The organism is Aeromonas sp. 2MA4 (assembly GCF_029237305.1).
Lineage (GTDB): Bacteria > Pseudomonadota > Gammaproteobacteria > Enterobacterales > Aeromonadaceae > Aeromonas > Aeromonas salmonicida.
On record NZ_JAACFY010000012.1, the window covers coordinates 1 to 113,590 of the forward strand.

Genomic DNA, 113,590 nt, shown 5'->3' on the forward strand with positions numbered 1-113,590 from the left:
GTTCGACTTCTTATTGCTAAGAAATCGTCTTGGTCACTTCACCAGACATTGAAAATCAACAAAATTGTTTGATGTTCGATGCTGTGAGTGCCCACACAGATTGCTTGATTCAAATTGTTAAAGAGCGACGCAACAGTGTGTTGCTGCGGGAGTGGAATTCTACTCAACCGCCTTCTCGAGTCAAGCCTTATTTTCAAAGGCTTTTCGAGGCACCGACCGGCTTGATTGCGTTGCCGCTTGCCCTGTCGATGTGGCGCATTATAGGGATCTGGATCACGCTTGCAAGGGGCGTTTCGAATTAAATTCGAATTATTATCTCAACAGCTCATCAATTCACCAAAAAGACTGTTTATCCCGCAACAACACACTCATATGACGACATATGCCTATCTTCAATGATGTCTTGGCAGCGATAGATCAAACTTGTAGCGAATTGGCACCGCCCACTTCTATATGCATGGTGATCGAGGTCACGCCTTCGGGTAACATAGCGCCCCTTTGCGATTCACACACTCTTGGGCTTTGGAGAGTTTAATGCCTTTTGCACTTGGCCAGCGTTGGATTAGTGATACAGAGACGGATCTGGGGTTGGGGACTGTCGTTGCTGTTGAAGGACGCATGGTTACCCTGTTGTTTCCGGCTACCGGTGAAAACCGCATGTATGCCAAAGAAGAGGCGCCGGTCACCCGGGTCAGCTTCAATGTGGGCGATCAGATCACCAGTCACGAAGACTGGACCATGACGGTCGAAGAAGTGCAGGAGAAAGACGGCCTGCTTATATATGTAGGTGTGCGCACCGACAATAATGAGCCCGTTGCCCTCAAAGAAGTGTTTCTCAACAACTTTATCAAGTTCAACAAGCCGCAGGATCGCCTGTTCGCCGGTCAGATCGATCGGATGTCCCGCTTCACCCTGCGCTACGAGGCGCTGGTCAACCAGCACCAGCGTCGTCGCAACCCGACTCGCGGTCTGGCAGGCGGCCGGGTCAGCCTGATCCCGCACCAGCTCTATATCGCCCACGAGGTGGGTCACCGCTACGCTCCACGCGTACTGCTGGCCGATGAGGTGGGTCTGGGCAAGACCATCGAAGCGGGCATGATCATTCATCAGCAGCTGCTCTCCGGCCGCGCCCATCGGGTGCTGATCCTGCTGCCCGAAACCTTGCAGCACCAGTGGCTAGTCGAGATGTTGCGCCGCTTCAACCTGCACTTCTCCCTGTTTGACGAGGAGCGCTGCATCGAGGCGTTTGCCGATGCGGAGAACCCCTTCGAGACCGAACAGCTGGTGATCTGCAGCCTCGACTTCCTGCGCAAGAAGCGCCGTCGCTTCGAGCAAGTGCTGGAAGCCGAGTGGGATCTGCTGGTTGTCGACGAAGCGCACCATCTGGAGTGGAGTGAAGAGGCGCCGAGCCGTGCCTACGAAATGGTGGAAGCGCTGGCCGAACAGGTGCCGGGCGTGCTGCTGCTGACCGCAACCCCGGATCAGCTGGGTCACCAGAGCCACTTTGCTCGTCTGCGCCTGCTCGATCCCGAGCGTTTTTACGACTACGAAGCCTTCCTCGCCGAGGAGCAGGCCTATGGTCAGGTCGCGAGCGCCGCGCAAGAGCTGCTGGATGGCGAGACCCTGAGCGATGAAGCCAGACAGATCCTCGCCAGCCAGCTGGAAGGGCTGGACTTGAGCGATGCCGCCGCCCGCCAGCAGGCGGTCGCCAAGCTGCTGGACCAGCATGGCACCGGCCGGGTACTGTTCCGCAACAGCCGCGCCAATATTCAGGGCTTCCCCGAGCGTCACCTCAACGTCTACCCCATGCCGCTGCCGGAGCAGTACAAGACCGCCATCAAGGTGATGGGCATGATGGGTGGCAACGGTGGCGATCTGCAGACCCGCGCCCTGCGCTACCTCTACCCCGAGAAGATCTTCCAGCAGTTCGAAGGCGACAACGCAACCTGGACCCAGTTCGACCCGCGCGTAGAATGGTTGCTGGAGCTGCTGCTCTCAGCCCGCCAGCAGAAGGTGCTGGTGATCTGCTCCGAAGCGGCGACTGCTATCGCGCTGGAAGAGGCGCTGCGCACCCGTGAAGGGATCCGTGGTGCAGTGTTCCACGAAGGGATGTCGATCCTCGAGCGGGACAAGGCCTCCGCCTATTTTGCCCAGCAAGAGGGTGGCGCCCAGGTGCTGCTCTGCTCCGAGATCGGCTCAGAAGGGCGCAACTTCCAGTTTGCCAGCCATCTGGTGCTGTTCGATCTGCCCCTCAACCCGGATCTGCTGGAACAGCGGATCGGCCGACTGGATCGTATCGGTCAGCAGAATACCGTCGAGATCCACGTTCCCTATCTGGAAGGGACTGCCCAGCGCGCCCTGCTGCTCTGGTATCACGATGGTCTGGACGCGTTCGAGCAGACCTGCCCGACTGCCCGCCCGGTATTCGAAGCGGTACGTGAAGAGCTGTTCGAGCTGCTAGCCGCCAACACCGGCGATCAGGCGACCCTCGACGCCCTGCTGATCAAGACCCGCGAACTGCACGAGCCGCTCAAGGCCCGACTGGAGCAGGGTCGCGATCGCCTGCTGGAGATCCACTCCAGCGGTGGCGCCGCCGCCCAGCAGCTGGTCGACAAGCTGGCCGCCGAAGATGACGACACTGGTATGATCTCCTTCGCTCTCAAGATGTTCGACGAGATCGGCGTCAATCAGGATGACCGTGGCGAGAACGCGCTGGTGCTGACCCCCGGGGATCACATGCTGGTCTCCAGCTTCCCGGGCCTGCCGCAAGACGGCATGACCATCACCTTCGATCGCAACACTGCCCTGTCGCGGGATGACATGGCGCTGCTCTCCTGGGATCACCCCATGATGCGCGGCGGTATCGACCTGATCCTGGGCTCCGAGATCGGTGCCACCTCGGTCGCACTGCTCAAGAACAAGGCGCTGCCCATCGGCTCCATCCTGCTTGAGCTGATCTTCGTTGCCGAGTCTGCGGCCCATCCCCAGCTCTACCGCTTCATGCCGCCGACGCCGATCCGTCTGCTGATGGACAAGAACGGCCAGAATCTGGGTGAGAAAGTGGCGTTCGATGCCTTCAACCGCCAGCTGACTCCGGTCAATCGCCACCTCGGCAGCAAGCTGGTCACCGCGTCCCAACCGGTGATCCACGGTCTGATTGGCAAGGGCCAGGCCATTGCCGAAGAGCTGAAAGCCGGGATTGTCGACAAGGCCCGTGCCCAGATGGCGCAGACCCTGCAGCAGGATCTGGATCGTCTGGAAGCGCTCAAGGCGGTCAACCCGAACGTGCGAGACAGCGAACTGGATTATCTGCGCAATCTGCAGGCAGAATTGCACCACCTGATCGATCAGACCCAACTCAAGCTGGATGCAATCCGCTTTATCGTGGTCACCCATAACTGACGCGGCAAACCTGATCCGGCTCAGGCTGGATGCCATGCACTTTATTGTCGTGGTCATCCATAACTGACAAGGCAGTGAAGAGGCATGACCTGCTCCGGCTCACGCGGGATCCCATGCCCTTTATGATTGTGGTTACCCATAACTGATGGGGGCTTGCCCCCACCTTTTGATGCGAGACATTTATGTTTGAATACTCACCGCCTCTGGAACCCTGGCTCGATATCCTGTTCAAGGACAAGGACATCATGGTGGTCAACAAGCCCACCGGCCTGCTGAGCGTCCCCGGGCGCGGTCCCGAGAATGAAGACAGCGTCCTGCATCGGGTGAAGCAGCAGCACCCCAAGGCGGCGGCAGCCCATCGCCTCGACATGTCCACCACTGGCGTCATTGTCATACCCCTCACCCCCAATTCTCATCGGGAGCTGAGTCGGCAATTTCGCGAGCGGGAGACCGAGAAGCACTACCTCGCCTGGGTGTGGGGCGAGCCGGAGGCAGAGTCGGGTCAGGTTGACCTGCCGCTCTGCGTCGACTGGCCCAACCGCCCGAAGCAGAAGGTGGATTTCGAAGAGGGGCGCCACGCCCTGACCCTGTGGGAAAAGCTGAAGGTGGAGAACGGCAACAGCCTGATCAAGCTGACCCCCATCACGGGTCGCTCCCACCAGCTGCGCGTCCATATGCTGGAGCTGGGGCACCCGATTCTGGGTGACAACCTCTATGCCCATCCGGGTGCGCTGGCGGCGGCGCCCCATCTTTACCTGCATGCGGCCATGCTGACCATCAGCCACCCCCGCAGCGGCGAGCGGATGACCTTCGAGGCGCCAGCGCCCTTCCCGCTCTGACCTGAAGGGATGCGAAGCAAATCGCAGATATAAAAAAGCCCCCATCGCGAGATGGGGGCTTTTTCATTAGGGTCAGACGCGAATATCGATCTTGCTTCCCAGCGAGCCGCTGGCCGATGTCGGTGCAACCGGCGCGGATTGGGCTGCATTTTGCAACAGCTTCAGCGCAGCTTCGCCCTCTTGAGTCTGCTGTTTTTTGGCCAGACTGGCCGTCATCAACGCAGAACCAAACGACGCATTAGCAGAACTAGATATATCCATGGTGTACCTCCTGCCCTAAGACTATCGGCCATCTTGCGCCAAACATGAACTGTTTTGGCTAAATTAAATACGCCTTACCCGGCTAGCTCCGCTTCAACCACGCCTCCTCCATCTCCAGAAGAGTCTGATATATCTTCTCGGCCTGCTCGGGGCGGCTGAACAGATAACCTTGTCCATACAGATGCATATCAGTGAGTGTGCGCAAAACATCGAGCTGCGCCTGAGTTTCAATCCCTTCGCACACCAGACTCTTGCCCAGCATGGAACCCATACGGCAAATGTTGGCGACCAATTCAGATGCTTCTATCGAGGTATCGATCCCCTGGATAAAGGAGCGATCGATCTTTACCTTGCTGACCGGCAGTTTCTGCAGATAGCTGAGAGATGAGTAGCCGGTACCGAAATCATCCAGCGCCAACTGCACCCCTTGTTGATTCAGATCCTGCATCAGCTGCAGGGAATTCTTCACCTCGCGCATTGTGGTGTCTTCCGTCACCTCCAACACCAGGCTGGCGGCCGGGATATGGTGATCCATCAACGCCTTGGCGACCAGTTTCAACAAATTGCGCTGGTACATGCCAGGCGAGATATTCACGCACATTTGCAAGTCGACCAGTCCAAGCTGCTGCCACTGATAGAGCTGCTCACAGGCGGTGTTCAGCACCCAGCTGCCCAGTTTCTCGGCCAGCTGGAACTCTTCCGCCACCTGGATCACCTCGTTGGGCGGAATGAACCCCAATTCAGGGTGACGCCAGCGCAGCAGCGCTTCGACAGCCTCGCAGCGACCGCTTTCAAGATTGACGATGGGCTGGTAATACAGTTCGAGTGCGTTGTGCTCCAGCGCCATGATCATGTCGCTTGCCAGATGCTTGCGCCGCGCAGTTTCATTGAGCAGCGAGTTGTCATAGATGACATAAGGGACATGGGTCTTGCGACTGTGGAACAGCGCCTGCTCGGCCCGACTGAGCAGCTCCTGGGTCAGCTTGCTGTCCATCGGGAAGAAGGCGATACCTATCCCCACCTCCAGCCGGAAGGGGTAGTTGTCGATGATGATGTCTTGCTTGAGCGCATGAAGCAGGCGTACAACCAGCTCTCTCACCTGTCGCAGGTCACTGCTCTCGCGCTGGATAATAGCAAACTGATCTCCACCCAGACGCGCCACCCACTCACCGTTTTCACACAGGCCGCGAACCCGCTTTGCCATCTCCTGCAGCAAGAAGTCACCGGTGTTGTAGCCAAATTTGCTGTTGATATCCCGAAAATCGTTGATATCGACCAGTACCAAACCAAATGGTATCTCCTTGGTTGCGTACGATTCCATCTTCTCCAGCAACGCCAGCCGATTGACCAGCCCGGTCAGGGGATCGACTCTTGCAGCCCGGAAATGGCGACGCGCCTCGCGGATCAGCAGGCCACTGAGCAGCATCACGGACAACACCAGACCGGAAACCATAAACAGCAAGGCGTTGCGCAGTTGGCCAAAGCGTTTGTCATTACCGGAATAGACATTGATGTTCTTTTGCATCACAGAGGCGAGAGAGTAGGAGAGAGGTTCTTGCAGAGGGGCCAATCGCATCATGATTTGCTGATACTCTGGCGTGCCCGACTTCAGATTGGTGATGTTGGACTCCATCTCGCGGATGTTGCTTTCAATCAGCTGCACCAGACGCAGGGTCTTTTGCTTGTCTTTCATGCTCTGGCGCAACTGCCCGCTGAGCAGGATTGGCGTGCGGCTCCAGAGGATGTCGTAACGCAGCATCAGAGTGTCGTGATCGATGCCACCATAATGGTAGATCTCGACGGAGTTGAGGAAGCGCCCCAACTCCAGCTGCAACTGCATCAGCGCCCAAGAGACGTCATAGGTGTACTTTTCCATCACCCGGGTCGCATTCTGTATCTGCGCGAGGCAATACAGGGTACTTCCCGTAAACAACAGGATGGATAGGTAAAGAACGACAAGTAAAGGCCACGCCTTGGTCTTTGCTTTCACTCGCACTCCCGCACGCCGTTATATCAATGTTGAACGTCAACCGCATTCAACTGCCAGATCATCATGTCAGTGAACTCTGATCGTTTCAGCTCCGGATGCTGATCAAGCGGTAGGATAAACCAAAGCGGCCCCTTATTCCGTACCCGCATGGTCACACCGTCATCTTGCCAGGCCAGAATGGGATCGTATTTGCTGACCTTGTCCCAGTTGATCCGTATCTGAAAACTGTTCAGGGCGGTCAGGGTAATGGATTTGCCATCCGCTCCGACGGCAGCCAGTACATCTGCCAGCTTGGGTCCCACATACTTGTGCGGTTTGTCGACCCAGGGATTTCCCGTCACTATTTCATGCTGGGGCAAGGCTTTGAGCATGGCCAGATCGAAAGCCACCTCTCCCTCTGTTGCCTCGGCAGGCTTCACATTGCCGGTCACCGTCAAGATGACGGGGCCCTGCGGCGCCTCAAGGGCCATAACCGGCATCGCCAGAGAAAACAGTAATGGAATCAAACCCAGTGCACGCATACTCACCTCAGAAAAAGTCACCAACAATAGACTCAGTTTAGTCGCCATAAAAAAAACGGCCCGCAAAAGCGAGCCGTTTGGTAACCAGGACTGAATTACATCATACCCATGCCACCCATGCCGCCCATGTCAGGCATGGCAGGGGTATCTTTCTTCGGCAGCTCGGTGATCATGCACTCTGTGGTGATCATCAGGCCGGCGATGGAAGAGGCGAACTGCAGAGCAGAACGGGTGACCTTGGTCGGATCCAGGATCCCCATGGCCAGCATGTCACCGTACTGTTCGGTGTAAGCGTTATAGCCGAAGTTGCCTTCACCATTTTTCACGGCGTTGGCAATGACGGAGGCTTCTTCGCCAGCGTTGATGACGATTTGACGCAGCGGGGCTTCCATGGCGCGCAAGGCAACCTTGATACCCACGTTCTGATCTTCGTTGTCACCACGCAGACCGGCCAGTTTGGCGGCAACGCGTACCAGCGCCACACCACCACCAGCAACAACGCCTTCTTCTACGGCAGCGCGAGTTGCGTGCAGGGCATCGTCAACACGGGCTTTCTTCTCTTTCATCTCGACTTCGGTCGCAGCACCGACCTTGATCACGGCAACGCCACCCGCCAGTTTGGCTACGCGCTCTTGCAGCTTCTCACGGTCGTAATCGGAAGAGGTCTCTTCGATTTGCTGACGGATCTGGGCCACACGGCTTTCGATCAGGGCAGCATCACCCACGCCATCGATGATGGTGGTGTTCTCTTTGGTGATGACGATACGCTTGGCACGGCCCAGATCTTCCAGGGTCGCTTTTTCCAGCTCCATGCCCACTTCTTCAGAGATCACGGTACCACCGGTCAGCATGGCGATATCCTGCAGCATGGCCTTGCGACGGTCACCGAAGCCCGGCGCCTTGACGGCAGCCACTTTCACAATGCCACGCATGGTGTTGACTACCAGGGTCGCCAGCGCTTCGCCTTCCACGTCTTCGGCAACGATCAGCAGCGGCTTGCCTGCTTTGGCAACGCCTTCCAGCACCGGCAGCATTTCGCGGATGTTGGATACTTTCTTGTCCACCAGCAGGATGAAGGGATCATCCAGCTCAACGGCACCGGTTTCCGGCTTGTTGACGAAGTAGGGGGAGAGGTAGCCACGGTCGAACTGCATGCCTTCTACCACAGCCAGCTCGTCGTCCAGGCCCTGACCATCTTCAACCGTGATGACGCCATCACGGCCGACTTTGTCCATGGCTTCAGCAATCAGCTTGCCCACTTTCTCGTCGGAGTTGGCGGAGATGGTGCCTACCTGAGCGATGGCGTTGTTGTCAGCGCACGGCTGGGACAGCACTTGCAGCTCGGCAACGGCGGCGATCACTGCCTTGTCGATACCGCGCTTCAGATCCATGGGGTTCATGCCGGCAGCAACGGCCTTCAGACCTTCGTTGACGATGGCCTGAGCCAGTACGGTTGCTGTGGTGGTACCGTCACCGGCAGCATCGTTGGCCTTGGAAGCAACTTCCTTGACCATCTGGGCGCCCATGTTCTGGAACTTGTCTTCCAGTTCGATTTCACGCGCCACGGAGACGCCATCCTTGGTGATGGTCGGTGCACCGAAGGACTTGTCCAGTACCACGTTGCGGCCTTTAGGACCCAGGGTAACCTTGACGGCATCGGCCAGGATGTTTACGCCTTCCAGCATCTTGATGCGGGCTTCGTTGCCAAATTTGACTTCTTTAGCTGCCATTTTCTTCAATCCTTCAATCAATTCGCAGGGGAAAGGGTGGATTACGCTTCGACAATCGCCAGGATGTCGGTTTCAGACAGGATCAGTACATCCTGACCATCCAGCTTCTCGGTCTTCACACCGTAGCCCTCGTTGAAGATCACCTTGTCACCAACCTTGACGGCGAGGGCTTTGACATCGCCATTATCCAGAATTCGGCCAGTCCCCACGGCAAGTACTTCACCACGGGTGGACTTCTGGGCCGCAGTACCAGTCAAGACAATGCCGCCAGCGGATTTGGCTTCAGCTTCGATGCGCTTGATGATGACGCGGTCGTGCAGTGGACGAATTTTCATCGATAACTCTCCCAAAATGAGTCTCTGTGTTGCTTTGAGGAATGGCCATTCCTGGCCAAATTAGATATGTCTCTGATGTGGGGCGTTTTTGTTAACCCTTCAAGGGCAAATACAAAAAAAATATTTTCACGTACTATGAATATCTTCGATGGATCGCCCGTGTCCCGGTCAGGAAACCGGGTTTGTGCTGCCTGCAGCCAGAACTCACTTCGCCAGATGTATAGAGACGAGCTCGTGACCCGACCCAACCCCCTGCTGACCGCCCCCATGACGTCCGTGCTGCTGCGCATGACGGGCCCCATGATCCTCGGCATCATCGCCATACTGGCATTCAATCTGGTCGATACCTTCTTCATCGGCATGCTGGGCACCCAGGCACTCGCCGCCATCAGCTTCACCTTCCCGGTCACCTTCGTGGTCACCTCGCTGGCAATGGGGCTGGGGGCCGGACTCTCCGCCGTCATCGGCCATGCCCTCGGTCAGGGCAAACATGACGAAGCCGCCCGCATCACCACCGACTGCCTGTTTCTGGCCGTGGTGCTGGTCACGCTCCTCTCGCTGCTGGGAGCATGCACCATACAGCCCCTGTTTCGGCTGCTCGGCGCCAGCGATCAGCTGATCCGCCTCATCTATGACTACATGCTTATCTGGTATCTGACCGTGCCCATGCTGGTGCTGCCCATGGTGGGCAATGCCGCCATTCGGGCCACCGGGGATACCAAAACGCCCAGCCTGGTGATGACGGTGGCGGGGCTGGTGAACGGCGTGCTGGATCCCCTGCTCATTTTTGGCATAGGCCCCTTTCCCGAATGGGGGATCCGCGGGGCGGCCATCGCCACGTCGATCTCCTGGTTGATGGCCATGCTGGTCAGCCTCTACATATTGCGCCATCGGGAAGGCTTGCTGCGATGGCGCCTATCCCCTCGCCCACAATTGCTGGCCCACTGGCGCGCCTTGCTCCACGTGGCCGTGCCGGCCTCTTTCACCAACATGCTCAACCCCCTGGCCAATGCGGTGCTGATGATCATCTTCGCCGGTCTGGGCACCGAAGTGGTGGCCGCCTACGGCGCCGCCTCCCGGGTCGAGGCACTGCTGCTCATAGTGATGATGGCGCTCTCCTCCGTGCTGGCCCCCTTCATCTCGCAAAACTGCGGGGCTGGCAACCCGGCCCGCGCCAGGGCCGCACTGCAATTTTGCATGCGCTTCGCTTTGCTGTTCCAGCTCGGGGTATACGGGCTGACCTGGTTGCTGGCACCGCTTATCGCCAACCTGTTCAGCGATCATCCACAAGTAGTGCGCCTCATCATTCTGTATTTGCACCTAGTACCCATAGGGTATGGCTTCCAGGGCATGGTGATGCTGCTGGCCTCGGCACTCAACGGCGTCAGGGCATCGAGTATCTCGTTTCTGTTCAACGGATTGCGGCTGTTTGTCTTCTTGTTGCCAGGGGCCTGGCTGGGGGCGGAGCTGGGAGGGGAACAGGGAGTCTATCTGGGGATACTGCTGGCAAATCTAGCAGCGGGCACTCTGGCATGGTGGTATGCCCGCCACCGTTTCGAGCGATTGTGTCATCAGGGCAAACCCTGACAGGCACAGCTTCGCTACAGAGGCTTACTCTTTACGCTCGAATTCGCCTTCGATGGTGGTCCCGCCACGATTGACCTGACCCGGTTGTTCCTCGCCTGGACGCGCCTCGAATGGGGGCTGCTGGGCATGAAAACCGCCCATCTGCATCCGGAACTGATTGCTGCCAATGAGTTTGTCAGCCAGCTTGTTGCGCAGCCAAGGCTGCAGCAACAGGATACCGAAGAAGTCGGTCACAAAGCCCGGGATGATCAGCAGCAAGCCGGCCAGCGCCAGCATCATGCCCCCCATCACCTCACGACCAGGCATCTCCCCTTGCTGCATTTTTTGCTGCGCATTGAGCAGGGTCTTGAGGCCTTCACTGCGAACCAGCGATGACCCGAGCACGGCGGTCAGCACCAGCAAGCCTACGGTTGGCAAGGCGCCAATCACGGAGCCCACCTCGATCATCACGGTGAGCTCGAGCAGCACCAGACCGACCAACAACAGAAATAACTTGCCCATAACAACCTCAGTGCGAGTGAATTTGGATGAACCCGTGAACTCTTGCAGCAAACGCATATTTCGCTGCCAACACGCCACAAAGCCGGTTCCTGAATATTAAAGTGGGGGTCGACACCCATTTTTCAAGTGTGAAGGGTGACAGAGCGCCAGATATTCAGAAAAACCGGCATGGCAGACTGTGATTGAAGTCCTTGTTCTGTCAAAGTTAATCGCTCAATTGCAATATCTGTTTAATGACCACAAGTTATTTGAGGTTGTCTCAAATTTAGTGATCCAGGTCTAATATCAGATACCTCAATTGAGGTAATATCGACGCTAGTAATTAAGGGAGCAAAAAACGCTCCCAACTGCCCCACTCGATGTGTGGTGCTTCAGGATGAGCCGTGCGTAAGGAACTCGCGACCACTCGGTGAGGATCGTTTCCATTTATCTGATTTCTGAGGCATTACAATGAGCGACATCAAGAACGTCCGCATTGAAGAAGACCTGCTGGGCACCAAAGAAGTTTCCAATGAGCTCTACTACGGCGTGCATACCCAGCGCGCAGTCGAAAACTTCAAGCTGAGCACTCAGAAGATTTCTGACGTTCCGGAATTTGTCCGCGGCATGGTGCTGACCAAGAAGGCCGCCGCCCTGGCGAACGGCGAACTGGGCACCATCCGTCCTGAAATTGCTGACAAGATCGTAGAAGCCTGCGACCTGATGCTGAACACCGGCAAATGTTTCGACCAGTTCCCGGTCGACGTTTACCAGGGTGGTGCAGGCACCTCCGTCAACATGAACACCAACGAAGTACTGGCCAACATCGCCCTCGAGATCATGGGTCTGGAGAAGGGCCGTTACGACGTCATCAACCCCAATGACCACGTCAACAAATGCCAATCCACCAACGACGCCTACCCTACCGGCTTCCGCGTTGCCGTGGTAAACAGCACAGACACCACACTGCATGCCCTGGAAGCACTGATCGCCGCCTTCGATGGCAAGGCCAAGGAATTCAAAAGCATCCTGAAGATGGGTCGTACCCAGCTGCAGGATGCCGTGCCCATGACACTGGGTCAGGAGTTCCACGCCTTCGCCGTTACCCTGCGTGAAGAGATCAAGTCCATCAAGCGTTGCCAGGAGCTGCTGCTGGAAGTGAATCTGGGCGCAACCGCCATCGGCACCGGCCTGAACACCCCGCCCGAGTACTCTGCCCTGGCCATCAAGCGCCTGGCCGAGATCACCGGTCGTGCTTATGTTCCGGCAGAAGACCTGATCGAAGCAACCTCCGACTGTGGTGCCTATGTGATGCTGCACGGTGCCATCAAGCGTCTGGCCATGAAAATGTCCAAGATCTGTAATGACCTGCGTCTGCTCTCTTCCGGTCCGCGCACTGCACTCAAAGAGATCAACCTGCCGGAAATGCAGGCGGGTTCCTCCATCATGCCGGCCAAGGTCAACCCGGTTATCCCGGAAGTGGTCAACCAGACCTGCTTCAAGGTATTCGGTAACGATGTCACCATCACTTTCGCCGCCGAAGCCGGTCAGCTGCAGCTGAACGTCATGGAGCCTGTGATTGGTCAGGCCATGTTCGAATCCCTGAGCCTGATGGAAAAAGCCTGTATCTCCCTGCGCGAGAAGTGTGTGGAAGGGATCACCGCCAACCCGGAAATCTGCATGAACCACGTGCTGAACTCCATCGGCATCGTGACCTACCTGAACCCCTTCATCGGCCACCACGAGGGGGATATCGTCGGCAAGATCTGCGCCCAGACCGGCAAGAACGTTCGTGAGGTCGTGCTGGAACGCGGCCTGCTGACCGCCGAACAGCTGGACGAAATCCTCTCCATCGAGAACCTGATGAACCCGCAATACAAAGCCAAGCGCTACACCCGCGAAGCCACCGTATAAGCGAGAAAATGGGTCGGGTTTATCCCGGCCCATAAAGTCAGTTCCCGATCGGTCTCACCCAGTCCCATCGGGAATTGGCTTTTCTGCCAAATAAAACCTAAAAAAACTGGAAAATGGAGTGTTCGCTATGATTGTTATCGAGTTACTTGTCGTGCTCGCCGCTATCTATCTGGGTGCCCGGATAGGCAGTATCGGTATCGGCTTTGCCGGTGGTCTGGGTGTGCTGGTGCTGACCTGGGGCCTGGGGGTACAAATTCCGAGCGACCAGCTGGTCACCTTCATCCCCTGGGACGTGATCATGATCATCGCGTCCGTCATCTGTGCCATTGCCTGTATGCAACTGGCCGGTGGCATGGACTACCTGGTTTCGCTGGCAGAAAAGGCTCTGCGCAAGAATCCCAAGTACATCACCTTTGCCGCCCCCATCGTCACCTATCTGATGACAATGCTGGCCGGTACCGGTCACACCGCCTTCTCCACCCTGCCGGTAATCGCCGAAGTGGCCAAGGAGCAGGGCATTCGTCCTTCCCGTCCGCTCTCCATCGCGGTCGTCGCCTCCCAGATTGCCATCACCGCCTCCCCAATCTCCGCGGCCGTGGTTGCCTTCTCCGGCATGCTTGAGCCGTTCGGTGTCGACTACCTGACCCTGCTGGCCATCTGCATTCCGTCCACCTTCATCGCCTGTATCCTGGGCGCCTTCATTGCCAACATGATGGGCAAACCGCTGGATCAGGATGAAGTCTATCTGGAGCGTAAAGCCAAAGGGCTGATCAAGCTGCGCGGCACCACCAAGCTGGAGCTGAAACCTTACGCCAAGGTGTCTGTCTGGATCTTCATCGCCGCCATCGTGGCCGTCATGGCTTATGCCACCGCCATCTCAGGCAAAGTGGGGCTGATCACCAACCCGCCAATTCCCCGTGACGGTGCCATCATGGGCATCATGCTGGCTGCTGCTACCATCATGACCCTGGTCTGCAAACTGGACGCCACTCAAATCACCAACATGCCGACCTTCAAGTCCGGTATGTCCGCCTGTATCTGTGTACTGGGTGTGGCCTGGCTGGGCAACGTCTTCGTGAAAGGCAACATGGACACCATTCAGCTGATCGCTGGCGACCTGCTGAACCAGTACTCCTGGCTGCTGGCCGTGGTGCTGTTCTTCGCCGCCATGCTGCTCTACTCACAAGGCGCCACCACCAAGGCCCTGATGCCGGCCGCGCTGGCACTGGGTGTCAGCCCGCTGACCGCCATCGCCTCCTTCGCCGCCGTGAGTGCCCTGTTCGTGCTGCCGACCTACCCGACCCTGCTGGCCGCAGTCGAAATGGACGACACCGGCTCGACCCGGATCGGCAAGGCCGTGTTCAACCACCCCTTCTTCATCCCCGGCACCGCGACCATAGCGTTCGCCGTGGCACTGGGCTTCTTCTTTGGCGGTATGATGCTCTAATCAGCATTTAATGCCATAAAAACTCAAACGGCCCTCATTGGGCCGTTTTTTATTCCTCGTTTTTCCCTTTCTCCGCCAATTAATCCTCGACCGCTTCAGTTCCTATCAAGGTTCACAGATCTACTCTGGGCCATCGGAACAGCAACCGATCCTGCAGGACCGAGCACAGGTCCGACATTGTTTACACAGAGGAAAAAACGATGAAGAAGACAGCATTGACTATGGCCATCTCCAGCGTGCTGCTGGCCGGCGGCGCCCAAGCCGCGACCGTCTATGACCAAAACGACACCAAACTCGAGATAGGTGGCCGTGCTCAAGGCATGTACTACGGCACTGATAACAACGGTTCTGAAGGCGACAAGAGCTATCTGCGTCTGCACATTGCCGGCGAAACCAAGATCGACAACGAGCTGACCGCTTTCGGCTTTGCCGAGTACAACCTGCCGGTATCCGGTTCTGACAACGACGAACTGCGTTATGCCTTCGCCGGTATCAAGCACGATCGTTTCGGTGCCTTCAGCTATGGTCGTCAGGATGGCCTGTTCACCAAGGCGGTGAACAACTACACAGACGTGCTGCCGGAATGGGGTGGTGATGGCCTGGGTAAAGACACCGAAGTATTCGGCACCGGCCGCACCAACGGTCTGGCTCAGTACATCTACACCTATCAGGGTCTGACCCTGGGTGCCCAGTTCACCGGCAACAACGATCCGCAGAACGCTGGCCGTTCCGAGATGACCGTCCCGAACAGCACCTGGAATTCAGAAGGGTCTGCTGAAGGTTTCGCCCTGTCCGCCAACTATGACTTCGACATGGGTCTGAGTCTGGGTGCCGCCTACAACCAGGCTGGCAAGACCGACGAGCAGGCTGACAACGCTGCCTTCGGTGGCGACCGCGATGCCAAGCTGTACGGTGTGGGTGCCAAGTACGCCGTCGGCGACCTCTACCTGGCCGCTACTTACTCCCACGGTGAAGACCACCTGTTCGTCAACAACGGCTACGCCGAGAAGATGGATGGCTACGAAGCCGTGGCCCAGTACACCTTCGGCAAGTTCAAGCCGTCTCTGGCCTACCTGCGTACCGACGTGAAAGACAATGCCCGCGGCATTGACGATACCGCCACCGAATATGTTTCCATCGGTGCCTGGTACAACTTCACCGACAACTTCAATGCCTATGTTGATTACAAGATCAACCTGCTGGACAACGTCAACGGTACCCACACCAACTCGCTCGGCAAGAACACCGACGACGTGGTCGCCGTGGCCCTGCAGTACAACTTCTAAGTTTTCCCTGAATTGCCTACTGTATTTTACCGGCCGCCCTGCGGCCGGTTTTTTATTGCCCGTCAGATGTTGACCCGCGCCAGACTCGGCTCGCGGTGAAAGCAGTTCACCAGCAGCAACAAGCTAGTCACGCCAACCGTTCCCAGCACCAGCCAAGGTAACCAGGGCTGCCCCTGGACGTTGGCGTAGTCATACAGGGCCCCGCCCCCCACGTATCCCGTCATGCCACCGAGCGCCAGCCCCAGCCGGCTGAATCCCATGTAACTGCCACGAGCCCCCGGCTGTGCCAACTTGGTCATGAGCGTCTCTCGCGCCGGCTCGGCGATGACGATCCCCAGATAGAAGCAGGCCAGCAATACGAAGACGGCGGGCAGCGTAGTGGCAAACGCCACCAGCCCGATCCCGGTTGTCATCAGCAGTACGCCCGCCATCAGGCGGTTTTCCAGCTTGAAGTGCTTCTCCCCATAGCGGGCAAGCGGATAGAGCAGCGTCAGCGAGATGGCGGTCTCCAGGGTATACATCCAGCCAACCGCCGTGGTGGTGCCCGCCATCTGTTTGACCAGGATGGGGAAAATCAGCATCACCTGTACCCAGAGCGCGTAGTAGCCGCTCAGGATCAGCACCAGCCGGCAGAAGGCCGTGTCCGCCAGCACCTGGCCCAGACCGGCACGGATAGGCGTCGGCCGCTGCGAGAGCTTGTAGGGGGGCAGGATCAGCAGGTTGCACAGGGCCGCACAGACAAACAGACCCGCCCCAAGCAGGCAGACATACTCGAAGTCGAAGTTGAGCAGCCAGCTGCCAAGCAGGGCCCCCACCACGGCGCCGGCGCTCTCCAGCATCATCAGCAAGGAGATGTAACGGCCCCGCTGACGCGGGCGGGTAAACTTGATCACCAAGGCGGCACGGGGTGGATCGAACAGGCAACCACCCAGCCCCGAGATGATGCAGGAGAGGATCAGCTCAAGCCCGCTCTGGGCATAGGCCAGACTGGCAAACCCCGCGGCCCGCAACAGCATGCCCCCCACTATGAGTGGCCGGGCACCGAACTTGTCTGCCAGCGATCCCCCCAGCACCCCCAATCCCTGCTGGGTCAGCTGACGCAACCCCAGCGCCAGACCGACCACACCGGCCGCCCAGCCCAGCTGATCCACGAAGCGCAGACTGATCATGGGCATCACCACGAAAAATCCCAGGATCACCAAGAGGGAATCCAACGCCAAAAACCACCGCCCCAACCGCCTCGCCCGCTCCACCATGACTGCCTGACCCCTGCTTTGCTAATGACATCCAACTCGCTCGTCTCATCGCCCGGATGACACCGTCGTCAAATCGGGCAAAGGGTAACTGAAACCCTCTGACCCGGCATGGCAATATGCCAATTCGCAACAATTGAGACTGCTATTCTGGAAGGGCGCCAGATATAGTGGTAGCCGACAACTGGCTATATTTCATATTGGATTACGTTATGGCTATGACCCTGGATGACTTGCAATTACTACTGGATGTGGTCAATCGCGGCAGCTTCAGCAAGGCGGCAGCCATTCGTGGCTGGTCGCAACCCATGGTCAGCCAGCGGATCGCCGTACTGGAGCAGGCGCTGGGGCAGCCCCTGTTTCGCCGCCACAGACGTGGGGCCACGCCCACTCCGGCTTGCGAGCAGTTTTTGCCTGCGGCGGCAGCCGCCCTGAGTGCACTGGAAGGGGGTCGCCTGGCGATGCAGGGAGCACCGGCCCTGCCACGCATCAAGCTCTCCTGCCTGCCCTCCCTGACCACGGTAGTGTTTGGCCCCCTGCTGCTGGCATTGGTAGACGAAGCGTTCGAGATCCGCTGCAACACAGATCACTCAGGCATCATAATGCAGGAACTGCTGACCGGGGAAACCGACGTCGGCTTCATCCTCAAGTGCCCCGCCATAGCCGGTATCCAGCTCGAACTGCTCTACCGTTCCCCCATCATAGCGGTGGCCTGCGCCACCCATCCGCTGGCGGGAAAACAAGGTTTGACCCTGCAAGATATCGCCAACGAGCGGCTGGCTCCCCAGCAGTGGGGCATCGGCTGTGACGAGCTGATCCTGCAACTGCGGCTGCTGCGTCAGGTAACGAGCCCGCTGCACGCCATTCAGCCCGCCAGCGCGGCGCGGGAACTGGCGCTGGAGCACGGCTTCATCACACTGATGCCGGCACTCGCCATCAGCCGGGATCTGGAGTTTGGCCGCCTGGTCCAGCTGGATGTGGTAGACCTGCCGCCGGATCACTGGGATGTCATGATGGCCTGGCGTAGCGGCAAGCGGCCCAATCCAGCCAAGGAGCGGGTACTGGAGGCAGCCAGAACCCTTGCCCGGCACTGGTCAGGCAAATCTGCATAAAAAAGCGCCGGACAAGTCCGGCGCCAAACGCTAAGTCACATCAACCAAGGATCAGTAGGTCGCCTTGAGGGTCACCCCGGAGAAGGCGCTGAAGCCGCTCAGCTGCACATACCAGGTACCCGCCTGGGGCGAGTTCAGGGTGCAGGTCTCGGTATTGCCAATCTTGTAGGGGCGGCAATCATAGCTGGTGCTGGTCGGAGCCGAACCAAACTTGACGTAGAGATCCGCATCACCTGTGCCACCACTGCTGGCGACCACCAGCTGGCTCTTGCCGGCCGGCACATCGATAGTGAAGTTCACCTTGCCACCCTTGGCGGCGGAGAGCCCGCTCACGGGGACCCCGTTTTGCAGCACGCTGCCGGGGGGGGGCGTGGTACCACAGGAGGCATTGACCCCGACAGTAGTAAAGGCTGCCGCCACGTCAGTCAGGCTGTAGCCCAGGTCGGTGGCCGCCCTGGTCACGCCACAAGCGCCTTGATCGAAGGTAGTATTGGCGCCCCAGTAAAGCCGGTTGGCCAGCACAAACACTTCGAATGCCTTGCGGGTGTTCCAGCCACTGGTATTAGCCAGCAGGTAGAAGGCGCGGTTGTAGACACCCGAGCTGTGGTGCACGTCGATGCCATCGTAGTAATCGCTGGCATGACCGATGGAGCGGCCATCCCTGGTCGGATCCTCGAAGTAGCGCAGGGAGCCGTTGCCCTTGAAGATCTGGGCGCCCACCAGCCAGTCATTGCTGCCCTTCATGAAGTTCTCGGCCGCTTCCCCCGCCATGTCGGAGAAAGCTTCGTTGATGCCACCTGACTGACCGGAATAGACCAGCCCCGAGTTCTGTTCGGTAAAACCGTGGCTCACCTCGTGGGCCGCCACGTCCAGGCTCACCAGCGGATAGAAGGTGGTAGCACCATCCCCGAAGGTCATCTGGCTGCCGTCCCAGAAGGCATTCTCATAGTTGCGACTGTAGTGCACCCGCATCTTCAGCTTGAAGTTGAGCGGCGCCGTGTTGTACCAGTTGCGATACATGTTGAACACAACATTGCCGAAGTAGTGGGCATCGTTGAGCGGCGAGTAGGCGCCATTGATCTCCTTGACCGTGTTCTCCGGGCAGGTGAACTGGTGCACGGCGCCACCCGAGGTCGCGTGATTGAGGTTGATGGTATCCACGTTCGGGCTGGTCATGCGGCAGCTGTCATCCACCAGCAGGGGGCCGAAGTCCGCGCCATAGAAGTACTTGCCGGTCTTGATGTTGCCACCCGGGCCTGTGGCATCCTTGTGGTTGATCCCCTCCCAACGCATGAGCTCGGCGCCGCTCTGGGCATCGATCACCACGAAGGGGCGGCTCGGCTCTTCGCTTGCCGCCAGCCAGGAGACCAGATAGACCAGACGGGCCTGACCTGCCTCATCCTGCATCACGAACAGCTTGACCCGCTCGTTGCTGCCCTTGGCCCCGGCACGGGCCTTGCCAGCAGCGTCAGCTGGCGACAGGGCGGCGGTAGGGCTGGCCACGTCGGCATCAATCTGGCGCAACATCTGGCCGGAAACCTGGCTTATCTGCCCACCGAGAGACTGTTCGGCCACCAGCACCTGACCCCAAACCGGAATGCCGCGCCAGGTTTGCTCATAGCGAACCCGCTGCTGGCCATTGGGCAACTTGACTACCCGTACCTGACGAAACTCGCCATCCCCGGCCAGAGCGCTGACACCGGCAGCGCCGCTCGGTGCCCCCTGAATACCCGCGACCTGATGCACTTCTACCTGTTCTGCAGCCAAGGCTGCGCTTCCCCAGCAGGCCAATACCACGGCCAAATACACTTTGTTCATCTCGTCTTTCCTTAGGTCGATGAAGGTTACACGCCGGATCCGTTGCCCGGCGTTCCTACACTAGTTGTCGAGATCAAAATTGCTGCCTGTCATATGTGACAGAGCAGCATGAACCCGCAGCAGGATCTGCTGTTACACCTGTTCAGTAGCGAAAACAAAACCAGAAGTAGTGAATCGCGCTGAAAAAGGGCGGAGAATGGCAAGGCCTCGAACAACCCCGCATATGGGCCCCTCCATATGGGGATAGCGGACGCAAGTGAGAGGATGAAAGTCCTTGGCGAACAAGGGGTTGATTGGCTACATTGGCTGTTTGGCGGCCAGCAAAGGCCTATTTTCGGGTGGGAGGTAAGGATGTTTTCATGGCAACTGGACGACGAGTTGGCACTGCTGTTTTTGCAGCCCGACATGGCCAGCGAACTTTTCGGCCTGTGCCGGGAGAACCGCGACTACCTCACCCAGTGGCTGCCCTGGCCCCCCTACATACAGCAGCCGGCTGACAGCGCCACCTTCATCCGCCACGCCATCGAGAAATTTGCCCGGGGCGAGGGGCTGACCACCGCCATCGAATATCAGGGGGAAGTGGTTGGCGTCATCGGCTACAACCAGATCGATCAGGCGCTGGCCAAGGTCACCATAGGCTACTGGCTGGCGGAGCGCTGGCAGGGCAACGGCATCATCACCCGCGCCTGTCAGGCATTGATCCATCACGCCTTTGAAGAGATGGGAATGGAAAAGGTCGAGATAAGCGCGGCGGTGGAGAACGAGCCGAGCCGGGCTGTGTGCGAACGACTCGGCATGCAGCAGGAGGGGATCACACGGCGGGCCGAGCGGCTGACAGATCGGGTGGTGGATCACGTCCACTACGGCCTGCTGCGCGATGACTGGCTAAGACAACGGGATCACTGATGGTCGCAGGCTGCCCTGCCCCCAGCGGCCGGCACCATGCTCATGAATCCACAGAGGGAACCTTGATGGCACTACCACACCTCAGCACGGCCCGCACCCGAGTCACTGTTCTGCCGCCCGAACGGGCCGACCTGATGCTGGATTTCTATCTGCGCAACCGCGCTCACCTCAGCCCCTGGGAACCCAGCCGTGACGAGAGCTTCTATACCCTGAGTCACTGGCATGGTCGATTGCGCGACAGCTATGGCCAGTTCTTCAACGGCAGCGCCGTCCATCTGGTGGCGCTCGACCCCAAGGGCGAGCAGGTGATCGCCACCTGCAACTTCACCAACATCATGATGGGCATGTTCAAGGCCTGTCACCTCGGGTATGCCGTCGATAAAGCCCATGAGGGTCAGGGTCTGATGCAAGAGGTGGTCGGTGCCGGAATAGCCTATCTGTTTCGGGAACACGGCCTGCACCGCGTCATGGCAAGCTATATGCCAGCCAATCTGCGCAGCGCCGCCCTGCTCGAGCGCCTTGGCTTTGAGCGGGAGGGCTATGCCCGGGACTATCTGATGATCAATGGCCGCTGGGAGGATCATGTTCTCACCGCCCGGCTCAACCCCGCTGTCTAGTGCCATAAAGCGAGCCATATGCCAGTCAATCACCCTGCGCTGCGCCGCTCTGCTCGAGCGCCTTGGCTTTGAGCGGGAGGGCTATGCCCGGGATTACCTGATGATCAATGGCCGCTGGGAGGATCATGTTCTCACCGCCCGGCTCAACCCTGCGGTCTAGCGTCATAAAGCGAGCCATATGCCAGTCAATCACCCTGCGCTGCGCCGCCCTGCTCGAGCGCCTTGGCTTTGAGCGGGAGGGCTATGCCCAGGATTACCTGATGATCAATGGTCGCTGGGAGGACCACATCCTCACTTCGCGTATCAATCCGGCCTGCAATCACGCATAAAAAACGGGCCCAAAGTTACCTTTGGGCCCGTCTTCAGATGAGGTGCAGGCTTAGTTGGCCTTGGCATCGCTCACTGCGGCTTCAGCCTTGGTGGCTACATCAGCAGCAGCTTTCTCAACAGTTGCAGTCGCTTCGGAAGCAGCCTTCTCTACAGTAGCAGTGGCTTCGCTAGCGGCTTTCTCAACAGTTGCAGCAACGTCGGCGGCCGGAGTCGCAGCCGGAGCAGCGGCTTCTTCTTTCTGACCACAGGCGGTCAACATCAGACCCAGGATACCGGCTACCAGTACTTTGTTCATGTGCATACCCTCAAAAAAATATGGAGAGATGGTTCATTCAACCATCACAGTGCGTCCTTTCACCCGGTTAGAAACCCATTAGGCCGGGAGCCAAGAGGCGCGCGAAATATATCCCCATACGCGGCCAATGGAAACGAGTATCACAATGATATTTTCTCGTTAGCTAGATGAAAAGAACTACTACAACGAAAAACATTAACACAAAACACTCACCAAACTGCCGCTTCGTATAATAAACCACCAAGAATGGCACATTCACTGGCAGCAAGTGGTGGTTGCATCTGGCCGAATGATACCCACGACAGAAGTATCAATCAGACAAAACCTGACAAACCAGCCGTTTCCCCTGCTGGTGGCTGTCACGGGCCAGATCCAGCAGCGCCATCACGGCCAATGCCTCGCTGGCCGGGACGGGATTCTCTCCCTCCCCCAGAATGGCAGCACAAACACCGCGATAGTAGGCACCGTAATCCCCTGCCTCACCGACCACTGTCTCTTGCTGCAACTGGCCCTCCCGGATACGGCTGAGCTGACCGGGCTCATCATCCAGACCCCAGTCGGCCGCCGGGGGCCGCTTGCCAAGTTTGAGCTGATCTTCCTGCACGTCCATGCCGAATTTGATGAAGGATCCTTCACTGCCGTGAATGACGAAGCGAGGCATGGTGGCCGACACCAGACAGCTGCCGTGCAATATCACTCTCAATTCGCCATAGCCCAGCGTCACGTGGAAGTAGTCATCGCTCAATGCACCCGGCCGCTGAAGGGCCAAGTCCGCCTGCAACCAGTCGGGCTGGCCAAACAGTTGCAGCGCCTGATCCAGAATATGAGGACCAAGATCGAACCACAGACCCGAGCCGGGGCCGCCAGCTTCGCGCCAGCGCTGGCGCACTTCGGGGCGATAGCGGTCGAAGTGGGATTCGAACTGGGCAATTTGCCCCAGGGCCCCCTCTGCCAGCAGACGGCGCACAGTAAGAAAATCCCCGTCCCAGCGCCGATTGTGGAAGATGCTGAGCAGCCGCTGCTGCTCCCCGGCCAGCTCAACCAGCGCCTTCGCCTCGGCCAGATCCAGCGCGAACGGCTTGTCGATCACCACGTGCTTGCCGGCCAGCAGCGCCTGGCGGGCAATGGGGGCATGGGTGTCGTTGGGGGTGGCGATCACCACCAGATCCACAGCGCTGTCGGCCAACACCTCTTCCAGCGAGCCAACCCGGCAACCGGGCAGATCGGCCTGCACCTTGGCCGCATCGCGGCTCACGACCCAACTGAGGGAGAGGCCCGGAGTACTGGTCAGGAAGGGGGCGTGAAAGGTCTTGCCTGCGAAGCCATAGCCCACCAGGGCGGCGTTGAGAGTCTGGCTCATCCGGTTTTCTCCACGGGTCTGTGTGTCATGAGAGTCAGGCGAGATGTCGCCTGCAAAAAGAACAGGGGGCTCATGGCCCCCTGAGTGTGCCCATCAGAGCACAGGATTTATTGCAAACACAAGCGCCGGCCCTGACGAGTCAGCAGCAACAGCAATGGCGGCAACAGCAGCCACATGTGCAGCGCCAGCTGGTTGAGCGGATCCGGCATCAACCAGCCCGTGATCCCAACCAGTGCGCCGGAGCCACTCATCTGGAACAGGCCGAGCAGGGCCGCTGCCGTACCGGCACAGTGGCCGAACGGTGCCAGTGCCATGCCGGCCGCGGCCCCCAGCACCATGGCAAAACCGATGCTGGAGAAGAACACGGGCCCCATCATGGCCAGCGGGTGGTCGATATGCTGCACCAGGGTCAGCGCCATGGCTGACAGTGTGATCACCAGCAGACCGATGCGCAGTGTGCGTCTCGGCCCGACTCTGGCGATGAAACGGGGCGCCAGGAAGCAGGCGAGGATGTTCAGCGCCGCATTGGCCGTGAACCAGTAGCTGAAACCACTCATGTCCAGCCCCAGTTTCACCATCAACTGCACAGGGGCGGCCGTGACATAGGCCAGGATCACCGCCATCGCCAACATGCACAGACAGGCGTTGAACAGGAAGCTGGGAGAGCGCAGCACAGGGCTGTAGCGGGACCAGCTGATGAGCGGACCACTGCTGCTGGTCTCGCCCGGGCGGGTCTCCGGCATCCGCCACAGCAGCCAGCTGCCGACGATGGCCGCGTAACCTGCCATGAACCAGAAGTTGGCAGACCAGCCTGCCTTGGCGGTGAGCCAGCCCCCCAGCAGCGGCGCCAGCGCCGGAATGAAGCAGATGGCGCCATTGAGATAGGAGATCATCTGGCCGCTCTTCTTGGGACCATAGCTGTCACGCACCACAGAAAAAGCGGCGACCGAGGTGGCACAGGCGCCGAAGCCTTGTAGCACCCGCGCCAGCATCAGCTCACCCAGGCTGGCGGCAAAGCCAGCCGCCAGGGCGCTCAGGCCATAGAGCAGCACACCGCCCAGGGCGATGGGCTTGCGGCCATAACGGTCTGCGAGCGGCCCCACCAGCAGCTGACCCAGCCCCATGCTGAACAGAAACCAGGTGATGGTACCCTGCATCAGTGTCACTTCGGCACCTAGCTGCTCGGCCATCTGCGGAATGGCGGGCAGGTAGATGTCGATGGCCAGCGGACTGAACAGCACCAGTAGTACAAGCAGAAGAATCAATGGCATCAGTCACCTCATGGCTTACGGAAAATCGATTGGGGCGCGAGTCTACTGACTCACAGTAATGAATTGAAATGGTATTTAATCACTTTGGTTATTCCTATACGGAAACATGTATGTTATTCGCACCTCCACCAGGGTCAAGGTAGCGGCAAGCCTCGGAAGTATTGAGGGCAATTGGCGCTTTTACTCAAGGCGTGCCCCGCATAGAATGCGCAGATTATTTTTGCGGAGGTGCTCGATGAACAAGCTTGTCCTGGCAACAGGGAACCAGAAAAAGGTGAAGGAATTGGCCACCATGCTGGCCGATATGAAGATCCAGGTGATCCCACAAAGCGAGTTTGCTGTGCCTGATGCCGACGAGACCGGCACCACCTTCGTCGAGAATGCCATCATCAAGGCCCGTCACGCCGCCCGCATCACAGGTCTGCCCGCCGTCGCCGACGACTCGGGACTGGAAGTAGATCTGCTGCACGGTCGCCCCGGCGTCTACTCCGCCCGCTTTGCAGGCGCCGGTGCCAGCGACAAGGAGAACATCGACAAGCTGCTGGCCGAGCTCAAGGGTGCCCCCGACTATCTCAAGAGTGCCCGCTTCTGGTGCGTGCTGGTCTACATGCGTCACGCCGACGATCCCACCCCCATCATCTGCCAGGCAAGCTGGGAGGGGATGATCATCGACGAGCCCCGCGGCCAGCACGGCTTTGGCTATGATCCCGTGTTCTTTGTCCCCGACCATGACTGCACCTCGGCCCAGATGCCGAGCGAGCTGAAAAACCAGCTGAGTCATCGCGGCCAGGCGCTGGCCAAGCTGAAAGCCGCTCTGGCTGCGACTCACTGAGTTCGCCGCCTCTCGCCAATCAAGCATTGTCATCTACAATGGGGGCCGTCAGCCCCCGTTTTTATTTTTGATTATTGGAAGCCCCATGCTGCAACTGCCGCCCCTCTCCCTCTATATCCATGTGCCCTGGTGCGTCCAGAAGTGCCCCTACTGCGACTTCAACTCCCACGCCCAGAAAGGGGAGCTGCCCCACCTCGAGTATGTGGCCGCTCTGCTGGAGGATCTGGATCTGGATCTGAGGTGGGCCCAGGGGCGTCCGCTCTCCTCCATCTTTATCGGCGGTGGCACCCCCAGCCTGCTGACTGTAGAGGCCATGCAGACCCTGCTGGACGGGGTGCGCGCCCGCATCCCCCTGACGCCGGATTGCGAGATCACCATGGAGGCCAACCCGGGCACTGTGGAGGCGGACAAGTTCGCCGGCTTCAAGCAGGCAGGCATCAACCGCATCTCCATCGGGGTGCAGAGCTTCCAGCAAGAAAAATTGACCCGGCTCGGTCGCATCCACGGCCCCGAAGAGGCTCGCAAGGCCGCAGCGCTGGCCCACGCCATCGCGCTTCCCACCTTCAACCTGGACCTGATGCACGGCCTGCCGGATCAGAGCCTGGACGACGCCCTCTATGATCTGCAGCAGGCCATCGACTGCGCGCCGCCGCATCTCTCCTGGTATCAGCTCACCATAGAGCCGAACACGGCCTTTGCCTCCAAGCCGCCACGGCTGCCGGAGGATGACACTCTGTGGGACATCTACGAGCAGGGACACGCCATGCTCACCGCCCGGGGCTATCAGCAGTACGAGATCTCGGCCTATGCCAAAGCGGGCTACCAGTGCCGTCACAACCTCAACTACTGGCGCTTCGGCGATTATCTCGGGATAGGTTGCGGCGCCCACGGCAAGATGACGGACCTTGCCAGCGGCCAGATACTGCGCAGCGCCAAGGTGAAGCACCCGAAAGGCTATCTGGATCCCGCCCGCCCCTACCTGGACAAGCAGTGGCAGGTGACCGAGGACGAACTGCCGCTGGAGTACTTCATGAACCGGTTCAGATTATTCGAGCCGGCCCCCAAGGCGGAGTTCGAGGCTTACACCGGCTTGGGCCTGGAGCGGGTGGAGACTATGCTCGCGATTGCCCAGACCAAGGAGCTGATCGAAGACCTGGGGGATTGCTGGCAGCTCACCGCCCTCGGCCATCGCTACCTGAATGTGCTGCTGGAACTCTTTATGGACGAGTAAAAACTTGTTCACGATCTTGCTGCGAAACCGTGATCAAGGCTCATGCGCTGCTCGGAATCCTCACGTATGCCTATACGCTCCGGTTCCTGCGCTGCTCTTCACCTTGTTGACCGTTTCTCGCGACAGGTCGTGAGCCAAGTATTGGCGAGCCGTTTTCTCCATAAAACAATCAGGGCGCCATTGGCGCCCTGATTGTTTTGAATCCTGCCGATGGCAGAAACCCGCTCAGCAGCAGATGCGGCTCATCTGCTGTTGGCCGGGCTCCCACCGCTTGCCATATTTGGCCTTGCGCTGGTAACTCCCCTTGCCCTTCTTGTTTTGCTCGACCCGGCTGCGAAACAGCGGATCCGTGAGCAGGGCTTGCAAGTGGTTATCCTTTATCTCCCCGCGCCTGTGGGCATAGCCTGCCTGAGCGACGATATCCTGCACGATGACGGGCTCATCAACCCTTCTCTTGGCCATAGTGGCTCCTTCTCTTCTCTCTCGTTATTGGCTGGATGGCGGTTTTCTCTGCAGGCCCTGTGGCCCAGGTCAAAAACGCAGCGATTTTGTCACCAAATCGCCGCCGTCACAATGGCATCCTGGCAAACTGCTCAGCCCTTTTGCTCTCGCTGGTAACTCACCTGAACAATCCCGCTTGGCAGCGTCTTCACCTGAGCTGGATGCCAATGACTCACCGGGATATCAGCCCCGAACAGCGGAATGCCTTTGCCAAGCAGCACCGGGACGCTGGACAGGGTCAGCGTATCGACCAGGCCGGCCTGCAGAGCCTGGCGCACCAGGTTGCCGCCATCCAGATAGACATGACGGGCCCCTTCATCCCACAGCCCGGCCAGTACCTGCCTCAGTTCACCACTGACAAATTGTTCCTGATAGCGAGGCTCGACGGGATTATGCGTCATCACCCTGACTCTCAATCCGTCATAGGGCCAGACGCCGAACCCCATGATGGCATCATAGGTATTGCGCCCCATCAGCAGCGTATCGCTGTGTTCCATCAGCGCATTGAACCCGGTTTCATCGGGGGGATCGGAAGAATAAGGCGTCAACCAGTCGAGCGAGTGGGCCTCCCCCGCGATGAAGCCATCAAGGGAAATAGCCAGGAAGACGGTGACTTCGGGTCTTGTCATCATGATGTTTGCCTCTGTGCGCAAACGGCTGATACGGCGCTATCTGGATGCTCGCCACCAGCAACCGCTGTCGGGTCAATGGGTTTATTCATGAGCGTGGGCATGATGCTCATGCTGGGCGGGAGCGCCGGATTCGAGCACCTCCAGGATGGCACAGTGCTCCGCCGAGCGCGGACCGCCGCAGCAGATGTTAGAGAGCTCGCGCAGGTTTTCGCGAAAGCGGGTCAGCTCCACGATTTTCTGCTCCACCTGGGCCAGCTTGGTGTCGGCCACCGCCTTCACCTCCTGACAGGTCACCTTGGCCTTGTGGGTGTCGAGATCGAGCAGCTCACCTATGTCGGCAAGGGAGAAGCCCACCGACTTGGCACGAATGATGAACTCCAGTCGCCGCCTGTCCTGCTCGCCGTAGAGGCGGTAGCCGGACTCGTTGCGGATCCCCGGCGAGATGAGGCCGTTCTTCTCGTAAAAGCGCAGGGTATCCGCCTTTACCCCGCACGCCTTGGCCAGTTCACCGATCCGATACATGCCCTGTCTCCCTTCTGGTTTGCCACTCGAAAAAACCGGAACCTACTATCGCCCCTTTGCCCCTTGATTGCCAGCCAAGGGCAGGAAAGGGGCAAGCAAAAGGTGAGTCCGCCGCTTTTTTTCATCAAAACACTGAAAAGACAAACGTTTCACAAAAAACAACCAGAAAACGTTTAACACCGCACCAGACAAGGCTTTGTCACTTTAAAAAATCCACCACAGGTCACATTTTTTGTGTAGAATACGCGCCCACAAGAGAGCGTCGCGTCAAGCGGGCATTTCCTAAAACGCTTTTGCCAGAAACGGGTCTTTCAGGCGAGAGTGGTTTGCGAAATCCCCCACTTACATTTATTTGGGGACTCTCTGTGTTTGGTGCGACCCAGTGCGCTTGCCTGCCATAGAAGTTCCCGCATGCTGAGGACGATAGTGTGATGGAACAAGCTCGACCCATTCGCCGTGCACTGCTGAGTGTGTCTGACAAGACTGGCATCCTGGAATTTGCCAAGGCACTCAACGAACGTGGCGTGGCCCTGCTCTCCACTGGCGGCACCGCCAAGCTGCTCGGCGACGCGGGTCTGCCGGTGACCGAGGTCTCCGACTACACGGGTTTCCCTGAAATGATGGATGGTCGGGTCAAGACCCTGCATCCCAAGGTTCATGGCGGCATTCTCGGCCGTCGGGATCAGGATGACGCCATCATGGCCCAGCACAATATCTCCCCCATCGACATGGTTGTCGTCAACCTCTACCCCTTTGCCGCTACCGTGGCCAAAGCCGGTTGTACCCTGGCCGATGCAGTCGAAAACATCGACATCGGCGGCCCGACCATGGTGCGCTCCGCCGCCAAGAACCACAAAGACGTGGCAATCGTGGTCAAGGCAGCCGACTACGCACGCGTGATCGCCGAGATGGATGCCAACGGCAACAGCCTGAAACTGGCTACCCGTTTTGACCTTGCCATCGCCGCCTTCGAGCACACTGCCGCCTACGACGGCATGATCGCCAACTACTTCGGTACCCTTGTTCCTAGTTATGGGGTGCCCTCTTATGGCGACAACAAGGAGGGTGATGCCGAGTCCCGTTTCCCGCGCACCTTCAACAGCCAGTTCATCAAGAAGCAGGACATGCGCTACGGCGAGAACAGCCATCAGGCTGCCGCCTTCTATGCCGAGGAGCATGCCACCCCGGGTTCTGTCGCAAGCAGCCAACAGTTGCAGGGCAAGGCGCTCTCCTACAACAACATCGCCGATACCGACGCGGCGCTGGAGTGCGTGAAAGAGTTCAGTGAGCCCGCCTGCGTTATCGTCAAGCACGCCAACCCCTGCGGCGTGGCCATCGGCGATGACCTGCTGACTGCCTACGATCGCGCCTACCAGACCGACCCCACTTCCGCCTTTGGCGGCATCATCGCCTTCAACCGCGAACTGGATGGGGCCACCGCCGCCGCCATAGTCGCGCGCCAGTTCGTGGAAGTGATCATTGCCCCGAGCGTGAGCCAGGAGGCTCGCGATGTGGTCGCCGCCAAGCAGAACGTTCGTCTGCTCGAGTGTGGCCAGTGGACTGCACCGGCCCAGGGGTTTGACCTCAAACGGGTCAACGGCGGCCTGCTGGTACAAGAGCGGGATCTCGGCATGGTGACCCAGGGCGACCTGAAAGTGGTCAGCAAGCGCCAGCCAACCGAAGCCGAACTGAAAGATCTGCTGTTCTGCTGGAAAGTGGCCAAGTTCGTCAAATCCAACGCCATCGTCTACGCCAAAGAGGGCCAGACCATAGGCGTCGGCGCCGGCCAGATGAGCCGGGTCTACTCCGCCAAGATCGCCGGTATCAAAGCCGAGGATGAAGGGCTGACAGTAGCGGGCTCCGTCATGGCGTCCGATGCCTTCTTCCCGTTCCGTGACGGCATCGATGCCGCAGCGGCCGCCGGTATCGCCTGCGTCATCCAGCCAGGTGGCTCGATGCGCGATCAGGAAGTGATCGACGCCGCCGACGAACATGGCATGACAATGGTGTTCACCAACATGCGCCATTTCCGTCACTGATGGGTCTGGGTCGCCGCTGGCGACCCTTTTGTTGTCTCTTTTCAACTGACTATTTTCAACCGGCGATGCGCCATCTGCGGGCCGAGCCGGTTACCACAAATAGAAGCGAGCGATACGATGAAAGTACTGATCATTGGCAACGGCGGTCGTGAACACGCCCTGGCCTGGAAGGCCAAACACTCTCCACTGGTGCACCACGTCTTCGTCGCACCTGGCAATGCGGGCACCCAGCTGGAACCTGGCGTCGAGAACGTCGCCATCGAGGCGACCGACATCGAGGGGCTGCTGGCCTTTGCCAAAGAGAAACAGGTCGGTCTCACCATAGTCGGGCCTGAAGCCCCGCTGGTGAAGGGGGTGGTCGACGCCTTCCGCGCCGCCGGTCAGCCCATCTTTGGCCCAACCGCCGCCGCCGCCCAGCTGGAAGGCTCCAAGGCCTTCACCAAGGATTTCCTGGCTCGTCACGCCATTCCGACCGCCGACTACCAGAACTTCACCGAGGTGGAACCTGCGCTCGCCTATCTGCGTGAAAAGGGGGCTCCCATCGTCATCAAGGCCGATGGTCTGGCGGCAGGCAAGGGCGTGATCGTCGCCATGACCCTGCAAGAAGCGGAAGACGCCGTGCGTGACATGCTCTCCGGCAATGCATTCGGCGATGCCGGTGCCCGTGTGGTGATCGAAGAGTTTCTGGACGGGGAAGAAGCGAGCTTCATCGTCATGGTGGATGGCGAACATGTGCTGCCCATGGCCACCAGTCAGGATCACAAGCGGGTCGGCGATGGCGACACTGGCCCCAACACCGGCGGCATGGGCGCTTACTCCCCCGCCCCCGTGGTCACCGATGCGGTGCACAAGAAGGTGATGGAGCAGGTGATCATGCCAACCGTGCGTGGCATGGCGGCCGAAGGCAATGTCTACACCGGCTTCCTCTACGCCGGCTTGATGATCGATGACCAGGGCAACCCCAAGGTGATCGAGTTCAACTGCCGCTTCGGCGACCCCGAGACCCAGCCCATCATGCTGCGGATGCAGTCCGATCTGGTGGAGCTCTGCCTGGCCGCCTGCGAAGGCAAGCTGGATCAGAAAGAGGCCATCTATGATCCTCGCGCCGCCATCGGTGTTGTGCTGGCTGCGGGTGGATATCCTGGTGACTACAGCAGCAATCACCCCATCAGCGGCTTGCCGGTGGATGAAGTGGCCGGTGAGAAGGTGTTCCATGCTGGGACCCGACTGGAAGGGGATACCAGCCTGACCCAGGGTGGCCGCGTGCTGTGCGCCACCGCGCTGGGCTACACGGTTGCCGAGGCGCAGCAACGCGCCTATCAGCTGGCTGGTCGCATCAAGTGGGATGGCATCTTCTACCGCAAGGACATCGGCTGGCGTGCCATAGAGCGCGAGCGGGAACAGTAATTCCCGCCTTCGCCACCATCATGATCATCAGGGCCTGCGGGCCCTTTTTGCTGTACGGCACCGCCCGATTACCAGCAACGGGATTGTGATGTCACTATTCCTCCCCTCGCCAACGTCCATCACCTGACAAACCTGGTGTCATTCGGCGTGCTACATGTGATCAGCACAATGGACACACTTGGTCACAATTGGTCGTACTTTCTTCATACAATTGCCCAATCTTCATGGCATCATGTTAAATTAACCGTACTCAAAAGAGTGCCATAAGAAACCGCAATGTCGTCCAATAAGGAAATTCCATGTTGAAAACTGTTCGCCCCCTGTTGCTGCCCCTGATGTTTGGCCTGATGACCCTGCCTGCCATGGCGGGTGATCTGGAACAGCCGATGAAGAAGATCGGCTTCAACTACAAGCAGGCTGTCAAAGCTGACGATGCAGCCACCATGGAGAAGCACATCAACGAGATGAAGGCTCAGCTCGACGTCGCCAAGCAGAAGAACATGCCAACCGCCAAGAAAGAGAAGTTCCTGGAAGGCATGAACGAGGTGCAGAGCGAGCTGGATGCCAGCCTGGCCGCCCTCAAGGCAGGTGACGAGGCCAAGGCGCGCGAGCACCTGGCCAAGGTCAATGACCTGAAGAAGGAGTACCACAAATATGCCAAGCAAAAAGGCTGATCCCTTTCACTGGGATAGTCTGGTCCGCCTCACCCATTGGGGTGTGGCGGCTGCCTGTGTCGGCAATCTCTGGCTCAACGAAGCCGGGGAGGAGTGGCATGAATGGCTGGGGTTCGCAGCCATGGCACTGATTGTCCTGCGCCTGCTGTGGGGACTCTCGTTCGCCAAAGAGCATGCCCGGTTGCGATCCCTGATCCCGAGCCGGGAAGATTTTCGCCAGCAGGCCGTGGAGCTGCGGGAACGTGCTCCGGCCGCCCCCGGTCATCATGGCAGCGGCAAACTGGCGGTATGGGCGCTCTGGCTGACCGTACTGGCCACCGCAGGTAGCGGCTGGTTCCAGAACACGGAGACGGGGTTTGAGCTGGGTGCCGATGACTGGCACGTCTGGTGTACCTGGGTGCTGCAGGGGCTGATTGCTCTGCACCTGACGGCCCTGGCGTTCACCTCCTGGCGTCAGCGCAGCAACCTGGTGGCTCGCATGTTGCCGATGCGCCAGCGGACCGCAACAGTCCGGCAAGAGCCGCACTCTTGACCCAGACGGGCATCCTCCCCGGGTGCCCGTATCCCGACACCATTTAGATGCGGCCATGCTGCATCGGCATACTCGAACCTGCATACCCAGTCATCCTTCCCCTGCTTAACGCCAGCGTCGATACCGGATGATTCCAACGCTGGAAAGCCTCATACCTTGTCATCGATAACCGTTCAAACAGGCATGAAAGCATTTTCATTCACAATTATTAACTAAATAAAATTGTTTGATTTTCAACCAGATCGATTTTATTGATGCTACTGAGCCGAACGAGGATTGTTCGTTGTCCGTTCGACATTCAGACAGTGATACATCAATAACAGCAAAATCGAAGGGAAAATCGTCATGCACAACACACTGTTTCGAACTGCCATGCTCACTGCGGTGCTGAGTTCATTCAGCCACACTGCCGCCGCCACCGCGAGCGCGGTCACGGTGGCGGCGGCATGCTCACTTTCATGAACGGTGCCCGCTATGAGCTGGCCAACGTCTTCATGATGGCCTGGCCCTATGGCTGGAAACAGGTAATGTCGGGATATCGCTTCGAGAACATGGGTACCTACGAAACCGACAAGGGCGCCCCTGGCAGCACACCTTGCTCCGATACCCAGTGGAACTGTGAACAACGCCGTCCACAGATCATGAACATGGCCATGTTCCACAACCAGACCAAGGATCTGCCGGTCAACAACTGGTGGGATAACGGCAACAACCAGATTGCCTTCGGTCGGGGTGACAAAGGTTTCGTCGCCATCAACAACGAAAGCGGCAACCTGATAGCCTCGATCCAGACCGGACTGCCCGCTGGCGAGTACTGCAACATCCTGAGTGGCAATGATTACTGCAGCAGCACCTACATCAAGGTCGACGGCAGCGGCAAGGCCAGCCTGAACCTCGTCGGCATGAAGGCCGCCGCCATCCTGGCCGGCTGTACCAAGGCAGCCCCTTGCGGTGGCGTCATTCCGGGTAACCGATTCAGTAGCCTGAACCTGCGCGGTACCCATAATGCCTGGGGCAACACGGCAATGCAGGTGGACGCCAACCGCATCTGGTCGGCCATCGTCAACTTCACCGGCGCCGGTGACACCAGCGGTGCACAGAGCTTCAAGTTCGATGTGTTTGGCAACTGGACCGAGAACTACGGTGACAACGAAGGAGACGGCATTGCCGACAAGGGCAGCAGCAAGGATATCTACTTCGATGGTGCAGGCCAGTATCGCATCGCCCTCAAGGAGAGCGATCTCAGCTACACGGTCACTGCGTTGAACAATAACCTGGCGCCAGTTGCCGTCATCTCGCCCAAAAACCCCAGCGTCAAGCTGGGTGAGAACCTGGTGTTTGACGCCTCAGGCTCCACCGATGATGCCGGTGTTGCGAGTTACAGCTGGTCCACCGGTGGCAGCGGCAAGACAGAGACTGTCCAGTTCGATACCCTGGGTTCCCGCACAGTGACAGTCACTGTCACCGATACAGAAGGGCTGACAGCCAGTGCCAGCGCGACAGTGAACGTGACCGACGGCAGTGGCGCCTACACCAGCGAGCTGCCGACCCTGCACTTTCGCGGTACCCCGAACGGCTGGGGTGTTCTTGCCATGACCCTGGTCGCCGACAATCAGTGGGAAGCACGAGTCACCTTCGATGGCCAGACCAACCAGCGCTTCAAGTTCGATGTAAAGGGTGACTGGAGCCAGAACTACGGGGATACCAACAAGGATGGCGTCGCCGAGCTGACCGGTGCAGACATCACTACCCCGGTGGTGGGAGCCTATGTGGTCCGCTTCAACGATCAAACCCTGACCTACAGCCTGAACGCCCAGTAAACCCCGAGGGGTTGCGACGCTTTCAAGTTGCAACCAACCAGCAGGGCCTCCTTCCCATCCGGGCAGGAGGCCCTGCTCATGTGGGGCCATCTCAACTGCCCCTTGCCCCCACACGATAGCGCGCCCTCTGTCATTTCCCGGTCGCCGACTCGCAGGCATACTGAGTCGACATTCCCATGCAGGAGCCCATATGGAACAGCTACAAAATCTGAAAGCCGAGGGACGGATCGAAGAGGCTCGTCAACACGGCCTGCTTCAGCTCGCAGAGCGTCCGCAAGACGCCAAGCTGCATTATGAAGTGGCTGGCCTGCACGATAACCTGGGGCGAGAGGCACAAGCGATCCCCCTCTATCAACGGGCCATCGTACTGGGGCTGGCGGGTGAGGCGCTGCGCGGAGCCTGGCTCGGCCTTGGCAGCTCTTATCGCACCACAGGACAGTACCTGGAGGCGCTGACGGCCTTCGAGCAGGGTCTGGCCTGCTTCCCGAATGCCAATGAGTTCAAGATATTTCACGCCATGGTTTGCTACAACCTGGGGCGCCACAAGGAGGGAATGGAGAGCCTGCTGGCGGTGCTGGCAGAGACGACAACCGCTCCCGATCTGATCCCTTATCGACGCGCCATGGCACTCTACGCCACGGATCTGGATCGGCGATGGTAAGCGCCAGAAACGACAACGCCGCTCATAATGAGCGGCGTTGTCTGGATTTGGTGGCCCCTGCCCGACTTGAACGGGCGACCAATCGATTATGAGTCGACTGCTCTAACCAACTGAGCTAAGGGGCCAGAATGTTGGTTTGCGGCGTGGATTATAGGGGATGTCTGCTAGTCAGTCCATAGGCAGATCAATCACTTGGCGACATTTTGTCCACTCGGCTATCAATATATCTGTTCCCCCGGCCTCTTCGTGAAACCCGCATAAAACAAAGCCCCGCATGGCGGGGCTTTTGAGACGGCAACTCGAGCAGATACCTAGGGACTATTCGTCCAGGAAGCTGCGCAGCACTTCCGAGCGGCTCGGATGACGCAGTTTGCGCAGTGCCTTGGCTTCGATCTGGCGAATACGCTCGCGGGTAACGTCGAACTGTTTACCCACTTCCTCAAGGGTGTGGTCAGTGTTCATGTCGATCCCGAAACGCATCCGCAGCACCTTGGCTTCGCGTGCGGTCAGACCGGCCAGCACTTCGCGGGTAGCGTTGCGCAGACTCTCGCTGGTCGCAGCGTCAGCTGGCAAAGCAAGCGTATTATCTTCGATGAAGTCGCCCAGGTGGGAATCTTCATCATCACCAATGGGCGTCTCCATGGAGATGGGCTCTTTGGCAATTTTCAGTACCTTGCGGATCTTGTCTTCCGGCATGCCCATGCGCATGGCCAGCTCTTCCGGGTTCGGTTCACGACCCATCTCCTGCAGCATCTGACGGGAGATACGGTTGAGCTTGTTGATGGTCTCGATCATGTGCACCGGGATACGGATAGTACGGGCCTGATCCGCGATGGAGCGGGTAATGGCCTGACGGATCCACCAGGTGGCATAGGTCGAGAACTTGTAGCCGCGACGGTATTCAAACTTGTCTACCGCTTTCATCAAACCTATGTTGCCTTCCTGGATCAGATCCAGGAACTGCAGACCGCGGTTGGTGTACTTCTTGGCGATAGAGATAACCAGACGCAAGTTGGCCTCAACCATCTCTTTCTTCGCACGGCGGGCCTTAGCCTCACCAATGCTCATGCGACGGTTGATGTCCTTGATCTGGGCGATGGACAGCCCCGTCTCTTCTTCAATCTGCTGCAGTTTGCCGATGGAACGCAGTACTTCTTCGTCCATCTCAAGCAGACGTGGAGACCAAGCCTTGCCAGCCTGTTTCTGGTATTCAAACCAGGCAGTTTCACACTCATTGTTGGTGAAGGCCGCAACGAAGGTTTTCTTCGGCATTTTGGCCTGCTCAACGCAGAGCTTCATGATGATGCGTTCCTGCACACGGACGCGCTCCATCATTTCGCGCATGTTGTTGACCAGGCGATCGAACTGCTTGGGCATCAGGCGGAATTGACGGAACACATCGGCCAGCTGGGCAATCGCAGCCTGGGTATCTTCGTGAGCACGACCATTCTTCTGAATGGAGAGGCGAGTTACCTCATACTGGGCACGCAGATCACCAAACTTCTCGCGAGCAACTTCCGGATCAGGACCACCGTCACCTTCGTCATCCGAGCTGTCACCATCGTCGTCTTCATCTTCGTCTTCGTCTTCATCTTCGTCGGCCAAATCGTCTTCGCCGAGTTCGGAACCGATATGGGTAGCAGTCGGTGCTACATCATCGGCCTCGTTGGGATCGATAAAACCTGAGATGATGTCGGACAGACGCAGCTGTTCGGCTTCGTATTTATCATACTGCTCGAGCAGATAGGTAATCGCTTCCGGGTACTCTGCAACGGAGCTTTGTACCTGGTTGATACCGTCTTCGATCCGCTTGGCGATGTCGATTTCGCCTTCGCGGGTCAGCAGTTCGACGGTACCCATTTCCCGCATGTACATGCGGACGGGATCGGTCGTTCGACCAATCTCAGATTCAACAGATGCCAGTGCCTGGGCAGCTGCTTCGGCAGCGTCCTCATCGGCGGTACCACCTTCAGCCATGATAAGGTCATCGGCATCCGGGGCGTTTTCAACCACCTGAATACCCATGTCGTTGATCATCTGGATGATGTCTTCGATCTGGTCAGAGTCGACAATGTCTTGCGGGAGGTGATCGTTCACCTCGGCATAGGTCAGGTAGCCCTGTTCTTTACCTTTGGCAACGAGGAGTTTAAGCTGAGACTGCGGGGTTTGCTCCATAGAACTCATCCGGTTGGTGATGCTAAGTTGCGCGTACAGTGCGCTGCTGCGCAAATAGCCAATTCTAATAGAAAACCGCCAGACATGCTATGTCTGGTTGCGGCGTCGGTCGTGAGAAACCCCTGCCCGCAGTATTGTCGGGGCCAGGCGGTCATAAAGTGTTTGCTTTTAATCCCGTCGATTCGGGCAACGCTATTTATATTGGGACTAATCACTCAATTATCAAGCCCCACTCTCATTTCTTTTCTCAATCTGCACTTCTCTGATCAGCATCATCAGCTCCTGTGTTTCCTCAGAGCTTAGCCCTTCCTGAGCCACCTTGGCCTGCAATTCTTCAATTCGTTGCTTCAGAAACTGGTTGATAAAGCCGACGAAGGTATCCTGCAATTCTCCCAGAATATCCGGCTCTTGGTCGAGCTTTACCTCTTCAAACAAGTCGTGCATAGCCAACTGGGCCAGGATCTCGCCTTCTTTGGTGCCGCGCCAGTGTTCCAGCAAGATACCGGTAGTAATGCCGGATTGCGCCAGGATCTGCTGATGCAGCTGCAGCAGAAACCTGATGCCTTGCACCCGCAATCCAGCCAGCTCAGGCATGGCCGGCAGTTCGGCGGTGACCGACGGATACTGCACCATCAGCGCCAGTGCTCGGCGCAATGGTGTCAGCTTGGCAGCTTTGGGTTTGGTGAGTTCTGCCTTCGGCTGGCTATTGCGGGCGAACAATTCGGCAATACGTTGTTTATTCTCCCCCCAGCGCATCATGCTGGAGAGGCGGGTGATCAACCCTTCGCGGGTAAACCCTTCCGGTACGCGGCGAATAAGCTCGGCAGCCTTGTTGGCCACCTCGAACTTGCCCGCCTCACCGGAGAGGGCAGCATCCCGCCCCAGACGCTCGAACATGAAGTCGGCGAAGGGTTGAGCTTGATCCAGCAAGGCCTCAAAACCTTCCTTGCCAATCTGACGCACCAGCGAATCCGGATCTTCTCCATCGGGTAGGAACACGAACTTGAGTTCACGTCCATCCTGCAGATGGGACAGTGCATTATCCAGCGCTCGCCAGGCCGCTTCACGACCGGCATTGTCACCGTCGTAGCAGCAAACCACCTCTGCCGTGGTGCGAAACAGGGTGTGGATATGGTCAGTTGTGGTGGCTGTTCCCAAGGCAGCAACGGCATAATCGATGTCGTATTGACCGAGCGCCACCACATCCATGTAGCCTTCGACTACCAGGATCCGGCTAGGATCCTTGTGGGCCTGCTTTACCTCGTAGAGGCCGAACAGCTCTCGCCCCTTGTGGAAGATCGGGGTTTCCGGCGAGTTGAGGTACTTGGGCGTGCCATCACCCAGTACCCGGCCACCAAAACCTATGACTCGGCCGCGCTTGTCCCGGATCGGGAACATGATGCGATCGCGGAAACGATCATAGCTGCCGGCACCGCTGTCACGAGTGATCAACATGCCACCCGAGACGAGCAACTGCTCGTGATCGCGGCTGGCGCCAAAACGGCGTCTCACCTGATCCCAATCTGCAGGGGCATAACCAATATTGAAACGCTTGACCACTTCACCAGTCAGGCCGCGCCCCTTCAAGTATTCCACCGCCAGGGGGGCACTCTTCAGGTTGCTCTCGTAGAAACGGGCGATCTGGTTCATCAGCTCATAGAGATCCTTGCTGACGGCCGGTTGGCTATTGCTCGAGCCGCCAATACTCTGCTCGTGAGGCACCTGCATGCCATGCATGCTGGCGAGCTCTTCAATGGCATCGGGGAATTCGAGACCGTCGTACTCCATGACAAAGCCGATAGCATTGCCGTGGGCGCCACAGCCGAAGCAGTGATAAAACTGTTTCTCCTGGCTGACGGTAAAAGAAGGGCTTTTTTCGTTATGAAAAGGGCAGCAAGCCTGGTAGTTCTTACCGGCTTTTTTCAGCCGCACTCGCGAGTCGATCAGCTCGACTATGTCTGTGCGTACGAGCAGATCATCGATAAAGGATTGTGGGATCCTGCCTGCCATAACCGTCCTGTTTCACTGCGTAGAAAATAAAAAAAGCCGCGCATTCCCAGGGAAGCACGGCTTCTTCGACCAAACAAGAGAGTTGCCTGTTACGCCAAGCGGGTTTTCACCTGAGCACTGACGGCGCCAACATCGGCACGCCCCTGAATTTTCGGCTTCAAGACAGCCATGACCTTGCCCATATCAGCCATGACGGCAGCACCACTTTCAGTGATGGCTTGCTCAATCAGTGCGGCAATTTCCTCTGCGGTCAGCTGTTGTGGTAGGAATTCCTGCAGCACAACGATCTCGGCGGACTCTTTGTCGGCGAGATCCTGGCGACCGGCAGCTTCAAATTGGCTGATGGAATCGCGGCGCTGTTTGACCATTTTGGTCACGACAGCGAGGATATCCTCATCATTGAGCTCGATACGGGAATCAACTTCACGTTGCTTGATTTCTGCCATCAACAAACGGATCGCCCCCAAGCGAGCCTTATCTCTGGCAAGCATGGCAAGTTTTTGTTGATCCTTGAGTTGATCCTTCAGAGACACGGCATTCTCTCCTGATTAGTACAGGCGGATACGACGTGCGTTTTCGCGAGACAGCTTCTTGGCGTGACGCTTTACAGCAGACGCTTTGGCGCGCTTACGAATGGTAGTCGGCTTCTCGTAGAACTCACGGCTACGAACTTCAGACAGGATACCGGCCTTTTCGCAAGAACGCTTGAAGCGACGCAGAGCAACGTCAAACGGCTCATTTTCACGGACTTTGATTACTGGCATGTGCCTTTCACCTCAGTGATATATTGTTAGCTGACCATCAGTCGATCAGCATGTCTTAAAATGGTGCGAAATTATACTCTGGACAGGGAATGAAAGTAAACCCGCAGAGATCGCTCTGGTTTAAAAAACCCGCGAAGGTTACCATAGCCGTCTCATTTTAGCAGTGAAATTTTTTAGCAATGCGTGTATTGGGCATAGAGACATCCTGTGACGAAACCGGGATCGCGATCTTCGACGATCAAAAAGGGATCCTTTCCCATCAGTTGTACAGCCAGGTCAAGCTGCATGCGGACTACGGTGGGGTCGTCCCCGAGCTCGCCAGCCGGGATCACGTTCGCAAGACGATCCCCTTGATCCAGGCCGCATTGCAAGAGGCGGGACTGGGTAAAGATGACATCGACGGCATCGCGTATACAGCAGGGCCGGGTCTGGTTGGCGCCATTCTGGTGGGGGCTACCATAGGCCGCTCGCTGGCCATGGCGTGGAACAAACCGGCCATCGCCGTGCATCATATGGAAGGGCATCTGCTGGCCCCCATGCTGGAAGAGAGAGCCCCCGAGTTTCCCTTCGTGGCGCTGCTGGTTTCCGGTGGTCACTCCATGCTGGTGCGGGTCGACGGTATCGGCAGCTATCAACTGTTGGGTGAATCCATCGACGATGCTGCTGGCGAAGCCTTTGACAAGACTGCCAAGCTGATGGGCCTGGACTATCCGGGTGGCCCACTGCTTTCCAGGCTGGCAGAAAAGGGGACCACCGGACGTTTCCACTTCCCCCGTCCCATGACTGACCGCCCGGGGCTCGACATGAGCTTTTCCGGTCTCAAGACCTTTGCCGCCAACACCATAGCCGCTAACGGTGATGATGAGCAGACCCGCGCCGATATCGCCCGTGCGTTTGAAGATGCGGTGGTCGATACCCTGGCCATCAAGTGCCGCCGCGCTCTGAAAGAGACCGGCCTAAAACGGCTGGTGGTGGCCGGTGGCGTCAGTGCCAACCGTCACCTGCGTGCCCAGCTGGCCGAGCTCATGGAGAGCCTCAAGGGTGAGGTGTTCTATCCGCGCACAGAGTATTGCACCGATAACGGTGCCATGATCGCCTATGCCGGCATGCAGCGCCTGAAGGCAGGTGTGTTCGAGCCGCTGGCGGTCAAAGCAGTGCCACGCTGGCCACTGGACACTCTGGATCCGGTATGATCCTGCGGATCCAGTTGCAATGAAGAAGGGGCCCATGGCCCCTTCTGTATTTCTGTCAGCAGTATCAGACTGCCTTGGTACTAACTAATTGGTACGAAACAGCGCCTCAATGGAGAGCCCCTGCCCCAGCAGGATCTCCCGCAAGCGACGCAGTCCTTCCACCTGGATCTGGCGTACCCGCTCCCGGGTCAAGCCTATCTCGGATCCTACATCTTCCAGCGTGGCTGGTTCATAACCGAGCAGACCGAAACGACGTGCCAGTACTTCGCGCTGCTTGGGATTAAGCTCTTCCAGCCAGTGCACTATGCTGGCACGCATGTCGTCATCCTGCGACTCCAGCTCGGGCCCCATGCCACGTTCGTCAGAGAGCACATCCAGCAGCGCCTTGTCACGATCGCCACCGATGGGGGTATCCACCGAGGTGATCTTCTCGTTGAGCTTGAGCATACGATTTACGTCGTCTACCGAGCGATCCAGTGCAAAGGCGATGTCCTCTGCAGTCGGTTCATGATCGAGACGATGGGAGAGTTCACGAGCAGTACGCAGATAAACGTTCAGCTCTTTGACCACATGAATAGGCAGACGGATGGTGCGGGTCTGGTTCATGATGGCCCGCTCTATAGTCTGGCGGATCCACCAAGTGGCATAGGTGGAAAAACGAAAGCCGCGTTCCGGGTCGAACTTCTCTACCGCGCGGATGAGGCCAAGGTTGCCCTCTTCGATGAGATCCAGCAGCACCAGGCCGCGGTTGTTGTAGCGACGGGCGATCTTGACCACCAATCGCAGGTTGGATTCAATCATGCGCTTGCGGGCGGCTTTGTCGCCTCGCAACGCACGACGAGCGTAATAGACTTCTTCTTCGGCGGTGAGCAAGGGGGAGAAGCCAATCTCCCCCAAATAGAGCTGGGTAGCATCCATCACCTTGTTGACTTCCGGAGTCATCAGTTCATCGGAAATAGTCTCTTCAACTTCAGCGGCTACTTCCTGAACCTCTTCCTCCTCACGGGTCTCCAGCTCTTCGTCGAACTCTAACTCGGCATCCTGCATAACCAGTTGTTCTTGGCTCATGGTGTGTCTCCCTGACCTGAACCAGAGTAAGACTTAACTCTCTGGGGTTAACGCTTTGGCAAATAGCTCATCGGGTTTATCGACTTGCCTCGATACCGGATTTCAAAGTGCAAACGCACATCCGGCGCGTCCGTGCTACCCATGTTGGCAATGACCGCTCCGCCTTTGACGCTATCCCCTTCCTTCACTCGCAACTCGTCGTTGTGAGCATAAGCCGAGAGGTAGTCATCATCATGCTTGAGGATGATCAGCTTGCCATAACCCCTTAGTGCGCTACCCGCATAGACGACTTTTCCGCCACTCGCTGCGTAGACGGGTTGCCCCTTCTGACCAGCGATATCTATGCCTTTGTTTCCCTGTTCGGCAACGGAGAAACCCTCAACTATCCGGCCTTGCGTCGGCCAGTGCCAAGAAAGTCTCGACTGAGGCTTGTTGTTGTTTTTTTGTTCTATTATCTGAGCGTATTCTTTTGAAGATGGCTGAGCAATCGTTTTCTGTTTGATAAATGGTGTGGTCGTACCTGATGGTGCCATTGCAAGCGGTTTGGGGCCGCTACTTTGCGGTGTGACAGGACGCGTCACGGCAACCATCTGGCCACCCCCCATAGCGGCAGACTGTACGTTCAGCACCTGACCAACATGGAGCCCATAGGGTGCCTGCAGGTTGTTGCGCTGTGCAAGTGTTTGATTCGACATGCCAAACTGACGGCCAATACTGCTTAACGTGTCGCCACGACGCACTTGATAGGTGCTGGCGCTGCGATTGGCAGTCAGGGTATTGCTACCGGATGCATCGAGCCTGAGTTGCTGTCCCGGGTAGATGTTATAGGGAGGGCTGATACCGTTGAGGCTGGCCAGTGATGGCACATCGTTACCCGAATTGAAGGCGATGGAGTAGAGGGTATCCCCTTTTTTCACCGTGTAGCTGTTGCCCTGAATAGCAGGTTGGGCCGCCCCATGACGAGCCGGTATGGTGGAGACAAGGCGATCATTGCCCAATCCCTGTACCGGAGCAGCAGTCTTGCTGGAAGAGCAAGCGAGCAGCAGCCATGACAACACGACGATACTGCTTCCTTGCCAGACACGCGAACGCATAGTGGATCCTTAACGACTAAACCAGAAATAGGCCGCAACGGCCAAACCAATACAGAGCCAGCCCAGCACATCCACATAGTGCATCAGCTTGCGCTCCATTTTCTCACCGCCCCAGCGCATCAGGCCTGCCACCAGGAAGAAGCGCATGCCACGGCCGATCAGCGAGGTCACAATGAAGGGCAACAGTGCCATATGCAGCAAGCCCGCCGTGACGGTAAAGACCTTGTAGGGGATTGGCGTGAAGCTGGCAATAAAAATCACCCAGATGCCCCACTGCTCGAACCACTGCTGTGCCAGGGCAATCTTGCCTTCATACCCCACAGAGACCACCAACGGCTGCACCAGCGGCTCCCACAGGGCATAGCCAAGCGCATAGCCGAACACTGCCCCCAATACGGAGAAGATCGTAGCCAGGGTAGCGTAGTGCCATGCCTTGTGCGGCTTGGCCAGCGCCATGGGCGCCAGCATGACGTCAACCGGAATAGGCCAGAACACCGACTCGATGAAAGCAGTGATCGCCAGATAATAAGGGGCATACCTGTGACGAGCCCACTGCATCACCAGCACATACAAACGAGAAAACAGCTTCACTCAACATCTCCATCAATTAGGGGAACAAAGCGCACAGGCTCCAGGATCCGGCTGGTCAGCTGGGAACCAGCCCGTTCGATTAGCTGCAAGGTCTGATGACTATCACCTACCGGCAGCACCAGACGGCCACCATCGGCCAGTTGATCGGTGAGAGCAGTAGGCACTTCACTGGCCGCGGCCGTCACCAGAATTGCATCGAACGGCCCTTTATTGGGCCACCCCAGCCAGCCGTTGCCGTGCTTGGCCGAGACGTTGTGCAGATCAAGCTGGCGCAGTCGGCGCCGGGCCTGGAACTGCAGCGACTTGATCCGCTCCACCGTATAGACGTGCTCCACCAGATGTGCCAGCACGGCGGTCTGGTAACCGGAACCAGTACCAATCTCCAGCACGTGGGCCGGATCATTCTGGATCAGCAGCTCGGTCATCCGCGCCACCATGTAAGGCTGGGAGATGGTCTGACCATTGCCGATGGGCAACGCCGTGTTATCCCATGCCTTGTGGGCCATGGCTTCATCCACAAACAGCTGGCGCGGTACTTTCGCAATCGCCGCGAGTACGCGGAAATCACGAATGTCCTGTGCGATCAGCTGGTTCAACAGGCGCTGTACTATCACACCTTCATCCCTGCAGGTCTAACCAAGCCCCCAGACCCGCCAGACTGCTGTATGCAGTCATATCGATGGTCAGGGGGGTGATCGAGACATAGCCCTGCTCGATGGCGGCGAAATCCGTGCCTTCTCCCGCATCTTGCTGGCTGCCGGGGGGGCCAATCCAGTAGATCGGCTGACCACGGGGATCCTCGGTACAGATCACCGACTCCGCCCGATGACGATTGCCAAGGCGTGTCACCTTGATCCCCTTGACCTGATCAAGGGGCAGGTCGGGCACGTTCACATTGAGGATCTGATCGGCAGGCAGCGGATGCACCATCACCCCCCTCACCAGTTGGGCTGCATAATGGGCCGCCGTAGCGAAGTGGGTCCTGCCTACCAGTGAGATAGCAAGGGAGGGGAAACCGAGATGGCGCCCTTCGGTCGCCGCCGCGACCGTGCCTGAGTAGATGACATCATCTCCCAGGTTGGCGCCATGATTGATGCCTGCAACGACCATGTCCGGCTCGGGGCGCACCAGTTCGTTGACCGCCAGATGCACACAGTCGGTCGGGGTGCCCTTCACCGCATAGTAACCGTTTTCGCTGATACGGGAGACCCGTAGCGGTACTTCCAGCGTCAGGGAGTGACTCGCGCCGCTGCGGTTGCGATCCGGCGCAACTACTGTGACCTCGCCACACGCCCTCAGTGCATCGCTGAGCGCGCGAATGCCCTCGGCATGCACACCATCGTCATTACTGACCAGAATTCGCATCGGACTGATTCCTGAAACCATGATCGGCCTCTTCGGCCTGCATTAATTCGCGTACCACGCTGGTCGCAAAGGCGCCGGCAGGCAGGAAGAAGGACAAGGTCAACACCTCGCCGTCCAGCTGCCAGCTCATCTGTTCCGGCTTGAGCAGCAGCGGGCGGCGATCCTGATCCAGTCCGGCTTTTTCCAGCCCGTCACACCACTCGGCATATGGAGCCAGCACCGCCTGCTCAAACTCGGCGGCAGCGCCCTGGCTTGCCAGGCGGCCGCGTCCCCACTGGGGGGCGGTCAGTTGCACGTCACCGGAAGCCAGCCGTGCAGCCAGCTCAGGGGTCAGCACCTCTTCACTGAAGATGGAATGGCTGCCTTTGAGCATCACGCAATCGCCGGCCAACAGCTGATGGGCCAACCCCTGCTCGATGCGGGCACTGACGATGGCATTGAACAGCATGCTGCGGGCGGCGGAGAGATAGAGGGAGCGCTTGTTGCGATCCTTGATCCGCTTGCCGGCAAACATCGCCTTGGCCGCTTCCAGGTTGTTGCCACCCCGGCCGAAACGCTGCTCGCCATAGTAATTGGGCACCCCCTGAGTGGCGATGGCTTGCAGGCGGGCCTCCAGCCCGTCGGCCTGCGCCAGACCGGTGAGGCGCAAGGTGAAATGGTTGCCCTTGAGGTAGCCAACCCGCAATTTGCGGTTGTGACGCCTGGCTTGCAGAATCTGGATGCTGTCGCTCTCGACCACCGACAAGTCCGGCTCGGCTTTGCCCGGCAAGTGGATACCGAACCACTGCTCGGTCACAGCGTGGCGATCTTTGAGGCCAGCCCACGTCACCGCATTGCGGTTAACCCCGGCTGCATCGGCCAGCAGGCCCGCAACCCAGGCAGTGTTCTCGCCGGTTTTGCGCACCCGGACGAAGATGTGCTCACCTTCACCACAAGGCTCGAAGCCCAGATCCTCAACCACCACAAAATCGCTGGCCTCGGCCTTGAGAATGCCCTTGGCGGCAGGCATACCATGCAAATAACTGAGCTGTTCCAACATTATTGTTTCACCAGTAAGACGACGGCTTCGGTGGCGATCCCTTCCTTGCGCCCCGTAAAGCCGAGTTGTTCTGTGGTAGTCGCCTTGACATTCACCCGGTTCAAATCACATTGCAGGTCGGCGGCCAGCACGGCGCACATGGCGTCGATATGGGGCGCCATCTTGGGGGTCTGGGCTATGATGGTCACATCCAGATTGCCGATGGCATAGCCCGCGGTTTTTACCCGGGCAAAAACGTCCCGCAGCAGGATCCGACTGTCGATCCCCTTGAATTGCGCAGCGGTATCTGGAAAGTGGCGGCCTATGTCACCGGCGCCGATGGCGCCCAGCAAGGCATCGCTCACAGCGTGCAGCACCACATCACCGTCGGAGTGAGCAAGCAGTCCTTGCTCGTACGGAACCGCAACCCCGCCCAGCATGCAAGGCCCCACGCCACCAAACTTGTGTACATCAAAACCATGACCAATTCGCATCATGCTTGGCGTCCTCTCAACATACAGGGACCTACCTCGTCAATTTTGTGCACGTCAAAACCACGTCCAATCCGGATCATGCCTGCTCCTTTAAGTCACTTTCATCGCCAGTGGACACATCCGCCGCAACAACGGCTTATGTCTGCTGGCTTAAAAACAGCCCAGCCAGAGAGAGATCCTCAGGCCGGGTTACCTTGATATTGTCAGCGCGCCCTTCCACCATCCGCACCGTGAAACCGGCACGCTCCATGGCAGAGGCCTCGTCAGTGATGGTGGCCCCCAGTAACAGCCCCTCCTCCAGCGCTCGCTTCAGGGTGCGAGCAGGGAACATCTGCGGCGTCAGCGCATGCCAGAGCTGCTCGCGATCGACGGTACCAATGATGTTGCCTGCAGCATCAGAGCGCTTCATGGTATCGCGCACCCGGCTGCCAAGAATGGCGCCCCCACACGAGATGGCGGCGGCGATCAGGGCATCGAGATCGCCATGGGTCAGACAGGGACGGGCGGCATCGTGAACCAGTACCCAGTCACCCTCTGCCACATGCAGCGCATTGAGAACGGAAAAGGCGCGCTCGGCGCCCCCCTCTACCCGCAGGATACGCGAGTCGGCCGCCACGGGCAGGGTTTCGAACCAGCGATCATGAGGCGCCAGCGCCACTATCACCTGCGCTATCGCCGGGTGAGAGAGCAGCCGCTCCAGGGTATGTTCGAGAATGGTCTTGCCCGCCAGGTGCAGGTACTGCTTGGGACAATCGGCCCCCATCCGGCTGCCGATGCCAGCGGCCGGAACGATAGCGATCACGCCAGTGATTTTCACATCAGTCATCGTAGGGCTCATCGTCCGGCGCCGTCTCCTGGTCTTTATCCTTGGGGATAATCCGGTAGAAGGTCTCGCCCTGCTTGATGTAGCCAAGATCGTTGCGCGACAACTCCTCGATGGCCTCAAGGCCCGAGGTTAAATCATCAATCTCGCGATAAATCAGGTTATTACGATCCTTGAGTACCAGATTATCCTGCTGCTGCCGGGAGATGGCATCAGACAATTCGTGATAATCGGACAGGCCATTCTTCCCCAGCCAGAGGTCGTATTGAAGCCCTCCCAACAGGAAGAGCAGGATAAGAGTGAGTAGCCGCATGCACTGAGTCTCCTTCAAGCGGCCTAGTTTCCCATATTCGCAGGCAAGACAAAAGGAAGCCTGTGCCCCGTATGGGTTGGGCCGGAATAAAAAATGCAGAAACCGCAAGCGGCTGAGCTGGATACGAAAAAGCCCCGCCAGATTGGCGGGGCTTTGAGCAGATTAAGGGCGGGCTGGAATTAAGCCTGGCCTTTCACTTCTTTCAGACCGTTGAAAGGAGCTTTGGCACCCAGAGCTTCTTCGATACGGATCAGCTGGTTGTACTTGGCAACACGGTCAGAACGGCTCATGGAACCGGTCTTGATCTGGCCAGCAGCGGTACCCACAGCCAGGTCGGCGATGGTCGCGTCTTCGGTCTCACCGGAACGGTGGGAGATGACGGCAGTGTAACCAGCGTCTTTGGCCATCTTGATGGCAGCCAGAGTTTCGGTCAGGGAACCGATCTGGTTGAACTTGATCAGGATGGAGTTGGCGATGCCGTTGTCGATGCCGCGCTTCAGGATCTTGGTGTTGGTTACGAACAGGTCGTCACCCACGATCTGGATCTTTTTGCCCAGCTCTTTGGTCTGGTAAGCGAAACCGTCCCAGTCAGATTCGTCCAGGCCATCTTCGATGGAGACAATCGGGAACTTGGTGGTCAGGTCAGCCAGGTAGTCAGAGAACTCGTTGGAGGTGAAGATACGACCTTCGCCTTTCAGGTTGTACTCTTTCTTCTCGGCGTCGTAGAACTCGGAAGCAGCGCAGTCCATGGCCAGAGTGATGTCTTTACCCAGTACATAGCCAGCAGCAGCAACGGCTTCTGCGATCACTTCCAGCGCTTCGGCGTTGGATTTCAGGTTGGGAGCGAAACCACCTTCGTCACCAACAGCAGTGTTGTAGCCCTTGGACTTCAGCACTTTGGCCAGGTTGTGGAACACTTCAGCACCCATGCGAACGGCTTCTTTCAGGGTCTTGGCGCCAACCGGCTGGATCATGAACTCCTGGATGTCGACGTTGTTGTCGGCGTGCTCACCACCATTGATGATGTTCATCATCGGCAGCGGCATGGAGTAAACACCCGCAGTGCCGTTCAGCTCGGCGATGTGAGCATACAGCGGCATGCCTTTGGCAGCAGCAGCGGCCTTGGCGTTGGCCAGGGAAACAGCCAGGATGGCGTTAGCGCCAAACTTGGATTTGTTCTCGGTGCCGTCGAGGTCGATCATGATCTGGTCGATAGCAGCCTGGTCCTTGGCATCTTTACCCAGCAGAGCTTGAGCGATCGGGCCGTTTACGGCTTCGAGGGCTTTCAGCACGCCTTTACCCAGGAAACGGCTCTTGTCGCCGTCACGCAGTTCCAGCGCTTCGCGGGAACCGGTAGACGCGCCAGACGGAGCGGCTGCCATACCAACAAAACCACCTTCCAGGTGAACTTCGGCCTCAACGGTCGGGTTACCACGGGAGTCGATGATTTCACGACCGATCACTTTAACGATCTTGGACATGTGTATTTCCTCAGGTTTCGTAAAAAAACAACAAAAATATGCCAAAAAAAGCGGCTGTGGCACAGAGCCTCAACCGCATTTATTTTCAATTACTTCAGATTACGCTTCTGATACTCGCCTGCCGCCTTCACAAAGCCGGCAAACAGGGCGTGGCCATCACGGGGAGTTGAGGTGAACTCCGGGTGGAACTGCGCCGCCACAAACCAGGGGTGATCCGGGATCTCGATAATTTCCACCAGTTTCTTGTCGGCGGAGAGACCGGTCACTTTCAGACCTGCCGCTTCAATCTGCGGCAGCAGCTTGTTGTTCACTTCGTAACGGTGACGGTGGCGCTCGTAAATGGTCGGGCTGCCGTACATCTGACGCACCTTGGAATCCTCGACCAGGTGGCAGAGCTGGGAGCCCAGACGCATGGTGCCACCCAGATCGGACTTCTCGGTACGGGTCTCGACGTTGCCTTCGTCATCTACCCACTCAGTGATGAGACCGACAACCGGATAAGCACAATCTTTCTTGAATTCAGAGGAGTGAGCCCCTGTCATGCCAGCGACATTGCGCGCGAATTCGATCATGGCAACCTGCATGCCGAGGCAGATACCCAGATAAGGGATCTTGTTCTCACGGGCATACTGGGCAGCCAGGATCTTGCCTTCCACACCACGCTCACCGAAACCACCCGGTACCAGGATCGCATCCAGGCCTTCCAGCAGCTCGAAGCCACGGGTCTCGATGTCTTGAGAGTCGATGTACTTGATGGTGACGGAGAGACGGGTCTTCAGGCCACCGTGCTTGAGCGCCTCGTTGACAGACTTGTAGGCATCCGGCAAAGAAACATACTTGCCGACCATGCCGATGGTCACTTCCGCAGTCGAGTTGGCCTCTTCGAAGACAACCTGTTCCCACTCGGACAAGTCGGCCTCCTTGCACTCCAGACCGAAACGCTCGGTGAAGTAGGAGTCCAGATTCTGGGACTTGAGCAGTGCCGGGATCTTGTAGATGGAGTCGACGTCTTTCATGGAGATGACGGCGCGCTCTGGCACGTTGCAGAACAGACCGATCTTGGCACGCTCGTTGGCCGGAATGGTGCGATCGGAACGGCAGATCAGCACATCCGGCTGAATACCGATGGAGAGCAACTCTTTCACGGAGTGCTGGGTCGGCTTGGTCTTCAGTTCACCGGCAGCAGCCAGGTAAGGAACCAGGGTCAGGTGCATGAACATGGCGCTGTTGCGGCCCACTTCAGCCGCAAGCTGACGAATGGCTTCGAGGAACGGCAGGGACTCGATGTCACCCACGGTACCGCCCACTTCGACGATGGCAACCTGATGGCCTTCGGCACCGGCAATCACCCGCTCCTTGATGGCGTTGGTGATGTGCGGGATAACCTGAATAGTGGCGCCCAGATAGTCGCCACGGCGCTCTTTACGCAGCACGTCGGCGTAGATGCGGCCAGTGGTAAAGTTGTTGCGGCGAGTCATCTTGGTGCGGATGAAACGCTCGTAGTGGCCCAGATCCAGATCAGTCTCGGCCCCGTCCTCGGTTACGAACACTTCACCGTGCTGGGTCGGGCTCATCGTGCCCGGATCCACGTTGATATAGGGGTCCAGTTTCATGATGGTCACATCCAGACCACGGGCTTCCAGAATGGCTGCCAGAGAAGCTGCGGCAATGCCTTTGCCGAGGGATGAAACAACGCCACCAGTTACAAAAATATATTTTGTCGTCATGCTGAACCTGAAAGAAGTTTAGGGAATTTTAAGGGGTGCTTCGGGGATGAAGCAGGACGGGGAAACAGTATACCAAAACCCCCACTCCCAAACAATGAACAAAAATCTATCAGGCTCACAGCGCCATCGTCTTGCGCCAAATCAACTTTGTTCGGTTTCCTTGGCCTTGTCCCAGGCGGAGTCCAGCTTTTCGAGCGAACAATCGGTCATTTTCAAGCCTTCCGCAGCGATAAATTGCTCAACCTGCCGAAAGCGACGCTCGAACTTGGCGTTGGCGCCCCGCAGCACCTGCTCCGGATCCTTGCCCAAGTGACGCACCAGATTGACGGTGGCAAACAAGAGATCGCCAAGCTCATCGCTCACCCGCGCCTCGTCCACGTCGACCATCAGCGCCTCTTCCATCACTTCGTCGATCTCTTCGTGGATCTTGTCCACCACAGGCCCCAGGGTTTTCCAGTCAAAACCGACGGTGGCGCAGCGCTTCTGGATCTTGGCGGCGCGAGTCAGAGCCGGCAGCAAGAGCGGTATGTCATCCAGCACGCTCTCTTTATCGAGTGCCGCCCGCTCTTTGGCTTTTTCCGCCTCCCAGTTCACCTTGACCGCCTGCTCATCGCCAAGATCCGCATCGGAAAACACATGGGGATGACGGCGAATGAGCTTCTCGCTCACGGTATCGACGATATCGGCGAAATCGAACAGCCCCTGCTCCTTGCCCAGCTGGGCGTAGAAGACCACTTGGAACAGCAGATCGCCTAGCTCCCCCTTCAACCCCTGCCAATCGCGGGTTTCGATGGCATCGGCAACCTCATAGGCCTCTTCCAGGGTGTGCGGCACTATGGTCTGGAAGCTCTGCTTGAGATCCCAGGGGCAACCTCCTTGCGGGTCACGCAAACGAGACATGATATCGAGCAGTTGGGGCAGATCGTAACGTTGGGACATCGGATGTTAGCTTTCCATTCGTGGTTGCAGGGGCGTGATCAGGAGAAAAACAGTGACCGACCTTGCGGTCGGTCACGGCTGCGGGCGGGTCACCATCAGAGGCGCTTGGCGCTGATCACGTCATTGAGCTGGCTCAACTTGGCCAAGGCCCGGTTGAAGGCGTTGATGTTGTAGATCTCCAGCTCCATGTCGATCTCGGCAGTCTGCTCGCGCACGTTGGAGCGCGAACGCACCCCCATCACGTTGATCTTCTCATTGGCCAGCACTGTGGTGATGTCCCGCAGCAGACCAGAGCGATCATTGGAGAGGATACGGATGGTAAGGCCATAGCCACCTGAGTAGTTCTCTCCCCACACCGCATCGATCAACCGCTCCGGGTTGCGGCGGGAGAGCTCCTTGAGCTGCTCGCAATCATCCCTGTGGATGGAGACCCCGCGCCCCATGGTGATGAACCCCTGTATGGTGTCGCCCGGAATGGGCTGGCAGCAACGGGCTATGTGGGTCATCAGATTGCCGACCCCTTCCACCACTATGTGATCCTTGGGCTTGGGCCTGAACGGGGTATTGGCCTTCTGCTCCAGTTTTTCCAGCACCCGGCGATCTTCTTCCTCCGCCGTCGGCTTGTTGTAACGAGTGTCCAGGTAGTTGAGCAGCTGGTTGATGCGAATGTCACCGCTGCCAATGCCGGCCAGCAGGTCTTCCAGCTCTTCGGCGTGGAAACGCTCCAGCACCACCTTGTCGACCTTGGAGAGGGTCAGGTTGTGTCTGTCCAGCTCTTTTTCCAACAGTTCCTTGCCGGCGGCTATGTTCTTGTCCTTGTCCAGTTTCCTGAACCAGGTGGCCACCTTGGCTCGTGCCCGGCTGGAGCGCAGGAAGCCGGAGTTGGGGTTCATCCAGTCGCGGCTCGGGTTCGGCTCCTTCTGGGTGATCACCTCCACCTGATCGCCGGTCTGCAGTGCATAGGTGAACGGCACTATGCGGCCGTCAATCTTGGCACCGATGCAGCGGTGGCCGATCATGCTGTGGACGTGATAGGCAAAATCGAGTGGGGTGGCGCCCGCCGGCAGGTCGATGACATCCCCTTTTGGGGTGAACACATAGACCCTGTCCTCGAATACCTGACTGCGCAGATCTTCGAGCAGGGATCCGCTCTCGGAGAGATCCTCCTGCCAGGCGAGCAGCTTGCGCAGCCACTCGATCTTGTCTTCAAAGTTGTTGGCTTTGTTGGCAGCCTGCGCCCCTTCCTTGTAACGCCAATGCGCGGCAACGCCGAGCTCGGCATCCTGATGCATCTGGTCGGTACGGATCTGGATCTCCACCGTCTTGCCCTCTGGCCCCACCACGACAGTGTGGATGGACTGATAACCATTGGGTTTGGGGTTGGCGACATAGTCGTCAAACTCGCGGGGAATATGGTGGAAATGGGTATGAACGATACCGAGTGCCGCATAGCAATCCTGCAGCCGCTTGGTCACCACCCGCACGGCACGCACGTCAAACAGCTCGTTGAACTCGAGGTGCTTCTTCTGCATCTTGCGCCAGATGCTGTAGATGTGTTTCGGGCGGCCATAGACTTCCGCCTCCACTCCGGCCTCTTTGAGCCCGTCGCGCAGGGACTGCACAAACTCGCGAATGTAGCGCTCACGGTCGAGCCTCTTTTCATCGAGCTGCTTGGCGATCTGCTTGTAAGTGTCCGGGTGCAGGTAACGGAAGGCGAGATCTTCCAGCTCCCATTTGAGCTGACCAATGCCAAGCCGGTTGGCGAGCGGCGCATAGATGTTGGTGATCTCCTGGGCCATCAGCACCCGGGTCTCTTCATCTGCCTTCTTGGCTTCCCGCAGGCAGGCGATCCGCTCCGCCAGCTTGATGACAACGGCGCGCACATCCTCGACCATGGCGAGCAACATGCGTCGCACATTGTCGACCTGCTCCGGTGAGGTTTCGCTGCGGTGCAGAGTCTGCAGGGAGCGGATGGCCTCCATCTCCAGCACCCCTTCAACCAGCTTGGCGATCTTGGGGCCGAAGTCTTCGTCCATCCGCTCCTGGCTGATGAGGCCGGCTTCGACGAAGGGGTAGATGATGGCGGCCTTGAGAGTGCCGAGATCCATGCTGAGCATCAGTAGAATGCCCGCCATCTCGACACCACGCACCAGCAAACGGTTGGTGATCGCCTCGTCACCGAGCGTCAAACAGTACTGATAGACGGTTCGCAGTTGATCCTTGTCACTGTCACTCAGGTTGAGCGAGCTGACCCACTCTTCCAGGGTGAAGTTGTCTTTCAAATGAATATCGCGAACCGCAACCATGGTATCAATCCTTTAAATTATTGGGCCGAAAGCTGCCGCTTCCTCCCCCTCACCTGATGAGACTGCCTCAAATGGGGATATCTGGAGAACTTTTCAAGGCATATTGTCAATAAAGACAATAGAGTTCTCCAACAGGCCCTGCCGATTTACGAGGGTCTAGATTACCTCAATCATTACTGCTCAAACAGCGCCATTGACTCGAGATGCCCCGTGTGCGGGAACATGTCGAGCATCCCCAGGCGCACCAGTCGGTAGCCCCCTTTCACCAGCACCTGACTGTCACGGGCCAGGGTGACCGGGTTACAGGAAACGTAGACCACTCGCTTGGGTGAAAGTTTCACGACGTGACCCATCACCTCCAGCGCACCGGGGCGGGCCGGATCCAGCAGCACCAGATCGAACCCTTCCCGCGCCCAGGACATGCCGACTATGTCGCCGCTCAAGTCCGCCTTGTAGAAACGGACGTTGTCGATACCGTTGCGACGGGCGTTCTCCTCGGCGCGGGCCACCATGGCCAGATCCCCTTCCACTCCCACCACTTCACGGGCCTGACGGGCCAGTGGCAGAGTGAAGTTGCCGATGCCGCAGAACAGATCCAGTACCTTGTCATCCTTGCTCGCACCAAGCCACGCCAGCGCCTGAGCCACCATGCTCTGGTTGATGGGGCCATTGACCTGAATGAAGTCACCGGGAGCGAATGCAAGAGACAGGCCATCCAGTGAGTAGGATGGCTGGAATACTTGGTGCAGTGGCTCGATGCGTTCATCAGCGGCCTGCAGGTAAAGGTCTATTCCCTGCGACTCCGCAAACGTCACCAACAGGGCGCGATCCGCCTCGTTGGGACGACCGGTGTGGCGCAGCAGCATCATGATCCCCGGCTCGGCCTGGATAAGCTCCGCATGGCCCAGCGCACGCTGGCTCTTGAGGCGATTGAGGCATTCGCGCAGCGGCACTATGAGGGCAGAGAGCGGCTCGGCCAGCACGGGGCAACCCTCAATCTCCACCAGATCGTTGGACTGACGGCGACGAAAACCGACCCGGGTGCAGCGGCCATTCTTGTCAAACTTGATGGCCAGCCGGCAGACCCGGCGGTAGGCGCGGGACTCCCCTGTCAGCACTGGCTCCAGCACTGGTGCCTTGATCTGCCCCAGTCGTTCGAACAGGCTGATCAGCCCGGCCTCTTTGGCGGCCTGCTGATCCGCTTCGCCGAGGTGCTGGGCATTGCAGCCGCCGCACTCGCGGTAGTGGTTGCAGAAGGGGGCGATACGGTTCGCCGCCGGGGTCACTACCTGTTGCAAGGCGGCGTGAGCATACTGCTTCTTGTCGTCGAGGATGCGGACCTTGACCTGCTCGCCGGGCAGAGCCCCTTCGATGAAGATCGCCTTGCCCTGATGACGGCCGATACCGACGCAGTGGTGATCCAGACTGTCTACCGTAAATTCAATACGTTGGGGCTGGGTGGATTTCTTTTGGGGCTTGAAAAACTGGGCCATAAAACTTGGTGCCTATAGGTGGCTATGTCATGATTGTGGAATCTGCAGCAGGCTATTGTCCCACAAGAATAATAGTATGACCAAATCCGGCCTGCGGGCCCGCCCACTGTCGTTTGCCCTATTGCCGACCCGGATGATCGGGGGACTATCCGCATGACCAAGTACGGCCTTCGAGCCCGTGTACTGGCCTTTACCATATTGCCGACCCTGATCATTGGCGGCCTGATGGCAGGTTATTTTACTTTCCACCGCTACCAGCAGCTGGAAAACAACCTGATCGATCAGGGCATCAACATCATAGAGCCCCTGGCCATCGCCAGTGAGTACGGCATGACCCAGCACAGTCGCGAGTCGCTCAAGCGGCTGATTGGCCTGACCCACCGCAAAAACTCGCCGCTCATCAAGTCCATCGCCGTCTTCACCCAGGACAACCAGCTGTTCGTGACGTCCAACTATCACAGGGACTTCACCCGGCTGCGGCTGCCCGATGGCAGCCAGATCCCCGAGCTGACCAGCGTCACCCTGTACGGTGACGACATCATATTGCGCACCCCGATCCAGGCCGAAACCAGCATGGATGGCTTCCCGCTGCCCAGCGATGTGGAGCCGCCGATGATCGGCTACATCTCCATGCAGATGACCACGGACAGGGCCATGATCCTGCAGTATCGCGACACCTTCTTCGCGGTGATCATGGTGCTCATCGGCATCGCCTTCAGTACCCTGTTTGGCTTCAGGCTGGTCAAGAGCGTGACCCAACCCATCACCGATATGGTGCAGGCGGTGCACAAGATCAGGGAGGGGCGCCTCGACACCCGGGTCAGCGGTCAGCTCACCGGCGAGCTGGACATGCTGAAAAACGGCATCAACGCCATGGCCAAGGCGCTCTCCGAATATCACGAGGAGATGCAGCAGAATATCGATCAGGCCACCTCGGATCTGCGGGAAACACTTGAACAGATAGAGATCCAGAACGTCGAGCTCGACATGGCCAAGAAACGGGCACAGGAGGCTGCGCGGGTCAAATCCGAGTTCCTCGCCAACATGTCCCACGAGCTGCGCACTCCGCTCAATGGCGTCATCGGCTTCACCCGCCAGCTGCTCAAGACGGCGCTGACGCCGAGCCAGACCGACTACATGCAGACCATAGAGAAGTCGGCCCGCAACCTGCTAGGCATCATCAACGACATCCTCGACTTCTCCAAGCTGGAGGCAGGCAAGCTGCAGCTGGAGCATATCCCGTTCAGCCTGCGCGACACCCTCAACGAGACCATGCACCTGCTCGGCCCCAGTGCTCACGACAAGCAGCTCGAACTCTCCCTGCAGGTAGATGCCGAGGTGCCGGACTATCTCACTGGCGATCCCATGCGCCTGCAGCAGGTGCTGACCAACCTCGCCGGCAACGCCATCAAGTTCACCGAGCGTGGCAACGTGGATGTGCACATAGAGCAGACCGGCGGCGGTAACGGCAACAAGGTGCGGCTCAACGTGCTGATCCGCGATACCGGTATCGGCATCTCGGAAGAGCAGCAGCGCCAGTTGTTCCAGGCCTTCAATCAGGCAGACTCCTCCATCTCGCGCCGTTATGGCGGCACGGGCCTGGGTCTGGTCATCACTCAGAAGCTGGTACAGCAGATGGGAGGCCAGATCCGTTTTGAATCCGAGCTGGGCAAGGGGTCCGTCTTCTCCTTCAGCCTGGATTTGGACGTCTCTCCCCTGCCCCAGACCGAGAAGCTGCCGCTGGATCGCATTCAGGACAAGCGGGTCTGGCTGCTGGAGCCGGATCCCTTCAGCCACTCTTCCCTGTGTGCTCTGCTGGCCGAATGGCAGCTGGATGTGCAATCTCTCGCCATCGACACCATCTGGCCCGAGATGAGCAATCAGGACATGGTGATCATCGGCAGCAGCACACTGCACACTCCGCAGCAGGTGATCGCTCGCCTCGATGCGCTGGACGGCCAGCAGAACACCATAGTGTTGCTCAGCAGCCACGAGCCATCGCTCTATGAGGCCATGCTGGCCCACGGCGCCCAGCACTGTCTCTCCAAGCCCACCAACCATCGCAAGCTGCTGCACGCCCTGCTCTCCCCCGAGGCGACCAAGAGCGCGCCGCTGCCCACCCCCTCCCCACGCAGCGTGCAGGCGATCAAGGTGCTGGCGGTGGACGACAATGCGGCCAATCTCAAGCTGATCGCCGCCATGCTCAAGGAGATGGTGAGCCAGGTGGTGGTGTGCAAGAACGGCAAGGAGGCGGTCAGACTGGCCCAGAGTCAGCCGTTCGACATCATTTTCATGGATATACAGATGCCGATCATGGATGGCATCAGTGCCACCCAGGCGATCCGCAGCCAGTCCCTCAACACTGAGACGCCCATAGTGGCGGTGACCGCCCACGCCATTCCCGGTGAGCGGGAACGGCTGATCCGGCAGGGGATGGATGACTATCTGGCCAAGCCCATCGACGAGAGCATGCTGGCCCAACTGATCACCGACTTCGCCCACCGTCGCCACCAGAACCACGGGGATCAGCAGATCGACTGGTCACTGGCGGTGCGTCAGGCCGCTGGCAAGCTGGATCTCGCCAAAGAGATGCTGACCATGCTGATGGCCAGCTTCGACGAGGTGGACCCGGTTCTGGAGGCAGCGTTCGCCGGTCAGGTGGAGGACGCCGAGGTGCTGGCACAGCTGCACCGCCTCAATGGCGGCTGTGCCTATTCCGGGGTGCCCGGCCTGCAACGATTGCTCTCCCAGCTGGAGCAACAGCTGCGCGACGGGGTGCCGGTCAGCGAGCTGGAGCCCGAGTTGCTGGAGTTGCAGGATGCGATGGAACAGGTGCGTCGAGAGGCGCCCCTTTACCTCGCCTGAATGCCGTGGATGCAGCGTGGCGCCGGTTGGCAGCCGCTATCAGCCTCCGTTAATGAACAGAGTCGGCCCTGCTTTTTCTGACGCGGGGCGCGCCAGATGATAAAGTTGCGCCGTTTCTACAGGAGTCAACATGACCAACAACGATATTCTGCGCCGTCTGCGCTACGCCCTCACCATCAGCAACGACCAGATGGTCGAGATGTTTGCCAAAGGCAATCTGACGGTCACTCACGCCCAGTTGCACAGCTGGCTGATGAAAGAGGCGGCTGAAGGGGAAGAGCAGGAAGCGGGCTATGTCGCCTGTCCCGATGCAGCCCTGAGCCAGTTCCTCGACGGCTTCATCATAGCGCGCCGCGGTGTGCGGGAAGATGCCCCGGCCCAAGTGATCCCGAACCGGATCAACAACAACATGATACTGCGCAAGCTTCGCATCGGCCTGAACTACAAAGAAGAGGACATGCTCGGCACCCTCAAGCTCGCCGACTTCAACCTCTCCAAGTCCGAACTGAGTGCCCTGTTCCGCTCCAAGGATCACAAGCACTATCAGGATTGCGGGGATCAGATCCTGCGCAACTTCCTCATCGGCCTCACCGCCAAGTACCGCGCCTGAGTCATGGGCCAGCGTATCTGCTCACTGTCAGCCCGTGTCCCGCTGGCCAGTGGGCGGCGCTGGCCGTCACGCCTTCCCGATCTGGGCTCGAACAGGGCCATGTGGCTGCGGTTATGGTCACTCTGCCTCATACTGCTGCTGAGCGCCTGCCAGCCTGCCCCCTATCAGCTCTCTTCCCGTTACCCCAGCGCCAGCCAGAATGAACGCATCGCCTTCCTGATCCTGCACTACACGGACGAGGACGACGCCCACTCACTGCGCCTGCTGACCGAACCGGCCCATCAGGTGAGCGCTCACTACCTGATCCCCCGCGACACAGACCAGACACCGCTGCCCGTCTACCAACTGGTGCCCGACAGCCAGCGCGCCTGGCATGCGGGCCGCAGTCGCTGGCACCAGTATGCGGGGCTCAACGCCAGCTCTCTTGGCATCGAAATCGTCAACCTGGGCTATCCGCCGGAAGATGCGCTGCTACCCGCCCACCAGCGGCGCTGGCAGCCCTACACCCAGGCACAGATCGCCGCCATCGGCGCCCTTACCCAGAAGCTGGTGCAACGCTACCGGATTCCGCCAACCCAGGTGCTGGCGCACAGCGATGTCGCCCCCGAACGCAAGCAGGATCCCGGCCCCCACTTCCCCTGGCGCGAGCTCGCCCTGCACTACGGGGTCGGCGCCTGGCCTGATGAAGCCAGGGTCACAGCACTGCGCCAGCAGCCAGCAGCCGCCTGGAATGCCCTCACCTGGCAACAGCAACTCGCCCGTTACGGTTATGGGATCGCCCCCAGCGGTACCTGGGATGAGCAGAGCCGCGCCGCCCTGCGCGCCTTCCAGCTCCATTTCCGCCCGGCCCTGGTCAGCGGCGAGCCCGACGAGCAGAGCCAGGCCATCCTCACCGCCCTGCTGGAACGTTACTTCCCCGAGCCTGGCTGAGCCTGTCTCCTGACAACGAAAGAGGGATGCCATGGCATCCCTCTTTCTCACTCCCTTTTCACTGTCCGGATCAGGCCGGCACCAGCAACACCTCTATCCCCGTCTGACGCAACCCCGCCAGCGTCTCGGCCGCAATGGCATCATCGGTGATCAGGGTGTGGATGCGCTGGGTATCGATGATCTTGTGCAGGCTCAACCGACCAAACTTGCTGGAATCGGTCACCACTATGATCCGCTCGGCTACCTTGCACATACAGCGGTTGAGACGTGCCTCATCTTCATGATGGGTACTGACGCCACGCTCCAGATCGATGCCATCGACCCCGAGAAACAGCAGGTCAAAGTGGTAGTTCTGCAAGGATTGATCCGCCTGGGCGCCGTAGAAAGAGAGCGACTTGCGGCGCAGATGTCCCCCCGTCATCAGCAGCTCTACCCCTTCCGCCTCCAGCAGTGCATCCGCCACGTTCATGCCGTTGGTCATCACCACTATCTCCTGGTGCTCGCGCAGGTGGCGCGCCACCTCCAGTGTGGTGGTTCCCGAGTCAAGAATGAGACGACTTCCCGCCTGTACCAGACTCGCCGCCATGGCGCCAATACGCTGCTTGACCGGTGTGTTGAGCACGCTCTTGTCGGCGATAGTCCGCTCGGGCACTGCCTGATTCGGCTCACACAAGAGGGCCCCACCATAGGCGCGTACCGCTATCCCCTGTTTCTCCAGAAACGCCAGATCATTGCGGATCGTGACGGTGGATACCTGATAGTGACTGGCCAGCTCGTTGACCTGGACACTGCCATTGCTGCGCAGTTGCTGAATGATGCGTTCCCGCCGCTCGCTGGTGCCAAGCACACTTTTTTCGGTTGTTTGCATAATCTCTCTGCCGGAGTGCTGTGGTGAAATCAGGACTTTCACTTCGTTACGTTTAGCTATTAACGCCCAGCCTTTATGCCAAATCAAGCTTTCATTGGTTTAAAAGTCCTCATTTAGACTCTTCCGAAACATCAAAAACATTTCGATTCATTTCTTTTTGTGATCTTGCTCAAGGTGTGAGCACGCTTTTGTTTCGTTTAAGGGGCTGCACGCCTAGTGTAAAGAAAGATATCGAAAGATTCATTCTGTATTCAGCCATGAGGGAGAGGGAAATGAAATCAATGCTGGCACTGATCGCGCAACACAAGCAGGGGGTACCGGTCGGGATTTACGCCGTCTGCTCCGCCCACCCGCTGGTGCTGGAGGCCGCCCTGAGGCTGGCGGCACAGGGAGATGATCTGCTGCTGGTCGAAGCCACCTCCAATCAGGTGGATCAATTCGGCGGCTATACCGGCATGACGCCGGTGGATTTTCGCGACCGGCTGCACCGGCTCGCCGCCGAGTGCAATTTTCCCCTGCAGCGACTGGTATTGGGAGGCGATCACCTGGGCCCCAACCGCTGGCAGGGGGAGCCGGCCGAGCAGGCCATGGAACACGCCGAGGTGCTGATCGCCAGCTATGTCGCCGCCGGCTTCAAGAAAATCCACCTCGATTGCAGCATGTCCTGCCTGGGGGATCCGGTTCCCCTCCCCGATGAGCTGGTCGCCGAGCGGGCTGCCCGACTGGCCCTGATCGCCGAGCAGACCTGCCTGGCCGAATTTGGCTGCTGCGATCTGGTCTATGTGATAGGCACGGAGGTGCCTGTGCCTGGCGGCGCCCATGAGACGCTGGCCGAGATGGCCGTGACCACACCGGAAGCCGCCCGCCATACCTTGAGTACCCACCAGCAGGCCTTTGCCAGGGTCGGACTCGAGGCCATCTGGCCCAGGGTGATCGGCCTGGTGGTGCAACCCGGGGTGGAGTTCGACCACACCCATGTCATCGATTATCAATCCGACAAGGCCGCCCCCCTCAGCCGGATGATCGAAGCCTACCCCCATCTGGTGTTCGAGGCACACTCCACCGACTACCAGACCCCGCAAGCCTACTGCCAGCTGGTGCGCGACCACTTCGCCATCCTCAAGGTCGGCCCGGCCCTCACCTTCGCCCTGCGGGAGGCGCTGTTCTCCCTTGCCGCCATCGAGGAGGAGCTGGTGGTCGCCCGCGCCTGCTCGGGCCTGCGCCAGGTGCTGGAGGAGACAATGCTGGATCGTCCCGACTTCTGGCGCAGCCACTATCAGGGCAATGCCAACGAGTGCCGGCTGGCCCGCGGTTACAGCTATTCCGACCGCATTCGCTACTACTGGCCCGACAGCCGGGTCGACGACTGCTACGCCCGACTGCTCGCCAACCTGGCCGCCGAGCCCATTCCCCTGCCCCTGCTCAGCCAGCACCTGCCGCTGCAATACCGAAAGGTGCGCCAGGGCACGCTGTCGGCCAGAGCCCACGACCTCATTCTCGATCAGGTGCAGGAGGTGCTGCGCCAATACGCCCAGGCCTGTGGCACCACCCCCGCCAGTCATTCCCGGCTCACCCCGGTTGCATAAGGAGTTGTAGAGATGATCCTTGGTTATCCAGAAGAGACACTGCGCTCGGCCAACGGCCTGGCCACCGCCCGCGAAATCCGGCAACAGCCCGCCGCCTGGCGGGAGACACTCACCATGGTGGAGGAGTGCCGCACCACCATAGAGCGCTTCCTGCTGCCCCTGCTATCCCGGAGCAACCTGCGGGTGATCCTGACCGGCGCCGGCACCTCCGCCTTTGCCGGCCGGGCCCTGGCGCCCTACCTCTGCGGCAGGCTCAACGGCCGCTTCGAGGCGATCGCCACCACAGATATCGTCACCAACCCTGACGTATACCTGGCGCAGGATTACCCGACACTGCTCATCTCCTTCGCCCGCTCCGGCAACAGCCCGGAGAGCGTGGCCGCCGTCGAGCTGGCCAGCCAGCTGCTGAGCGAGTGCCACCACCTGGTGCTCACCTGCAACGGTGAGGGGGAGCTCTATCGGCGCTGCCAGAAGGATGTCCGCTCCCTGGCGCTGCTGATGCCGCCCCAGACCCACGACCGCAGCTTCGCCATGACCAGCAGCCTGACCAGCATGATGCTGAGCTGCCTGGCTGTGTTCCTGCCGCGCCAGTTCAATCCCGCCGTCAGCCAGCCGCTCATCGCCTTGGGGGAAGCCATTCTGTCCCAGGCCGAACTGAGCGTGCCCGAGTGGAATCAACCGCTGCCGGAGCGGGTCATCTATCTTGGCAGTGGCAGCCTGCAGGGGGTGGCCCAGGAGGCCGCGCTCAAACTGCTCGAGCTCACCTCGGGTCAACTGATGGCCATGTATGACTCCCCCACCGGCTTTCGCCACGGGCCGAAATCAGCCATCAACGGCCAGACCCTGATAGTGCTGATGATCTCCAACGATCCCTACACCCGCCAGTACGACCTGGATCTGCTCACCGAGCTTCGCCAGGACGGCCACGCCGCCCGGGTTGTCGCCCTGGCCGATCGGCCCGATCCGCTCATTGCAGCCGGCGAGCACATCTATCTGCCCACCCCCCTCAACGGCGACGATGCCGAACTGGCGTTCTGCTACCTGCTCTATGCCCAGTACTACGCCTTCCACACAGCGCTGGCGCTGGGCATCACCCCGGACAACCCCTGCCCGAGCGGCCGGGTCAACCGGGTCGTGCAGGGCGTCAACATCTATCCGTTCAACCAGCAAGGAGGCGTCTGATGCCAAACATAGTGCTGAGCCGTATCGACGAGCGGCTGATCCACGGTCAGGTCGGGGTGCAATGGGTCGGGTTTGCCGGCGCCAACCTGGTGCTGGTGGCCAATGACGAGGTGGCGGAAGACCCCATACAGCAGAACCTGATGGAGATGGTGCTGGCGGAGGGGATAGCGGTGCGCTTCTGGCCGCTGCAGAAGGTGATCGACAACATAGGCAAGGCCGCCGATCGCCAGAAGATATTGCTGGTGTGCAAGAACCCGACGGATTTTCGCACCCTGGTCGCGGGGGGCGTGCCCATCCCCCGCATCAACGTCGGCAACATGCACTACGCCGACGGCAAACGTCAGATCCACAAGACGGTATCCGTGGATGAGACGGACATAGCGGCGTTTCGCGCCCTGCAGGACGCCCACGTCGAGTGCTTTGTCCAGGGCGTGCCGACCGAACCGGCACAGGACATTTTCAACCTGATCTGATTAAGGACAATTGTGATGGAAATCAGTTTATTGCAAGGGCTCTTGCTGGGCATTCTGGCGTTCTTCGCCGGACTTGACCTGTTCAACGGCCTGACTCACTTCCACAGGCCCGTGGTACTGGGTCCGCTGGTGGGCCTGATCCTCGGCGACCTGCCCACCGGCATACTGGTGGGCGGCACCCTGGAGCTGGTCTGGATGGGGCTGGCGCCGCTGGCGGGGGCGCAACCGCCCAACGTCATCATAGGCACCATAGTCGGTGCCACCTTCGCCATCACCACAGGGGTCAAGCCGGATGTGGCGGTCGGGGTCGCAGTCCCCTTCGCGGTCGCGGTCCAGATGGGGATCACCTTCCTCTTCTCGGTGATGTCCGGGGTCATGTCCCGCTGTGACCGTATGGCGGAGGCAGGCGATACCCGTGGCATAGAGAGAGTCAACTACCTTGCCCTGCTGGCGCTCGGCACCTTCTACTTCCTGTGCGCCTTCCTGCCCACCTACTTCGGGGCAGAACACGCCAAGACCGCCATCGACGTGCTGCCCGCCCGCCTCATCGACGGCCTCGGGGTCGCCGGCGGCATCATGCCCGCCATCGGCTTCGCCGTGCTGCTCAAGATCATGATGAAGAATGTCTACATCCCCAACTTCATCCTCGGCTTCGTCGCCGCCGCCTGGCTCAAGCTGCCGGTGCTGGCCATAGCCGCGGCGGCTCTGGCCATGGCCCTGATCGACTTCATGCGCAAGGACCCGGCGCCGCAAGCCCGCCCCACCCAGGAGGAAACTGAAGATGGTATCTAACAACACAGCCCGGCAGATCGCCCCGGCGGCCGAGCAACAACCGACCCGCGCCGTCTCCGACGACGTCTACGAAGATCAGCAACTGGGGGCCGAGCTGACCCGCCAGGACATCAATCGCTTCGCCTGGCGCTCCCTGCTGTTGCAGGCCTCCTTCAACTACGAGCGGATGCAGGCTTCCGGCTGGCTCTACGGCCTGCTGCCGGCGCTGCAGAAGATCCACACCAACCCCAGGGATCTCTCCCGGGCCATGAAGGGGCACATGGGCTTCTTCAACACCCACCCTTTCCTGGTCACTTTCGTGATGGGCATAGTGCTGGCGATGGAGCGCTCCAAGCAGAACGTCAACAGCATACAGAGCACCAAGATTGCGGTCGGCGCACCGCTGGGTGGGATCGGGGATGCCATGTTCTGGCTCACCCTGCTGCCCATCTGCGGCGGTATCGGTGCCGATCTGGCATTGCAGGGCTCCATCATGGGCGCCGTGTTCTTCTTCCTGCTGTTCAATGTGGTGCACTTCGGCCTGCGCTTCGGGCTGGCGCACTACGCCTACCGCATGGGGGTCGCCGCCATTCCGCTCATCAAGGCCAACACCCGCAAGGTGGGGCATGCCGCCTCCATCGTCGGCATGACTGTGATCGGCGCCCTGGTCGCCACCTATGTGCGGCTCGGCACCCCCCTGGAGATCACCGCCGGTGATGCGGTGGTGAAACTGCAGGCGGACGTGCTCGACAAGCTGATGCCGGCCTTCCTGCCGCTGCTCTACACCCTGGCCATGTATGCGCTGATCCGCCGCGGCTGGAGTCCGCTGCGCCTCATCGTCATCACGGTCGTGCTCGGTATCGTCGGCAAGTTTGCAGGCTTCCTCTAATCCGGTGCCGGCGACAGGCCGGCCCCCTTTGCAGTAAAGGAACACCTTATGTTGGGCATCATCATTTGCGGTCATGGCGGCTTTGCCAGCGGCATGGAGCAGGCCATGGTCCAGATCCTCGGTGAGCAGGAGGCGGTCGTCGCCATCGACTTTCCCGAGTCCTCCACCACGGCCTTGCTGCAGAGCCAGTGCGAGGCAGCGCTGGCCCGGGTCGACCGTGGCGACGGCGTGGTCTTTCTGACCGATCTGCTGGGCGGCACCCCGTTTCGGGTCTCCTCTACCCTGGCGCTGCGCCAGCCAGACCGGGAAGTCGTGACCGGCACCAATCTGCAGCTGCTGCTGGAGATGACCATGGATCGCGGCGAGCTGACCCCGGCCCAGTTTCGCGAGCAAGCCCTGTGCTGCGGTCATCGCGGCCTCACCAGTCTGGTGGACGAGCTGGCGCGCGAGCGGGCCGAAGCGCGGGTCGAGGAGGGTATCTAGATGGCAACACGGATCCGTGCCCGTCGCCTGCTGACCGAGCAGGGTTGGCTGGAGCATCAAGTGCTTACCCATGAGGGGGGCATCATCACCGCCATCGCCCCCATACCGGCAGACGATCCGGTACGGGAGGTCGAGTTGCTGGTGCCCGCCCTCATCGATGGCCACGTTCACGGCGGGGCCGGTGTCGATGTGATGGACGAGGAGGCCGGCGTGCTGGCCCGGCTTTCCCTCGCCAAGGCGGCGGAAGGGGTCGGTGCCTTCCTCGCCACCACGGTTACCGCTCCGCTACCCGCCATAGCACGCGCCCTGAATAGGGTTGCCGATGCCATGGAGAGCGGCATGCCGGGCGCCCAGCTGCTCGGCAGCTACCTGGAGGGGCCCTACTTCACCCCCGACAACAAGGGTGCCCACGATCCAGCCCTGTTCCGGGAACTCGACTTGGCGGAGCTGGCGCAGTTGCAGCGTCAGGCACGTGGCACCCTGAAGGTTGTCGCCCTCGCCCCCGAGAAAGCCAACGCCCTGGCGGCCATCTGCCACCTCAAGGCGGCCGGCATCCGGGTCATGCTGGGTCACTCCGCCGCCGACCACGACACCACACAGGCGGCACTGACGGCCGGTGCGACCGGCCTGGTGCACTGTTTCAACGGCATGCGCGGACTGCACCACAGGGAACCCGGCATGGTGGGGGCCGGTCTGGTGCATCCCACCGCCTGGCTGGAGCTCATCGCCGACGGCCATCATGTGCATCCTACCGTACTCAAGCTGTGCCACCGCTGCGCCGGGGATCGCCTGCTGCTCATCACGGATGCCATGCGCGCCGCCGGCATGCCCGACGGCCACTACCTGCTCGGTGACTACCGGGTGGAGATGAAGGACGGAGTGGTGCGTACCGCCACCGGCGGCCTGGCAGGCAGTACCCTCACCCTGCTCGGGGCCGTGCGCAACATGGTGCATCTGGCCGGAGTGCCCCTTGCCGAAGCCATCCAGATGGCATCGCTGGCCCCCGCCCGCATGCTCGGCATCGACGGCCAGCTCGGCTCGCTGGCCGTCGGCAAGCGGGCCAACCTGCTTGCCCTCACACCAGCACTCTACCAGCAACATATCTGGGTCGCCGGCAGGGAGATAACTCCCGCCAGCGCCCCAGCCTCTTTCTCTGAACAAGACGCCACTCAAGGCGCCAAGGAGTCCTCATGTATCTGATCTCGTCCCACGAAATGCTCAAGGATGCCCAGCGCCGCGGCTACGCGGTACCGGCCTTCAACATCCACAACCTGGAAACCGTCAAGGTGGTGGCCCGCACCGCCGCCCAGCTGAGATCCCCCGTCATCCTGGCCGCCACGCCGGGCACCTATCGCCACGCGGGGGTCGAGTATCTGGTCTCCATCTGCGCTTCGGCGGCCCACCAGTACCGCATACCGCTGGTGCTACACCTGGACCACCACGAGGATGAACAGGATATCCACTTCAAGGTCGAATCCGGCATTCACTCCGCCATGATCGACGCTTCCCACCTGCCATTCGAGGAGAACGTCGCCAAAGTGCAGCGGGTCGTCACCTTCTGCCACCGCATGGGGGCGAGCGTGGAGGCCGAGCTGGGCCAGCTCGGCGGGCAGGAGGATGACCTGATAGTGGACGCCGCCAACGCCCACCTGACCGATCCGGACAAGGCGGCCGAGTTCGTGGCGCGCACCGGCATCGACTCCCTCGCCGTGGCCATCGGCACGGCGCACGGCCTCTACAAGGAAGAGCCACGTCTCGACTTTGATCGCCTCGCCGCCATCCGGAACAGGGTCTCCATTCCGCTGGTGCTGCACGGCGCCTCCGGCATTCCCGACCGGGACGTACGCCGCTGCATCGCGCTCGGGGTATGCAAGGTCAACGTGGCCACCGAGCTGAAGATCGCCTTCGCCGACGCCATGAAGGCCTTCCTCGCCGCCCACCCGGATGCCAGCGATCCGCGCCAGTATCTGGTGCCCGCCATGGCCTCCATGGAAGAGGTGGTCGCCGCCAAGATCCGCATGTGCATGAGCGACGGCAAGCTGTAACCGGCCTGCGGGCTCGCCAGCCTGGTGAGCCCGCACCAGATCCCGCAAATTCGCCAGCCTCAGGAGGACGCCAAGCCCCATCACCCCACCATTCATCATCTATACGGAGATAAATATGAACGCACGTACCGCCATGACGCTGCTGGTCCTGCTGACCCTGCCCGCCCTCGCCCGGGCCGAGGTGATGTCGCTGCAGGGCAACCAGTACCAGATCAGCGTCAAAACGGATGCCGGCAAGTTCCAGGAGATCACCTTCACCAACAGGGCGAACGGGGATGTCATCCGCTCGAATACCCTGTTCGATATCAAGGGGCTGGATGACAGGCTGACCTCGTCGGCCGACTTCACTGTAGATGCGTTTGCCAAAGAGCAGGACCACATTGACATAGCGCTGAGCAACGCCGACTTCCTGATCAAGAGCCAGATCCGGCTGGCCAAAGACAAGCGCTACGCCAGCATCGACTTCGCCCTCGACACCCTCAAGAATGGCAAGCGGATCAACGGCTTCTCCATGTTGCCGTTCCACTCCCAGGCGCCCTTTGTCTACGGTGCCATCAACAGCTCCCCCATCGTCAGCGACAGTTTCTTCATCACGCCGCAGAATCCGCTGGTCAACACCCGCGCCTACGAGGGGGGCGTCAGCCAGATGATCCCGCTCGCGCTGCCGCTGGAGCAGGGCAAGCCGCTCACCTATCGCACCTATGTCGGCACCTTCGGCGAGGGCCAGCTCAGACGTGACTTCAACCAGTTCATCAACGACGCCCGTGACAGACCCTACGCCCCCTATCTGCACTACAACTCCTGGCTCGATATCGGCTTCTTCAACCCCTACACGGAAGACGACGCCCTCACCCGCATCACGCAGTTTGGCGAGGAGCTGGTCACCACACGCGGTGTGCCCATGAGCGGCTTCCTGTTTGACGATGGCTGGGATGACCGCAAGGGCAACTGGGGATTCAGCAAGGACTTTCCTCATGGTTTCAGCAAGCTGAAAAAGGCGGCAGAAAAATATCACGCCCAGCTCGGCATCTGGTTCTCCCCCTGGGGTGGCTACAACAAGCCGAGGGATGAGCGGGTCTCCCATGCCGCCGAGTTTGGCTATGAGCTGAGCGATGGCAAGTTCGCCCTCTCGGGACCCGTCTACTACAAAAACTTCCACCAGAAAGTGATGTCACTCATTCAAGAGCAAGGCGTCACCCACTTCAAGTTCGATGGTACCGGCAACGCCAACAAGCAGATCAAGGGCAGCCGGTTCACCAGCGACTTCGATGCCGCCATCCATCTGATCTCGGATGCCCGCGCCGCCAATAAAGAGGTCTTCATCAACCTGACCACTGGCACCACGGCCTCTCCCTCCTGGCTCTTCTTCGCTGACTCCATCTGGCGCGGCGGCGATGACATCAACTTCTATGGCCCCGGCTCCAGGGTTCAGCAGTGGATCACCTACCGGGATGCGGAGACCTACCGCTCCATCGTCAAGCAAGGCCCCCTGTTTCCGCTCAACTCCCTTATGCTGCACGGGCTTGTCTATGCCAAGCAGGCCAAACATCTGGATCAGCAGTCGCCACAAGATTTTGCCGATCAGGCCTGGAGCTACTTCGCCACCGGCACCCAGTTGCAGGAGCTCTACATTACACCGGAGCTGCTGACTGGCGAGAACTGGGACCTGCTGGCCAAGGCGGCGCTCTGGTCGCAGCAGAACCAGGCCGTGCTGTTTGACAGCCACTGGATTGGCGGCGACCCCACCAAACTGGAGATTTACGGCTGGGGGGCGTGGAGCCCGGCAAACTCTTTCATTACCCTGCGTAACCCTTCGAGCCAGCCTCAACAGTTCTTTCTGGAACCGACTCGCCAGCTTGAAGTGCCCACCACAGAGGCGAAAGGCTTTAATATCAAGCCACTATATGGCGACAACAAAACCGTGCCGACTTCAATCAGCGATGGAATGGTCATCAAACTGGCACCACTGGAGCTCATCACTCTGGAGCTGACACCCATCAAATAGGCATAAATCCAATCAGCCTGTGGCTGATGCCATACAAAAGGGACGCCGCGGCGTCCCTTTTCATCTCTCATCAACCCAGGTCGGTCAGATCCCCTGACGGGCTTCCTGCATCAGCAGGCGCATGTCGCTGACCGCCTTGGTCAGGCCGTCGAAGGCGGACCGGCCTATGATGGCGTGGCCTATGTTGAGCTCATAGAGCTCGGGGATGGCGGCGATGGCCTTGACGTTGTGGTAGTGCAGGCCGTGGCCGGCATTGACCTTGAGCCCCTTGCCGGCGGCATAGGAGGCACCGGCGGCGATGCGCTTGAACTCGGCGTTGCGCTCGGCATCCGTGGTGGCGTCGGCGTAGCGGCCTGTGTGGATCTCGATGAAGGGAGCACCACTGTCGGCGGCCGCGTCGATCTGCAGCGGGTCGGCATCGATAAACAGCGACACCTTGGCGCCGATGGCCGACAGGCGAGTCACCGCATCCGTGATTTTGTCGAGCTGACCAGCCACGTCCAGACCACCCTCTGTGGTCACCTCGGTACGCTTCTCCGGCACCAGGCAGACGAAGTGGGGCTTGATACGACAGGCGATGCCGATCATCTCCTCGGTCACCGCCATCTCCAGGTTCATCCTGGTTTGTATGGTCTGGCGCAGTATCTCCACATCGCGGTCCGTGATGTGGCGGCGGTCTTCCCGCAGGTGGACGGTAATGCCGTCGGCACCGGCCTGCTCGGCCACGAAGGCAGCTTGTACCGGATCCGGATACTGGGTGCCACGGGCATTGCGCAGGGTGGCGATATGATCGATGTTCACACCCAGATAGATTTCGCTCATTGATGACTCCTTGAAACACTTCATCTGTTAACTGTGCGGCTGCCGCCTTGGCGTCAGCGCGGATATCCATATATCAGCTCGTAGGTTCGATTAGCGCAGCGTAATCGGACGTAGGTAACATTCTTACCGTGTCGGGTAACGCCACAGAGCGGTTAACCCAAGCTATTCCGGCGTTTCAAAAACAGCTCCCGGCTCTTTAACTGACGCTTGCCCAGATAGGGTTGCAGCGCCAGTCGGCTGAAACGTTTGGCCGCCTGCAGCAAGGGAGGGGTATCGAATCTCCCCTCGGCGAAGGCCAGCAGGTGGGCACCGAGAAACAGGGTACGGGGATCCGGCGCCCGCTCGCAAGCGACAAAGCCCAATTCGCGCTCGAAGCCGTAGAGCAGCTCGGGCTGGATCGCGGACTCGTCGTCGGCGGCGTATTCGAAGTCCACCGCATAGCCGAGCGCCTGCAACAGCAGGAACTCGAAGCGGCGCAGCGGCAACTCGGGCATCTCGCCATCCGCCAGCGCCATCAGGGCACGGGCATAGGCGTCAAACACCTCGGGAAAGGGGGTATGGGCTTCCAGCAGGTAGTAGACCAGCTCGTTGAGGTAGAGGCCGTAGAAGAGGCGATCGCCACCGAGTCGCAAGGAGTGATCCGGACATTCAACCTGGGCGAGATTCTTGAGATCCCCCTTGCCACGCCAGCTGATGGTGAGCAGGGAAAAAGGTTGAAGCAGCCCCTTCAGAGGGGAGCGTGGCCCGCGAGAACCGCGAGCCACCAGAGTAAATCGGCCACTATCCTGGGTAAACACCTCGACCAGCTGACTGGTCTCCCGATAGGGCCGACTGTGGATGACGAAGGCTGGACTCAGCAATCAGTCATCGCCATAGCCGAGACTGCGCAGAGCGCGCTCGTCATCGGCCCAGCCCGCCTTGACCTTGACCCACAGCTCAAGGAACACCTTGTTCTGGAACAGACGTTCCATGTCGATGCGAGCCTCTGTGCCTATGGTCTTGATCTTCTCACCTTTGTTGCCGATGACCATCTTCTTCTGGCCATCGCGCTCTACCAGGATCAGGGCATTGATGTGATAGATGCCGCTCTCTTCCACCTTGAAGCGCTCGATCTCCACGGTCACAGAGTAAGGCAGCTCCTCACCGGTGAAACGCATCAGCTTCTCGCGGATGATCTCGGAGGCCATGAAGCGGGAAGAGCGGTCGGTCACGTAATCTTCCGGGAAGAAGAAGTTGTTCTCTGGCAGCAGATCCTTGGACCACTCGCGGATCTTCTCCACGTTGGTGCCCTTCTCGGCACTGATGGGCAGGATATGGGAGAACTTCATCTGCTGGCCCAGCCACTCCAGGTGGGGCAGCAGGTCTTCCTTGTCCTTGACGTTGTCGATCTTGTTGACCGCCAGCACAACGGGACAGGGCAGATGGCGCAACTTGCCGAGCACCATCTCGTCATCCTTGGTCCAGTGGGTACCGTCAACCACGAACACCACCATGGCCACATCACCCAGCGAACTGGTGGCGGCGCGGTTCATCAGGCGGTTGATGGCCCGCTTCTCTTCGATGTGCAGACCCGGGGTATCCACATAGATGGTCTGATGGTTGTCCTCGGTGTCGATCCCCAGGATCCGGTGACGGGTAGTCTGGGGTTTCTTCGAGGTGATGCTGACCTTCTGGCCAAGCAGCTTGTTGAGCAGGGTGGACTTGCCCACGTTGGGGCGGCCCACGATGGCGACAAAGCCGCAGTAAGTCGTATCTGTCATGACAGTTTTTCCAATGCCTGTTGTGTTGAAAGACCGCGGCCTCTTGCATCAATAGCAGTCATGACAGTCTTTCCAATGCTTGCTGCGCCGCAGCCTGTTCGGCCTTGCGACGGCTGGTGCCGACCCCGACCAGCGGACCATCCAGCCCTTCCACGTCGCACTGGACGGTGAACTCCTGGTTGTGGGCCTCGCCCTTGACGTTGGTCACTGTGTAGGTCGGCAGGGATTTGCGGCTTCCCTGCAAAATTTCCTGCAGGCGGGTCTTGGGATCCTTCTGCTCTATGCCTGGTTTGATCTCATCCAGACGGCTGGCATACCAGCTCAGCAGCAGCACCCGCACCGCCTCAAGATCAGTATCCAGATAGACGGCGCCGATCACCGCCTCGACCGTGTCGGCCAGAATGGATTCGCGACGAAAACCGCCACTCTTGAGTTCGCCTGGCCCGAGGATCAGGTCATCCCCAAGGTCAAACTCCCGGCCCAGTTCGGCCAGGGTCTTCTCGCGCACCAGAGTGGCGCGCATCCGGCTGAGATCTCCTTCCGCCGCTTGCGGGAAGCGGTGGAACAGAGCATCGGCAATCACCAGACTCAGGATGGAGTCACCCAGAAATTCCAGTCGCTCGTTGTGACGGGAACCGGCGCTGCGGTGAGTCAGCGCCCGGGTCAACAGCTCTTTATCGTGAAAGACATGCCCGAGACGGGACTGCAGTCTGTTCATTTTGATATTCATTTACTTGATTCCGCCAATGCGGTTGAAGCGCACACCTGTCGGTACCCAGCTTGGCAGCAGGGAGCCTTCTTCACGCTCAAATTCAAAACTTATCCAGATAGCGACCGCCTTGCCCACCAGATTCTGCTCGGGCACAAAGCCCCAGAAACGGCTGTCGGTACTGTTGTCACGGTTGTCACCCATCACGAAGTACTGACCTTCCGGTACCACCCACTCATCGGGGTAAGTACCGGGCTGGCGATAATAGCGGCCGACCATATCGGGCATCAGCGGGTTACGCAGGGTCTCGTGAGACACCTCACCCAGCTGCTCGGTATAGCGATCAAGCGGGATCCCCATCTGGGTAAATTCACCCCTTTGTTCAAACTTGACGTCGAGCTTCTTGAAGCCCGGGCACGTTTTCCCTTCCTGCTCCTCGCACTTGGGCCGGATCATCAGCTCCTTGTTGCGATAGATGACCCTGTCCCCCGGCATGCCGACCACTCGCTTGATGTAGTCCACCCGGGTATCCAGCGGATACTTGAACACCACCACATCGCCGCGTTTGGGTTCGCCAGTCTCGAGGAATCGGGTGTTGGTCACCGGATCCTTGAGGCCATAGGCAAACTTCTGCACCAGGATGAAGTCGCCCACCAGCAGGGTCGGCATCATGGAGCCTGACGGGATCTGGAACGGCTCAAACAGGAAGGAGCGCAGTATCAGCACCAGGGTAATGACCGGAAACACACCTGCGGTCTGTTCAATCCAGACCGGCATGGGGGCAACCTTGGCCAGGGTTTTCTCATCCAGATGAGCACCGCCGTGGGCACGGGCCACGGCAATCTTGGCGGCCCGCTGCTTGGACCAGATCATCTTGTCCAGACACCAGATAATACCGGTGATCACGCAGACCACCACCAGGATCAGGGAAAACGTGCTTGCCATCGATTAATCCTTTCCTACATGGAGAATTGCGAGGAAGGCTTCCTGCGGCACGTCGACACGGCCCAGGGACTTCATCCGCTTCTTGCCTTCTTTCTGCTTGTTCAGCAGCTTTTTCTTCCGGCTCACGTCACCGCCATAACACTTGGCTGTCACGTCTTTACGCAGCGCCTTGACGGTGCTGCGGGCGATGATCTGGTTGCCAATGGATGCCTGAATGGCGATATCAAACATCTGGCGCGGGATCAGCTCACGCATCTTCTCCACCACCTGGCGACCGCGATACTGGGCGTTCTCCTTGTGGGTGATGATGGCCAGCGCATCGACACGCTCACCGTTGATCATGATATCCAGACGGACCATCTCGGAGGTTTCGAAGCGCTTGAAGCCGTAATCCAGCGAGGCGTAACCACGGCTGGTGGATTTCAGGCGGTCGAAGAAATCGAGCACCACTTCCGCCATCGGGATTTCGTAGGTCAGCGCAACCTGATTGCCGTGATAGACCATGTTGGTCTGCACGCCACGCTTCTCGATACAGAGAGTAATGACGTTGCCCATGTACTCCTGCGGCAGCAATATGTTGCACTCGGCGATCGGCTCACGCATCTCTTTGATATTGTTGACCGGGGGCATGGCAGACGGGCTGTCGATGTGGATGGTTGAGCCATCATTGAGCTCAATCTGGTAGACCACGGTCGGGGCCGTGGTGATGAGATCCAGATCGTATTCCCGCTCCAGACGCTCCTGGATGATCTCCATGTGCAGCATACCGAGGAAGCCACAACGGAAACCGAAGCCCAGTGCGGTGGAACTCTCGGGTTCGAAGAACAGGGAGGCATCGTTCAGGGACAGTTTGTCGAGGGCATCACGGAATGACTCATAGTCATCGCTGGAGATGGGGAACAGGCCCGCATACACCTGCGGCTTCACCTTCTTGAAACCCGCCAGCGCTTTTTCGGCACCGTTCTTGGCTTGAGTCAGGGTATCGCCCACAGGGGCACCGTGGATGTCCTTGATGCCGCAGACGACCCAACCTACCTCGCCACAGCCCAGACCCTGGGTATCCACCTGCTTGGGCGTGAAGATACCGATACGATCGACACCCCACACCTGACCGGTGCTCATCACCTTGATCTTGTCGTTTTTCTTGAGGGAGCCGTTCTTGATCCGCACCAGAGAGACGACGCCCAGATAGGAGTCAAACCAGGAGTCGATGATCAGCGCTTGCAGCGGTGCATCTGGATCACCGACCGGCGCCGGGATGCGAGCCACTATCTCTTCCAGCACAAGGTCAACGCCCAGGCCGGTCTTGGCGGAGCAACGGACAGCATCGATGGCGTCGATGCCGACTATGTCTTCGATCTCCTCGGCAACCCGCTCGGGCTCTGCAGCCGGCAGGTCAATCTTGTTCAGCACCGGCACCACTTCCAGCTCCATTTCCATGGCGGTGTAGCAGTTGGCCAGAGTCTGTGCCTCAACCCCCTGGCCGGCATCTACCACCAGCAGCGCCCCTTCACAGGCCGCCAATGAGCGGGAGACTTCGTAGGAGAAATCTACGTGGCCCGGGGTGTCGATAAAGTTCAGCTGGTAGGTGTTACCGTCTTGTGCCTGGTAGTTCAGGGTCACACTCTGTGCTTTGATGGTAATGCCGCGCTCGCGCTCCAGGTCCATGGAGTCAAGCACCTGAGCCTGCATCTCGCGGGAGGACAGGCCGCCGCAAGTCTGGATCAGACGGTCCGACAGGGTCGATTTACCGTGGTCGATGTGCGCAATAATCGAAAAGTTACGAATGTGTTTCATCGAGCAAGAATCACTCAAAATTAGGTTAGGGCCGGATATGGAGGCAGGATTTTACTGGATAACCCGGTCGACGGCCAATCTTTAGTCGACGGAGCACCAGAAATACAGGCCTGCACGGTCAGGAGAGGTTGCGGGTATGGAGTACCACACCCAGCATGCGGGGGCCGTATGCCCCCTGTTCGAGTCGAGTGGAAAAGTAACGAACCAGTGAAAATCCGATCACGCCACCCAGCAGGCAACTGAGGATGGTGATCCCCTCCCCGCCCGCCAGCAAGGGTACCAACCAGAGCTGACCGAGCAGGGCGCCCGCCAGCAGACAGAACAGCGGCAATACATACACCAGCGCTGCGCCCCGCAGGATACTCGCCTGGGGAATACCGAGCCTCACTTGCTGACCAACGCTCACCTCGGCGGTGAGGGCAATCCGCAGTCGTTGCTGCTTCATCACAAACGCCTTGGCAACCGTGCCGGTACCGCAGTTGGATTGTTGATGGCAACTGCTGCAGGCGGAGCGCCGTTCGCACTCCACCCAGGCATGTTGTCCATCAATGGCCACCACGGTTGCCAGCTCTTCGCTCATTTCACTCACAAGACGGTTCCACAATAACGAGGGAAAGATTGACCCCATCTGAACATGACTGACCCGCTCGGGCAAGCGAGCATGTGCAGACGACTACTGTACAGTCTCATTGCGAGCCAACGGTTGCACCGACTCGGCGATACGTTTCGCTGTGTCGGCCGGTACTTCACCGACGACAGTGATCTCGACTCCCACATCGTTGACGTAGCTCACCAGCGAAGTAGCACCCTGGCGGATCAGCTGCTGACGCACCGCCTGCTTGGGATCAACCCTGGCCACATAGACGGAGAGATCCACCAGCCCATCAGAGAGCATCATGTAATCGACCGGCAAACTGGTGGTCACCAGTTGATGCCTGTCCTGAGACAATACCTTGAAACCATCCGGCAACCAGGTCAGGTGCCAGTTAAGCGTCTGCTGCGGCGCCGGATAGGCATCTTCCAGCGCCAGCGCCTGGGGCAGCTTGCTGCCGGCCAGCTTCACCAACCAGGGCGCAGGCGCGCTCAGCCTGTCCAGATCCACCCCCAGCACCTGCTCGACCAGATTGCCTTCCCGATCCACCATGTCCACCCGCAGCAAGAGGCTGCTCTGTTCATCGATCCAGAGCATGAAGCCATACTTGTCTGCCTCTTTGGGGACCAGCCTGACCACTTGCGCCACCAGACCGGCTACCCGACTGCGGCCGGCCAGCACGGGATCATAACTTTCCAGCACACGGGGCAGCGGCATATTCACCAGCGTCGCCCAGACACCGGGGAAGCGGGCGCCTTTGAGGGTGTAGGGTTCGTGGGTATTTTCGAAGAAGGTGAACTCGTCCTGGCGCTGCAGGTACTCTATGGTCTTGCCGTCGAGATAGCTCAGATGAGCCACCTCCTTGCCATCGATCACCCCATGGCTGAAACGTATGGGTTCGAGGCGCCCCTGACGGGCCTTGACCATGGATAATTCGAAATTTTGTTGCGAAACGGCACTCTGCATCTGCTGCAACAAGGCCTCGGCCGACTTATCGTCGGCCGAGGCCTTGGCACAAATCAGCAGGAGAGAGGCCAGCAAAATACGGCTGGACTGGCGCACGGTCTGATCCCTAAAAATGCGTTATTCCTGAATCTGCTTGTCTTGCAGCAGACGCTGTTGCAACTGGTGGTCACGCAGGAAGGCATTGATACGCTCACGCTGCTCCTGCATCTGTTGCTCGCTCAACCCTTGCTGGCGGGTGGAGGCCCGGTTGCCATCTTGCGGGTAGTGCACACTCACTGGCGAAGCACTGCCACCGACAGGAATGGTGTTTAGCACAGGGTTGGTCGGTATGCCGTCCTGACCCTGATACTGCTGCACCCCGAAGATGACGGCAGCGGCGACCGACGCGGCGATGGCGTATTGCCCCACCTGTTGACCGACCTGGCGAAACAGCGGAACCACCTTGGCGGCAGTGTGAACCTGCGGTGCAGTTGGCTTGCTCTCCACCGGTTTGGGCGCCAGTATGGTGGGCTCGTCTTCCAGTGCAGCCATGATGCTGTCACTGAGATCCAATTGCAGACTGACCGGCAGGTCGCTCCGCATGGCATCACCGATCAAGTGGTAACGAGACCAGGTATCTTGCAGCGCCGGATCCATTCCCAGCTCGCCAAGCACCTCAACATCGCTCAAGTCACCATCCATCAGGGCCGAGAGTTGCTCTTTAGTTGCCATAGTTAACCTGTCTTTCCCCAGTTAATTCTCGATCAGAGGTTTCAGCTTTTTATCGATTGCTTCCCTCGCCCGGAAGATGCGAGATCTCACCGTACCCACCGGACAATCCATGATTTCGGCAATCTCTTCATAGCTCAGCCCTTCCATTTCGCGAAGGGTGATGGCTGTCCTCAAGTCTTCAGGCAAAGCTTCTATGGCGGAAAACACGGTACGCTTGATCTCGTCGGTCAGCGCCAGGTTTTCCGGTGTGGCAACCTCTTGCAAGGCTTCGCCACCACCATAGTATTCTGCCTCGTCCGCCTCTACATCACTGCTGGGCGGCCTGCGCCCCTGAGAGGTCAGATAATTTTTGGCCGTATTCACGGCGATTCGGTACAACCAGGTGTAAAACGCGCTCTCGCCACGGAATGTCGGCAACGCCCGGTAGGCTTTGATAAACGCCTCCTGCGCCACATCCGGCACATCGCCCGGATTGTTGACATACCTGGCAACCAGGTTGACCACTTTATGCTGGTATTTTTTTACCAACAGGTTGAATGCATTTTTATCGCCACGCTGGACCCGTTCAACCAGCTGTTCGTCCAGTAGATTCTGGTCGCTCATCAGAGCCGTAAAACCCCCATCAGGTTATCGTTTTTCTTTTCCGGCCCTTCCTAAGCGCACAAGTTCAGACAGGAGGAATCAGGGAAAGTTCGGTTGCATTGAAAAAAATGTGACGCAGGCTGCATCACCGCCCTCGCTTGGGCTACCATGGTGCCAGTTCTTAATCCAGGCCAATGATACTTATGAAAGCAAGTGTTGAATACCTTTGCGATGTACTGATCATTGGCAGCGGTGCCGCTGGTCTGTCCCTCGCGTTGCGGTTGGCAGACCAGGCCAAAGTCCTGGTTCTGAGCAAGGGGCCCATCAGTGAGGGGGCCACTCTCTATGCGCAAGGAGGCATCGCTGCCGTTTTCGACGAAACCGACAGCATTGAATCCCACGTGAGCGACACGCTCAACGCCGGGGCCGGGTTGTGTGACCCTGCCGTGGTGGAGTTCACCGCCCGCAACGCCCGCGAATCCATCCAGTGGCTGATCAAGCAGGGGGTTCCCTTCGATCAGGAGGAGGACGCCGAGGGCGAATCCCACTATCACCTGACCCGTGAAGGGGGCCACAGCCATCGCCGCATCTTCCATGCGGCTGATGCCACCGGCAAGGCGGTGCAGCTCACCCTGATCGATCAGGTGCGCTCCCACCCAAATATCCAGCTGATGGAACGCTTCAACGCGGTCGACCTCATCACCACCCGCAAGCTGAACCTGCCGGGCAACAAGGTGCTGGGCGCCTACGTCTGGAACCGCAACGCCGAGCAGGTCGAGGTGATCCGCGCCCGCTTCGTGGCACTGGCCACCGGCGGTGCCTCCAAGGTGTATCAGTACACCTCCAACCCGGACGTGAGTTCAGGTGACGGTATCGCCATGGCGTGGCGCGCCGGCTGCCGGGTGGCGAACCTGGAGTTCAACCAGTTCCACCCCACCAGCCTGTTCCACCCCGATGACCCCAACTTCCTGCTGACCGAAGCCCTGCGCGGGGAAGGTGCCTATCTGCGCCGCCCCGACGGCAGCCGTTTCATGCTGGAGTTCGATGAGCGGGCCGAGCTGGCCCCGCGGGACATAGTCGCCCGCGCCATCGACCACGAGATGAAACGCCTCGGTGCCGACTGCATGTATCTGGACATCAGCCACAAGCCGGCGGATTTCATCATCAAGCACTTCCCGACCATCTTTGAGCGCTGCATGGCGGTCGGCATCGACATCACCAAGGAGCCGATGCCCATAGTCCCGGCGGCCCACTACACCTGTGGCGGCGTGATGATCGACAACAATGGCCAGACCGACATTCCCGGTCTCTATGCCATTGGCGAAGTGACCTACACGGGTCTGCACGGTGCCAATCGCATGGCCTCCAACTCCCTGCTCGAGTGCGTGGTTTATGCCCATCAGGCGGGAGCCGACATCATGGCCAAGTTGCCCATGAGCGTGGAACCGCCCCATCTGCCCGCCTGGGATGAGAGCAAGGTGGACGATTCGGACGAACAGGTCGTTATCCAGCACAACTGGCATGAGCTGCGGCTGATGATGTGGGACTATGTGGGGATAGTGCGTACCAACAAACGCCTGGCCCGTGCCAAGCGCCGTATCGACATGCTCAAGCAGGAAGTGCAGGAGTACTACGCCAACTTCCGCGTTTCCAACAACCTGCTGGAACTGCGCAACCTGCTGCAGGTGGCCGAGCTCATCGTCAACTGCGCACTGCAGCGCAAGGAGTCACGCGGCCTGCACTACAACCTGGATTATCCAGACATGCAGCCAGACTCCAAACCCACTGTGCTGACCCCGGAGCGGGACTGATCCTGCACCCCACATCCCGGACTACCCGGACATGCAGCCAGACTCCACACCCACGGTGCTGACGCCGGATCGAGAATAATCATGCGTTAGCAGTCACCAAATGACCTCGCCCCGGCGGGGTCATTTGCTATGAGGGAGAAGGGTTGAAACAGGCAGGATGATTAACGGGCGGGTGGCGTTAGCCTGATGGCGCGGGCCAGTGCCCTGTAATGCTCCGGCGCGAGTGCGTCGGAGAAGAGCCAGAGACGGGCATACGGCCTGTCGCTTGCCACCAGTTGCAGCCAGAGTACACCGGGCAGGACGCGACTGCGCGTCCCCAGCTGATAGCGATACCCTTGCCACACCAGCCACTGCCCATCCCACTCCAGCAAACCGGCCATACGGCTGGCACCCTGCCAGGCAAGCCAGAGCCCCGCCAACCAGCAGGGGATCAGCAGTGCCCACTGCCAACCATGGATCAGGCTGGCCACAGGCCACAACAGCAGCAGAAACAGGATCAGCAGCAGGACACGCTGCTGCCGGGAGGGAATAACGGGCATGTAAACCCGCATACGGGATCAGCTCAGGCTATCGTGGCGAGCCTGATTGCGCTCCAGGATCAGGGCGATCATGGCGGCAAACGCGGGATCGGCAGGAACGCCGTGGCCCATGCACCACTTGAACAGGTCAGGGTCATCGCTCTCCAGCAAGCGGATGAAGGTCTGCTGCTGCTCGTCACTCAAGCTGTCGAACTCGTGTTCAAAGAACGGCATAAAGATCACATCCAGCTCGAGCATGCCACGACGGCAGGCCCACTTCAGGCGGGATTTTTCAATTGGGCTCAACATGGAACTCTCCTTACAAAGACCCGAGGATGGTAACAGCTGGATTTTCCGGCTGACAAACATTCCTTACGTCTTTACCATGCAGGTCACATACTTTCTGTCTCTGGAATACCATCGTGAGCCTGCAAACGCCTGTTTTTCCTGCCGAGCCAACCCTTTTCCCCCTGACCGATCTCGCCATCACCAGCCTGACCGGTGCAGATCGCGTCAAGTATCTGCAAGGCCAGGTCACCTGCGACGTCCATGCACTGCAACCGGGCCAAAGCACGCTGGGCGGCCACTGCGATGCCAAGGGCAAGCTGTGGAGCGACTTTCGTCTGCTCTGCCTGAGCGATCGCCTGCTGATGCTGACCAAGCCCTCTGTGCTGGCGCGTCAGTTGCCCGAACTCAAGAAGTTTGCGGTGTTTGCCAAGGTCGAGATCGCCGAGAACCATGGTCAGGCAGTTGGCGTGGCTGGCCAGGGCACGGATGAGTGGGTGGCGGCCCGATTTGCCGTGTCACAAACAGGCCTGATCGACGCTGGCATGGCAGTGCAGATCGAAGCGGATCGCTGGCTGCTGGTGAGCGAGCAACCACTGACCATAGACTTGCCTGCCGGTAGCGAATCACTCTGGTGGGGACTGGATATCAAGGCTGGCATCCCCCATCTGGAAGCCGTGCATCAGGGGGAGTACATACCCCAGATGTTGAACCTGCAGGCACTGGATGGCATCAGCTTCACCAAGGGCTGCTACATGGGACAGGAGACTGTCGCCCGCGCCAAATATCGCGGGGCCAACAATCGCGCCCTGTTCGTGCTGGCCGGGACTGCCAGCGAGCCCGTCGCCTGTGGCGATGCCCTGGAGATCCAGCTCGGTGACAACTGGCGACGCAGCGGCATGGTGCTCAACGTCTGGCAACAGGCAGATCAGGTGTGGATCACGGCCGTGCTGCCCAAGGATACAGAGGCCGATGCCCGTTTTCGTTTCAAGCAGGAGGAGGCCTCCAGCCTTGCTCTGCAAGCCCTGCCCTACTCGCTGACCGAGTAAGGTCGGCTAACGAGGCACCCGCGCCAGCAGTGCCTCCTTGAGCCAGCGCCCCGCCTGCCCCAGCGGGCGGGCGCGATACCATTGCAGCTCCAGTGCCAGCTCGGCCAGCGCAATAAAGTCCGGATTGAGCACCACCACCTCCCCTCGCGCCAGCGGCCGGTGCAACAGAAAGTCCGGCACTGATGCCCAACCCAACCCCAGCTTGACCAGCTCCAAAATGCCCAGATCCCCCTCCACCCACCACACCTGTGCCGAGAGGCGGAAGCGGTGGCGTTCCGTGCCTTCCCGTCGCCCCGTCACCATCAGCTGGCGGGCCCCTTGCAAGTCGCTCTCTCGCAGTGGCGTCTTGCGGGCCAGCGGATGATCGGGGGAGACCACCAACGGCATCTTGACGGAGCCCAGTGAACAGGAGGCGAGCTCCCGCTCAGGCCGTTCCTTCTGATAGCTGATGCCAAGCTGGGCCCGGCCGCTTTTGAGCAGTTCGGTCACATCCTCCATCAGCGGAAACAGCAACTCCAGCTCGACGCCGGGGTAGCGGGTGGCGAACTCCTCCAACAGGGAGCCAAGCCAGGGCAGATGAGAGTCATCATCGATGGCCAGGGTGAGCCTCGACTCTACGCCTGCGGCCAGCTCACCGGCGATCGCCTGCAAGCGCTCGCTTTGGGCCAGCAAGATAGTGGCCTCCTGATGGATGCGGGTGCCCGCCTCCGTCAGCACGGGATAGCGGGCAGAGCGATCAAACAGCTCCAGCCCGAGATCTATCTCCAGGTTGGAGATGGCCGTACTGACCACGGACTGCGCCTTGCCCAGCTTGCGGGCAGCCGCCGAGAAGGAGCCCGTCTCTGCTGCCGCCAGCAGCGCCTTGAGTTGTTCCAGCGAGGGGTTCATCCGGTTGCTCCTGTCATGACCTAGTTGTGCGTCAACCTATCTATTTAATCGATAGATACCAACGTGAACCTATCACAAATTCGCGATAAATTGGCCACCATAGACACTCAGACACAGATAGATAGAGAGACAGATCATGCGTAATACCCGTGACCGCCTGCGCCATGCCATTGGCTTCGAACTGATTGGCCTGCTGATCGCCGCCCCCCTGGCAAGCTGGATCACTGGCGTAGGACTCAACCATATGGGGCCGCTGGCGTTGTTCTTCTCGGTGCTCGCCACCGTCTGGAACTACGTCTACAACATCGGCGTGGACAAACTGCTGCTCAAGTATCAGGGTCACACCCACAAGACGCTCTGGCAACGGGTATGGCATGCCATGGGCTTCGAGGGTGGATTGCTGTTTGTCGCCTTGCCAGTGATGGCCTGGTGGCTCGAGATCAGCATGATGGAGGCGCTGGTGCTGGATCTGGGCTTCGTGCTGTTCTATCTGGTCTATGCCTTCATCTACAACTGGAGCTATGACAAGGTCTTCCCGATACCGGGCCAGGTACAGCAGAACGCACTGGGCTAAACGGCAGGAAAATAAAGCGGGGAACACTAGGCACCATCATGCAACTGGCATGATGGTGCTGGAGGAAGACAAGCCCGCAAGGCCTGCCGCAGCGTTCAGGCTTGCGCCTTCAGCTCTTCGGTCGGGGCATCCGCCTCGGCCGACTCCTGGGTCAGCATGGCCTCGAGGTCGCTCTGGTACTGGTTCAGCAGGCGCTGGGCCGCCACCATGTCACCCTTGTGCAGACGCTCGAACAGATGGTGTTGCACCACGCCGTTGAGATACTCCACCGTGACGGGTTGCTCCAGGGTAGCCAGCAGCTCCTCTTTTTCCAGCTCGGCATTGATTTCATCGGCACTGGTACGCAGCAGACCGGCCAGTTGCACCAACATACGGCGCTCACCTTCGCGCAACAGGCTCAACATGCGGTTTCTCTGCTGCTCATTCTGTTGGGTCATACATTTCCTTACGTCGAATGGGAACAAGCCCGCTCATTCTGCCTTGTCCCTTTGACAGCGTCTATCTCATGCCCCCCACTTATTTTCATGTCGAGCCGATAAAGCCCGTCAGATGCTATTTACCCCGTCGCTAGGTATAGTAGCCGCTGGTTTAAAGGCGCCCTGCCGCCTCGAACGGACGAGAAATTTCACCATGACAGATGCCATTCTGGTGCTTTGCACCTGCCCGGATGAGGCCAGTGCCGACCTCATCAGCGAACAACTGCTGAACCAGCGGCTGGCGGCCTGCATCAATCAGCTGCCCGGCCTCACCTCCGTCTATCGCTGGCAGGGGCAGATCGAACGGGCACGGGAGATCCAGCTCATCATCAAGTCGCGGGCCTCCCTGTTCGAACTCTTGCGCCTATGCATCCTCAGCCATCACCCCTATGAGGTGCCGGAGATCCTGGCACTCCCGACAAGCCAGGGCCATCAGCCCTATCTCGACTGGTTAACACAGGAAACCTCATGACACTGTCTCGCCTGCTCTCCCCCCTGCTTGTGCTCTTCGCCCTACTGCTGTCCACCCTGAGTGTGACGCCGGTTCAGGCCAGCAGTGACAGTCTGCTGAGCGCCCTCGGCATCGAGGCCAACGCCCAGCCCAAGTTTCTGAAAGTCGACGACGCCTTCGTGCTCGAGCGTGAACAGCAAGGCAACCAGCTGTTGCTGACCCTGCGCATCGCCGATGATTACTACCTCTACCGCCACAGCTTCCGCTTCAAGGGCGAGAACCTCGCCTTCAGTGAGCCCGTCTTGCCCGCCGGGGCAGAGCATGAGGATGACTTCTTCGGCAAGACCCGGGTCTACTACCGTGAGGTGCAGATCCCCGTCACCCTGACCGAGGCGGGCCAGCAGGCCAGCCTCACCGTCAGCTATCAGGGCTGTACCGACGGCCTCTGCTACCCGCCCACAGACAAGCAGATTGCGGTGCAGCCTGTCGTCGCTAACGATACAGATCCGGCCGCCACCGATGACATGACACGCGCCCCAGCCAGCAGTCAGCAGGATCAACTGGCCGCGGCCCTCGGCAGCCAGGGCTTCTGGCTCAGCATCGCCGCCTTCTTCGCGCTGGGGCTGGGGCTCGCCTTCACCCCCTGCGTCTTCCCCATGTACCCCATTTTGACCGGCATCATAGCTGGCGCGGGTCATAGGCTCTCCACCCGCCGTGCCTTCCTGCTCTCCTTCGTCTATGTGCAGGGAATGGCGGTGACCTATACCCTGCTCGGGCTGGTGGTAGCGTCGGCAGGCTTGAAATTCCAGGCGGCGCTGCAGCACCCCTATGTGCTGATCGGGCTCTCCGTCATGTTCGTGCTGCTGGCGTTCTCCATGTTCGGGCTCTACACCCTGCAACTGCCGAGCAGCCTGCAAACCCGCTTGAGCGGCCTCTCCAACCGCCAACAGGGAGGCTCTGTACTCGGGGTCGGCATCATGGGGATGATCTCGGGCCTGGTCTGCTCCCCCTGCACCACGGCACCGCTTTCCGGCGCCCTGATTTACGTGGCTCAAAGCGGCGATCTCTGGCTCGGCGGCGCGGCCCTCTATGCCCTGTCGCTCGGGATGGGACTGCCGTTGCTGCTGCTCGGCACCTCAGGGGGCAAGTTGCTGCCCAGGGCTGGCGCCTGGATGGATGTGATCAAGCAACTCTTTGGTTTTGCGCTGCTGGCGGTGCCAATCCTGCTGTTGTCACGGCTCTGGAGCGACCAGGTCGCCACCCTCGCCTGGCTCGGCTGGGGGCTGCTGCTGTGCGGCTATCTCTATCACCACAACCAGCATCGCGCCCACTCGGTCGGCAAGAGTCTCGGCGGCTTTGTGCTGTTGCTGGCGATGATGAGCCTGGTGGTGGTAGGCAAGGATCTGCTGCTGCCCGTGCCCGGCGTCAAGGCCAGCGCCGAGACCCAGGTGCCCCAATTTATCCGCATCAAGACCCTGGATGACCTCAAGACGCAACTCGCCGCAGCCCGCGGCAAACCTGTGCTGTTGGATCTCTATGCCGACTGGTGCGTGGCCTGCAAGGAGTTCGAGCACAAGACCTTCAGCGATCCCGCCGTGCGGGCGCGCTTCGATGACATGGCACTGCTGCAAGCGGACGTCACCGCCAACGACGATGCCGATGTGGAGCTGCTCAACGGCCTGAACGTGCTGGGCCTGCCGACCCTGATCTTCTTCGACAGTGCCGGCCAGGAAGTGAGTGGCCAGCGGGTGACCGGCTTTATGGGGCCGGAAGCATTTGCAGGACACCTCGATAGGGTGCGCGATGCAAACTGAGTTGCGTCGGCTGCTGGCAACCGATGGTCCAGCCTTGCAGCGTCTGTTCGAACTTGCCCCTGCCTATCAGGCGGCCGTGAGTCATGAGCCCCTCTCCGCGCGAGCTGCGGAGGAAGCGCTAGTGGCATGTCCGCCCAACCTGTCGCTCTCTGACAAACATCTCATCGGTCGCTGGGAAGATGGGGAACTCACCGCAGTGGTCGATCTGCTGCGCGGCTATCCCGATCCTGCCACCGCTTATCTGGGTCTGTTGCTGGTGGGGGAACCCTGGCAAGGGAGTGGCCGGGGTCAGGCGTTTTATCTCCACGCCTGCATGATGGCGCGCATCTGGGGGGCAACCCGGCTGCGCCTGTCGGTGATTGCCAGCAATGAGGCCGCCTTATCCTTTTGGCTGCGCAGAGGGTTCACCGAGTGCTATCGCCGCGAGCTGGCTGTCTATCGGGCCGAGGCCATAGTGCTGGAACGCACTCTGGAACCGTGAGCCGAGGTTTGCCACCGCACGTTGGCGTGGCACAATCTGCCCTCCCGTTTTGCACTTGTCCGGAGTTTTGATGAAAAAGTGGTTCATCCCCCTGCTGGCCCTCTGGCTATATGGTTGTTACGCAGGACCCGGTGAAGAGGCAATCCAGCATCAGGTCACCGCCAAACTCCAGTCTGACACAGACGACAATCTGTTCGAGATCAGTGACTTCGCCATTCTCGGCAAAGAAGAGCGGATGGAGGGCGTCTATCTGATCAAGGTGAGCTACCAGCTCCATTTCAAGCTGGGGCTGGATCAGTTACAGGTACTGCACGACGAGGACCTGATCTATGACAGGGTTGGTCCCTTCCAGCAAGAGATGGGACTGATGGAGCTGGAGCGCAAATATGGCGAATTCGAGGCCGGTCAGGTGCTGCAGCAAGAGACCGACGTCTGGATGATGAAAACCGAACAGGGCTGGCGTCTGGCCGAACCTGCTCAATAACGCCTCCCCACCCGCCCCCTTCGGGCTGCTTGCGCTCGCCCTTTACAACAGATCCTTCATCCGGTGCCACAGCATGCCGAGCGCCAGCAGGGGGGAGCGCAACGCCGGGCCACCGGGGAAGGTCATATGGGGCACGCTACTGAACAGATCGAAGCCCCGGCTCTCGCCCCGGATCGCCTCTGCCACCAGCTTGGCCGCCATATGTGTGGCGTTGAGGCCATGACCTGAATAAGCCTGGGAATAGAAGACGTTGGGATGATCCTGCAAGCGGCCGATCTGCGGCAAGCGATTGGCCCCTATCCCTATCATGCCGCCCCACTGAAACTCGATGGCCGTCCCCGCCAACTCGGGAAAGACTCTCAGCAGCTTGGGCAACATGAAGGCCTTGATGTCTCGCGGGTCCCTTCCCGAGTAGTTGCAGGCACCACCAAACAACAGGCGACCATCGGCGGAGAGGCGATAGTAGTCGAGCGCCACGTTCTGATCGCACACCGCCATATTCTGCGGCAACAAGCGCTGGCGCAGCCGCTTCTCCAGCACCTCAGTGGCGAGAATGTAAGAGCCCGCCGGTAGCACCCTGCCCCCCAATTCGGGATTGAGATCATTGAGGTAGGCGTTGCAACCTATCACCAGATAATCGGCACTCACCCGGCCACGGGCCGTGGTGATCTGCACCCGCTTGCCATAGTCGATATGGGCCACTCGGGAGTGCTCGAACAGAGCGACACCCAGGCTAGCCGCGGCGCGCGCCTCACCCAGCGCCAGATTGAGGGGATGCAGGTGACCCGAGCCCATGTCAATCATGCCGCCAATATAGCGATCCGACCCCACCACTGAGTGGATCTCCTCCCGTGGCACCAGCGTAATCTCGTGCTGATAACCCAGGCTGGCCAGATGTGCCGCCTCTTCCTCAAATCCGGCAAGATGGCGCTGACGGGTAGCGAGGTCGCAGTAACCCCAGGTGAGATCGCAGTCGATGTTGAAGTGCTCGATGCGCTCTCGCACCAGCTGTACCGCCTCCAACCCCATCAGATCCAGCTCACGTACTCCCTGCTCGCCGATACAGCGGGCGAACTGCCCGGTATCGTGGCCTATGCCACGAATGAGTTGGCCGCCGTTGCGACCGGACGCCCCCCAGCCGATGCGGTTTGCCTCCAGCAGGGCCACCTTGTAGCCCGCCTGTGCCAGGTTGATGGCGGTATTGAGGCCGGTAAAGCCGCCACCAATGATGCAGACATCGACATTCAGCTCACCACCAAGTTCTGGCCACTGCTGATTGTCGTTGCGGGTGGCCGCATAATAGGAGGCCACATGTTCCTGATATCCGTTGAACTTTCCTGCCTGCATACTCAGCATCCCGCCTTGGTGACCATGTGTTTACTAAAATAAACGACCTGTCATCGATAATACCCAGCCCCCCGCTACCAATCCAGTCCATGAGGATCACAGAAATGCAAAAGGCATCCCGGGGGATACCTTTTGCTTCGGTCACGCCGTGGGGCTGATGACCGCAACCCACAAATACAAAAGGCGCCCCGAAGGGCGCCTTTGCATGCAATCAAGATACGGTAACGAATTACAGTACGTTGATGGCGTTCAGGTCGGAGAAGGCTTTCTCCAGACGGGCGATCATGGAAGTCTGACCGGCACGCAGCCATACGCGCGGATCGTAGAACTTCTTGTTCGGCTTGTCAGCGCCTTCCGGGTTGCCCAGCTGACCTTGCAGGTAAGCTTCGTTGGTCTTGTAGAAGTGCAGCAGACCTTCCCAGGTTGCCCACTGGGTGTCGGTGTCGATGTTCATCTTCACTACACCGTAGGAGATGGACTCGCGGATCTCTTCCAGAGTGGAACCTGAACCACCGTGGAATACGAAGTCCAGAGACTTGGCAGGCAGACCAAACTTCTCGGAAACGAATTTCTGGGAAGCGTCCAGGATGGACGGGGTCAGCTTGACGTTACCCGGCTTGTATACACCGTGCACGTTGCCGAAGGAGGCAGCGATGGTGAAACGCGGGCTGATCTTGGACAGACGCTCGTAGGCGTAAGCCACGTCTTCCGGCTGGGTGTACAGGGCGGATTGATCCATGTGGCTGTTGTCCACACCGTCTTCTTCGCCACCGGTGCAACCCAGTTCCAGCTCCAGAGTCATGTTCATCTTGGCCATGCGGGTCAGGTACTCGCAGCAGATGTCGATGTTCTCTTCCAGAGACTCTTCGGACAGATCCAGCATGTGGGAGGAGAACAGCGGCTTGCCGGTTTCAGCAAAGTGCTTCTCGCCCGCTTCCAGCAGACCGTCGATCCACGGCAGCAGCTTCTTGGCAGCGTGGTCGGTGTGCAGGATGACAGGTACACCGTAGGCTTCGGCAACGGCGTGAACATGCTTGGCGCCAGAGATGGCACCGATGATGGCGGCTTGCTGGCCTTCCAGCTTCAGACCCTTGCCGGCGGTGAACACGGCACCACCGTTGGAGAACTGAACGATAACCGGCGCTTTGACCTTGGCAGCAGCTTCCAGTACGGCGTTGACGGAGTCGGTACCAACGCAGTTTACAGCTGGCAGAGCGAAGCCGTTCTCTTTGGCGATGGCGAACACTTTCTGAACGTCATCACCAGTGATCACGCCGGGTTTTACGAAGTCGAAAATTTTCTTAGACATGTTTAATCGTCCTGTTCTCGTATGCCGTTAATAAAAAATGGGGGGTTCATCATGAACCGGCACAGCGGCCACATGATAAACGAAACGGGAGGCTTTTGCCCCCCGTCCCGGGTCAATTAGGCTTTGGCGCGCTGTTCCAGCATCGCAACAGCCGGCAGTACCTTGCCTTCTACAAACTCCAGGAAGGCGCCGCCGCCAGTGGAGATGTAGGAGACTTTGTCGGCGATGCCGAACTTGTCGATGGCGGCCAGAGTGTCACCACCGCCAGCGATGGAGAAGGCCGGAGAAGCAGCGATGGCTTCGGCAATCACCTTGGTGCCTGCGGAGAACTGGTCGAACTCGAACACACCGACCGGGCCGTTCCACAGAATGGTCTTGGCATTCATGATGATGTCGGCCAGGGCCTTGGCAGAGTCAGGGCCGATGTCGAAGATCATGTCGCCGTCGGTCACGTCGGAGACGGACTTGATGGTGGCCGGAGTGCTTTCTGAGAACTCGGTACCCACGACCACGTCTGTGGTGACAGGAATGTTGGTCTCGGCGGCCAGTTTCTTGGCGGTGTCGAGCAGGTCGTGTTCACACAGGGACTTGCCGACGTTGTGACCGGCAGCAGCGATAAAGGTGTTGGCGATGCCACCACCGACCACCAGCTGGTCAGCGATCTTGGAGAGGGATTCCAGCACGGTCAGCTTGGTAGAGACCTTGGAACCGCCAACGATGGCAACCATGGGGCGCTCGGGTTTCAGCATGGCTTTGCCCAGGGCTTCCAGTTCACCGGCCAGCAGCGGGCCTGCACAGGCGATCGGGGCAAATTGAGCCACACCGTAGGTAGAACCTTCGGCGCGGTGAGCAGTACCGAACGCATCCATTACAAAGACGTCACACAGGGCGGCGTATTTTTTGGCCAGCTCTTCGGTGTTCTTCTTCTCGCCTTTGTTGAAACGGCAGTTTTCCAGCACGACCAGCTCACCGGCGGCGACTTCTACGCCATCCAGGTAATCCTTGGCCAGGCGGACCGGGCAGGACAGAGCGTCTTTCAGATAGTTGACAACCGGAGCCAGGGAGAACTCTTCGTTGTATTCACCCTCGGTCGGGCGACCCAGGTGGGAGGTGATCATCAGCTTGGCGCCCTTTTCCAGAGCCAGCTTGATGGTCGGCAGCGTCGCCACGATACGTGCGTCGGAAGTGACCTTGCCGTCTTTTACCGGTACGTTCAGGTCAGCACGGATCAGAACGCGTTTACCCGCCAGATCCAGGTCGGTCATCTTGATAACAGACATATTCAGTCCTCTATATTTTCAGGTAATGTTAAAAACAGTAACCTTGCGCCCGTTCAGGCTCTCAGCCTGCGGCCATCATGGCCCGGGTGGTATCCAGCATACGGTTGGCGAAGCCCCATTCGTTATCGCACCACATCAACATCTTGACGAGGTTGGCATCGCTTACCCGTGTCTGGGTACCATCGATGATGCAGGAGTGTGCATCATGATTGAAGTCTACGGAGACCAATGGCTCCTCCGTGTAATCCAGAATACCGCTTAATGTACCTCTGGATGCCCGTTGCAGGGCTTGATTTACGTCAGTAACCGTCACTTTTTTACGAACAGTAATACTGAGATCCATTGCCGTTACGTTGATGGTCGGCACCCGTACCGCGATCGCCTCGAACTTGCCGGCGAAGTGGGGGAGGATTCGCTCTAACCCCTTTGCCAGCTTGGTATCCACCGGAATGATGGACTGGCTGGCAGCACGGGTTCGACGCAAGTCGCTGTGGTAGGCATCGATGACTTGCTGATCATGCATGGCCGAATGAATTGTCGTAATAGTACCACAATTTATCTCGAATTCTCGATGCAATGTTTCGATGACGGGCACCACGCAATTGGTAGTGCAAGAAGCGTTGGAGACGATCCGCTCCCTTCCCGTCAGCAGCTGATGGTTCACTCCGTAGACGATGGTGGCATCCACATCCGCATCCGCCGGATGGGAGAAGAGCACCTTGCCCGCCCCCGCGCCCAGATGCAGTTCGGCGTCGGCACGCGAGCCGAATACGCCGGTGCAATCGAGCACCACGTCCACCCCCAGCGCCCGCCAGGGCAGATTGGCGGGGTCCCGCTCGGCAAACAGGGAGATGAGATCCTCCCCCACCAGCATGCTGTGACCCGCCAGTTGTACCGGATAGCGGAAACGACCGTGGCTGGTGTCAAAACGCGTGAGGTGCACCATGGCTTCAGGCGCCGCCAGCTCGTTGATGGCAACTATCTTGATGTTCTTGTCGCGCCCGCTTTCATAAAGAGCACGTAGCACGTTGCGGCCGATCCGCCCGTACCCATTGATGGCAATCTTGATCATGAGAAAAGTGTGTCCTTACCTGCGACAAAGGGACGAACGGATGGATGATTCACGACAGCAGGGCGTCCTGGAATACGCCACGGGCCAGCAGTGCGGCCCCGAACACACCGGCGCTGTCTCCCAGAGCTGGAGCAATAATGGGGGTAGCGAAGCGGGGATTAAAGAGGAATGGCAAAATTGTCTGGCGCCCCGCGCTGTAGAGGCTCTGCACATTGCCGACGCCACCACCGATGACGATGACATCCGGATCGAGAATATTGACCACGTTGGCCAGCGCCTGACCGAACAGCAAGTGCAAGCGATCGATAGTGAGTTTGGCCACATGATCATAAACCGTCGCCGCCGCGATCTGGGCCAGCGACAGATGACGCTTGGTCTTGACCTGATACCAGGCCTCCAGCGCCGGGCCGCTGATGAGGGTCTCGACGCAGCCACGCTTGCCACAGTAGCACTCGGGACCATCGGGGGAGAGCACATTGTGGCCCCACTCACCGGCGATGCCGTGGTGGCCATTCAAGATACGGCCATTGATGACGATGCCGGAGCCCACGCCGGTGCCCATTATGATGCCGAACACCACCTTCGCATCGGGATGGTGCTGGCGCACCGCACCGAGATGGGTTTCCGCCAGGGCGAAGCAGTTGGCGTCGTTGGCGATGAGCACGGGAACGCCGAGCCTGCGTTCCAGATCTTCCTTGAACGGCTTGCCGTTGAGCTCGGTGGTATTGCAGTTCTTCATCACCCCTGTCTGGGGATCCCGCGCGCCGGGCGTGCCCATGCCTATGATGGTTGGGCGCTGACCCAGTTTGAGCGCGCACTCCTCTACCAGTTTCGCGATCTGGCCGATCATGTGGTCATAACCGCCCTGACGTTCAGTGGGGATGCGATGACGCAGCAGGACCTCGTCGCCATCCAGCACCACACACTCGCACTTGGTACCACCAAGATCGATACCCCAATCCAACGATTTCTTGCTCATCCTGTCTCCTGCCATGGCCAAGGATACTGCCGTGAGGACGCAACTTGTCCGGCCTCCTCACGGTCGCTCATCTTGCTTTTTCTGCGCCCAACGATGGCACAGTGTAACCCGAGCCTGAGCCATGATGCAGCCCCAAACAAGGGCGTCTCCAATCACCCAGAAGAGGTCAGGTGCCAAAGCGCCAATAGCGCCTTTGCTTCATTTATGTGCTGAACAAGAGGTGGAAATGGTTGAGGTGATATCCCTTGGCCGAGAGATAGCAACACGAGCATTGAAGAGGTATGACGGCACCGCCATCGATGCCTTGATGCCGTTCAGATAAAGCAGAATATCGCTCAGTCGCGACAGAACGGCACTGGCCTCAAGGCGCCTTCTTCATTGGATGCGACGGAGGCTGACCCGGCGTCACCCCAGCTGGATCGCCCTGGATGTAAATCTCCCGTCCATCCTGCTGATAGGGTCGGTAATGGTTGCTGCCACAGCGATAACCACCACCCGGCTGACTCATCAACTCACAGTTGACCGGCAATACCTCCAGCCACTTGATGGCCTGCTGGAAACGCAGCCACTCCTGCCATTCATGCTCCCGCGCCAGCTTGTCTCGCAGCGCGAAGGTATCCTCAATGGACATGCCCTTGTTGACGATCACTTGGCCCGCCGCCGCAGGCAAGGCCGCCAACAGCAGCAAGAGTATTGGAATTCGCTTCATGGCAGTTTCCTGTATGACTTATTTCGAGAATTAAATTTAAAGCCTTATCAGACTGTTACCCAGATCACAAAAACTAAACCAATCCAAATCCGGTCGGCTCACCTAGTTGTTTAGTATCACCCCGAGTAGGATGCACCACCATGAAACTGGCACAAGGTCTGTTGTTGAGTCTAGTGGTCGCATCGACGGTCGGAGCAAGCGAGGTCAACCTGAGCTGGCAGTGGCAATCTGCCGACGGGCAACAGAAGCGACTGCAACTGAATACCAATGAACGCATCATGTCGGTCAGCCGCCACGAAATGACCCTGCTCGATGCCGCCCTCAACTATCCGCTGGAGACACTCTACTCCTACATAAGCCCGCGTCTTTACAACAGCATCAATCTCATCAATCAGAACAGTCCCGAGACCGCCACCAAGTTTCGCAATCTGGAGCAGGCCTTCACCCTGCGCGACGACAGCATGGAGTCGACCCTGTTCTGGCAGGCTTACCAGCAATATCAGGACGACGCCTTCTACCAGATGCGGGTCGTGCCCTGCGTTCATCCATCCAACCGCAAGCTGCCCTGCGTGCGCCCCAATTACTCCCAGTTGTTCTACCAGTTCAAGGGGGATCTCAAACCCCTGGCAAAACAGTTTTCCGCCAAGGATCTGGCCACCAGCGTCGGCCTGTTGCAGGAGTGGCTGAGCGGGATACCCACGCCACCGGAACAGATGGATCACTTCGCCCCGCCCCTGCAGGCATTGCAGAACAACAAGGCAGACAGCGATGAGAAGGCACTGCTGATGGCAAGCCTGCTGGCAGAGCTGGCACCGCAATACATGCTCAGCATCATCTATCCGAATATCAGCATCGGCAGCGTCTCGCCAGCCTGGTTGGCCATCACGGCCGACAGTGGATTGAAAGGGGATACGGTAGTGATCGGCAATCAGCGCCACGTCTTGCTGACAGGTTCGCCCCTGCTGGCCGAGCAGATGACCATGGCCAAGATCCCGCTGGTCAGCGAACCCTTGTACTAAGCTCTATACTCATCAAACCAGTTGATAACAAATTGATTTTTATCGACTTCGTGCCATCCTTGCCGCCTTTGTCAGCCGAGCTCAGCGCTGACGGGCGGCATCATCGACGCCCTTGCGAATTTATTTAACACTTTTTAAACAGATCCGATCAGTTTAGGATGAGTTCTGCCCCATTCCCTCAAGTGAAAAATCGTTATAACATAACAAAAGGAGTGTCATCAGGATGAAACATCTCGTACTTACTCTGGCGCTGCTGCCGACCCTGGCCATGGCTCACAACATCAAGGAGTCTGCCCAAGTGCCGCTGGTCAATATCAGCGACAAGGGTGAACTGGTGCTGAAAGAGAAAGAGGTCAGCTACCAACCCTGGCAAAGCAAGGTACTGACTGGCAAAGTTTTTCTGATCCAGCACATAGCGGGTCGCTCCAGTGCCAAGGAACTGAACGCCCCCATGATCGAGGCGATCAAAGCGGCCAAGCTGCCTCACGACAAGTACCAGACCGTCACCATCATCAACAGCAATGACGCCATCTGGGGTACTTCCGGCTTTGTGAAGAGCAGTGCCGAAGACAGCAAGAAAGAGTTCCCCTGGTCCGCCATGGTACTGGATGCCAAAGGCATGGCTCGCAACGCCTGGGATCTCGCGCCGGAAAGTTCGGCCATCATACTGCTGGATAAAGAGGGCAAGGTGCTGTTCGCCAAAGACGGCCAGCTCGATGCCACCAATATTGCTACCGTGATGGGGCTCATCCAGTCCCATCTCTGAATCAGAGAGAAGGGGCGCTGACGGCGCCTTTTCATAAGGGTCTATGGGTCGTTCCAAGCTGAAAATCGGGTTGTTGCTGCTGGGCTGGTTGTGGATACAACCGGCGCTGGCACAACACCCGCTGGAAGCAGACCTGCCGGACCACAATCACAGCTGCCTTCTCTGCGCTCTCCATCTGGATGGCAAGCTTGCTCTGACGCCGACACTGCCAGTCCCACAGCCACTCTTTGTCGCAGGTCATCTCGCCCCCATCACTTTCACCACCCCGCAGCACAGGACCACAGGTCATTGCCGCATCCGCGCGCCTCCACCCCTCATCGCCTTTCCCTCTGAACATTCCTCTTATTAATTGTTTCGCAAGGATTAACGATGAAAGCAGTCACCTTATTACTGGCAGCCGCCGCCTTTGGCGTGCAAGCAAACCACGACGAGCATGAAAGCCACGGCCACGGTGCCCACGAGCACGGTCACGCTCACCTCAATCTGGTGCTCGATGGCAACCAGCTGATGATAGAGTTGCAGGCACCCGGCGCCGATCTGGTCGGGTTCGAGCACGCAGCCAAGAGCGATGCGGACAAGGCGCAATACGCCAAGGCCATGGCTCAGCTCAAGCAGCCGGATGCTCTGTTCCGTTTAGACCCGGCAGCTGGCTGTACCTTGACTCACCAGGAGTTGCGGGCGGCCAAAGAAGATCACGACCATGACCATGACCATGACCATGAAAAGGCTGGCAGCGATCACGATGAACACCACCATGATGAGGCGGGTCACGCCGATCTGGGGGCCATGTACACCTACACCTGCCAGACACCTGCCAAGCTGACCGGCCTGGAAGCCACCCTGTTCAGTGTCTACCCGAGCCTGGAAAAGCTGAGCGTGCAGGGCATCTTGCCCACCGGCCAGACTGCGGCCGAGCTGACCCCATCCGCCAACAAGCTGAGCTGGTAATTCCATGAAAAAAGCCGTGGTTGAGATCCGCGATCTGGCCTTTTCCTGGCCGGGTCACGAGCCTGTACTCGATCTGCCCGCCCTCACCATATCCCAAGGTGAGCGGGTGTTTATCAAGGGTCCGTCGGGCTCGGGCAAGTCGACCCTGCTCGGCTTGCTGGCCGGGATCCAGACCGCCAACCACGGCACCCTGGAGGTGCTGGGCCAGCCATTGGCCCAGCTATCCGGCCGTGCCCGTGACCACTTCCGGGCGGCCAATCTGGGTTATATCTTCCAGCAGTTTAATCTGCTGCCATTTTTATCCGTGCTGGACAACGTCACCGCCGCCCTCACCTTCTCGTCCGAGAAGCGGGCTCGTCTGCAAGGCAGCCCCGAACAGGAGGCACGCCGTCTGCTGGGAGAGCTGCAACTGCCGGACGAAGCACTGCATCGTCCCGTTCACGCCCTCAGCATTGGTCAACAGCAACGGGTTGCCGCCGCACGGGCGCTGATCGGTTCGCCGCCGCTGGTGATCGCCGATGAACCCACCTCGGCCCTGGATACCGACAACCGGGCCGCCTTTATCAAGCTCTTGTTCGAAGAGTGTGACAAGCAGGGTTCTACCCTCATCTTCGTCAGTCACGATCCCTACCTCGAACCTCTCTTCCCGCGGGTTGAAAACCTGCAACAGCTCAACCGGAGGGCCATATGCTGACCATTCATCACCACGGCACGCGCCCGGCCAGATCCGCATGCGCGGATACATCGCAACAGCAAAACCGGAGGCTAACGTGCTGAAACTTGCCCTGCAAAGTCTCTGGGCCCGTCGTCTCACCGCCGGGCTGACCCTGCTGGCCGTGGCCATCAGCGTCACCCTGCTGCTCGGGGTGGAGCGGGTTCGCACCCAGGCCCGCGAGAGCTTTTCCAATACGGTATCTGGCACAGACCTTATCGTCGGCGCCCGCTCCGGCCAGGTGAACCTGCTGCTCTACTCGGTATTTCGCATCGGCAATCCCACCAACAACGTAGGCTGGGATGCCTATCAAGCCATCAAGCAGAAACCCGGCGTGGCCTGGACCATTCCCCTCTCCCTCGGTGATTCCCACAAGGGCTTTCGGGTACTCGGTACCAATGGCGACTACTTCACTCATCTGAAATACGGCCAGCAGCAGTCACTGCAACTGCGGGAGGGGCGGCCGTTCGACACGCCATTCGAGGCGGTGCTCGGCGCCCAGGTGGCAGAGAAGCTGGGCTACCGGCTGGATCAATCCATCATCATCGCCCACGGCGCCGGCAATACCTCCTTCAGCCAGCATGACAACCTGCCGTTCAAGGTGGTGGGAATACTGGCACCGACCGGCACCCCCATCGATCGAACCATTCATGTGCCGCTGGCCGGTATCGAGGCCATCCACCTCGGCTGGGATACGGGTCGCCACAGCAAGAACGTGACCGCCGAGCAGGCACTGGCGCAGGATCTGACGCCTAAAACCATTACCGCCTTCATGGTGGGGCTGAGCAACCGCATCCTGGCGTTCCAGCTCCAGCGCAGCGTCAACACCTACAGAGGCGAGCCGCTGATGGCGATCCTGCCGGGGGCGGCCCTGCAGGAGTTGTGGAGCCTGATGAGCGTGGCAGAAACCGCGCTCTCGGTGATCGCCGGATTTGTGGTGGTGGCGGGCCTCATCGGCATGCTGACCACACTGCTGGCGGGGCTCAACGAGCGGCGGCGCGAGCTGGCCATATTGAGATCCCTCGGCGCGGGTCCGGCCCACCTCTTCCTGCTGCTGGCGCTGGAAGCAATGGCCCTCACCACAGCGGGCATAGCCGTCGGAGTAGCCGCGCTCTATCTGGGGCAAGGGCTTGCCACTCCCTGGTTGCTCAGCCACTATGGCCTGCAATTGAGCCTGGGGCTGCCCAGCGCCTATGAATGGCAACTGCTGGGGCTGGTGTGGCTGGCAGGCATGGTGATCGGCCTGCTGCCGGCGGCCCGCGCCTACCGTTACAGCCTGAGCGATGGCATGAGCATCCGGGTCTAGTGAGCGACAAACAGAAGGACAGATGATGAAGTGGAAAATAATGGCGCTGCTGGCCAGCCTGCTGGTGCTGCCGGCGGTGGCCGCTGATTACAAGACCATCGACTGGGATGTGCTGATTCCGGAAGGGGAAAGGCTGCTGCCACCGCCCCAGGTCAACCATGAAGATCCCATGTCGGTTCCTCAACCCGTGGGGGGCGTCAATCAGAAGCTGGATCAGCAGGACGTGCGCATTCCGGGGTTCGTGGTACCGCTGGAGGGAGATGCCAAGAAGATCACCGCCTTCCTGCTGGTGCCCTACTTCGGCGCCTGTATCCATGTGCCGCCACCCCCGACCAATCAGGTGATCTATGTGAGCTATCCCAAGGGCGCCCCCGTGGATGATCTCTGGGACGCCATCTGGGTGAAGGGCAAGATGCGCACCATCAGTTCAAGCCATGAAATGGCGACCGCCTCCTACTCCATGGAAGGGGTCGAGGTCAGCGTCTACGAAGAGTGATCCTGGCCATGAAAGGTGTGCGGGCACTGGCCACCATGATTCACACCCCGGCCCTGCAATAACGCCAGCCACGAGATGGCCTCCATTCGGAGGCCATTTTTTGTCCCGCTACGGGCAAAAATCCAGACATAGTCCCTGCCTGAGGGATTGCCCGCCATGCCGGTTGGAGTAACATTCAAGGCCAAACCTTGCGATCACGGAGCCAGCATGGCTGACCTGCCCCCGCCCAAGAAAGAGAGTGCCATCCTGAGCAGCCAGGAGCAGACCCTGCGCCTGGCCCGCAGCCGCGGTATCGATGGCATGCTCACTCGCAACAGCGACAGCACCTTCGAACAACGCGCCACCTTTCGCCATCTGGCGGATCAGGCCGCTCGTCAGCGCAACCTGGAAGCCATCATGGTGATGGCCTCCCGTCACTGTGAGGAGACGGCTGCCGGCGGCGAGATGGACAGCGACTGGCTGACCCGCTTCCTGCAACTGGCGGAAGACATCAGCATGGTGCCCATGCAGCAGTTGTGGGGCCGCATCTTCGCCATCGAGGTCGCCACTCCCGGCCGTTTCTCCATCCGCGCCCTGACCACCCTCAAAGAGATGACCCAGCGCGAAGCCATGCTGTTTCAGCGGGTCTGCGCCCTCTCCTGCCACTATGCGGGCAGCGATGAGCAGCGTCTGCTGCTGGGGTTGCACAAGGGTGCCAGCCTGCTCACCCGCGCCAAGGTGACCCGTCTTGGCCTTGGCAAATACCGGCTCCCCTACAACGCCATGTTGCAACTGTTCGAACTCGGTCTGCTGCACAGAGGGGAGCTGGAATCCGGTCCGCTGCCCTCCGATGGGGTCGAGCTGGCCTTCGGCAACCAGCACTGGCGCCTGCAACGCAAGCAGGCCAACATCACCCTGCTCTACTACCGCCTGACGCCTGTGGGCAATGAACTCGCCCATCTGCTGCAAGAGTCGCCACTGGAGGAGTACTTGCAGGACTTGAAAACCGTGCTGGTGCAGGGGCTGCAGATAGAGACCATGACGCAGCCCCCGCCGCCCGAACAAGATCCCCTCTCGCCGACACCGACCGTCTGATCCCAGGGGAGCCCGTGGCGGGCTCCTCTTGTCGTGACACGCCTGTCCCCCCATCTTGCGAAATTCCCCCTGTCGCTCCCAAATCGGTTCTCGAAATGCGAATCGATCTGTTTGATCACCCCTCCATGATCCGGACTCTCAGCAAAGTCTGACCATTTTGGTCGGATAAAGCCTCTATTTACAAAATTATCACCAAAGGTGTCACCTTGGTGCGCCACTTGCACTGGCAATACGTCTTTCCTAACAACCCCATTCTGGAGCAGCTCCATGAGAGTCAACCAACCAGTTACTCAGCGCGAACGCCTCTATCCGGACCACCAGAACCTGATCTCCACCACGGATCTGGAAAGTCGCATTACCTATGCCAACGATGAATTCTGTGACATCGCAGGATTCAGCCCTGACGAGTTACGAGGCCAACATCACAATCTGGTGCGCCATCCGGATATGCCCAAACAGGCCTTTGCAGATATGTGGTACCACATCAAGGAGGGAAAGAGCTGGATGGGACCGGTCAAGAACCGCTGCAAGAATGGCGACCACTACTGGGTCAGCGCCTTTGTCACCCCCATCAAAGACACAAACGGACGGATAGCCGAATTTCAATCGGTACGTACTGCGCCGAGCGAAGCGCTCAAACAGCGTGCCGAGGGCGTCTATGCCGACCTGCGCAATGACAAGGTTCCACTGGCTCTCAGGCTGCCCACCTTCTCCCATACCCTGACCATCAACCTCTGCCTGTTGTTAAGTCTGGCAACCATGCTTGGCCTGGGTTACAGCCAGGGCATTAACTGGCAACTGACGCTGGCGGCCCTCCCGCTGGCACTCGCGGCTGTGGTTATCCATGCCCTCTCCCGCCGTCTGGGCAAGCTTAACAAGATGGCTCGCAGCCGCTTCGACAACCCGTTGATGCAGCTGCTCTATACCAACAAGGTCGACAACATCGCCGCCATCGAGCTCGCCATGCTGATGAATCAGGCCGAGTTCAATGCCGTACTGGCCCGTACCCAGCAAACCTGCACTCAAATACTGCAGGCCGCAGAGGGGGATCTGCGCAACGCCGAATCCATCACCGACAACCTGCAACAGCAGCAAGCCGAGACCAATCAGGTGGCCACCGCCATCACAGAGATGTCGGAGTCCATCCGCGAGGTATCGCAAAGCTCCAGCGACGCCTCCAGCCTGCTGGACGAGACGACCGACCTGTTCAGGAACGGCAACAGCAGCGTCGCCGAGACAGTGGCGGCCGTGGCAGGCATGAACAGCGAGCTGACTACCTCAAAGACGGTCATCAGCGAACTGGTGGGCCACTGCCGCGATATCGACGGCATTCTCGATGTGATCAACAACATCGCCAACCAGACCAACCTGCTGGCGCTCAATGCGGCAATTGAAGCTGCCCGCGCCGGTGAAGCGGGTCGGGGATTCTCGGTTGTGGCGGATGAAATCCGGTCGCTTGCCATCAAGACCCAAGCCTCCACCAGCGAAATCCAGAAGATGATCACCGAGCTGCAAACCAGCGCCGGGGATGCTGAGCAGGCAATGGAGAAGGGGTGCCAACTCTCGGAGAGCTGCCAGCAGAAGGCGTCGGCGACCGGCAGCATACTGCAGCAGATCAACAACATGTTGCAGCAGGTTGCCTCAGGCAGCGGCCAGATTGCCCAGGCGGTACAGGAACAATCTCATGTGACTGCCGAGATCAATCGCAACGTGCTCAGCATCAAGACCCTGGCCGATGACTCCAGCACAGGCAGCCAACACGCCGTGCACGGCATCACCCAGCTGGTGAGTCAGTTGAGCGACCTCGATCGGCTGGTACGCCAGTTCCAGAAGCCGGCACCAACAACCCAAAACCGCCATGCACATGCAGCAGCGGTCCCGAACGCCATGCCGGTACGCCAGGCCAGATAGCCCCCCGCAGGCAATCGCCTCAAAAAAACCATATGGGCCCACAGGCCCATATGGTTTTTTAATGCCCGCCAACCAGAGGGCGACACTCCCGCTTTCACCTTCCGATTTCCCCTGCTCTGATGGGCCGTCGCTGTTGGGCGGTCATATCGCCGCCCGCTATTTATTAATTTGTTGATCTCGCTCAGAAAGCTACCATCTCCCGCTTTCCACCCAAGTCCCGTTCGGTAACATATCCGCTTGGCAACCTCTCGTTGGAGTCAGCCATGAGCCAAGCCAGAGCCATATCGCAGGTAAAAAACAGCAGACTGGAGGCTGGAATTCAGGGGCGGTAGCCTTGCCGATGATTTCCATGACTGGCCTATTGCTGTTTTTTATACAGCGGCAATAGTGCCGCGATAAAGAAGAAGTCAAATAAATGGCCTCCCCCCGAGCCTGGCTGGCAATAGGCTGATTTAACATTGGCTTGTTTATGGCGGTTATCAGGACGGAGCAGTGTTACATGAAGGGATGCATTTATGTCAGTGGAAGAAGTGGTAAGAGGTTTTATCGAGCACGTTCGGTCGGGCAAGAATCCAGAATTGGCCGTTCAATATTTAGCCCCGATTGTGGTAGCCCATCAAATTATATCTGGCGTTTCGGAAGCAATTGAGCGAACCCCGGGAAATTATCGTCTACATGTTGAGGAGTTTCTAGAGGCTTATGGCGATTATGAGCTTTTCATTGAAGAAATTTTAGCCCAAGGTGAAAAAGTATATGTGCGTTGGCGTCAAGAAGGTCGATATCTAGGGAATATCCTAGGTTATGAACCCACGGGTTTAACGCTCTCGACAGTAGGCAGTGCGGTATATCGAGTTAGCGGAAACAAAATTGTTGAATACTGGATTCAGCAGGAAAATCAGGGTTTGCATAATCAGCTCGAATTACATCTTGGGCAATTCAGCTAACAAACGCCTCAAGAGAGACTGTCATCGCGCGGCGTTTCCAACCCCATTGAACCGCTATAGCTACATTTATAGCAGTTGAGTTTAGTGGCAATGCGTTGCCTGCCCCTTGGTGGGCAGTACAAATCACAAGGACGTGTCATGAAAAAATCATATATTGGAGCCATATTTTTACTTAGCTCAAGTGTATTAGCCAATCCATATAAAAGTGAATTTGTTGATGTTTCAATTCAAGTGCAAGAAGGTAAAGAAACTTTTCAACTAATCTGTCAGCCCAAGGTCACCATGGGGGAATTGCCAAAAAACTGGGTCGATGTTTGCAATGATATTGGCAAGAAGCTTTTGGAGTTAGCTGTCGAAAGTGGAGTGACAGTAGAACCCGTTGACAAAGCATTCGGTTTGGCTGGTGATCTTGTTCAAAAAGTGTCTAGTGACTTACCAGAAAATGTTGTCCCCACAAAAATTATTAGCCGAGAGTTTGGTGGTTGATGGCTTATAACTAGGTGCTGTTGTCGACCCCAGCCGGCTGGGGTGATTTACCAATAAATAAAGGCTTCAGCAGTCATTGGGAAGCCTATCTTTTCTCATTACCCTTAGGGGATAAAATGAAAATCCGGGTAGTGTCTTTTCTTTTACTCTTTTTGACATTCACTAGTAATGCTGAAGATATCACCACTCGCACAGCCAGCAGGGATGATGGCTCGCCTATTTCCTATTACTTGGTCCAACATACCCATGATACAGATACCTTGCTGTTGATTCTGCAAGGCTCTGATTGCAACAGCGTGCTTAACATAGATTCAATACTTTCCGACTATAAAGATGCTTGGCCAGAAGCTGACCTGTTGCTAATCGAAAAATATGGCATTGATAGCAAATTAAAATACAGTACCGATCCGGCACGCAAGGATTGCCCTGCTCAGTACCTTGAAAAGGACAACCCTGCACAGCGGGTAGTGGATATCAAGGCTGTGCTCGACATTGTTCGAAAAAATGGGCAATACAAGACATTTATCCTCTTGGGCGGCAGTGAAGGAGCCGTTATCGCCAACCTGGTGACAGCAGAAGTTGACTATATCGATGCAACTATTTCCTTTAATGGCGGTGGTCGTTGGTTTATCGATGACGTCTCACACAGTATCGCTGTAAAACATAGCAACCCCGAAGAGGCGAGCAAAGAGATCGATGGTTTTAAAGGATTTGCCGAGCATGTGCGGAACAGCAAACCATTTGAGCTTGATGTGAGCGGACATGGTTATCATTGGTGGCAACAGATGCTCTCCATCAATCAGCTTGATACCCTTCAAAAAGTAAAGTCTCCTTTGCTGATCGTTCAGGGTGGAATGGATGCCTCGGTATCGCCTCAGAAAACAGATGAAATGATGCAACGCCTTAAAGATCTCGGGAAGAGCAATATCGAGTATCGACGTTACGAAGCACTGGATCATGGATTGAAAAACAGTGACGGAAAAAGCCTGCGCAAAGAGGTCGTCAGCGATATGAATATATGGTTACAGTCCAAGCTAGGCGACCCGAAGAAGCACAAAATTCACTGATTTAGACTTATTGGCGATGCATTTATTTTAAGCTTTTTATAACGACTGTCGGGATGGAGTGGATTTATAAAAAGGTATCACTCGCCAGTGAGCTCCCTCCTTCCAATCACGGTTATGCGTAAAATCAATACGAACATAGGAATTGTGATGGAACAAGAAATTCTAGTTGAGATAGCGATTGAGTATTTCAAGAAAGTAGATGCAGGTGATCCCAGTTATCTTGACCTGTTCTCGGGGAATGTTGATTTTTTCTTCCCCAAATTTGGTCAAGCCAAAGGAAAGGATGCATTGGTTGAGTTTGGCAATAGAATTGGTAGCTCACTCACCAGTATCTGGCACGACATAGATGGCTTTAAGATAACAACGGCTGGCAACACCGTGATTGTCGAGGGGCAAGAGGGAGGTGTAATGAGTGATGGTACCTCTTGGCCGGACAATAATATCTCCATGGGTCGTTTTTGTAGTGTATTCAAATTTACAGGAAAACTAATAAGTCGTATGTATGTGTATGTAGACCCTGACTTTCCAAGTAGAGATTTGGAAAGGATTGCTGTGTTATCAGGAGAAATTAACGCATAAAAACTGTTCAAGAGTGACTCGCAACGCGTGGTATTTCCACTATACGTAGGCTTAGGTTTCTAAGGCGGTATGCGGCTGCAAGAAAATCGTTGCGGGGAAATATAGAAATAGAAAAAGGGGCCAAGGCCCCTTTTTCTATGGATGATCGGTGGAGAACATCGACCTCAGTCGATTAACCCCCGCAGCCGCAGGGCGGTCAGCAGCTCATTCACCAGCACCTCGACCGGTTTACCGGCATTGAGCAGGTGGATCTCGGGATCCTCTGGCGCCTCATAGGCGGAATCGATGCCGGTGAAATTGCGAATTTCCCCTGCCCGCGCCTTTTTGTAGAGCCCCTTGGGGTCGCGCTCTTCACAGACGGCGAGCGGTGCATCGACAAAGACCTCGACAAACTCGTCGGCGCCGAGCAGATTGCGCACCAGTTCCCGTTCGGCACGGAACGGCGAGATAAAGGCGGTGAGCACGATCAGGCCCGCATCCACCATGAGTTTTGCCACCTCGCCGACCCGGCGGATATTCTCCTGACGTGCGGCATCATCGAAACCGAGATCCCCGCACAGGCCGTGGCGCACATTGTCCCCATCCAGCAGGTAGGTGTGCTTGCTCTCGGCAGCCAGCGCCTGTTCCAGCGCCCCCGCCAGGGTGGATTTACCCGCCCCGGAGAGCCCGGTGAACCAGATCACCAGGGGCTTCTGTCCCTTCAATTCAGAACGGCTCTGTTTGCTGACAGCATGCTGGTGCCACACTATATTGCTCATCTAAAACTCCTTGTTTGGCATTGACGCTGCCACGCTGAAACTGTCTCTGACTCCCTGCCCATCAATAGATGGCTTGCCGGTGCCATGGCCATGATTGCTCATCCAACCCCTTGAATCACGACGAATGACCCGGCCTTTATCACCCGCCATCACGCCTCAGAACGGAAACAGCAGGGGCACCATGATAATCACCCCCAGGCTGTATGCCAGCGAGACAGGCAGCGCCAGCTTGAGGTAATCCGGCATCTTGTAGTTGCCCGCCGCATAGACCATCAGGTTGGTCTGGTAGCCGTAGGGCAGGATAAAGCTGGAGCTGGCCCCGAACAGCACAGCCAGAATAAACGGCATGGTCGAGACATCCATGCTGAGCGCCAGCTGGTAACCCATGGGGAAGGCAAGCGCCGCCGCGGCGTTGTTGCTCATCAGCTCGGTCAGTACCAGGGTAAACAGGTAGATGCCGATAAAGGCGATGATGGGGCTGGAACCGTTGAACTCTACCATCAGCCAGTCGGCAATCAGTTTGGCCAGACCGCTCTTCTCCAGCTGATCGGCGATGGCGAGCGCCCCGCCCACCACCAGCCAGATATCCAGCGGAAAGCGGCGGCGGATCTCGTCCAGGGTCAGGATGCGGGAGAACAGCAAAGCCACCAGCATCATGAGCAATCCCTTGAACAGCGGCACCAGCTCAAACACCGACAGCGCCAACACACCGAGAAAGCCCAACACAACGGCGGCGCTGCGCTTGCCATCGAGGCGGGTGGAGGCCTCAAGCCCGCTCACCACCACAAACTCCCGCGACAGGGACTTGTTGCTGGCGAACTTGGGCCCAGGGGCCAGCAGCAGGGTATCACCGGCGTGCAGCTCAATCTGGCCGAGGCCACCGGTCAGCTGGGTCTCGCCCCGGCGCACTGCCAGCACCACGGCATCGAAGTGGGTACGGAACTCGGCATCCTTGATGGATTGCCCCACCAGTCGCGAGCTGTGGCTGACGATCACCTCCACCAGATGCTGGCCGTTGAGACGATGCTGGCCGTAGAGATCCAGCCCCTTCATCTCCTGCAACACGCCGACACTCTCCACCTCGCCGCAAAACAGCAGCACATCCCCTTCGTGCAGCTCGTGTTCCGGCTGTACCGGGCAGATCACCTGGTCACCGCGGATGATCTCCGCCAGATAGAGGCTTTTGAGGCTGCGCAGGCCGTTCTCCTTGACGCTGCGCCCCGCCAGCGGCGAACCGGCGCCTACCTTGGCTTCGAGAAAATAGCCGGACTCCCGGCTCATCTCGGTATCCTGCTCCGGCAGATAGCGGGCAAACAGCAGCACGGCCACCAGACCGGTCAGCAAGGTCCCGGCTCCCACCATAAAGAAGTCGAACATGCCGAGCGGCTGGGCCCCCATCTTGATGAGGAAGCTGTTGACGATGAGATTGGTGGAGGTGCCGATCAGGGTCAGCACACCGCCAAAGGTGGCGGCGAAGCACATGGGCAGCAGCAGCCGGGAGGGTGCATGGTTGGGATTGCGTTTGACCGCCCCCAGCATGGACGCCACCACGGCCGTGTTGTTGACGAAGGCCGACAGGAAAGCGGTGGAAAACCACAGCTTGATCAATACCTTGTTGAATGAACCCGAGCCCACCAGATTGGCGAACCAGCTCATGATCCGGGTCTTCTCCACCGCCAGCGACACCAGCAGCAGCAACACCAGGGTCAGCAAGGCGCTGTTGGTGTAACCCGCCACCACGGCGTTGATGTCCGCCAGGCCGCTCAGATAGGTGATGAGCACGGCGCCCGAAAAGAGCAGCGCCGGGCGGAGTTTGCCCTGGATCAGCAGGGCGACGAGGGCAGCCAGCAGACCCAGCACCAGGGATTGTTGCCAGGTCATGGGGTTACTCCTTGCCGATGGCGAGTGCTTGCCAGTGCGGGAAGTGCTTGCGTACCAGGGCGTTGAGCTCGATTTCAAACTCGCTGTATTGCTCCGCTTTGCCACCAAGAGTCACTGCTTTCGCGGCCAGGCCTTCCACTATCATGCCCGCCCCGACGGTGACGTTGGTCAGCCGGTCGATCAGGATGAAGCTGCCGGTGTCGCGGATATCCGTGTATGGATCGAACGCCACAGGGTCGGTCAGACTCACTTCGCACAAGCCAATCTCGTTGAGATGCAGTTCACTCGCATCCAGCTGGTCCAGCTTGTTGATTTCGATGCGATGACGAATGACCTCCACCTGACCACGGGTCTTCTTGGTGGCCAGCTTGACGTCATAGACACGGCCCGGCTGCAGAGACTCCTCCCCCATCCAGACGATGTGGGCCAGCAGGTTCTGGGTCACCAGGGGCTTTTTCGCCGCATCCACCAGCAGATCGCCGCGGCTGATGTCGATTTCATCGGCAAAAGTCACAGTGATGGCCTGACCCGGCAGAGCGTACTCCAGATCTCCGTCGAAGGTCACGATGCGGGTGACTGTGCTCTCTTTGCCGGACGGCAGTACCGCCAGCTTGTCGCCGACCCGCAAAATACCGGCCGCGAGCGTGCCCGCAAAGCCGCGAAAATCCAGGTTGGGGCGGTTCACGTACTGCACCGGCAGACGCACCGGATGGCGCTCCAGCTCACGCTCAACGTCGGCAGACTCCAGCAGTGAGAGCAGGGTCTCCCCCTGATACCAGGCCAGCTTGTCGCTTTGGTTGACCACGTTGTCGCCGTCCAGCGCCGAGACGGGCACTATCTGTATGGTGTCGACGTTGAGCTTTTTGGCGAATTCGCGGTAATCGGCACTGATGCGCTCGAACACCTCCTGGCTGAACTCCACCAGATCCATCTTGTTGACCGCCACCACGAACTGCTTGATGCCGAGCAGGCTGGCGATAAAGCTGTGACGACGGGTCTGATCCAGCACGCCCTTGCGGGCATCGATCAGAATGATGGCCAGATCACAGGTGGAGGCACCGGTCGCCATGTTGCGGGTGTACTGCTCGTGGCCCGGGGTATCCGAGATGATGAATTTGCGTTTCGCCGTCGAAAAATAGCGGTAGGCCACGTCTATGGTGATGCCCTGCTCGCGCTCGGCCTGCAGGCCGTCCACCAGCAGCGCCAGATCCAGCTTCTCGCCTGTGGTACCAAGCTTCTGGCTGTCGGACTCCAGCGCTTTGAGCTGATCTTCATAGATCTGCTGGGAGTCATGCAGCAGGCGACCGATCAAGGTGCTCTTGCCGTCGTCCACGCTGCCGCAGGTGAGAAAACGCAGCAGGCTCTTGTGCTGCTGGGCGTGCAGGTAGGCTTCAATGCCCTGTTCGCTGATGGCGGTCTGAATATGGTTGTTCATGATGCGATTCCTTAGAACATTTTTTTAGAAATAGCCCTGACGCTTCTTCTGCTCCATGGAGCCTGCCTGATCGTGGTCAATCAGCCGCCCTTGCCGTTCGCTCGAGGTGGTGAGCAGCATCTCTTCGATGATCTCCGGCAGCGTGGTGGCATCGGATTCGATGGCCCCGGTCAGCGGGTAGCAGCCGAGGGTACGGAAGCGCACCAGCTCCTGCTTCACTTCATCTTCAGGGCCGATGGGCATGCGCTCGTCATCCACCATGATCTTGATGCCATTGCGTTCCACCACCGGGCGCACGGCCGCGAAGTAGAGCGGCACTATGTCGATGTTCTCGAGATAGATGTATTGCCAGATATCCAGCTCGGTCCAGTTGGAGAGCGGGAACACCCGTATGCTCTCCCCCTTGTTGACCTGGCTGTTGTAGACGCGCCACAGCTCGGGTCTCTGGTTTTTCGGGTCCCAGCGGTGAGACTTGTCACGGAAGGAGTAGACCCGCTCCTTGGCACGGGACTTCTCCTCGTCACGACGGGCACCGCCGAAGGCAGCATCGAAGCCGTGCTGGTTGAGCGCCTGTTTGAGCCCTTCTGTCTTCATGATGTCGGTGTGCTTGCCGCTGCCGTGCACGAAGGGGTTGATCCCCATGGCGAGGCCATCCGGGTTCTTGTGGACGATGAGATCCAGCCCGTACTTTTTGGCGGTCTCGTCGCGAAATTTAATCATCTCCTTGAACTTCCAGTCTGTGTCGACATGCAGCAAGGGGAATGGGATCTTGCCCGGATAGAAGGCCTTGCGAGCCAGGTGCAGCATGACGGAGGAGTCCTTGCCGATGGAGTACATCATCACCGGGTTTTCAAATTCGGCAGCCACCTCGCGGATGATATGGATGCTCTCGGCCTCCAGTTGCTGCAAATGCGTCAGTCTTTCACGGTCCATGTCGGGTCCTCTGGTCTGGCTAACGCGCCGGGTCAGGGCGCGATTCGGGTTCAGGTCGGTGCCGCTGTCGCCGCACCGTCAAATCGGTTCATGGTCACAACATTCGGGATGGGGGCTCAGGCCAGGTTGACCAGCTTGAGGTCGCAGGCGCCCTCAGCCTCAGGCTGTCCCTCGCCGAACCAGGCCAGCCGCTCGCGCAAGGCCACCACTTCACCGATGACGATGAGGGACGGGCTCACTGCCTGCTGGGCCAGTACAGCCAACTCAGCCAGGGTGCCGGTCAGCACGCGCTGACGGGCCGTGGTGCCCCGCTCTATGATGGCGATGGGGGTCTGGCTGCTGCGGCCGTGGCTCACCAGTTGCTGCTGAATATGTTCGGAGCGCATCAGCCCCATGTAGATAACCAGGGTCTGCTGGGTCATGGCGAGCTGCTGCCAGTCGGGCTCCTTGCCCTCTTTCTGGCAGTGGCCCGTGATGAAGACGGCACTCTGGGCGTGGTCGCGGTGGGTAAGCGGGATACCGGCATACGCGGTGGCACCAGCGGCGGCCGTGATGCCGGGCACTACGGAGAAGGGGATCCCCTCTGCCGCCAGCACCTCCAGCTCCTCGCCGCCACGGCCAAACATGAAGGGATCACCGCCCTTGAGGCGCACCACACGGTTACCCGCCCTGGCGTACTCCACCAAGAGACGGTTGGTCTCTTCCTGGGGCACGCTGTGGGCACCGGCCTTCTTGCCGACCGAGACCAGGGTGGCATCGCGGCGCACCAGATCCAGGATCTCCGGGGAGACCAGCTGGTCATAGAGCACCACTTCCGCCTGCTGAATTTGTTGCAGCGCCTTGAGGGTCAACAGGCCCGGATCGCCAGGGCCCGCACCGACCAGCACCACCTCGCCCACCTCGCTTTGGGCCTTGTCGAGCCCGTCATTGAGCCAGGTTTCGGCACTCTGCCAATCCTGCTTTTCGATAAGCCCGGCCAGGGTGTTGGAGGCAAAGGCGCGCTCCCAGAAGCGGCGGCGATCAGAAATGGATGAGAGCACCTGCTTGGCCTTGTCACGCACCCGACCTGAGAGCTCGGTGAGCCCCCCCAGGTGGCGGGGCAGCAGACTCTCGAGTCGCTCGCGCAACAGGCGCACCAGGACGGGGGCCTTGCCACCGCTGGAGACGGCGACCATCAGGGGCGAGCGATCTATGATGGAGGGAAAGATGAAACTGGAACGTTTTGGGTCATCCACCACATTGACGAATAGACCCAGCTGGTTGGCGCTTTGATAGACCAGGGCGTTGACTTCGAGATTGTCGGTGGCGGCCACCACCAGCAGCTGACCAGCCAGGTGAGCCGGGGTGAAGCGCTCGACCAGATGGGTAAAACGGCCGGCAAATTCAGCGAATTCGGGTTCAATCTCGGGGGAGACCAGGGTCAGCCTTGCGCCTGCCGCCAGCAGCAGACGCGCCTTGCGCAGGGCCACCTCGCCCCCGCCTACCAGCAAGACGGGGCGGCCTTCCAACCTGGCAAACATAGGTAAATAATCCATTTCGGCCCATCCCTCGGAACACGACTAATATGGGGCGACTATAGGCAGGGCTGCTTATCCCTCAAAATAATAAAAAATGCTTTTTAATGCATTTTAGTAATTAGCAAAGCCATATGATGACAAAGGCGGACGATCATCCTTGTGGTGCTCGGCGCAAGGCCAT

108 protein-coding genes, 1 tRNA gene and 2 pseudogenes are annotated in these 113,590 nt (G+C 58.9%); 52 read left to right on the plus strand and 59 right to left on the minus strand.

All coding sequences use genetic code 11. The features are described from left to right. The first annotated feature begins 534 nt into the window (after nt 1–534). Nucleotides 535–3,402, plus strand: coding sequence for an RNA polymerase-associated protein RapA (gene rapA, locus GWQ31_RS13060; RefSeq protein ID WP_275909534.1), 2,868 nt, complete (start codon nt 535–537; stop codon nt 3,400–3,402). A gap of 182 nt (nt 3,403–3,584) precedes the next feature. Continuing rightward, nucleotides 3,585–4,241, plus strand: coding sequence for a bifunctional tRNA pseudouridine(32) synthase/23S rRNA pseudouridine(746) synthase RluA (rluA, locus tag GWQ31_RS13065; protein WP_275909535.1), 657 nt, complete (start codon nt 3,585–3,587; stop codon nt 4,239–4,241). A gap of 72 nt (nt 4,242–4,313) precedes the next feature. Here rluA and GWQ31_RS13070 read toward each other — a convergent pair whose 3' ends face one another. From GWQ31_RS13070 to GWQ31_RS13090, 5 genes are all read right to left on the minus strand, one after another. Beyond that, complete coding sequence (locus GWQ31_RS13070) at nt 4,314–4,502, minus strand: hypothetical protein (protein ID WP_021140099.1); 189 nt, start codon at nt 4,500–4,502, stop codon at nt 4,314–4,316. Nucleotides 4,503–4,584: 82 nt separating this feature from the next. Further along, the gene (locus GWQ31_RS13075; protein WP_275909536.1) at nt 4,585–6,492 is read right to left on the minus strand and encodes a bifunctional diguanylate cyclase/phosphodiesterase; all 1,908 of its coding nucleotides are present in this window, start codon (nt 6,490–6,492) and stop codon (nt 4,585–4,587) included. A 23-nt stretch (nt 6,493–6,515) separates the two neighbouring features. Beyond that, nucleotides 6,516–7,013: a hypothetical protein gene (locus tag GWQ31_RS13080; protein ID WP_005318977.1), complete on the minus strand. Its 498-nt coding sequence runs from the start codon at nt 7,011–7,013 to the stop codon at nt 6,516–6,518. A gap of 95 nt (nt 7,014–7,108) precedes the next feature. After that, nucleotides 7,109–8,743 carry a chaperonin GroEL gene (gene groL / locus GWQ31_RS13085; RefSeq protein WP_021140096.1) on the minus strand — a complete coding sequence of 545 codons (1,635 nt, stop codon included), beginning with the start codon at nt 8,741–8,743 and terminating at the stop codon, nt 7,109–7,111. 41 nt (nt 8,744–8,784) lie between these two features. Further along, on the minus strand, nt 8,785–9,078 hold the full coding sequence (locus GWQ31_RS13090) for a co-chaperone GroES (RefSeq protein WP_005318973.1): 294 nt from the start codon (nt 9,076–9,078) through the stop codon (nt 8,785–8,787). A gap of 216 nt (nt 9,079–9,294) precedes the next feature. On the opposite strand from GWQ31_RS13090, the gene GWQ31_RS13095 reads away from it, so the two are divergent. Next, nucleotides 9,295–10,665: an MATE family efflux transporter gene (locus GWQ31_RS13095; RefSeq protein ID WP_059113491.1), complete on the plus strand. Its 1,371-nt coding sequence runs from the start codon at nt 9,295–9,297 to the stop codon at nt 10,663–10,665. Nucleotides 10,666–10,689: 24 nt separating this feature from the next. Here GWQ31_RS13095 and GWQ31_RS13100 read toward each other — a convergent pair whose 3' ends face one another. Then, nucleotides 10,690–11,166, minus strand: coding sequence for an FxsA family protein (locus GWQ31_RS13100; protein WP_275909537.1), 477 nt, complete (start codon nt 11,164–11,166; stop codon nt 10,690–10,692). Nucleotides 11,167–11,616: 450 nt separating this feature from the next. On the opposite strand from GWQ31_RS13100, the gene aspA reads away from it, so the two are divergent. From aspA to GWQ31_RS13115, 3 genes are all read left to right on the plus strand, one after another. Further along, on the plus strand, nt 11,617–13,059 hold the full coding sequence (gene aspA, locus GWQ31_RS13105) for an aspartate ammonia-lyase (RefSeq protein ID WP_021140094.1): 1,443 nt from the start codon (nt 11,617–11,619) through the stop codon (nt 13,057–13,059). A gap of 127 nt (nt 13,060–13,186) precedes the next feature. Further along, a complete protein-coding gene (locus GWQ31_RS13110) occupies nt 13,187–14,506 on the plus strand; it encodes an anaerobic C4-dicarboxylate transporter (protein WP_021140093.1) in 1,320 nt (439 codons plus the stop codon). A 200-nt stretch (nt 14,507–14,706) separates the two neighbouring features. Beyond that, nucleotides 14,707–15,792 carry a porin gene (locus GWQ31_RS13115; protein WP_275909538.1) on the plus strand — a complete coding sequence of 362 codons (1,086 nt, stop codon included), beginning with the start codon at nt 14,707–14,709 and terminating at the stop codon, nt 15,790–15,792. Nucleotides 15,793–15,854: 62 nt separating this feature from the next. Here GWQ31_RS13115 and mdtH read toward each other — a convergent pair whose 3' ends face one another. Next, entirely contained in the window at nt 15,855–17,048 is a 1,194-nt protein-coding gene (gene mdtH, locus GWQ31_RS13120) for a multidrug efflux MFS transporter MdtH (protein ID WP_275909539.1), read from the minus strand. Nucleotides 17,049–17,257: 209 nt separating this feature from the next. Here mdtH and GWQ31_RS13125 point away from each other — a divergent pair, with 209 nt between their 5' ends. Beyond that, complete coding sequence (locus tag GWQ31_RS13125; RefSeq protein ID WP_265421920.1) at nt 17,258–18,157, plus strand: LysR family transcriptional regulator; 900 nt, start codon at nt 17,258–17,260, stop codon at nt 18,155–18,157. 51 nt (nt 18,158–18,208) lie between these two features. Here the strand turns inward: GWQ31_RS13125 and GWQ31_RS13130 are convergent, their stop codons facing one another. Beyond that, nucleotides 18,209–19,975 carry a M4 family metallopeptidase gene (locus GWQ31_RS13130; RefSeq protein WP_275909540.1) on the minus strand — a complete coding sequence of 589 codons (1,767 nt, stop codon included), beginning with the start codon at nt 19,973–19,975 and terminating at the stop codon, nt 18,209–18,211. Nucleotides 19,976–20,326: 351 nt separating this feature from the next. Here GWQ31_RS13130 and GWQ31_RS13135 point away from each other — a divergent pair, with 351 nt between their 5' ends. The 4 genes and pseudogenes from GWQ31_RS13135 to GWQ31_RS13150 all read left to right on the plus strand — a co-directional run. Beyond that, nucleotides 20,327–20,881: a GNAT family protein gene (locus GWQ31_RS13135; RefSeq protein WP_275909541.1), complete on the plus strand. Its 555-nt coding sequence runs from the start codon at nt 20,327–20,329 to the stop codon at nt 20,879–20,881. A gap of 65 nt (nt 20,882–20,946) precedes the next feature. Continuing rightward, the gene (locus GWQ31_RS13140; protein WP_275909542.1) at nt 20,947–21,498 is read left to right on the plus strand and encodes a GNAT family N-acetyltransferase; all 552 of its coding nucleotides are present in this window, start codon (nt 20,947–20,949) and stop codon (nt 21,496–21,498) included. Between the two features lie 46 nt (nt 21,499–21,544). Beyond that, nucleotides 21,545–21,658: pseudogene (locus GWQ31_RS13145) on the plus strand (30S ribosomal protein S5 alanine N-acetyltransferase); the annotation flags it as partial. Nucleotides 21,659–21,704: 46 nt separating this feature from the next. After that, nucleotides 21,705–21,827: pseudogene (locus GWQ31_RS13150) on the plus strand (30S ribosomal protein S5 alanine N-acetyltransferase); the annotation flags it as partial. A gap of 50 nt (nt 21,828–21,877) precedes the next feature. On the opposite strand, the gene GWQ31_RS13155 reads toward GWQ31_RS13150, so the two are convergent. From GWQ31_RS13155 to GWQ31_RS13165, 3 genes are all read right to left on the minus strand, one after another. Next, on the minus strand, nt 21,878–22,123 hold the full coding sequence (locus tag GWQ31_RS13155; protein ID WP_005318949.1) for a hypothetical protein: 246 nt from the start codon (nt 22,121–22,123) through the stop codon (nt 21,878–21,880). Nucleotides 22,124–22,433: 310 nt separating this feature from the next. Continuing rightward, nucleotides 22,434–23,483: an oxidoreductase gene (locus GWQ31_RS13160; RefSeq protein WP_275909543.1), complete on the minus strand. Its 1,050-nt coding sequence runs from the start codon at nt 23,481–23,483 to the stop codon at nt 22,434–22,436. 107 nt (nt 23,484–23,590) lie between these two features. Further along, complete coding sequence (locus GWQ31_RS13165; protein ID WP_021140085.1) at nt 23,591–24,754, minus strand: multidrug effflux MFS transporter; 1,164 nt, start codon at nt 24,752–24,754, stop codon at nt 23,591–23,593. A 235-nt stretch (nt 24,755–24,989) separates the two neighbouring features. Here GWQ31_RS13165 and rdgB point away from each other — a divergent pair, with 235 nt between their 5' ends. Both rdgB and hemW read left to right on the plus strand, forming a co-directional pair. Next, entirely contained in the window at nt 24,990–25,586 is a 597-nt protein-coding gene (gene rdgB / locus GWQ31_RS13170) for an RdgB/HAM1 family non-canonical purine NTP pyrophosphatase (RefSeq protein ID WP_021140084.1), read from the plus strand. Nucleotides 25,587–25,671: 85 nt separating this feature from the next. Then, complete coding sequence (hemW, locus tag GWQ31_RS13175; protein WP_275909544.1) at nt 25,672–26,817, plus strand: radical SAM family heme chaperone HemW; 1,146 nt, start codon at nt 25,672–25,674, stop codon at nt 26,815–26,817. Between the two features lie 225 nt (nt 26,818–27,042). Here the strand turns inward: hemW and GWQ31_RS13180 are convergent, their stop codons facing one another. From GWQ31_RS13180 to zntR, 3 genes are all read right to left on the minus strand, one after another. After that, the gene (locus GWQ31_RS13180; protein ID WP_265462542.1) at nt 27,043–27,279 is read right to left on the minus strand and encodes a ribosome alternative rescue factor ArfA; all 237 of its coding nucleotides are present in this window, start codon (nt 27,277–27,279) and stop codon (nt 27,043–27,045) included. 131 nt (nt 27,280–27,410) lie between these two features. Next, nucleotides 27,411–27,950, minus strand: a complete 540-nt coding sequence (locus tag GWQ31_RS13185; protein WP_265462543.1) for a dihydrofolate reductase family protein — start codon at nt 27,948–27,950, stop codon at nt 27,411–27,413. An 81-nt stretch (nt 27,951–28,031) separates the two neighbouring features. Beyond that, nucleotides 28,032–28,472 carry a Zn(2+)-responsive transcriptional regulator gene (gene zntR / locus GWQ31_RS13190; protein WP_059113499.1) on the minus strand — a complete coding sequence of 147 codons (441 nt, stop codon included), beginning with the start codon at nt 28,470–28,472 and terminating at the stop codon, nt 28,032–28,034. Nucleotides 28,473–28,903: 431 nt separating this feature from the next. Here zntR and purH point away from each other — a divergent pair, with 431 nt between their 5' ends. From purH to GWQ31_RS13220, 6 genes are all read left to right on the plus strand, one after another. Further along, nucleotides 28,904–30,511 (plus strand): bifunctional phosphoribosylaminoimidazolecarboxamide formyltransferase/IMP cyclohydrolase, encoded by a 1,608-nt coding sequence (gene purH, locus GWQ31_RS13195; protein WP_265462544.1) that lies wholly within the window; start codon nt 28,904–28,906, stop codon nt 30,509–30,511. A 117-nt stretch (nt 30,512–30,628) separates the two neighbouring features. Beyond that, entirely contained in the window at nt 30,629–31,918 is a 1,290-nt protein-coding gene (gene purD, locus GWQ31_RS13200) for a phosphoribosylamine--glycine ligase (protein WP_111589073.1), read from the plus strand. A 299-nt stretch (nt 31,919–32,217) separates the two neighbouring features. Further along, complete coding sequence (locus tag GWQ31_RS13205; protein ID WP_005318930.1) at nt 32,218–32,592, plus strand: cytochrome b562; 375 nt, start codon at nt 32,218–32,220, stop codon at nt 32,590–32,592. Continuing rightward, on the plus strand, nt 32,573–33,124 hold the full coding sequence (locus tag GWQ31_RS13210) for a cytochrome b/b6 domain-containing protein (protein ID WP_275909545.1): 552 nt from the start codon (nt 32,573–32,575) through the stop codon (nt 33,122–33,124). The genes GWQ31_RS13205 and GWQ31_RS13210 overlap by 20 nt, the downstream gene beginning before the upstream one ends. A 446-nt stretch (nt 33,125–33,570) precedes the next feature. Further along, nucleotides 33,571–34,944, plus strand: a complete 1,374-nt coding sequence (locus GWQ31_RS13215; protein ID WP_275909546.1) for an alpha amylase C-terminal domain-containing protein — start codon at nt 33,571–33,573, stop codon at nt 34,942–34,944. Nucleotides 34,945–35,134: 190 nt separating this feature from the next. Then, nucleotides 35,135–35,605 carry a tetratricopeptide repeat protein gene (locus tag GWQ31_RS13220; RefSeq protein ID WP_265462547.1) on the plus strand — a complete coding sequence of 157 codons (471 nt, stop codon included), beginning with the start codon at nt 35,135–35,137 and terminating at the stop codon, nt 35,603–35,605. 48 nt (nt 35,606–35,653) lie between these two features. On the opposite strand, the gene GWQ31_RS13225 is transcribed toward GWQ31_RS13220, so the two are convergent. The 5 genes from GWQ31_RS13225 to rpsU all read right to left on the minus strand — a co-directional run bounded on the left by GWQ31_RS13225 (nt 35,654) and on the right by rpsU (nt 40,554). Beyond that, nucleotides 35,654–35,730, minus strand: a tRNA-Ile gene (locus tag GWQ31_RS13225). Nucleotides 35,731–35,923: 193 nt separating this feature from the next. After that, entirely contained in the window at nt 35,924–37,789 is a 1,866-nt protein-coding gene (gene rpoD / locus GWQ31_RS13230) for an RNA polymerase sigma factor RpoD (protein ID WP_081100716.1), read from the minus strand. A 213-nt stretch (nt 37,790–38,002) separates the two neighbouring features. Continuing rightward, on the minus strand, nt 38,003–39,790 hold the full coding sequence (dnaG, locus tag GWQ31_RS13235) for a DNA primase (RefSeq protein ID WP_275909547.1): 1,788 nt from the start codon (nt 39,788–39,790) through the stop codon (nt 38,003–38,005). 89 nt (nt 39,791–39,879) lie between these two features. Next, nucleotides 39,880–40,323 (minus strand): GatB/YqeY domain-containing protein, encoded by a 444-nt coding sequence (locus GWQ31_RS13240; RefSeq protein ID WP_219597790.1) that lies wholly within the window; start codon nt 40,321–40,323, stop codon nt 39,880–39,882. Nucleotides 40,324–40,338: 15 nt separating this feature from the next. Beyond that, entirely contained in the window at nt 40,339–40,554 is a 216-nt protein-coding gene (rpsU, locus tag GWQ31_RS13245; RefSeq protein WP_005309452.1) for a 30S ribosomal protein S21, read from the minus strand. Nucleotides 40,555–40,733: 179 nt separating this feature from the next. Between rpsU and tsaD the strand changes: the two genes are divergently transcribed. After that, nucleotides 40,734–41,747: a tRNA (adenosine(37)-N6)-threonylcarbamoyltransferase complex transferase subunit TsaD gene (gene tsaD, locus GWQ31_RS13250; protein WP_033136007.1), complete on the plus strand. Its 1,014-nt coding sequence runs from the start codon at nt 40,734–40,736 to the stop codon at nt 41,745–41,747. A gap of 84 nt (nt 41,748–41,831) precedes the next feature. Here tsaD and rpoS read toward each other — a convergent pair whose 3' ends face one another. The 14 genes from rpoS to rlmD all read right to left on the minus strand — a co-directional run bounded on the left by rpoS (nt 41,832) and on the right by rlmD (nt 56,459). Continuing rightward, a complete protein-coding gene (gene rpoS / locus GWQ31_RS13255) occupies nt 41,832–42,815 on the minus strand; it encodes an RNA polymerase sigma factor RpoS (RefSeq protein WP_265462549.1) in 984 nt (327 codons plus the stop codon). Nucleotides 42,816–42,862: 47 nt separating this feature from the next. After that, nucleotides 42,863–43,909, minus strand: a complete 1,047-nt coding sequence (locus GWQ31_RS13260) for a LysM peptidoglycan-binding domain-containing protein (RefSeq protein WP_275909548.1) — start codon at nt 43,907–43,909, stop codon at nt 42,863–42,865. A 9-nt stretch (nt 43,910–43,918) separates the two neighbouring features. Then, nucleotides 43,919–44,500, minus strand: a complete 582-nt coding sequence (locus GWQ31_RS13265) for a YqaA family protein (protein ID WP_021139210.1) — start codon at nt 44,498–44,500, stop codon at nt 43,919–43,921. After that, a complete protein-coding gene (locus GWQ31_RS13270; protein ID WP_005318888.1) occupies nt 44,497–45,114 on the minus strand; it encodes a protein-L-isoaspartate(D-aspartate) O-methyltransferase in 618 nt (205 codons plus the stop codon). The genes GWQ31_RS13265 and GWQ31_RS13270 overlap by 4 nt, the downstream gene beginning before the upstream one ends. A gap of 4 nt (nt 45,115–45,118) precedes the next feature. Then, nucleotides 45,119–45,865 (minus strand): 5'/3'-nucleotidase SurE, encoded by a 747-nt coding sequence (gene surE / locus GWQ31_RS13275; protein WP_005318886.1) that lies wholly within the window; start codon nt 45,863–45,865, stop codon nt 45,119–45,121. Further along, entirely contained in the window at nt 45,846–46,904 is a 1,059-nt protein-coding gene (gene truD / locus GWQ31_RS13280; RefSeq protein ID WP_275909549.1) for a tRNA pseudouridine(13) synthase TruD, read from the minus strand. The genes surE and truD overlap by 20 nt, the downstream gene beginning before the upstream one ends. Continuing rightward, nucleotides 46,904–47,380 carry a 2-C-methyl-D-erythritol 2,4-cyclodiphosphate synthase gene (ispF, locus tag GWQ31_RS13285; protein WP_275909550.1) on the minus strand — a complete coding sequence of 159 codons (477 nt, stop codon included), beginning with the start codon at nt 47,378–47,380 and terminating at the stop codon, nt 46,904–46,906. Before ispF ends, truD begins: the two co-directional genes overlap by 1 nt. A 133-nt stretch (nt 47,381–47,513) precedes the next feature. After that, a complete protein-coding gene (ispD, locus tag GWQ31_RS13290; RefSeq protein WP_275909551.1) occupies nt 47,514–48,203 on the minus strand; it encodes a 2-C-methyl-D-erythritol 4-phosphate cytidylyltransferase in 690 nt (229 codons plus the stop codon). Continuing rightward, nucleotides 48,196–48,513: a cell division protein FtsB gene (ftsB, locus tag GWQ31_RS13295; RefSeq protein WP_005318876.1), complete on the minus strand. Its 318-nt coding sequence runs from the start codon at nt 48,511–48,513 to the stop codon at nt 48,196–48,198. The genes ispD and ftsB overlap by 8 nt, the downstream gene beginning before the upstream one ends. Nucleotides 48,514–48,692: 179 nt before the next feature. Beyond that, entirely contained in the window at nt 48,693–49,994 is a 1,302-nt protein-coding gene (gene eno, locus GWQ31_RS13300) for a phosphopyruvate hydratase (protein WP_005318874.1), read from the minus strand. A gap of 89 nt (nt 49,995–50,083) precedes the next feature. Then, nucleotides 50,084–51,721 carry a CTP synthase (glutamine hydrolyzing) gene (gene pyrG, locus GWQ31_RS13305; RefSeq protein WP_005318871.1) on the minus strand — a complete coding sequence of 546 codons (1,638 nt, stop codon included), beginning with the start codon at nt 51,719–51,721 and terminating at the stop codon, nt 50,084–50,086. A gap of 141 nt (nt 51,722–51,862) precedes the next feature. Further along, a complete protein-coding gene (gene mazG, locus GWQ31_RS13310) occupies nt 51,863–52,660 on the minus strand; it encodes a nucleoside triphosphate pyrophosphohydrolase (protein WP_265462554.1) in 798 nt (265 codons plus the stop codon). A gap of 95 nt (nt 52,661–52,755) precedes the next feature. Next, nucleotides 52,756–54,966, minus strand: coding sequence for a GTP diphosphokinase (gene relA / locus GWQ31_RS13315; protein ID WP_021139204.1), 2,211 nt, complete (start codon nt 54,964–54,966; stop codon nt 52,756–52,758). A gap of 173 nt (nt 54,967–55,139) precedes the next feature. Then, the gene (gene rlmD / locus GWQ31_RS13320; protein ID WP_275909552.1) at nt 55,140–56,459 is read right to left on the minus strand and encodes a 23S rRNA (uracil(1939)-C(5))-methyltransferase RlmD; all 1,320 of its coding nucleotides are present in this window, start codon (nt 56,457–56,459) and stop codon (nt 55,140–55,142) included. A 153-nt stretch (nt 56,460–56,612) separates the two neighbouring features. Here rlmD and barA point away from each other — a divergent pair, with 153 nt between their 5' ends. From barA to GWQ31_RS13335, 3 genes are all read left to right on the plus strand, one after another. Beyond that, nucleotides 56,613–59,324 carry a two-component sensor histidine kinase BarA gene (barA, locus tag GWQ31_RS13325; RefSeq protein WP_275909553.1) on the plus strand — a complete coding sequence of 904 codons (2,712 nt, stop codon included), beginning with the start codon at nt 56,613–56,615 and terminating at the stop codon, nt 59,322–59,324. 130 nt (nt 59,325–59,454) lie between these two features. Next, nucleotides 59,455–59,934, plus strand: a complete 480-nt coding sequence (locus tag GWQ31_RS13330) for a DUF1456 family protein (protein WP_005318863.1) — start codon at nt 59,455–59,457, stop codon at nt 59,932–59,934. A 3-nt stretch (nt 59,935–59,937) separates the two neighbouring features. Next, nucleotides 59,938–60,864 carry an N-acetylmuramoyl-L-alanine amidase gene (locus GWQ31_RS13335; protein ID WP_275909554.1) on the plus strand — a complete coding sequence of 309 codons (927 nt, stop codon included), beginning with the start codon at nt 59,938–59,940 and terminating at the stop codon, nt 60,862–60,864. 70 nt (nt 60,865–60,934) lie between these two features. On the opposite strand, the gene GWQ31_RS13340 is transcribed toward GWQ31_RS13335, so the two are convergent. Beyond that, nucleotides 60,935–61,732, minus strand: a complete 798-nt coding sequence (locus GWQ31_RS13340) for a DeoR family transcriptional regulator (RefSeq protein WP_058395219.1) — start codon at nt 61,730–61,732, stop codon at nt 60,935–60,937. Between the two features lie 272 nt (nt 61,733–62,004). On the opposite strand from GWQ31_RS13340, the gene kbaZ reads away from it, so the two are divergent. The 9 genes from kbaZ (at nt 62,005) to GWQ31_RS13385 (ending at nt 71,166) form a co-directional block, all read left to right on the plus strand. Beyond that, nucleotides 62,005–63,318, plus strand: a complete 1,314-nt coding sequence (gene kbaZ, locus GWQ31_RS13345) for a tagatose-bisphosphate aldolase subunit KbaZ (protein WP_275909555.1) — start codon at nt 62,005–62,007, stop codon at nt 63,316–63,318. Between the two features lie 12 nt (nt 63,319–63,330). Further along, nucleotides 63,331–64,500, plus strand: coding sequence for an SIS domain-containing protein (locus tag GWQ31_RS13350; protein WP_275909556.1), 1,170 nt, complete (start codon nt 63,331–63,333; stop codon nt 64,498–64,500). Beyond that, the gene (gene agaV, locus GWQ31_RS13355; RefSeq protein WP_042872688.1) at nt 64,500–64,973 is read left to right on the plus strand and encodes a PTS N-acetylgalactosamine transporter subunit IIB; all 474 of its coding nucleotides are present in this window, start codon (nt 64,500–64,502) and stop codon (nt 64,971–64,973) included. Before GWQ31_RS13350 ends, agaV begins: the two co-directional genes overlap by 1 nt. A 15-nt stretch (nt 64,974–64,988) precedes the next feature. Beyond that, complete coding sequence (gene agaW / locus GWQ31_RS13360) at nt 64,989–65,765, plus strand: PTS N-acetylgalactosamine transporter subunit IIC (RefSeq protein ID WP_275909557.1); 777 nt, start codon at nt 64,989–64,991, stop codon at nt 65,763–65,765. Continuing rightward, the gene (gene agaE / locus GWQ31_RS13365) at nt 65,755–66,633 is read left to right on the plus strand and encodes a PTS N-acetylgalactosamine transporter subunit IID (protein WP_265462560.1); all 879 of its coding nucleotides are present in this window, start codon (nt 65,755–65,757) and stop codon (nt 66,631–66,633) included. The genes agaW and agaE overlap by 11 nt, the downstream gene beginning before the upstream one ends. A gap of 48 nt (nt 66,634–66,681) precedes the next feature. Continuing rightward, nucleotides 66,682–67,116: a PTS galactosamine/N-acetylgalactosamine transporter subunit IIA gene (gene agaF / locus GWQ31_RS13370; protein ID WP_275909558.1), complete on the plus strand. Its 435-nt coding sequence runs from the start codon at nt 66,682–66,684 to the stop codon at nt 67,114–67,116. Further along, a complete protein-coding gene (gene nagA, locus GWQ31_RS13375) occupies nt 67,117–68,316 on the plus strand; it encodes an N-acetylglucosamine-6-phosphate deacetylase (protein ID WP_275909559.1) in 1,200 nt (399 codons plus the stop codon). It abuts the gene before it with no gap. Further along, on the plus strand, nt 68,307–69,161 hold the full coding sequence (locus tag GWQ31_RS13380; protein ID WP_275909560.1) for a tagatose bisphosphate family class II aldolase: 855 nt from the start codon (nt 68,307–68,309) through the stop codon (nt 69,159–69,161). Before nagA ends, GWQ31_RS13380 begins: the two co-directional genes overlap by 10 nt. 115 nt (nt 69,162–69,276) lie before the next feature. Continuing rightward, on the plus strand, nt 69,277–71,166 hold the full coding sequence (locus tag GWQ31_RS13385; protein WP_275909561.1) for an enterotoxin: 1,890 nt from the start codon (nt 69,277–69,279) through the stop codon (nt 71,164–71,166). An 84-nt stretch (nt 71,167–71,250) separates the two neighbouring features. Here GWQ31_RS13385 and pdxJ read toward each other — a convergent pair whose 3' ends face one another. The 10 genes from pdxJ to rpoE all read right to left on the minus strand — a co-directional run bounded on the left by pdxJ (nt 71,251) and on the right by rpoE (nt 80,071). Further along, entirely contained in the window at nt 71,251–71,988 is a 738-nt protein-coding gene (pdxJ, locus tag GWQ31_RS13390) for a pyridoxine 5'-phosphate synthase (protein WP_111589054.1), read from the minus strand. Nucleotides 71,989–72,140: 152 nt separating this feature from the next. Then, nucleotides 72,141–72,848, minus strand: a complete 708-nt coding sequence (gene recO / locus GWQ31_RS13395) for a DNA repair protein RecO (RefSeq protein ID WP_275909562.1) — start codon at nt 72,846–72,848, stop codon at nt 72,141–72,143. Beyond that, entirely contained in the window at nt 72,849–73,748 is a 900-nt protein-coding gene (gene era / locus GWQ31_RS13400) for a GTPase Era (protein WP_005318854.1), read from the minus strand. Between the two features lie 58 nt (nt 73,749–73,806). Then, nucleotides 73,807–74,478, minus strand: a complete 672-nt coding sequence (rnc, locus tag GWQ31_RS13405; RefSeq protein WP_005318852.1) for a ribonuclease III — start codon at nt 74,476–74,478, stop codon at nt 73,807–73,809. Further along, the gene (gene lepB, locus GWQ31_RS13410; protein WP_005318850.1) at nt 74,479–75,402 is read right to left on the minus strand and encodes a signal peptidase I; all 924 of its coding nucleotides are present in this window, start codon (nt 75,400–75,402) and stop codon (nt 74,479–74,481) included. A 3-nt stretch (nt 75,403–75,405) separates the two neighbouring features. Beyond that, entirely contained in the window at nt 75,406–77,199 is a 1,794-nt protein-coding gene (gene lepA / locus GWQ31_RS13415; protein WP_159165428.1) for a translation elongation factor 4, read from the minus strand. Nucleotides 77,200–77,317: 118 nt separating this feature from the next. Continuing rightward, nucleotides 77,318–77,779, minus strand: coding sequence for a SoxR reducing system RseC family protein (locus tag GWQ31_RS13420; protein ID WP_005318845.1), 462 nt, complete (start codon nt 77,777–77,779; stop codon nt 77,318–77,320). Between the two features lie 93 nt (nt 77,780–77,872). Then, on the minus strand, nt 77,873–78,853 hold the full coding sequence (locus tag GWQ31_RS13425; protein ID WP_021139198.1) for a MucB/RseB C-terminal domain-containing protein: 981 nt from the start codon (nt 78,851–78,853) through the stop codon (nt 77,873–77,875). 21 nt (nt 78,854–78,874) lie between these two features. Then, the gene (locus tag GWQ31_RS13430; RefSeq protein WP_275909563.1) at nt 78,875–79,468 is read right to left on the minus strand and encodes an RseA family anti-sigma factor; all 594 of its coding nucleotides are present in this window, start codon (nt 79,466–79,468) and stop codon (nt 78,875–78,877) included. A gap of 21 nt (nt 79,469–79,489) precedes the next feature. Beyond that, the gene (gene rpoE, locus GWQ31_RS13435; RefSeq protein WP_021139196.1) at nt 79,490–80,071 is read right to left on the minus strand and encodes an RNA polymerase sigma factor RpoE; all 582 of its coding nucleotides are present in this window, start codon (nt 80,069–80,071) and stop codon (nt 79,490–79,492) included. Between the two features lie 182 nt (nt 80,072–80,253). Between rpoE and nadB the strand changes: the two genes are divergently transcribed. Continuing rightward, nucleotides 80,254–81,861: an L-aspartate oxidase gene (gene nadB, locus GWQ31_RS13440; protein ID WP_275909564.1), complete on the plus strand. Its 1,608-nt coding sequence runs from the start codon at nt 80,254–80,256 to the stop codon at nt 81,859–81,861. A 161-nt stretch (nt 81,862–82,022) separates the two neighbouring features. Here nadB and GWQ31_RS13445 read toward each other — a convergent pair whose 3' ends face one another. Continuing rightward, on the minus strand, nt 82,023–82,400 hold the full coding sequence (locus tag GWQ31_RS13445; protein WP_275909565.1) for a protein YgfX: 378 nt from the start codon (nt 82,398–82,400) through the stop codon (nt 82,023–82,025). Between the two features lie 18 nt (nt 82,401–82,418). Further along, nucleotides 82,419–82,688 (minus strand): FAD assembly factor SdhE, encoded by a 270-nt coding sequence (sdhE, locus tag GWQ31_RS13450; RefSeq protein ID WP_005318829.1) that lies wholly within the window; start codon nt 82,686–82,688, stop codon nt 82,419–82,421. 113 nt (nt 82,689–82,801) lie between these two features. Between sdhE and ygfZ the strand changes: the two genes are divergently transcribed. Continuing rightward, a complete protein-coding gene (gene ygfZ, locus GWQ31_RS13455; RefSeq protein ID WP_275909566.1) occupies nt 82,802–83,713 on the plus strand; it encodes a tRNA-modifying protein YgfZ in 912 nt (303 codons plus the stop codon). Nucleotides 83,714–83,719: 6 nt separating this feature from the next. On the opposite strand, the gene GWQ31_RS13460 is transcribed toward ygfZ, so the two are convergent. Then, nucleotides 83,720–84,601 carry a LysR family transcriptional regulator gene (locus GWQ31_RS13460; RefSeq protein ID WP_021139192.1) on the minus strand — a complete coding sequence of 294 codons (882 nt, stop codon included), beginning with the start codon at nt 84,599–84,601 and terminating at the stop codon, nt 83,720–83,722. 136 nt (nt 84,602–84,737) lie between these two features. Between GWQ31_RS13460 and GWQ31_RS13465 the strand changes: the two genes are divergently transcribed. Beyond that, entirely contained in the window at nt 84,738–85,175 is a 438-nt protein-coding gene (locus GWQ31_RS13465) for a PACE efflux transporter (protein ID WP_021139191.1), read from the plus strand. 95 nt (nt 85,176–85,270) lie between these two features. Here the strand turns inward: GWQ31_RS13465 and GWQ31_RS13470 are convergent, their stop codons facing one another. Further along, nucleotides 85,271–85,612: a hypothetical protein gene (locus tag GWQ31_RS13470; RefSeq protein WP_005318822.1), complete on the minus strand. Its 342-nt coding sequence runs from the start codon at nt 85,610–85,612 to the stop codon at nt 85,271–85,273. Nucleotides 85,613–85,805: 193 nt separating this feature from the next. Here GWQ31_RS13470 and cutA point away from each other — a divergent pair, with 193 nt between their 5' ends. The 4 genes from cutA (at nt 85,806) to GWQ31_RS13490 (ending at nt 88,881) form a co-directional block, all read left to right on the plus strand. Next, nucleotides 85,806–86,123 carry a divalent-cation tolerance protein CutA gene (cutA, locus tag GWQ31_RS13475; protein WP_059168287.1) on the plus strand — a complete coding sequence of 106 codons (318 nt, stop codon included), beginning with the start codon at nt 85,806–85,808 and terminating at the stop codon, nt 86,121–86,123. Then, a complete protein-coding gene (locus GWQ31_RS13480) occupies nt 86,120–87,916 on the plus strand; it encodes a protein-disulfide reductase DsbD (RefSeq protein ID WP_275909567.1) in 1,797 nt (598 codons plus the stop codon). Before cutA ends, GWQ31_RS13480 begins: the two co-directional genes overlap by 4 nt. Next, nucleotides 87,906–88,397 carry a GNAT family N-acetyltransferase gene (locus GWQ31_RS13485; RefSeq protein ID WP_275909568.1) on the plus strand — a complete coding sequence of 164 codons (492 nt, stop codon included), beginning with the start codon at nt 87,906–87,908 and terminating at the stop codon, nt 88,395–88,397. Before GWQ31_RS13480 ends, GWQ31_RS13485 begins: the two co-directional genes overlap by 11 nt. A gap of 70 nt (nt 88,398–88,467) precedes the next feature. After that, nucleotides 88,468–88,881: a hypothetical protein gene (locus GWQ31_RS13490; protein WP_021139188.1), complete on the plus strand. Its 414-nt coding sequence runs from the start codon at nt 88,468–88,470 to the stop codon at nt 88,879–88,881. A gap of 42 nt (nt 88,882–88,923) precedes the next feature. On the opposite strand, the gene GWQ31_RS13495 is transcribed toward GWQ31_RS13490, so the two are convergent. From GWQ31_RS13495 to GWQ31_RS13520, 6 genes are all read right to left on the minus strand, one after another. After that, complete coding sequence (locus GWQ31_RS13495) at nt 88,924–90,228, minus strand: FAD-binding oxidoreductase (protein ID WP_275909569.1); 1,305 nt, start codon at nt 90,226–90,228, stop codon at nt 88,924–88,926. Between the two features lie 229 nt (nt 90,229–90,457). Next, nucleotides 90,458–91,537, minus strand: a complete 1,080-nt coding sequence (gene fbaA / locus GWQ31_RS13500; RefSeq protein ID WP_005318811.1) for a class II fructose-bisphosphate aldolase — start codon at nt 91,535–91,537, stop codon at nt 90,458–90,460. Nucleotides 91,538–91,653: 116 nt separating this feature from the next. Then, entirely contained in the window at nt 91,654–92,817 is a 1,164-nt protein-coding gene (locus GWQ31_RS13505) for a phosphoglycerate kinase (protein ID WP_021139186.1), read from the minus strand. 61 nt (nt 92,818–92,878) lie between these two features. After that, the gene (epd, locus tag GWQ31_RS13510) at nt 92,879–93,889 is read right to left on the minus strand and encodes an erythrose-4-phosphate dehydrogenase (protein WP_159165418.1); all 1,011 of its coding nucleotides are present in this window, start codon (nt 93,887–93,889) and stop codon (nt 92,879–92,881) included. Between the two features lie 49 nt (nt 93,890–93,938). Then, nucleotides 93,939–94,868 (minus strand): ROK family protein, encoded by a 930-nt coding sequence (locus GWQ31_RS13515; RefSeq protein WP_275909570.1) that lies wholly within the window; start codon nt 94,866–94,868, stop codon nt 93,939–93,941. Nucleotides 94,869–95,229: 361 nt separating this feature from the next. Then, nucleotides 95,230–95,577 carry a hypothetical protein gene (locus GWQ31_RS13520; protein WP_256687332.1) on the minus strand — a complete coding sequence of 116 codons (348 nt, stop codon included), beginning with the start codon at nt 95,575–95,577 and terminating at the stop codon, nt 95,230–95,232. A gap of 140 nt (nt 95,578–95,717) precedes the next feature. On the opposite strand from GWQ31_RS13520, the gene GWQ31_RS13525 reads away from it, so the two are divergent. From GWQ31_RS13525 to GWQ31_RS13585, 13 genes are all read left to right on the plus strand, one after another. Beyond that, nucleotides 95,718–96,596, plus strand: coding sequence for a hypothetical protein (locus tag GWQ31_RS13525; RefSeq protein WP_021139182.1), 879 nt, complete (start codon nt 95,718–95,720; stop codon nt 96,594–96,596). A gap of 223 nt (nt 96,597–96,819) precedes the next feature. Then, a complete protein-coding gene (locus tag GWQ31_RS13530) occupies nt 96,820–97,362 on the plus strand; it encodes a YtfJ family protein (protein ID WP_005318797.1) in 543 nt (180 codons plus the stop codon). Between the two features lie 43 nt (nt 97,363–97,405). After that, a complete protein-coding gene (locus tag GWQ31_RS13535; RefSeq protein WP_081097863.1) occupies nt 97,406–97,711 on the plus strand; it encodes a hypothetical protein in 306 nt (101 codons plus the stop codon). A 20-nt stretch (nt 97,712–97,731) separates the two neighbouring features. After that, the gene (locus tag GWQ31_RS13540) at nt 97,732–98,310 is read left to right on the plus strand and encodes a DUF2796 domain-containing protein (RefSeq protein WP_212539572.1); all 579 of its coding nucleotides are present in this window, start codon (nt 97,732–97,734) and stop codon (nt 98,308–98,310) included. Nucleotides 98,311–98,314: 4 nt separating this feature from the next. Next, a complete protein-coding gene (locus tag GWQ31_RS13545) occupies nt 98,315–99,004 on the plus strand; it encodes an ABC transporter ATP-binding protein (RefSeq protein ID WP_005318793.1) in 690 nt (229 codons plus the stop codon). 76 nt (nt 99,005–99,080) lie between these two features. Then, the gene (locus GWQ31_RS13550) at nt 99,081–100,328 is read left to right on the plus strand and encodes an ABC transporter permease (RefSeq protein WP_005318791.1); all 1,248 of its coding nucleotides are present in this window, start codon (nt 99,081–99,083) and stop codon (nt 100,326–100,328) included. Nucleotides 100,329–100,350: 22 nt separating this feature from the next. Continuing rightward, nucleotides 100,351–100,824: a DUF3299 domain-containing protein gene (locus GWQ31_RS13555; RefSeq protein ID WP_011899071.1), complete on the plus strand. Its 474-nt coding sequence runs from the start codon at nt 100,351–100,353 to the stop codon at nt 100,822–100,824. A 207-nt stretch (nt 100,825–101,031) separates the two neighbouring features. Then, complete coding sequence (locus GWQ31_RS13560) at nt 101,032–101,898, plus strand: TIGR03899 family protein (protein WP_275909571.1); 867 nt, start codon at nt 101,032–101,034, stop codon at nt 101,896–101,898. Between the two features lie 267 nt (nt 101,899–102,165). Beyond that, nucleotides 102,166–103,809, plus strand: coding sequence for a PAS domain-containing methyl-accepting chemotaxis protein (locus tag GWQ31_RS13565; protein WP_275909572.1), 1,644 nt, complete (start codon nt 102,166–102,168; stop codon nt 103,807–103,809). A 515-nt stretch (nt 103,810–104,324) separates the two neighbouring features. Then, nucleotides 104,325–104,753 carry an ester cyclase gene (locus GWQ31_RS13570; protein WP_275909573.1) on the plus strand — a complete coding sequence of 143 codons (429 nt, stop codon included), beginning with the start codon at nt 104,325–104,327 and terminating at the stop codon, nt 104,751–104,753. Between the two features lie 138 nt (nt 104,754–104,891). Next, on the plus strand, nt 104,892–105,239 hold the full coding sequence (locus GWQ31_RS13575) for a hypothetical protein (RefSeq protein WP_275909574.1): 348 nt from the start codon (nt 104,892–104,894) through the stop codon (nt 105,237–105,239). Between the two features lie 14 nt (nt 105,240–105,253). Next, nucleotides 105,254–106,306: a prolyl oligopeptidase family serine peptidase gene (locus GWQ31_RS13580; RefSeq protein ID WP_275909575.1), complete on the plus strand. Its 1,053-nt coding sequence runs from the start codon at nt 105,254–105,256 to the stop codon at nt 106,304–106,306. Between the two features lie 147 nt (nt 106,307–106,453). Further along, nucleotides 106,454–106,885: a nuclear transport factor 2 family protein gene (locus GWQ31_RS13585; RefSeq protein ID WP_275909576.1), complete on the plus strand. Its 432-nt coding sequence runs from the start codon at nt 106,454–106,456 to the stop codon at nt 106,883–106,885. Nucleotides 106,886–107,049: 164 nt separating this feature from the next. On the opposite strand, the gene cysC is transcribed toward GWQ31_RS13585, so the two are convergent. The 5 genes from cysC to cysG form a co-directional block, all read right to left on the minus strand. Continuing rightward, nucleotides 107,050–107,643 carry an adenylyl-sulfate kinase gene (gene cysC / locus GWQ31_RS13590; RefSeq protein WP_275909577.1) on the minus strand — a complete coding sequence of 198 codons (594 nt, stop codon included), beginning with the start codon at nt 107,641–107,643 and terminating at the stop codon, nt 107,050–107,052. 156 nt (nt 107,644–107,799) lie between these two features. Then, complete coding sequence (locus GWQ31_RS13595) at nt 107,800–109,524, minus strand: SLC13 family permease (protein ID WP_275909578.1); 1,725 nt, start codon at nt 109,522–109,524, stop codon at nt 107,800–107,802. A gap of 4 nt (nt 109,525–109,528) precedes the next feature. Next, complete coding sequence (gene cysN, locus GWQ31_RS13600) at nt 109,529–110,959, minus strand: sulfate adenylyltransferase subunit CysN (protein WP_275909579.1); 1,431 nt, start codon at nt 110,957–110,959, stop codon at nt 109,529–109,531. Between the two features lie 24 nt (nt 110,960–110,983). Beyond that, on the minus strand, nt 110,984–111,928 hold the full coding sequence (gene cysD, locus GWQ31_RS13605) for a sulfate adenylyltransferase subunit CysD (protein ID WP_257982474.1): 945 nt from the start codon (nt 111,926–111,928) through the stop codon (nt 110,984–110,986). Between the two features lie 80 nt (nt 111,929–112,008). Beyond that, a complete protein-coding gene (cysG, locus tag GWQ31_RS13610) occupies nt 112,009–113,427 on the minus strand; it encodes a siroheme synthase CysG (RefSeq protein ID WP_275909580.1) in 1,419 nt (472 codons plus the stop codon). Between the last annotated feature and the right edge of the window lie 163 nt (nt 113,428–113,590).

What these genes read in the sequence shown, in the direction of transcription:
- rapA (WP_275909534.1), top strand. Translation starts at nt 535, where the DNA reads ATGCCTTTTGCACTTGGCCAGCGTTGGATTAGTGATACAGAGACGGAT.
- rluA (WP_275909535.1), top strand. Translation starts at nt 3,585, where the DNA reads ATGTTTGAATACTCACCGCCTCTGGAACCCTGGCTCGATATCCTGTTC.
- GWQ31_RS13070 (WP_021140099.1), bottom strand. Translation starts at nt 4,502, where the DNA reads ATGGATATATCTAGTTCTGCTAATGCGTCGTTTGGTTCTGCGTTGATG.
- GWQ31_RS13080 (WP_005318977.1), bottom strand. Translation starts at nt 7,013, where the DNA reads ATGCGTGCACTGGGTTTGATTCCATTACTGTTTTCTCTGGCGATGCCG.
- groL (WP_021140096.1), bottom strand. Translation starts at nt 8,743, where the DNA reads ATGGCAGCTAAAGAAGTCAAATTTGGCAACGAAGCCCGCATCAAGATG.
- GWQ31_RS13090 (WP_005318973.1), bottom strand. Translation starts at nt 9,078, where the DNA reads ATGAAAATTCGTCCACTGCACGACCGCGTCATCATCAAGCGCATCGAA.
- GWQ31_RS13095 (WP_059113491.1), top strand. Translation starts at nt 9,295, where the DNA reads ATGTATAGAGACGAGCTCGTGACCCGACCCAACCCCCTGCTGACCGCC.
- GWQ31_RS13100 (WP_275909537.1), bottom strand. Translation starts at nt 11,166, where the DNA reads ATGGGCAAGTTATTTCTGTTGTTGGTCGGTCTGGTGCTGCTCGAGCTC.
- aspA (WP_021140094.1), top strand. Translation starts at nt 11,617, where the DNA reads ATGAGCGACATCAAGAACGTCCGCATTGAAGAAGACCTGCTGGGCACC.
- GWQ31_RS13110 (WP_021140093.1), top strand. Translation starts at nt 13,187, where the DNA reads ATGATTGTTATCGAGTTACTTGTCGTGCTCGCCGCTATCTATCTGGGT.
- GWQ31_RS13115 (WP_275909538.1), top strand. Translation starts at nt 14,707, where the DNA reads ATGAAGAAGACAGCATTGACTATGGCCATCTCCAGCGTGCTGCTGGCC.
- mdtH (WP_275909539.1), bottom strand. Translation starts at nt 17,048, where the DNA reads ATGGTGGAGCGGGCGAGGCGGTTGGGGCGGTGGTTTTTGGCGTTGGAT.
- GWQ31_RS13125 (WP_265421920.1), top strand. Translation starts at nt 17,258, where the DNA reads ATGGCTATGACCCTGGATGACTTGCAATTACTACTGGATGTGGTCAAT.
- GWQ31_RS13130 (WP_275909540.1), bottom strand. Translation starts at nt 19,975, where the DNA reads ATGAACAAAGTGTATTTGGCCGTGGTATTGGCCTGCTGGGGAAGCGCA.
- GWQ31_RS13135 (WP_275909541.1), top strand. Translation starts at nt 20,327, where the DNA reads ATGTTTTCATGGCAACTGGACGACGAGTTGGCACTGCTGTTTTTGCAG.
- GWQ31_RS13140 (WP_275909542.1), top strand. Translation starts at nt 20,947, where the DNA reads ATGGCACTACCACACCTCAGCACGGCCCGCACCCGAGTCACTGTTCTG.
- GWQ31_RS13155 (WP_005318949.1), bottom strand. Translation starts at nt 22,123, where the DNA reads ATGAACAAAGTACTGGTAGCCGGTATCCTGGGTCTGATGTTGACCGCC.
- GWQ31_RS13160 (WP_275909543.1), bottom strand. Translation starts at nt 23,483, where the DNA reads ATGAGCCAGACTCTCAACGCCGCCCTGGTGGGCTATGGCTTCGCAGGC.
- GWQ31_RS13165 (WP_021140085.1), bottom strand. Translation starts at nt 24,754, where the DNA reads ATGCCATTGATTCTTCTGCTTGTACTACTGGTGCTGTTCAGTCCGCTG.
- rdgB (WP_021140084.1), top strand. Translation starts at nt 24,990, where the DNA reads ATGAACAAGCTTGTCCTGGCAACAGGGAACCAGAAAAAGGTGAAGGAA.
- hemW (WP_275909544.1), top strand. Translation starts at nt 25,672, where the DNA reads ATGCTGCAACTGCCGCCCCTCTCCCTCTATATCCATGTGCCCTGGTGC.
- GWQ31_RS13180 (WP_265462542.1), bottom strand. Translation starts at nt 27,279, where the DNA reads ATGGCCAAGAGAAGGGTTGATGAGCCCGTCATCGTGCAGGATATCGTC.
- GWQ31_RS13185 (WP_265462543.1), bottom strand. Translation starts at nt 27,950, where the DNA reads ATGATGACAAGACCCGAAGTCACCGTCTTCCTGGCTATTTCCCTTGAT.
- zntR (WP_059113499.1), bottom strand. Translation starts at nt 28,472, where the DNA reads ATGTATCGGATCGGTGAACTGGCCAAGGCGTGCGGGGTAAAGGCGGAT.
- purH (WP_265462544.1), top strand. Translation starts at nt 28,904, where the DNA reads ATGGAACAAGCTCGACCCATTCGCCGTGCACTGCTGAGTGTGTCTGAC.
- purD (WP_111589073.1), top strand. Translation starts at nt 30,629, where the DNA reads ATGAAAGTACTGATCATTGGCAACGGCGGTCGTGAACACGCCCTGGCC.
- GWQ31_RS13205 (WP_005318930.1), top strand. Translation starts at nt 32,218, where the DNA reads ATGTTGAAAACTGTTCGCCCCCTGTTGCTGCCCCTGATGTTTGGCCTG.
- GWQ31_RS13210 (WP_275909545.1), top strand. Translation starts at nt 32,573, where the DNA reads ATGCCAAGCAAAAAGGCTGATCCCTTTCACTGGGATAGTCTGGTCCGC.
- GWQ31_RS13215 (WP_275909546.1), top strand. Translation starts at nt 33,571, where the DNA reads ATGCTCACTTTCATGAACGGTGCCCGCTATGAGCTGGCCAACGTCTTC.
- GWQ31_RS13220 (WP_265462547.1), top strand. Translation starts at nt 35,135, where the DNA reads ATGGAACAGCTACAAAATCTGAAAGCCGAGGGACGGATCGAAGAGGCT.
- rpoD (WP_081100716.1), bottom strand. Translation starts at nt 37,789, where the DNA reads ATGAGTTCTATGGAGCAAACCCCGCAGTCTCAGCTTAAACTCCTCGTT.
- dnaG (WP_275909547.1), bottom strand. Translation starts at nt 39,790, where the DNA reads ATGGCAGGCAGGATCCCACAATCCTTTATCGATGATCTGCTCGTACGC.
- rpsU (WP_005309452.1), bottom strand. Translation starts at nt 40,554, where the DNA reads ATGCCAGTAATCAAAGTCCGTGAAAATGAGCCGTTTGACGTTGCTCTG.
- tsaD (WP_033136007.1), top strand. Translation starts at nt 40,734, where the DNA reads ATGCGTGTATTGGGCATAGAGACATCCTGTGACGAAACCGGGATCGCG.
- rpoS (WP_265462549.1), bottom strand. Translation starts at nt 42,815, where the DNA reads ATGAGCCAAGAACAACTGGTTATGCAGGATGCCGAGTTAGAGTTCGAC.
- GWQ31_RS13260 (WP_275909548.1), bottom strand. Translation starts at nt 43,909, where the DNA reads ATGCGTTCGCGTGTCTGGCAAGGAAGCAGTATCGTCGTGTTGTCATGG.
- surE (WP_005318886.1), bottom strand. Translation starts at nt 45,865, where the DNA reads ATGCGAATTCTGGTCAGTAATGACGATGGTGTGCATGCCGAGGGCATT.
- truD (WP_275909549.1), bottom strand. Translation starts at nt 46,904, where the DNA reads ATGTTGGAACAGCTCAGTTATTTGCATGGTATGCCTGCCGCCAAGGGC.
- ispF (WP_275909550.1), bottom strand. Translation starts at nt 47,380, where the DNA reads ATGATGCGAATTGGTCATGGTTTTGATGTACACAAGTTTGGTGGCGTG.
- ispD (WP_275909551.1), bottom strand. Translation starts at nt 48,203, where the DNA reads ATGACTGATGTGAAAATCACTGGCGTGATCGCTATCGTTCCGGCCGCT.
- ftsB (WP_005318876.1), bottom strand. Translation starts at nt 48,513, where the DNA reads ATGCGGCTACTCACTCTTATCCTGCTCTTCCTGTTGGGAGGGCTTCAA.
- eno (WP_005318874.1), bottom strand. Translation starts at nt 49,994, where the DNA reads ATGTCCAAGATCGTTAAAGTGATCGGTCGTGAAATCATCGACTCCCGT.
- pyrG (WP_005318871.1), bottom strand. Translation starts at nt 51,721, where the DNA reads ATGACGACAAAATATATTTTTGTAACTGGTGGCGTTGTTTCATCCCTC.
- mazG (WP_265462554.1), bottom strand. Translation starts at nt 52,660, where the DNA reads ATGTCCCAACGTTACGATCTGCCCCAACTGCTCGATATCATGTCTCGT.
- relA (WP_021139204.1), bottom strand. Translation starts at nt 54,966, where the DNA reads ATGGTTGCGGTTCGCGATATTCATTTGAAAGACAACTTCACCCTGGAA.
- rlmD (WP_275909552.1), bottom strand. Translation starts at nt 56,459, where the DNA reads ATGGCCCAGTTTTTCAAGCCCCAAAAGAAATCCACCCAGCCCCAACGT.
- barA (WP_275909553.1), top strand. Translation starts at nt 56,613, where the DNA reads ATGACCAAGTACGGCCTTCGAGCCCGTGTACTGGCCTTTACCATATTG.
- GWQ31_RS13330 (WP_005318863.1), top strand. Translation starts at nt 59,455, where the DNA reads ATGACCAACAACGATATTCTGCGCCGTCTGCGCTACGCCCTCACCATC.
- GWQ31_RS13335 (WP_275909554.1), top strand. Translation starts at nt 59,938, where the DNA reads ATGGGCCAGCGTATCTGCTCACTGTCAGCCCGTGTCCCGCTGGCCAGT.
- GWQ31_RS13340 (WP_058395219.1), bottom strand. Translation starts at nt 61,732, where the DNA reads ATGCAAACAACCGAAAAAAGTGTGCTTGGCACCAGCGAGCGGCGGGAA.
- kbaZ (WP_275909555.1), top strand. Translation starts at nt 62,005, where the DNA reads ATGAAATCAATGCTGGCACTGATCGCGCAACACAAGCAGGGGGTACCG.
- GWQ31_RS13350 (WP_275909556.1), top strand. Translation starts at nt 63,331, where the DNA reads ATGATCCTTGGTTATCCAGAAGAGACACTGCGCTCGGCCAACGGCCTG.
- agaV (WP_042872688.1), top strand. Translation starts at nt 64,500, where the DNA reads ATGCCAAACATAGTGCTGAGCCGTATCGACGAGCGGCTGATCCACGGT.
- agaW (WP_275909557.1), top strand. Translation starts at nt 64,989, where the DNA reads ATGGAAATCAGTTTATTGCAAGGGCTCTTGCTGGGCATTCTGGCGTTC.
- agaE (WP_265462560.1), top strand. Translation starts at nt 65,755, where the DNA reads ATGGTATCTAACAACACAGCCCGGCAGATCGCCCCGGCGGCCGAGCAA.
- agaF (WP_275909558.1), top strand. Translation starts at nt 66,682, where the DNA reads ATGTTGGGCATCATCATTTGCGGTCATGGCGGCTTTGCCAGCGGCATG.
- nagA (WP_275909559.1), top strand. Translation starts at nt 67,117, where the DNA reads ATGGCAACACGGATCCGTGCCCGTCGCCTGCTGACCGAGCAGGGTTGG.
- GWQ31_RS13380 (WP_275909560.1), top strand. Translation starts at nt 68,307, where the DNA reads ATGTATCTGATCTCGTCCCACGAAATGCTCAAGGATGCCCAGCGCCGC.
- GWQ31_RS13385 (WP_275909561.1), top strand. Translation starts at nt 69,277, where the DNA reads ATGAACGCACGTACCGCCATGACGCTGCTGGTCCTGCTGACCCTGCCC.
- pdxJ (WP_111589054.1), bottom strand. Translation starts at nt 71,988, where the DNA reads ATGAGCGAAATCTATCTGGGTGTGAACATCGATCATATCGCCACCCTG.
- era (WP_005318854.1), bottom strand. Translation starts at nt 73,748, where the DNA reads ATGACAGATACGACTTACTGCGGCTTTGTCGCCATCGTGGGCCGCCCC.
- rnc (WP_005318852.1), bottom strand. Translation starts at nt 74,478, where the DNA reads ATGAATATCAAAATGAACAGACTGCAGTCCCGTCTCGGGCATGTCTTT.
- lepB (WP_005318850.1), bottom strand. Translation starts at nt 75,402, where the DNA reads ATGGCAAGCACGTTTTCCCTGATCCTGGTGGTGGTCTGCGTGATCACC.
- lepA (WP_159165428.1), bottom strand. Translation starts at nt 77,199, where the DNA reads ATGAAACACATTCGTAACTTTTCGATTATTGCGCACATCGACCACGGT.
- GWQ31_RS13420 (WP_005318845.1), bottom strand. Translation starts at nt 77,779, where the DNA reads ATGAGCGAAGAGCTGGCAACCGTGGTGGCCATTGATGGACAACATGCC.
- GWQ31_RS13430 (WP_275909563.1), bottom strand. Translation starts at nt 79,468, where the DNA reads ATGGCAACTAAAGAGCAACTCTCGGCCCTGATGGATGGTGACTTGAGC.
- rpoE (WP_021139196.1), bottom strand. Translation starts at nt 80,071, where the DNA reads ATGAGCGACCAGAATCTACTGGACGAACAGCTGGTTGAACGGGTCCAG.
- nadB (WP_275909564.1), top strand. Translation starts at nt 80,254, where the DNA reads ATGAAAGCAAGTGTTGAATACCTTTGCGATGTACTGATCATTGGCAGC.
- GWQ31_RS13445 (WP_275909565.1), bottom strand. Translation starts at nt 82,400, where the DNA reads ATGCCCGTTATTCCCTCCCGGCAGCAGCGTGTCCTGCTGCTGATCCTG.
- sdhE (WP_005318829.1), bottom strand. Translation starts at nt 82,688, where the DNA reads ATGTTGAGCCCAATTGAAAAATCCCGCCTGAAGTGGGCCTGCCGTCGT.
- GWQ31_RS13460 (WP_021139192.1), bottom strand. Translation starts at nt 84,601, where the DNA reads ATGAACCCCTCGCTGGAACAACTCAAGGCGCTGCTGGCGGCAGCAGAG.
- GWQ31_RS13465 (WP_021139191.1), top strand. Translation starts at nt 84,738, where the DNA reads ATGCGTAATACCCGTGACCGCCTGCGCCATGCCATTGGCTTCGAACTG.
- GWQ31_RS13470 (WP_005318822.1), bottom strand. Translation starts at nt 85,612, where the DNA reads ATGACCCAACAGAATGAGCAGCAGAGAAACCGCATGTTGAGCCTGTTG.
- cutA (WP_059168287.1), top strand. Translation starts at nt 85,806, where the DNA reads ATGACAGATGCCATTCTGGTGCTTTGCACCTGCCCGGATGAGGCCAGT.
- GWQ31_RS13480 (WP_275909567.1), top strand. Translation starts at nt 86,120, where the DNA reads ATGACACTGTCTCGCCTGCTCTCCCCCCTGCTTGTGCTCTTCGCCCTA.
- GWQ31_RS13485 (WP_275909568.1), top strand. Translation starts at nt 87,906, where the DNA reads ATGCAAACTGAGTTGCGTCGGCTGCTGGCAACCGATGGTCCAGCCTTG.
- GWQ31_RS13490 (WP_021139188.1), top strand. Translation starts at nt 88,468, where the DNA reads ATGAAAAAGTGGTTCATCCCCCTGCTGGCCCTCTGGCTATATGGTTGT.
- GWQ31_RS13495 (WP_275909569.1), bottom strand. Translation starts at nt 90,228, where the DNA reads ATGCAGGCAGGAAAGTTCAACGGATATCAGGAACATGTGGCCTCCTAT.
- fbaA (WP_005318811.1), bottom strand. Translation starts at nt 91,537, where the DNA reads ATGTCTAAGAAAATTTTCGACTTCGTAAAACCCGGCGTGATCACTGGT.
- GWQ31_RS13505 (WP_021139186.1), bottom strand. Translation starts at nt 92,817, where the DNA reads ATGTCTGTTATCAAGATGACCGACCTGGATCTGGCGGGTAAACGCGTT.
- epd (WP_159165418.1), bottom strand. Translation starts at nt 93,889, where the DNA reads ATGATCAAGATTGCCATCAATGGGTACGGGCGGATCGGCCGCAACGTG.
- GWQ31_RS13515 (WP_275909570.1), bottom strand. Translation starts at nt 94,868, where the DNA reads ATGAGCAAGAAATCGTTGGATTGGGGTATCGATCTTGGTGGTACCAAG.
- GWQ31_RS13520 (WP_256687332.1), bottom strand. Translation starts at nt 95,577, where the DNA reads ATGAAGCGAATTCCAATACTCTTGCTGCTGTTGGCGGCCTTGCCTGCG.
- GWQ31_RS13525 (WP_021139182.1), top strand. Translation starts at nt 95,718, where the DNA reads ATGAAACTGGCACAAGGTCTGTTGTTGAGTCTAGTGGTCGCATCGACG.
- GWQ31_RS13530 (WP_005318797.1), top strand. Translation starts at nt 96,820, where the DNA reads ATGAAACATCTCGTACTTACTCTGGCGCTGCTGCCGACCCTGGCCATG.
- GWQ31_RS13535 (WP_081097863.1), top strand. Translation starts at nt 97,406, where the DNA reads ATGGGTCGTTCCAAGCTGAAAATCGGGTTGTTGCTGCTGGGCTGGTTG.
- GWQ31_RS13540 (WP_212539572.1), top strand. Translation starts at nt 97,732, where the DNA reads ATGAAAGCAGTCACCTTATTACTGGCAGCCGCCGCCTTTGGCGTGCAA.
- GWQ31_RS13545 (WP_005318793.1), top strand. Translation starts at nt 98,315, where the DNA reads ATGAAAAAAGCCGTGGTTGAGATCCGCGATCTGGCCTTTTCCTGGCCG.
- GWQ31_RS13555 (WP_011899071.1), top strand. Translation starts at nt 100,351, where the DNA reads ATGATGAAGTGGAAAATAATGGCGCTGCTGGCCAGCCTGCTGGTGCTG.
- GWQ31_RS13560 (WP_275909571.1), top strand. Translation starts at nt 101,032, where the DNA reads ATGGCTGACCTGCCCCCGCCCAAGAAAGAGAGTGCCATCCTGAGCAGC.
- GWQ31_RS13565 (WP_275909572.1), top strand. Translation starts at nt 102,166, where the DNA reads ATGAGAGTCAACCAACCAGTTACTCAGCGCGAACGCCTCTATCCGGAC.
- GWQ31_RS13570 (WP_275909573.1), top strand. Translation starts at nt 104,325, where the DNA reads ATGTCAGTGGAAGAAGTGGTAAGAGGTTTTATCGAGCACGTTCGGTCG.
- GWQ31_RS13575 (WP_275909574.1), top strand. Translation starts at nt 104,892, where the DNA reads ATGAAAAAATCATATATTGGAGCCATATTTTTACTTAGCTCAAGTGTA.
- GWQ31_RS13585 (WP_275909576.1), top strand. Translation starts at nt 106,454, where the DNA reads ATGGAACAAGAAATTCTAGTTGAGATAGCGATTGAGTATTTCAAGAAA.
- cysC (WP_275909577.1), bottom strand. Translation starts at nt 107,643, where the DNA reads ATGAGCAATATAGTGTGGCACCAGCATGCTGTCAGCAAACAGAGCCGT.
- GWQ31_RS13595 (WP_275909578.1), bottom strand. Translation starts at nt 109,524, where the DNA reads ATGACCTGGCAACAATCCCTGGTGCTGGGTCTGCTGGCTGCCCTCGTC.
- cysN (WP_275909579.1), bottom strand. Translation starts at nt 110,959, where the DNA reads ATGAACAACCATATTCAGACCGCCATCAGCGAACAGGGCATTGAAGCC.
- cysG (WP_275909580.1), bottom strand. Translation starts at nt 113,427, where the DNA reads ATGGATTATTTACCTATGTTTGCCAGGTTGGAAGGCCGCCCCGTCTTG.